Source organism: Pseudanabaena sp. Chao 1811 (genome assembly GCF_027942295.1).
GTDB lineage: Bacteria > Cyanobacteriota > Cyanobacteriia > Pseudanabaenales > Pseudanabaenaceae > Pseudanabaena.
In genome coordinates, this window is the sequence record NZ_CP101416.1 from 805,995 (window position 1) to 921,337 (window position 115,343).

Genomic DNA, 115,343 nt, shown 5'->3' on the forward strand with positions numbered 1-115,343 from the left:
TTGATTTTAAAATTTCATCTTCGTAATGAATACGCTGACTAATGGGGATCAGAATGCAATTATTGACTAGAGTTTCTGAGTAATATTGACGCGCTGCATTAATCAGCATAGGAATATCTCTTCCCTCTTTAGTTCTTAGAGAAAAATAAATTTCTTCAGCTTTATTATGCAGTTTTAAAAGAGGCAAGAAATGAGTTTGATAAAAAATTTTGCTGCCAATTGGCAAGATTAATTCTATTTTTTGTCCTATGATTTCATCTATTGAGTATCCCAGTATTTCTAATAGCGTGGTATTGACGATTAAAATCTTGCTATTGTCATTGAATGAGAGGAATCCACAGGGTGCTGTATCTAATATAGAGTCTATCTGATAATCCACAGAAATAAGATTATTTAGCAAATAAAGTAAAAAATATTGATGAAATAACCACCTTTATTTGATCTATTTTATCGTAGATAAAATGATAATCAACTTAGTTTTCCGATCATCCCTCAGAAAATTCGACATTAATAATCTTGCGACTTTTTGAGCATTGTCTTTAGCGAGATTGTTTATGATAGTTAAGTTAGAAAGGCGATCGCTTTCAATGAACTTTGAGGATTAGTACAAGTAGCGAGCGCAAAGCCCTATCTGTACGAAGGATCGCTGTCAAAAATTGCTTTCAGTCTGGAGTAAAAATCATGAAGCAAAAGCTACAAACAATTAGTGGAGAGCTAAAAACTCAATTTAAGATTTTAGGAAGTTGCGTTATAGTCTTTTGGTCTGTAGTTATTGTTAATGAATTATTGTTTAGTGGCAGGCTTAATGCCTTAGGGATTCTGCCTCATCACTTGATCGGTTTGCGAGGTATTCTGTTTGCTCCATTTTTACATGGAGGCTTTTATCATGTTGCCGCTAATACACTGCCCTTTATTGTTTTAGGGTGGTTTGTGATGTTACGAAACATCAGTGACTTTTATTTTGTATCTTTTATATCAGCGTTAATCGGGGGGCTAGGAACATGGCTAGTAGGTAGACCTGATTCTGTACACATTGGTGCGAGTGGCGTAATTTTTGGATATTTTGGATATTTGCTATTTCGTGGTTACTTTGAGCGAAGTTTTGTGGCGATCGCAATTTCCGTGATAGTCGCCATGATCTATGGCGGATTAGTTTGGGGGGTATTACCAACACGAGCCTACATTTCTTGGGAAGGACATTTGTTTGGGCTTATTGGTGGAATTATTGCCGCTAAGATGCTATCTGAGAGTAAGAATAATAGACTTTAGTTATAGATGGTTGAAAGCTCTGCTCATATTGTCTCCTAAAGCCTGAGATATTTATCTTGATAAATATCAAAATAATTCCTCACTGAAGCTGACGATACGATTAATTAAAAAATCTTTGTGTACAGCCTATTTAGGGTTTGTGTAATACAGATAAATTTTGAAAAAGCTTGCTTCGCAAGCTTTTTCAAAATTTATCTGGGTTTCGAGAAAGCGCAAAGTACTGTAACTCTTTGAGATATGGAGATAAAAATATGAGTCAGAAAATAAACCCATTGAATAAAGAACAACAGAAAAAGATTTTTATTCTATTTTTTTTAGTATCAGTTTTTTGGATTGTAGTAGCTATAAATGAATTTTTATTTAATAGGAGCTTGATCTCATTTGGGATTATGCCTCAAAGTATTGTTGGTTTGCGCGGTATATTCATAGCTCCTTTTATCCATGCAAGTTTTTATTCGGTTGCCGAAAATACAGTCCCATTTATTATTTTGGGTTGGCTGGTAATTAACAGAAGCATCAAAGATTTTTATTTTGTGTTTTGTTCGTCAGTTATTTTGAGTGGTCTAGGAACTTGGCTAATTGGCAAACCTAATACACTACATATTGGTGCAGGTGGTGTAGTTTTTGGATTCTATGGTTATTGTCTATTTCAAATTTACTTAGAACGTAAATTTGCGATATTTTATACTTCGATTGCTATTGCTATAATCCTTTGTGCGCTTCTATTTTTTGGTATATTACCGAAACAATCTAATATTTCTTGGGAAGGCTTTTTATTTGGATTTATTGGGGGAATTATTGCTGCCAAATTCTTAGCATCTAAACAATAAAAAAGAAGCGTTGCTTTGCAACGCTTCTTTTTTAGTTTAAGAAACACTTTTAATAGCTTCTAGCAAACTACGGGTACAGGCTCCCTTATCACAAAAAGCATCGATATTTGCCCCATTAGAGATTGCCTGTGCCTTGCCGCCATCGGCTGCGGAATAAGCCACAATCTTGACATGAGGATATTTATTTTTGATTTCACTGGAGGCTGTCCAGCCATCCATCACGGGCATATGTAAGTCCATGACCACAACATCAGGCTCAAGCTTTTGGACTTTAGCGATCGCTTCTTTACCGTTAATCGCTACTTCTACAGATCCTATGCAGGCTTGTAAAGAAAGTGCTAGTTGTAAAGTACATCGTGTGAGTTCGTGGTCATCCACCACCAAAACGCGCAAAGTTTTTGTAGAAGATGTCATGGTAGGTACGGTAAGAAGGTCTTGACAATAACTCTGTTATGTAACCTAAGATACCTCTTTTTTGTTGTTAAAGCTTCTATCGCAGGGACTAATAAATAAAGACAAGTCATGATTTGCATGACTTGTCTTTATTTATTAGCTACGCCATTTTACTTTCGGCAAAATTTGCTTTTCATCAACACGATCGCGATATCTGACTGCAAAATTGAGCAATGAATCGAGCAGAGCATCAGAGAGAAAATGTGGCTGTAAACCCAACTCAAGAAGGTTAGTATTTTTAGCATTAAAATAATGCTCTTCTAATTCAACACGAGGGTTTTCGATGTTTTGAACTTCAACTTTAATACCAAGGGTTTGACCTGCTTTTTGTACCATCAACGCCAGATCGCGGATTGAGAACAGCTCAGTAAATTGGTTAAACACACGCATCTTGCCCGCTTCCGCAGGATTAGCGATCGCTAGTTCAATACAACGCACGGTATCACGGATATCAAGAAAACCTCGCGTCTGTCCACCCTTACCATAGACCGTCAGAGGATGCCCGATCGCTGCTTGGATACAAAAACGATTTAATGCTGTACCAAATACGCCATCATAATCAAGGCGATTGATCAGTAACTCATCCGTACCAGTCTCTTCAGTTAATACGCCGTAAACAACGCCTTGGTTTAGGTCAGTCGCCCGTAAGCCCCAAGCCCGACAGGCAAACTGAATATTGTGGCTATCGTGTACCTTGCTGAGATGATAAAAACTACCTGGTTGCTTGGGATAAGGAAGAGTATCTTTGCGCCCGTTATGTTCAATAGTGATATAGCCTTCTTCGATATCGATATTGGGCGTACCATATTCACCCATCGTACCTAATTTAACCAAATGGCATTCAGGATTATGCTCTTTGATTGCATATAGCAAATTTAAAGTTCCTACGACATTATTGACTTGCGTGAGTACGGCATGTTCGCGATCGATCATTGAGAAGGGAGCTGAGCGCTGTTCGCCAAAATGCACGACTGCCTCAGGCTCAAAACTACGGAATGCCTTCTGTAAAAATTCGTAGTTAGTAATGTCGCCGATAAATAGATCGATATCTTGACCTGAGACAGATTTCCACTTATGGATACGCTCTTGAATAGAGGTGATCGGTGTTAGCGTCGCTACACCTAACTCATTGTCCCAATGTCGGCGAATTAAATTATCTAAAACACCAACCTCATAGCCTTTATTGGCGAGATGCAACGCTGTCGCCCATCCGCAATAACCGTCACCACCAATTACCAGTACTTTCATGAATTCTGTGGGTTACAACTATTTTGAGTTACAGTTTCCAAATTAACCCTATCAGGATTTTACGGATTTGTGATGAGCAAGACCGAAATTTATTACCCCCTGTGTATCTAGAAACACATAGAGTATGTGGACTCGGAGGATTTTTAGATTGCGATCGCTACTTAGTAAAGAAGCAGATTTTTTGCAGCAAAGCAAAGCCGCATCGCCAAAAATCTGCTTCTTTACTAAATCGTTTCAGTGTATATTCGTAACTAGCTCAATGAGATTGAGAATACATTCACACACTCACGCAATTTAGCGGATCGCCGCCTTTCCCAAGCAAGTGTAATGTATTGAAATTAAGATAACCAAGAATAGTTAATAGCTATTCGTTAGTTAGACTAGGACGATTAGTCAAGTATGCTTTCGATTGCCGAACTTGCCCATCAACGAGATCCACAGGCGATCGCCGAAATTATTCGTCAAGAATTACAAACTCTTGACTCCAATCGCCTTGACGTGGAGGTGTCTATTGTTGATAGCAATTTAGAACTACAAATTCGGACAGATTCTGCCATTGACAAGGAAAAACTGCTGACATTAGTATCTAGCAACCTGAGAACTTTGCATATAGAATCAGTGGCAAAGTTTAAGATTCACTGCTGGCGCAATGATGATGAAATGAATGAACAGCGTCTTCTATGGACAGAGCAATTTATGATGGAGTCACTATCATCATCTTTATCCAAACCCCTAGAATTGGAGTCGGAACATCTCGAACTTCCAGAATCCTTAGCTCTAGAAAAACGTTCGCCCGAAACCCAGCTTTCTAAAGACTCGGTATTACAGAAAGCAATTAATAATCTTTCGTCCAACTCTACAAAAACAAGAAAGCAATTGCTGCCCGCGGAGCAATTGCAAGAACCGATACTTGTAGGCACAGCATTAAATAATTTAGCAACTCCACCTGTCGAAAAACATCACATCGATAATCAATCCACTAATTCCACTAATAATTATCATTTGCAGCTATTACTAGTCGGATTATCAATTATCTTATTAGGATTAGGTATAGGGGCATTAGTAAGGGCAATTACAAGTAAGAATGTCATATCTCCAAATGCGGAAATATCCTCTAGTAATTTATCTGTTAATAAGTCCTCAGATCAAAACCCTCAAAACATCAAGAGTCAGAGCCTTGATCCAGCGCTAACTACGAACCCTACCAAACCCTCATCTACGAAAGCTCTGCCCACATTACCTGCCGATACAACTGTAAATTCAACGCCTAATATTTCTGACCTAACCCCATCAAATCCTACTCAATCCCCCAGTACCTCACAAGAAGACGACAAGCCAATTACTCTCGAAAAGTTTAATCGTGTACAAAAGGGAATGACCGTTGAGCAAGTAGACAAAATCTTTGGTGTGTCGGGAAAAGTCATTGCCGAAAATACAACGAATAATAGTGTCGGGCAAGTTTACTCTTGGAAGAATCCTCAAGGCAGTAATGCGATCGTGGAGTTTAAGGATGGTCAAGTTGTAGCTAAGGCTCAAGCAGGTTTATAGATAAGTATCGCTAAGTAGCTAAGCGTAATTAAAAAACAGAACCAAAACCTGTGGCGCACGCTGCGCGTGCACCACAGGTTTTAAGGTTTTATATTTAATTGCATCCAGCTACTTAGAGCGATATTTATCTGGTTGGAAAATATGAGTCTTAGCCCCATATCTCCTTTTGGGGTTTTGAGTGACGATAGCTATATTGCTATAAAATTACATCTTGGGTGTCTCAACTCAGCTGTTAATCTAGCTAGTCAGTCAACCCCAGTCAAAGCCTAGTGGGAGAAAATTTTTTGGGTATCGATTTACGCAGCTATGTCTACTTGGACAACTTACAGCGACAACATGCTGCTTATTTAGGAACGATCGCACAAGGATTTTTACCCTTACCAGGTGACACCTCACTTTGGATTGAAATTTCTCCTGGCATTGAAATTAACCGTATTACCGATGTAGCCCTCAAGTCCACATCGGTTAGACCAGGGGTGCAGATTGTTGAGCGTTTGTACGGCTTGTTAGAAATTCATTCTGCGAGTCAAGGCGAAACCCAAGCCGCAGGCAGAGCAATTCTGCAAATGTTGGGCGTAACTGAGGAAGATCGGATTAAGCCAAGATTATTATCTAGCCAAATTATTCGTAATGTTGATGCCCATCAAACTCAACTGATTAACCGCTTTCGTCGTGGACAGATGCTTTTGTCGGGGCAAACTCTATACATCATGGAAGTTGAGCCTGCTGCCTATGCCGCCCTTGCTGCCAATGAGGCGGAGAAAGCGGCTTCAATTAATATTTTGGAAATTGTTGCAGTAGGTAGTTTTGGGCGTTTATATCTTGGTGGCGAAGAGCGAGACATCATGGCAGCTTCAGCAGCAGTACTTAATACCATCGAAAATATTAAAGGTCGCGATGTCTATGGCAACGATCGCAAAGAGTAATCAAAATTTGCCCAGCAAATTTTGATTACAGATCGTCTTCCCAACCACAACATTTACAACGCCATTGCTCTGGTGGCAATCTGAGGCGCGAGAATGCGGTACGGCATTCAGGACATTTTCCTGTAAAGATAGGATGCCAACCACATTCAGCTTCCATAGCGGGATCATAACTATTGGGATCATCGGGTTCCCACAAATCAGCGGATACAAAATCTGAGCAGACTCCCCATTTTGGTCCATAGGGATGTACAGCACAGACTAATAGGTTAGTGTGCGAGTAAAAATCACAGCGATCGCATAAAGATATTTTTGCCATAAATATATTTTCAATATATTTGAATTTGCAATATTTAGGGTTCGCAGCACAACATGTCGGCTTCTAATTGGGGTTAACTGAACCGAGCAATTTCAATACCATTTTGACGGATAACTAACTCTAGAGTGAGCGAACTAGCAGGAAAAATTGCTTCCTTTGCCACTGCCCTAATTTCGTAGGTCGATTTAAGCTCACTAGCAACTCTAAAAAGTTCGGTTAGGGCATCAGGGGGAAAGTTACCGACTTTGCCTGTGACAGGATTTGCTAGTACACCCTCACGCCTTGCCCGAAAACTTACTAATAGAAATAGTTGCTCGATACGTGATGCTAAAGCCTGTGGTGTAAGGTTTGGCATAAATTGGAGAGTAGCAATTTCATCGCCCCGTGCAAAGATCTGACGATTGAGGGTGACATCGGCAGCGATCGCTACTTGAGTTTCCCGCTTCAAAAAATTGCCTGCGGAGAGAATCCGAATCACATAGCTCTTTCCATCTTTGATCCGATTCAGCAATCCTTCAATTTGAGCATCGGTAATTCTGATGACTGGTTCCTTGGGTGCTTGATCGGGCAGAAAATCAAGAAGCTCACGGGCATTACGCTCAGCCTGTTGTAATAGTTGGATACTGGCTTGACGCAATTCCGCATTGCTTAAATTAGGACGCACCACCCCGATTGACAAAATCTGATCGGCAAAAATGGCTACGTTGCCTTTGCGTAGAGCCTCAAGACTGATGATCAATTGTTCGCGGGCGGATTCTAGAGAGGCGATCTCGGAGGTGAGATCAACTCGTTGTTTTTCGATCGCAACCAACCGCTGCTCTGATTCATCAACTTTTTGTTTAAGGGTTTCGCGATCGCGGGAAATACTTGCGAGTTCACCCGAAATCCGTTCTTTCTCTTGTCGCAGTTGATTGCTTTCAGTTTGAAGATTTTCTTGCTCTTTGGTCAAATTTTGAATGCGATCGCGCAAATCTGCTTCTTGTTGGGAAGCCTTTTTGAGTTCTTCATCTGCCTTTTGAAATTTGGTTTCGACATTTTGTAACAAAGCCTGAGTTTCTGCTTGCTTACGCACTGCTTGGACTAAAGACTTGTTAATTTCTCCTAAGCGTTGTTGGGCTTTTTCCTGTTCATTTTTAGCGGCATTTAGCTCAGTCTCAACTTTTTGCTTTTGTTGTTGACTGCTTGATAGCTCTGAGCGAATGCTTTCTAAACGAAATAGTCCATCCCTTAACTGTCCACTAAGGAGCAACAAAATTCCTAACGTTGACGCAGAAATCATGCCACCTGTGGCGATCGTCACTAAGGTAGCGGTGTCACGCGGTCTCAGGTTGAACATGCTAAGTCGCGCCCTACCAACCTTAGTGCCAATGCGATCGCCTAGCGTCGCAATAATGCCGCCTAAGATCAAAATCGCTAAAACCAGCGTATATCCAGCCATGTAACTCCTGAGTCCTCACGCTGTTGATTTTAGCAGACAAACAAGAGAGTCAGCGAATGCCCCAAGCATAGCGACCGATTACATTGTCCATTTTTAAAAATTGATGCATATACCAATCTAGTGAAGTAGAGGATTGTGTCTCCGCCTTCGGCGGGGACACAATCCTCTTATCAAGAAGAGAATGGCGGCGCATTGCGCCACCATTCTCTTCTTGGGTTTTGATTTTGTCTTAACACAAGCGACAATAACTATATTAAATCGCGGAACCCTCAGTCATAATCATGATGGTGTTACGCTAAAGCAAGCCATAATCAGTAAATTTAGTCCAGCTTGCGCGGTTTATAGATCGGCATAGGTTTTTACGAGCAAAATATGGAAAAGCAACTCAAAATACAACAGTTAGTTGACAATCTAGCAAAGGCGATCGTTGGCAAGGATGAAGCGATTCAACTAGTTTTAGTGGCGCTATTTTCGGGTGGTCATGCCTTGCTCGAAGATGTCCCGGGGGTAGGTAAAACTTTACTAGCAAAATCTCTCGCTGCTTCTATTTCTGGGAAATTTCAACGGGTGCAATGTACACCTGACCTATTACCCACAGATATTACAGGTACAAATATTTGGAATCCTCAAAAGGGAGAATTTCAGTTTTTGCCAGGACCAATCTTTGCGAATGTCTTGTTAGCTGATGAGATTAATCGTGCTACTCCACGTACTCAATCGGCATTGCTGGAGGTAATGGAAGAAACGCAAGTAACGGTTGACGGCATCTCGCGTAAGGTTCCTTCACCATTTTTTGCGATCGCTACTCAAAACCCAATTGAATATCAAGGTACTTTTCCATTACCAGAGGCACAACTTGATCGCTTTGCGTTATCTTTTAGCATTGGCTATCCCAGTGAAGTTGAAGAATTGGAAATGCTCAAAAGATTGCAATCGGGGCAAATTGGCTCAGCGAACTTAGAACCATGTATTACCCCTGAAGAAGTTCTAGAAATTCGTAATCTTGCGACTCAAGTACCTGTCAGTGATGCAACTAGCGAATACATTGTCAATGTGGTGCGGGCAACACGCAATGATGAAGAGATTACTCTCGGTGTGAGTCCTAGAGGGACTTCTGCATTATTGCGATCGGCTCAGAGCTATGCCTTAATCCAGCAAGCGCTCGATCCTAGTCGCCAATCTAATTATGTGCTACCCGATGATGTCAAGTTTCTCGCACCCTACGTGTTAGGACATCGCATTATTGTCGCAGGTAGGCGATCGCCTAAGAATATTATTCAGCGCTTACTAGATGTTGTTACTGTTCCTTAGGGTTCTGCGATTTATGGCAGCGCGGCAAAGCCACGCTGCCATAAATCGTTGCTTAGCTATTCTCCATACATTTCTGTAACTATCCTTCTTAATTGAGCAGCCTGATCTGCAGATAAAGAGTCAATCTTGTTTTTTAGACGAATTTTGCTAATAGTACGGATTTGATCAACGGCAATCTCCGCCTCGCTACCAGCGCAAATAATCTGAAGACGACTGCGCCATTTTGGATGAAGTTTAGAAGTTAATGGACAAATAACTACTGTGTCTAACAACGAGTTCATCGCATCCTGACTGATGATAACCACAGGACGAATTTTGCTGATTTCACTGCCTAATGTAGGATTGAGATCCGCAAAATATATTTCATATCTTTTAGGAACCGACTTCATTCATCTCCAATCCATCTAGCAGCGTATTGTCAAAATCTTCCCAATCCTCACACTCCTGAGCCATTTCTTGATAAGTTTCCTCCCAAGATAGTTTTGCATCATCCATTTGGCGCAATAAAATACCCCGCTCAGTCTCTTCTAAAAGTAACGTGTCTGAAAATCCATACTTTTGCAGAATAACTTTGGGTAATCTGACACCTTTAGAGTTACCAATTGAAATGAGCTTGATGCTATGAATTCGCGACGGTTTTGTCATGACTGAAATACAGGCAATAATTAATATGCCATACCATGTAATTACTGTAGTTACGTTTATGTTCTATGTCAATAAAACCCAGAAGAGAGTTACGGCGTAACTCTCTTCTGGGTTTTATTGCGTCACAATAATGCACCACCGCAGCTAGATCCACTGCCTGCGGTGCAGCCATAGCAGTAGTCAGCCGTTTGAATTTCTTGGATAATATCTAAAGTTCCCTGTTCTAGAATTTTGGCAATAGTGAGAACTTCTCCATGAGGAGATCGCGCTGGCAGGTCTTCCATCTGATTAAAATCGCAATCATAGATATTCCCTTGATAATCCACTGAAAGCTGATTGCGACACATGACATGACCGAGTGTAGTCGGATTAAAATTGGTTTCTAAGAAAGATGTATATTCCTCTTCTAATTTGCGATGCTGTAAATGGAACTTACTTCTACCAATGGGAAGATTGGTGATTGTAAATAGGTTATTAAAAACAATGCCGAAATGCTCTTGAAGATGGGCTTTGTAAGCGGCTTGTAAATTCTGTTGATTGGGAGCAAGGGAAAATTTATTAGCAGTGGGAAGTTGGGGATTGTATACCAAGTCTATGATTAGCTGAGGATCGCTACCATAGCCTAAGCGATTGAGCCATTGCAAAGCTTGAATTGACTTATCAAATACACCTTTCCCACGCATTTTGTCCACATTATCCTCAAGATAACAGGGCAATGAAGCCACCACGCGCACCTGATGCTGAGCAAAGAATTCTGGAATATCCTCATAGCCCTTCTCAAAATAAATTGTCAAATTAGAACGCGCGATCGCTTCTTTGCCCGATGCTCTTGCTGCTTTCACTAAGTCACGAAATCCGTACAGCATTTCTGGAGCGCCCCCCGTGAGATCCACTGTCTGGATTTGGGGAAAGCGTTGAATGATTTCAATTAGTTGTTGACAAATTTCTGGAGATAATTCCTCGGTGCGATAGGGGCTTGCCTCTACATGACAATGGCTACAAGCGAGATTGCAAATCTTGCCTAAGTTGATCTGTAACACCGAAATATCATGTTTTAAAAGTGGGGCTGTGAGCTTCTGGGAAAAAGGTGTAATCGCGATCGCAGGAACTTGCATATATAGACAATCCAAGTCAATTTCTCACTTATTCTGCCATAAACTCAATCACACGGACTTGGATAGCCCGAATCACTTGTTCATATTCATTAGTTAGTAAATGCAAAATATCTGATGAAATATTGATATTTCCAGTTTTACCAACATGTTCTAAATATTTACATATCTGTGACAGTCTGACCGCGCCAATACTAGCACTGGTTGATTTGAGAGAATGGGATGACAAGCTAAACTGGTTGGGATCTTGATTAGCAAAGGCTATTTGAATTTCTTCTAGCAAATTTTCCGCAGAATTTAGATAAATCGTAACTAGGTCAGAAAATGCTAGATCATCATCGATTGATTGGCGTAAACCCTGAAATGTATCAACGTTTAAAGTCGGCAAATCAGCAAATTCTGGATAGTTTTGCACTATTGTCGATATATCTATAATCGCCTTGGTTTCTATATTCTCAACCATAGTCTTGCTCCTAACCATAGCGATGTAAATTGCAAAAAAGACTAATAACCTTAGTCTTTTCTTATAGCGTTTTTAATTTTACTGAAAGCAAAATTAAAACTTGGTTTTTTACTAGGATTGATTGTGGATTTTCAAATGAGTGCATACTCATTTGAAAATTACGATAATTGCCTATAATTTTAGTTTACGCAAATTATCAACTGCTAATGCAATCGTGCTATCTTTCTTAGCAAAACAGAACCTTAATCCATTTACTTTATCCCGTTCAGGATGACTAAAGCAAGTTCCGGGGACAGCCGCTACTAGTGCTTCCTTGGCAAGACGAAAGGCAGCACTTTCGGCATCCTTGGCGATCGCTGAGCTATCAGTCCAAATATAGTATGCACCCTTAGGAAGTACTGGTGATAAACCGAGTTCGACTAAAGCTGGATAAAGCAGATCGCGCTTGCGTTTGTAATCGAGTGCCATGTTGGTAAAGTACTCGCGTCCAAACTGCATTGCCGTAAGAGCTGCATGTTGTAGAGGGGCGGGTGCACAGATCGTAATGAAGTCATGGATGCGACGCATAGCCGCAGTTAGGATAGGGTTGGCGACTGTATAGCCCAAGCGCCAACCTGTGATACAAAAGGTTTTCGAGAAGCCATTCACTACAATTGTGCGATCGCGCATTCCCTCAATGCTCATCAAGCTAATATGCTCTTGTTCATAGATGATGTATTCGTAAATCTCATCGGTAATGGCATAGACATCATACTGCTGGCAGAGCTTCGCAATTAATTCCAATTCTGTCCTTGTCCAAACCTTCCCTGTAGGATTAGCAGGGCTATTGATGATTACAGCCTTAATCCCTTTTTTAAACGCAGGTTCAAGGATTTCTTGGGTAATTTCCCATTGTGGTGGTTGCAAGGTAATGAATTCAGGGATGCCGCCTACCGTTGCTAAATTGGGAATGTAGTTTTCGTAAAACGGCTCAAAAATTAAAACGCGATCGCCTTGATCGATCAGTGACATCAGGGCAATATTTAAGCCTTCCGTTGCGCCACAACATACAGTAACTTCAGTATCAGGATCAACGGTAATCTGATTATCCCGTTGCATTTTTTCGGCGATCGCTACGCGCAATTTTTCCCAGCCCCAGCTATCAGCATATTGATTAAAGTCTGACGCGATCGCTGCTCTAGCTGATTCCTTAAGTGCTTCTGGTGCAGGAAAGTCAGGCAAACCTTGGGCTAGATTAATTGCACCAAATTTTTCGCAGTAACGGGAGGCTTCACGAATTTGGGATTCTTTGGTTTGCAGAGCGCGTTGTGATAGCGGAAATGTAGTCAAGGTCGTATCTCTAGATTGATTACAAAAAATAAAAGCGGCGCAACGCGCCGCCTTTACTCAATCCTAATTGCGATCGCAATAGCAGGTCAAGCATTAACTTTTTCTAAAATTTTAGCTTCATAAGTAACAATGCTCATAGTTAACACATCGTGCCCGATCGCCCTGTAGTACACTAATCATTTAAAAGCGTCTCTACAGTAAACTTTGCGTTTCAACGCGACCTATGGACTTTGCATATCAATACGCATGGCTGATTCCCCTGCTGCCACTTGCCGCAGCACTGATTATCGGCACAGGACTGATCACCTTTAACGAATCAACCAACAAACTGCGATCGCTTTGGTCTGTCCTCAGCGTATCCGCCACAGGCGGCGCAGCCGTCATCGCCTTTAACCTACTCTGGAGTCAGATCCAAGGACATGCTCCTTATACCTACACCTTTGAGTGGGCTCAAGCAGGCTTATTTCATCTGAACATGGGATTTGTGATCGATCACCTCACCTCACTCATGCTCGTCATCGTTACCACCGTTGCCTTCTTGGTGCAAATTTATACCGATGGTTACATGGCGCATGATCCCAGCTATGTCAGATTCTATGCTTACCTGAGTTTATTCACCTCCTCCATGTTGGGCTTAGTTGTGAGTCCCAACTTGGTACAGATTTATATTTTCTGGGAACTAGTGGGGATGTGTTCCTACTTGCTGATTGGCTTTTGGTTCGATCGCAAAGGAGCAGCCGATGCTTGCCAAAAAGCATTCGTCACCAACCGCGTCGGTGACTTCGGGCTATTACTAGGCTTACTTGGTTTGTATTGGGCAACAGGTACGTTTGAATTCACAGAAATGGGAGAAAAGCTGACTCAACTAGTTGAGTCGGGTGGATTGAGTGTGGGACTTGCTACCCTATTTGCGATCCTCGTATTTATGGGACCTGCTGCTAAATCGGCACAATTCCCACTCCATGTATGGCTACCAGATGCAATGGAAGGTCCTACACCAATTTCCGCATTAATCCATGCCGCGACAATGGTTGCTGCTGGTGTATTTTTAATCGCTCGTATGTTCCCCGTATTTGAGGAAATTCCTGCGGTGATGAATACGATCGCTTGGACGGGGGCATTTACAGCGTTCCTTGGTGCGAGTATCGCCATTACGCAAAATGACATCAAAAAAGGCTTAGCCTATTCCACCGTTTCCCAATTGGGTTACATGGTCATGGGTATGGGCGTGGGTGCGTACGGCGCAGGTCTATTTCACCTGATGACCCATGCTTACTTCAAAGCGATGATGTTCCTCGGTTCAGGTTCCGTCATTCATGGCATGGAAGAAGTCGTCGGACATGATCCCGATGTCGCGCAAGATATGCGTGTGATGGGTGGATTACGCAAGTACATGCCAATCACAGCCATCACCTTCTTTATCGGTACTCTCGCCATTAGTGGGATTCCCCCCTTCGCTGGTTTCTGGTCAAAGGATGAGATTCTCGCTTCTACCTTCAAGGCAAATCCTGTTCTATGGGGAATTGGCTTCCTGACCGCAGGGATCACCGCCTTCTATATGTTCCGTATGTATTTCACCACCTTTGAAGGTGATTTTCGCGGTACTGACAAGAAGCTTGTTGCCTTAGTCAAAGCGGAAAACTCCGTAGGCAAGGAAGTTCAAGCTGATGATGGTCACGGACATCACCATGCTAGCAAGCCCCATGAATCGCCTATTACGATGACCTTCCCTCTGATGGTCTTAGCAATTCCGTCGATGCTGATTGGTTTAGTCGGTACACCCTTGGGTAATTACTTCGAGTACTTTATCCATGCGCCATCAGAAAAAATCACAGAAGTACCAGTTGAAGGCTTCACTCCTGAGTTTCTATTAATGGGTGGAAGTTCCGTTGGTATTGGTTTGATTGGAATTTCTCTAGCGATCTTGATGTATTTGCAAAAGAAAATCGATCCCAGTGCGATCGCCAAATCCATCGCACCGCTATACAAGCTCTCCAAGAACAAATGGTACATTGACGAAATTTACGAAGCTGTATTCGTAATTGGTTCCCGCCGTCTAGCCCGCCAAGTGCTAGAAGTCGATGCCAAGATTGTCGATGGTGTGGTTAACCTTGCAGGTTTCGTGACTGTCGTTACTGGTGAAGGCTTAAAGTACTTTGAAAATGGCAAGGCGCAGTTCTATGCCCTCGTCATCTTCATCGGTGTTCTCGGTTTCGTCATCGTGACTTCGATTTAAGTAACCATCGATAATCTGGGGAATATCAAAATCACGATTATTGAGACTACGAGATTTATTAATAAATCTTATTAGTCTCTAATCCAACTTAACCAACTAAAAAAACATACGAAAAAAGAGAGTGCTAAGCACTCTCTTTTTTCGTATGTTTGGCTAATTTAGGGCTAAAGGGATAAGTTCATAGACCTAAAGATAGATAACAAGTAAAAAAATAAATTTATGTCAGAAAATTAAACTATTTGTATTATTTTTTTGCTCAAAATCATAAAGATGTCAATCACTAAAGAGATATATTTTTTAATGAATATATTTTTTCATAAATATCTTTCAGTACAAAAAAAATAAAAACCAACTATAGTAAATGAGTCAAGGAACTATGCTAATTAGCTTAAAACAAAAATCATTATAAAGTCATTATTAAATAACATTATATATTTATTTGTTGATTTTTTTTGATAATATTTATTCATATATTAAGCCCAAATAAAAACCCTGTAGCATTTGCTCAGCATATATTACAGGGTTTTTATTTAGTTTTTAATCATCTCCAAAACATCTCCCTGATTTCATATTTTAATTTGATGGTCTAAGACCATTTATCAAACAAACCTCATGTCACAAGAAAAAGCTCAAATTTTGCAAGAATATCTGTCATTGGATAAAGCTGTTAGCTTCAATAAGAATGCTATTCCAGAATGTCCAATTCCTGATCCTAGCTGTTGGCTTTTAGCTAATAGTTATTATTTCGGACATCCAGAATGGGCAAAAAACTATTTTGATTCCTGTCATCGCCATGAAAACTTTAAAGAACGATGGATTGCTGCTACAGGAGGCTGGAATAATAAAATAGTCATTGATATTGGCTGTGGTCCAGGAAATTTATATGCCACACTTGGGGGAATACCCAAGATTTTAATAGGTGTTGATGTTAGTCGCGGAGCCTTAGAAATGGCTAAAGAAATTGGCTATAGTCCTCTATTAGCAGATGCCCAAAATCTTCCATTTGTTTCTAAATTTGCCGATATTGTTGCAGTTAATGCAACTCTACATCATTGTGATGATATGTCCAAAGCTCTGTCAGAAGCAGCTCGACTTGTCCGTCTGGGTGGGCTTTTAGTAATTGATCATGATCCGCAACTGACTGCTTGGGACTTTAAGGGCATTGCGATGCTGTTTTATAAGGTAAGACTCGCAATTTATAAAATGTTTTTAAGCAATCTTCACATTCCCAAAGAAGAGAGGCTTTGTGCTTTATCAACTGAAACACATCACAAACCTGGAGATGGGGTGACACCCAATTTATTTCGCAGCATCCTTGAACCTATGGGTTTTGAAGTTAAGCTTTACCCTCATAACCATACTGTAGGTGCTGATGTACTCTCTGGAAATATTGGGAAACCACCGCATTGGAGATATCGCCTAGGTCAGTTCTTATCGGGAATAAATCCCTATTCCTCCGAAGCAGCTCTATCACTAATGTGTATTGCTCAACGGAATAAAGATATCTCCCCAAGTGAAGACTAAAACATCTCTGCTTACTGGTTATCTTCCACTTCAGTCTGCATCACAGTTAAGTAGGCATCTAGCTCTTCAGTGCTGGCAAATACCTCAGAAATAGGAACAGCCTTAACAATATCAAATACTTTTTTGACTTGAGGCGTGGGGTTTGTAAAAAACACCTTACCATTTTTCAGTTTTAGAGTTTTTCTTGCTTTGGCAAATACTCTCAGCCCCGCACTGGAAACAAACCTCAAATTCTGAAGATCAAAAATTAAAGTCTGAGTATCCTGTTGCAGATTAGTTTGAATAGATGTTTCTAAATCATTAGCGGTCAAGGTATCAAGTTGTCCGTCCAATGCTACGAATAGTGTGTTGGGGCTAGTATTGTCAATCAGGATTTGCAAAGCCATAGATTTTATCTTGAGAGCAAAATAATTTGTAGTTTAGCTTGAGAATGCCTTATAAGGCTTTTTGTTGCTCAAACTTAGCAAAATCTCAATTAAAAATTGCCTGACTAACCGTCAGTATATTTTTGCCACTGCTATAGGCGTAATCTAAATGATCGGATAGCTCTTGGACTAAGAAAAAGCCAAAGCCACCGAGCGATCGCTGATCATCGTCACGATCTAAATCGGGTGTGGATAGCTCTGTGAGAGGGTTAAAAGGCTTACCGCTGTCGGCAAAAGTCATGGTTAGCTTTAGATCTGCTATTTCAATCCGTAAATCAATCGAACCATCGCTACGATTGTCATAACCATACTGAATAATATTGACCACAATTTCTTCAGCAATTAACTGAGCATTTTCGATTAACTCAACTGGTAGATCTGCCTCATGCAAAATTTGTCCAAGCTTTTGTTTTAATTCCTCTAGTTCCGTAATTTCACTATTCAGTGTTAAGTTCCATTCCATAACATTAGCTACTTCCGCAAAAGGATTTGATGGGAGGTATTGCATCGCCAAGAGTGTAATATCATCGGATTGGGGAGCATTACCCACAAATTGCTGACAAAAATGCTGAATGGTGCGAACTGCTTTGGTTGGGTTAGTGGGTGGATAGGAAGTAATCATTTCCAATAACCTTGTATCTGAAAACAGCTCTCCTTCCGAGTTCAATGCTTCCGTAATGCCATCAGTATAAAACAGAATTAAATCATTAGGGAGCAGCATAAATTCATGCTGGGTAAATTCTGAATCTTCATAGAGTCCCAAGGGGGGCATGGTTTCTAAATCAAGATACTGCACATGGCGATCGCGTACTAATATCGGTGCATCATGTCCACCGCTCGCATAGGTAAACCGACCAGATTGCAGTTCTAATACACCACAAAACACCGTCACAAATAGGCAGTCTTCATTTTCTTGGCATAGTTCGATATTCACAGTCCGTAGGATTTCTGTGGGTGTACTAAAGGCTTTACTGAGGGTGCGGATTAAGGTGATGGTACGCGCCATTTGTAAAGCTGATGGAAAACCTTTATCGGCAACATCGCCAATAATTAAGCAGAGGCGATCACTACCGAGCAAAAAGAAATCATAGAGATCTCCACCTACGATCCTTGCGGGCTTGAGGACTGCGGAAATGTCATAGGGAGAATTTACGCTATTGACGGTACTCGTTCGGGGTAGCATGGTACGCTGGATTTCGGCAGCGATCGAGAGTTCACTCTCTAACTTCTGTTTGGCAGCAGTAGTCTCTTGCAAATCGTGGATATAAAGCTGTAGAGAATCCCGCATTCGGCGAAATGATTGGGTTAATCTCCCCACTTCATCATTGGAAGTAACAGGGGGCAAATTAGTATCCAGATTGCCTTTTGCCATTTCCTCCGTACTTGCATTTAAGGCGCGGAGGGGACGGGTGGTCAATTGGGAGATCAAAGCAATTACCACACACATCAGCACCATATCTTTAGACATGGAGAAAATGACGAGCCAAAGATGTTTCTGTCGTAATTTCTCTAGCTTTTCTTCAGAAATCACAATGCCAACGATCCAATCCGTAGAATCGATAGTTTTAGCAATAACCTTATTTTGGAAATTATTGATTGAAATTTGCGATCGTTGGCTAGGAGCGTCATTAATATGATTAACCAATGCCTGTTGCGAAGATTGCAAAGATTTGAATAACTCTGAGTTGTTAGGTTTGACTAGCCATTGTTGATCTGGTGCTGCTAATGGCGCGATCGCAAAAGGTTCGCTAACCTCCAAATCGGATGCTTTATCGGACTGTACGGAGGGTTGCTGGTTCAGCATTGCCTTGAGCCAATCCAAATCTATGGCGATCGCTAAGATTCTGGTCGTAGCAGGATTGGTCGCTTGGGTTAGCACGATGCAATAGGTAGTGCTGAATTGCGCTGAACTATTATTGAGAGAATGTGGTTTTGTCCAAAAAGCCTGATGCTTAACCTGAGAATTTATTTGATCATTTGCATGGCGATCGCTTTGACATCGAGCTAACCAATTGTTAGCTCGATTTTGATCGAGATTGCGAAATTGCTCTTGCCGACTATATTGCCAACCCTTGTTGGCAGTATCTGTAATACTTTGAGGAATATCAACTAAAGCGATCGCCTGTACCTGTGGTTGCGCGAATAGTTGATCTAGGGCAATTTGGAGTTGTGGCTCTAAATTATTTTGAGAATTAGGATTGAAATTTACAGTTGGAGCTTGAAGCGATCGTGTGAGATTAAGCGCTTGTTTTTCGATCGCTAATAATTTGCTATCAAGTTCATGGGCAATCTCATTAACCCGTGATTGAGCAAACCCCAGCACCCAATTGTCTAACGTACTTTTCAGCAATTGACGGGCGTGCCAATAGGAAATTCCATAAATAGCGATCGCTGACACCACACAGCTAAAGATCAAGCGATGGGTAATACTTTTAAACTGAAATTTCAACAGCTTAGACATGGCGCAAGTACGCAGATCAACAAATTTACCGTTAGAAACAAAGAAGGTTCGCTGAGCGAACCTTCTTTGTTGTTATTTAGTCAAGCTCGGTGCAGGTTGCGCTTGTATTGCTGCTAAACGTTTGTTGTCGCGTTTATTAGCTAATACTGGCACTGCATCACGGAGGACACCAGCTAACTGAGTTGTGGTCGAATCGTACATTTGAGTAACGATTTTGGGATAGAACCCAATACCGATGATGGGAATCAAGAGACAAGCGATGATAAACACTTCGCGAGGTTCTGCATCTACAAGTTCTTGATGAGATGTGAGCTGAGTATTTTCTTTGCCATAGAAAATTTCACGCAACATCGATAGCAGATAGACAGGCGTTAAGATCACACCCACTGCCATGAGCAAGATGGCAATTACTTTAAAAGTGCCACTATAGGCATCACTAGTAGCAAAGCCGACAAAGACCATCACTTCCGCCACAAATCCACTCATCCCCGGTAGAGCAAGGGAAGCAAGGGAACAGGTGGTAAACATAGCAAAGATTTTCGGCATCTGCTGACCGACTCCGCCCATCTCATCGAGGATCAGAGTATGCGTGCGATCGTAGGTTGCACCCACAAGGAAGAATAAGCTTGCGCCGATGAGTCCGTGGGAAATCATTTGCAACATTGCCCCACTTGTTCCGAGATCGGTAAATGAAGCTAAACCGATCAGCACAAAGCCCATGTGGGAAATTGATGAATAGGCAATTTTGCGTTTGAGGCTGCGCTGGGCAAAGGAGGTAAGAGCAGCGTAGATAATATTCACGATCCCCAAAATTACGAGGATGGGGGCAAAGTACGCATGAGCTTCAGGCAACATCCCTGCATTCATCCGCATTAGGGCATAACCACCCATTTTCAAGAGAATACCTGCGAGGAGCATGTGGACGGGTGCTGTCGCTTCACCATGCGCGTCAGGTAGCCATGTATGCAGAGGGAAAATCGGCAACTTGACCCCGTAGGAAATCAAGAATGCACCATAGGCGAGTAGCTGGAAGGTGAGGGGATAGTTTTTGTTAGCAAGGGTTTGCATATCAAAGGAGATCGTATCCCCATAGAATGCCATGGCAAGCCCTGCAACAAGGATAAACAGAGAACCGATCGCTGTGTAGAGAATAAACTTGGTAGCGGCGTAGAGACGCTTGTAGCCCCCCCAAATCGATAGCAAGAGGTAAACGGGGATGAGTTCTAATTCCCATGTCAGGAAAAACAGCAGCATATCCTGTACGGCAAAGACGGCAATCTGTGCGCCATACATCGATAGCAATAAGAAATAAAATAAGCGTGGCTTCAGTGTGACGGGCCAGGATGCCAAGATTGCTAATGTGGTGATAAATCCAGTCAGCATGACCAAGGGCATCGAGAGTCCATCAACGCCGACTGACCAATTTAGCCCCAGATCGGGAACCCATGCGTATTTCTCGACGAGTTGTAAATTGGGGTTGCTGTAGTCATACTTCGTGCAGAAAGCATAGGCGATCGCCGCGAAGTCAATCAGTCCCACAACTAGCGAAAACCAACGAATGGTTTTGCCGTCCCCTTTGTCTGGCACAAAGGCAACTAAGAGAGACATAAGTATGGGGAAGGCGATGATAAACGTGAGCCAAGGGAAGTTTTCGAGACTTAACATAATCAAAAGTAACCGTTGTAATTACCCACCCATTTTCTAGACAGTCATTGTACCTACGCTCTCTTGTTGAGTTTGCAGTTATTTATAGTTACTTAAACCTAGTCAATCAGCCTAAATTTCGAAATCAAGACTGGGATCATTACATCATCAGGGATTAGGCAGATTTGAGAAGCTTTAAATCAACTTGAAGTTTTGTAAAGAGAAGTTAACAAATAGAGACAATTGTTTACATATCCCTGATTTGGCGAACCTGTGGCTAGGGGTTTGCAATTTTCTGCTAATCTCGAAAGTGAATAAATTATTTTTTTAATAGAGAGATTTTAGGCATGAAAGCACTGATACGCTTTTCTGTTTTATTAGTGGCGATCGCGTCAATTTGGACAACTGGCTTTTTAGGTTCTTTTGGCAGTAACGCTGCATTTGCCGAAGACTTACCTCCTACTAACTTCTACACGCAAGATACTAGCAAAATTGATTTAAATAACGCTAATATCAACGCTTTTCGTGAAGTACGTGGCGCTTATCCTACATTAGGTCGCATTATCATTGAGAATGCTCCTTACAAATCCTTTGATGAGGTTTTAAACATTGCAGGGTTGAGTGATGCACAAAAAGAAATCCTCAAAGCAAATGCTGACAAGTTCTCCCTCAAAAAGCCCGATGAGTCTTTAGGTCGTGAACGTATCAACAACGCTAACTACAGACTATAAGCACATAGACTTCAAGAAGACCATGCAAGTGTGGTTTTTAAGAAATTTGATGCAATAGACTAGTAAGTAAAGGGGCGCAATGCGCCCCTTTACTCTATGGGTTTTAAGAAGGGCGATCGAGCGTGGACTTTAAAAAATTTGATGCAATTGTAATTGGTGGAGGGGCAGCAGGGTTATATACTGCTCTTTCTTTGTCTGACTCCTTGGGTGATCATCATGCGTCTCAAGAACGTGATTGGAAAATCGCGCTGATCACCAAGGATAACTTGACAATCTCGGCAAGTGATTGGGCGCAGGGTGGTATTGCGGCGGTAATTGATCGCAATGACTCAGTTAATTTACATATCGAAGATACCCTTCGTGCAGGTGCTGGACTTTGCGAACGGGAAGCTGTCGAAGTGCTGGTTAGCCAAGCTAAACCGCAAATCCATAAACTTTTAGAATTTGGTGTCGATTTCGATCGCCTACAGGATAAGTCCCTTGCCCTGACCCTAGAGGCAGCCCATTCAAGGCGGCGGGTTCTCCATGCTGCCGATGCCACAGGGAGAGAGCTAGTTAGCACTTTGGCAAGAAGGGTCGTTGATCGTCCCAATATTCAAGTTTTAGAAGGAGTTTTAGTTCTCGATTTATTGCTAGAAAAAACGCCATCAGGCGATCGCTGTGTGGGGGTTTCCTGTATCGAATTCCATCAAGATCCGAATAAGGTTATAGGATTACTTGCGCCTGTAACGGTACTTGCTACGGGTGGCGGCGCTCAAGTCTTTTCCCAAAATACAAACCCTCCTGCTAGTACTGGTGATGGCGTAGCGATCGCATGGCGTGCAGGCGCAAAGGTACGCGATCTCGAATTTGTGCAGTTTCATCCCACCGCCTTAGCCATTGAAGGCGCACCAAGATTTTTAATTAGCGAGGCAGTACGCGGCGAGGGAGCGCATTTAATTGACCATAATGGAGATCGCTTTGCCTTTGAATATCATCCAGAGGGAGAACTCGCGCCGCGAGATGTAGTTAGCCGTGCTATTTTTCAGCATTTACAAAAAACTGGCGAACCCACAGTATTTTTAGACTTGTCACCGATTGATCGCGATCGCATTGCCTATCGTTTTCCCAACATCATCAAAATTTGTCAAAAATGGCATATTGATCTTTTCTCACAACCGATCCCCGTCACTCCCGCCGCCCATTACTGCATGGGTGGGATCATTACTGATACATGGGGAGCTAGTTCTATTAATGGTTTGTATGCAGTTGGCGAAAGTTCTAGCACGGGGGTTCATGGAGCAAATCGCCTAGCCAGTAATTCACTCTTAGAATGCTTTGTCTTTGGGGTGCGTTTAGCCGAAAAGGTCGCTCAGGATTTGATTCACAACAATCAAATGAGCAATCTAGATATGGTCACAAACCTTGATGAACTGAAGTTTACCGATCTCCATTTCCATGGGGAATCTCAAGAGCGGATTGCGGCTATTCGCCAAGAACTAAGAGATCTAACATGGAGATCGGTAGGAATTTGTCGTAATGCCGAGGCGATGGAAACTGCGATCGCCCAAATCCAAACCCTCCAAAAAGAAATTTCGACACTGCGGAGCAAAACACGCCTTTGGGTAGAAACCCACAACCTGATTGATTTTGCCTATTTACTAGTCAAATCCGCCCTATTTCGTACTGAAAGTCGCGGCGCACATTTCCGACTGGATTATCCAGATACAGCATCCGCTTGGCAAGTACATACTGTCATTCAGGCTCAAAAAATCATTGCCCAATAGATTAGGGTTCTGCAATTTAGTAAAGAACCCAATTTTTGATGGTGCGGCTTTGTCGCACCATCAAAAATTGGGTTCTTATTTTACGGCTAACCCCCTATATTTTTTAACAACCATCTAAAGGTATGGGTTTGATTGATTTATTTGTCGATTTATTTATTTTTATAGACTTATATTGCTAAAATGTTACACATCGCAATAAAAAGACAAATTTCTATCAACTTTCAGCAAAAAGGATAAATCAATGGCACTTTTCGGATTATTTGGCAAAAAAGATCAAAGCGACGACTCGAACAAATCAGACTCTTCCTACTTCCTCGATCAGGATGCCGCTAAAACCTTCGGTGACATTGACTATATGCGTACACCCAAGGCTGTCAAAAAAACATTCCCAACCGTTAATGGTGTTAAGGGCGCAGAAGTCGTAGAAATCGTTTCTGCTACTGAAAAGGTTGAAGGTTCTGAACTAGGAGTTTCTAGCAGCAAAGCTTCTGAATCGACTCCCAAATCTACATTTGAACCAAAACCAATTAATACTCGCGTAGATTCCAGCATGGATATCTTCCTCAACATGGCAAAAGACATCAAAAAGCGTTAGAAATAGAACAAACTAAAAATAGAAAAGCCCTTGCTGAGCAAGGGCTTTTCTATTTTTAGTTTTAAACTTCCACTTTCAAACCCAGTTTCTCAGCCACACGTTTCTGAAATGCAGCTAAACCACCTTGATCTTTAAACTCTTCATTCAGATTTTGAATATGATCAAGCTCTATAGCTTTACCACCACGTAGATTAAGGTCAAAGCCAAAAACATCATCCTGACTAGGCGCATTATCCCAAATGTGAGCATCTGGCGTATGCAACGATTCTGGGGCAATCCATAACACTTGAACGCGGCGCGTAAGCGCGAAGTCAGGGTGGTTTGGATCATCATGAATTTGATCATCTAAAACTTTAACCAAGTGCGTTACTTTTGTACGCTGGCGCAACAGGAGCAGATCGCCTTCTTGGAGTTTGCGAAAGTTTGCATCATGTTTTGTATTCCAGTGCAGCTTAAACTCTGGTACTAGAGAAGGATAACCAATTTCATCATGTCGATATACCCACACATCGGGATTATTAACATTTTTAGTCCATTTAAGGCGTGACAAGTCAATTTTAGACATTATGACATTTACAAATATTGTGATTAGCAGAACGCTCAATCAGGTTTCAAGTTCCCACCTAATCGCCCCACAATATTTAAGATATCTGATTTTTTTAAAATTGTAAAGTGAAAAAATCGTTTATAAATTGTAATCAAAAAGCCCTCACTAAGTGAGGGCTTTTTTGATGATTAGTCAAAACCAAGGAGATCGAAAATATCGCGATCCTTGAGGGGTTGAGCATATAAAGGCTCAGCATTTTCTAGCATTCCCTTCGCCAGTTTGAGATATTCCTGCTGCACTTCTAAAACTTCAGGATCAGGCTCCATTTCAAACACAGTACATTTTTTCAAACGACTGCGGCGAATGGCATCAACAGTGCGGAAATGCGCCAAGGTTTTAAGACCAACACGCTCATTAAACTTATCAATCTGATCAGTTCCTTCGCTACGGTTGGCAATAATGCCACCAAGACGTACACGATAGTTCTTTGCCTTCGATTGAATCGCTGCCACGATCCGATTCATCGCAAAGATCGAGTCAAAGTCATTAGCAGTCACAATTAAACAGTAATGGGCATGTTGCAGGGGAGCCGCAAAGCCACCACAAACCACGTCACCTAATACATCAAAAATTACAACATCAGTATCTTCGAGTAAATGATGCTCTTTGAGAAGTTTTACAGTTTGACCTGTGACATAGCCACCACAACCAGTACCTGCTGGGGGGCCTCCTGCCTCGATACACATGACTCCGTTGTAACCTTCAAACATGAAGTCATCAGTCTTCAATTCTTCGGAATGGAAGTCAACGGTTTCGAGAATATCGATGACAGTGGGAACCATTCTCTTAGTGAGGGTAAAAGTACTGTCATGCTTCGGATCGCAACCAATTTGGAGAACGCGCTTACCAAGGTGTGAAAATGCGGCTGACAGATTAGAAGAAGTGGTGGACTTACCGATACCACCTTTACCATAGACAGCGATTACCAAAGCACCTTCAATGACCATTGCGGGGTCTTGATGCACCTGAAGGCTACCTTCTCCATCTTCACCCTTATTAATAACTGGTGGACGAACGTTTGCAACTACCAAAATAAACTCCTAATCTTAAATAATTTTTTTACTCCCCCTCTCCCAATGGGAGAAGGGGCTGGGGGATGAGGGCAATTACTTGCCGATCGCTGCTTTTGCTTCGTAGAGAGTTTCTACGGTGATCGAAGTGATCCCGCGATCGCTAGCAAATTTCTCCGTATTGCGTTTGATTTTGCCTCGGACAAAGAAGGGAATCTTCTTTAACTCAGCTTCACCATCCGCACTCCAAGTAATGCCTTCAACCTCTTGAGCTAAGGGTGTAAGAACAGCTTGATTAGAAACAGCATGAACTGTCGAAGCGATCGCTGATTCGGGCGATCGTAACTCTTGTGCTGGTGCAGTATGCAGATGACTCATATGGCCCTCCGCAAACTCGAAGTCTTCCTTGAACATGCCAATCAAATGTTCTTCTAGACCCATCATCAAAGGATGTACCCAGCTATCAAAAATCACATTCGCGCCTTCCCAACCCATTTGCGGTGAGTAACGAGCAGGCACATCTTGAACATGAATTGGCGCAGAAATTACCGCGCAAGGGATACCCAAGCGTTTGGCAATATGTCGCTCCATCTGAGTGCCAAGCACTAGTTCTGGAGCGGCTTCAGCAACTTTAGCTTCTACGGCTAAATAGTCATCACTAATCACGGCTTCAAGCCCGTGCTTCTTGGCAACTTCGCGCACTTCCCGCGCAAATTCACGGCTATAGGTTCCAATACCTACGAGGGTAAAGCCTAATTCTTCAGTAGCAATTCTGGCGGCAGCGAGGGCATGGGTAGCATCGCCGAAGATAAACACGCGCTTACCAGTTAAATAAGTAGAATCCACCGATCTCGAATACCAAGGCAGACGTGAAGCATTAGGATTTGCGGCGGTCGATAGGCGAGATACGTCCCAGTTACCGAGAGTATCAGACTGCGATCGCTTCAGCGCTTCACTCACATCAATCTCGGCAACCTTGCCAATTTCGGCGATAAAATCACGGGTTGCACCGACCCCAATCGGCACAGTCTTAATCGTCGGTTGCGCGAAACTACGATGTAACCAAGTGCAGGTAGTGAGGGCAATTTCAGGATAGAGGCAAATATTAAAATCTGCATCAGGAATCCTTAACAAGTCATCGGGAGTTGCACCCATTGGAGCAACTACATTTACATCGACACCTATTTCTGCCAATAACTTAATTACTTCCCGAATATCATCACGACACCTAAAGCCAAGAGCCGTGGGACCAATAATATTTGCTTTCGGACGAAGTTGGGGATCGCGCTTAGGACGAGGAGTATTAGGCGGCGGCACAACGGGCAGCAGTAACGTGCGAACTAAATGATAGAGAGTCTCACTCGCACCCCAGTTTTCCTTTTTAGAATAGGCAGGTAACTCTAAACTCACAATCGGAATTGGTAAGTTCATGCCCTTAGCCAGAGAACCTGGTTGATCTTGAATCAACTCGGCAGTGCAGCTTTCGCCAACTAGCATGACCTGAGGCTTAAATCTCTCATAAGCATCGCGTACCGAAGTCTTCACCATCTCCGCAGTGTCACCACCAAGATCGCGAGCTTGGAAAGTTGTATAGGTAACAGGAGGACGGCGATCGCGTCTTTCGATCATCGTAAATAATAAATCAGCGTAAGTATCGCCCTGCGGCGCATGAAGTACATAATGTACTCCTTCCATACCAGTTGCAATTCGCATCGCTCCCACATGGGGAGGACCTTCGTAAGTCCAGAGGGTTAGTTCCATAGATTGGTAATTGGTAATTGGTAATTGGTAATTGGCTTTTAGCAATTAGCTTTTAGCTTTTACTAGTCACAGATAGCTAATCGCTAACAGCTAAACCGTTAATCTTCTTCTTCTCTCAAGTGGACGAGCAAATAGCTCTGCTAAATCAGCGGCTTGGTCGTAACCGTGAATTGGCGAAAACACTAATTCAATTGACCATTTTGTAGCCATACCTTCTGCTTCGAGAGGGTTTGCGAGTCCTAGACCACAGACGGTAATATCAGGACGGGCTTCACGGCAACGATCCAGTTGCTTTTCTACATCCTGACCCTCTGAAAGGGCAGTACCGACTGGTAATAGATTAATTTCACTATCCATTAACAGGCGATCAATATAGGGTGTACCTACTTCGACTAGCTCCATGCCGCATTCTCTAGAGAGAAAACGTGCCAATGGAATTTCCAATTGCGAGTCGGGGAATAGAAAGGCTTTGCGACCTGTCAAGACTTGGCGATATCGCTCTAGGGCAATGGTGGCGCGATTCACTTGAGGAGCGATCGCCTCTTCAAATTTCTCCTTATCCACATTCCAAGCATCTGCGGCTGTTTTTAACCATGCGGTTGTACCTTCGATACCAAAGGGATAGGGCGATGGTAATAATGTCGCACCCCGTGAAATCAGCGATCGCACTGTGTCACTCAGAAAAGGTTGAGCTAACAGGAGTTTTGTGCCTTTGCCGATCGGTGGTAATTTGGCGGCACGACGCGGTGGAAAGAAACTAACAGGAATACCTAATTTATCGAATAGTCTTTGGAACTGATCTTCTACCACATCGGCAAGACTACCTACCACCATTAGACTAGGTTCATCTTGGCTATGGGGTAGGACAGGAACCATTGATCCTAAACAAGCATCTTCGCCTTGAGTAAAGGTAGTTTCAATGCCACTGCCTGAATAATTAAGAATTCTAACTTTGGGAAAGAATCGCTGATTGAGACGTTCAGAAGCCTTAGCAAGATCGAGCTTAATCACTTCAGAGGGACATGATCCCACTAAAAAGAGAGTGCCAATATCAGGACGACGCTCTAGTAACTGATCAACAACACGATCAAGTTCTTCATTGGCATCTGCAAGACCAGCTAGATCACGTTCGCCGAGAATCGCAGTGCCGAATCTTGGCTCAGCAAAAATCATCACTCCAGCCGCAGACTGGATCAAGTGAGCGCAGGTTCGTGAACCTACGACTAAGAAAAAAGCATCCTGCATTTTGCGGTGTAACCAGACGATTCCCGTCAAGCCACAAAACACCTCCCTTTGTCCCCGCTCTTTGAGCACGGCAAGATCGGTGTTTATCTTCTGAGTATTGATAGCAGGAACTTCTGTGCAAGGCTCTAGAGCCATGTTTTGCTCTCCTATTGGGCTAAATCCCTAGTTTGTTAAAAAGGCAATGCCCTGATTGGTTTAGAGGGCAAAGCCCTGTCTGATATCAAAAATTTGGGCGATCGCAACGCGATCAAATAAATTAATTCTCTTTACTATATTTAGTAAAACCAAGAGACTGGTTAAAAAGTTGCAAAGGTTTACAGGAGTATAAGGATCTAAAAGCGTTTTATGGGGATCGCAAGTACATTTACTTAAGCATAGTTAGCTCTTTGCTGGCTTCTTACAACGTTTCTGATTAGTTTCGTTTTTAGTTTGGGTTTATTATTTTTAATAAACCTGCGAAGCAATCGTAACTAAATGCTAGATTTTTGGACAAAAACCAGTGGTACTTGGATTAATATCTTTGCGATCGCCATTGGTACATTTTTAGGATTAATCCTGCGAGGACGATTTCTTTCGCAAGTTTTGCCAATTCTCAAACAGGCGATCGGGCTAATCACCATGTTTGTCAGCATTAACATGGCAAATAGCTTACTCAAGGTTAAAGCTGGAGCTTTAGATGGAGTGATCCTATCTTTGATTGCCTTAATTATTGGTGGCGTGATTGGCGAACTCAGTCAGCTTGAGAAACATCTAGAATCCGTTGGCGACTGGCTAAAAGCTAAATTTAAGGGAAAAGGTAAGTTTACAGAAGGTTTTGTGGCAGCAAGCCTGTTGTTTTGTATTGGACCAATGGCAATTATTGGTAGCCTCAACAATGGATTGACTGGCGATAATAACCTACTAGCGTTGAAATCAGCCCTTGACGGTTTTATTTCGATCGTATTTGCCAGCACTTATGGCATTGGTGTGGGTTTCTCAGCCTTGCCTGTTGGGCTTTACCAAGGCATTATGTCAGTGCTTGCAGGCAACTTAGCCCAAAGCTTACCAGACCCAGCTAATGCTCAACCAGTACTCATTATTACTGGCGTTGGTGGATTAATGCTGTTGGGACTCGGTTTAAATTTATTAGAACTAGCAAAAGTCCGCGTTGCTTCTTTTTTACCAGCACTGGCGATCGCACCTTTAGTCTATTGGCTTGCCGACAGCTTCAAATAAACTAAGAGAGAGTTGCGGCGCAACTCTCTCTTAGTTTTTGTTACACCTATTGTATATATGCTATAAATTGTTAAGCTCCTCTGTGGCGTGCGTGACTACCGATAATGTGTCTTGATCGATAATCGTTTTTAAGGAGTCTTCGTAATCTTCGCCGCAGTAAACCAGACCTGCATCTGGGAACTTTAAGTTAGGCGCAGTGCTTCGGCTCCACCTGGTTTTACCGGGTCAAACAACTGAGGTAAGACGGCGTTGCGGAGGGGTCAACCAACAAATTTTCAAGATTTTTTGAAAAGTGGTTGCAATTAAAGCAAAGCATGTTATATTAGATAAGCGAAACGACGCGGGGTAGAGCAGCCTGGTAGCTCGTCGGGCTCATAACCCGAAGGTCGATGGTTCAAATCCGTCCCCCGCCATTAAAAACCAAAAACAAAGAAGCCATCCTTCAGGATGGCTTCTTTGTTTTTATGAGTTAGTGATACTTCTAAACAAGTAACCAACTACTACACCAATCAAAAGCGCCCAAATCTGACCAGACTTTACAAAACTATCCCAACCCTTACCAATGTCACCCATGACATCTTGCTTAAACTGTTGGGCAATCAAATCCGTGTTTATGTAAGAGTGTAGATCCGCGATATTTGTAGAAGGCGTAATTACTGACAGATCAGTGGTAGTTACTAAGTGATGAGCTAGGTCAAGCATAATGTTATAGGTTTGGCGTAGAGGTAGAGGATTGAATTAATTTGCTGGAGCCTTTTCTTTGATTTGCAAGACTACGAGGGTCATATCATCAGTATGAGTATGCCCCTCTCCGATAAAGTTTTGCACTTCTTGGAAGATGTAGTCAAGAATCATCTGAGGACGTGTGACATCTTCAGAAAGGGGGAAGCAATTTTGACAAGCCCAGTCTAGCGCTTTGCGGAGGTTCTCTTCATCAAAGCGATCGCCTTCAGGACTTGCTGCTTCTGTAAAGCCATCGGTGTAATAAATAACGACATCCCCCGCATCTAGATGGGTACTGCGTTCTTCATATTTAGAACCAGCTTCTAAGCCGATTAAAGCGCCCATCGTATCAAGGGCATGGACACTCCGACTCTTAGAGCGCCAATGTAATGCAGGGGTATGGGCGGCATTACTAAAGGACAGAATTTGCGTTGCAGGATCATACTCTGAGTAAAACATAGTGACAAAGCGATGGGATTTTTCGAGATCCTCATACATCACTTCGTTGAGATGTTCCAAAATTTTGCTAGGGGAATGATTGTTTAATACTTCGGCGCGTAACATGCCCCGTGTCATTGTCATGATTAGTCCTGCGGGGACACCTTTACCCATGACATCGCCGACTACGAAACTCCAGCGATCGCCCTTTTGCATCGGGATAAAGTCATAATAGTCACCACCAACGCGGCTAGCAGTAGAACATCGTGCCGCGATCTCAATGCCTTGAATCTTTGGGCAACTGCGCGGTAAGAGTTGTCTTTGGATTTCTGCGCCGATCTCCATCTCCCGATCTTGGCGCTCTTTTTTAATTAATTCGGTAGTGAGTTCATGATTTTCTAGTCCCACTGAAGTTTGATCGGCGACCAGACGCATCAAGGTGCGCTTATTATCTGTCCAGACATAATCAGGCTTACGGCTAAAGATATAGAGCCGCCCACGTACAGAATTTTTGACTAGTACAGATGTCCCAAACAAATGTACATCTGCCCCCAAATAGCGACTGACCATTTCATCAAGGGCAGTGGGACTACCTGTTAAAACCTGCTGAATTGCCCGCTCGATCGCAGTGCGTACCTGTTTGGCTTTCATGCCCCCCTGATTGCGTTCAGGACAATGTAGAGACTCAAGGCGCATTTGCCCACTTGCCTTAAATAAAATTAGCGCACCACCATCGGAGTCAGTCACACGACTGGCTATGAGAGGAATTAATTCAAGAAATTGATTGAGATTACTAAAGCTGCGAAGAGCGTAACCCAAGAAGCTAAGCAGCTCATGGATTTTGTTTTGATCTTGACTCATGCGCCTGAGCAGATCTTTGAGATCTTTCATCACCATCACAGACGCATTGTCTATATCGGGCTGTGGTGGGAGCGATCTATTTCTAGGTGGCAATGATAGAGACATACCAATGCTGCAACGCTAGGTGGTTTATAGGGAAGCTAGTTATGAAAGCTAATTTAGTCAAACAGTTTAGCCTTAGTTGAGCAAAAAATACGATTAAATTTTTAACTTAAGTTCAGAATAATTTGAAATAGGCTTTGAGAGAGGATTTGCCATGCAAATCCTCTCTCAAAGATTAGAGATACAAACCTTGCATAGCAAGGAAAGGATTTATTGTGGTAAGGATGGGCGGCGCAAAGCGCCGCCCATCCTTACCTAAAGGTATAAAGCAGCAAAATTTTCAGAGAGGCGATGCCCTTAATTACTCAATAGGGCTTCCACAAATTCGTAACTTGAAAATGGGCGCAAATCTTCGATACCTTCCCCTGCACCGATAAATCTAATGGGTAAGCCGAGCTGTTGGACTACAGCGATCGCCACCCCACCCTTTGCCGTGCCATCAAGTTTCGTGAGAATTACCCCTGTAATCCCTGCGGATTGGGCAAATACTTCAGCTTGCTTGAGACCATTTTGTCCGAGGGTGGAGTCTAGGACTAGCAAAGATTCGATTTTTGCCTCGGCGGATTTTTTATCAACAATGCGGCGAATTTTGCTGAGTTCTTCCATCAAGTTTTTCTTGTTTTGCAAACGTCCTGCGGTATCGACGAGTAATAATTCCGTGCCTCTGGCTTGGGCAGCACTAATTGCATCGAAGACAACGGCGGCAGGATCGGCATTTTGGGCAGGGTTAGAAATCACATCGACGTTAGATCTTTGTCCCCAACTCTTGACTTGCTCCACGGCAGCAGCACGGAATGTATCGGCGGCGGCGATCAGGGTTTTATAGCCAGATTTGACACTGAGGTGGGAGAGTTTGCCGATAGTTGTAGTTTTACCTGCACCATTTACGCCTGTAATCAACCAAATATTGAGTTGATTTTTTTCAGGGATCAGCATCGGGATGGGTTCACCTTTGTTGGATGCACCAGTCTGAGCCGTGACATCGAGCATCTCGCGCAAAATTTGCTTGAGATAGGCGATCGCTTCTTCAGGGGGCAAAACTTCCTTACGCAGTTTGTCTTGCAATTTAGAAATAATCTGATCGGTTGCCTTTACACCCACATCCGCCTGCAAGAGCAAAGCTTCGATATCATCAACGGAATCGGCACTGAGGGGACCTTGTCCCACGATCGCCTTTAGTTGATTGACTAGTGATAGACGGGTTTTATCTAAGCCTTGGCGTAGACGGTTTAGCCATGTGATTTCTTCAACGGAGATTTCTTCGGGGCGGCGACCTTGAGAGGCGAGGACTTCGGCTGACCAGATGAAATTATCGTCAAATTCGATGGTGGGCTTGCGTCTGACCTTGACTTCGGGTTTGACTTCTGGCTCTGGCTCAATGATCGCCGTGGCTTCGAGGGCAGCAATACGGGCTTGGCGATCGCTTTCGGACTGCATCCAAAAAGGCACAGATGCAGTTTCTGGTTCTGGTGTAATTTCTGCGGGGGCGGCTTCAGCGATCGCAGGTTGAACCAATGCGGGAGATTCAGGGATTGGCTCTGATGATATTTCTAGGGGTGACGCGGCGATCGGTGCAGGTTGAGGAATTTCGGCAATGACTTCTGGCGCGTCAATCTCTACTGCGGGTTCAGTAACCTCAGTCTGAGGACTTTCTGGAGCGATTTCTGGCTCAGCGATCTCAGGTTGAACTAGGACAGGCTCAATACTTTCTGGTGCAGATTCGACAACTTCTGGCTCAGCAACCTCTGCTTCAGACGCGGTAATTGCTGGCTCAGTAACCTCTGATGCCGTTTCCTCGACAACTTCTGCCTGCTGCTGGACATTGGCATAGGCAGCCTTAGCCCAATTTAATAAATCTTGAGAGGCAGGTGATGCGATCGGGCTAGATTCTGGCGTAGATTCTGGCGATGGCTCTTCAGCTTGGGCTGGCTCTACAGGTTGATTATTAGGATCTTTGTCATCATCAAACTTTCGTCGAAACCAGTTAAACACCATACTAATACCCTCGCGCAATGCCTCAATCTACATCAGCTTCAATATGTCCAACCAAGACAAACTTGATCTGCGATATTAAAATTACTGTCAGTTTACTAGGATAGTTTAAGGTGTATGCGTTGTGGGGGAATGAGTCAGATCTAGGCGGTTTCCCGAAATATCAAATGAATCTTGGCTCATTATGTTTCCATTTATCTGGGCTTAAAAATATCATCGATTTTGAGGTTTACTTGTCTTGCACTGTTTAAAGCCGCAACTTCTGCGTCCATTTGTTGTGCGATCGCGGCGGCACTTTTTGTAGATGGGGAAGAGGATTGCATGACATTGAGCTTTAAAGTTAATTGCTTGACCATCATTTGCTGGGAATCAAGGTCAATATCAAACTGAAGGGCATCATTTGCAAGGATTTTGGATAGCTCTTTATTGACTAGAGATTCCGTAATAGTTTCGAGGGGCTGATCGATTAGTGATTGATTGTTTAAGAGCGTATTCTTGATTTGTTCTTCTAAGCTGCCAAATTGCATTAGTTTCGCCAATTGCTGGGCGATCGAGATCGCGTCATTGCCAATCACCTGTGACAAAGCATTTTGCACATTAAACTTTGAGGTTACTCGCTGAATTAGAGATTCAGCCTCGACCTTACGGAGTTGGGCATTCTCAACTAAAGGGATAATTGATAAAATAGTGTCTGGCAAAGTGTCTGAGAGGTTGAGAGCCTGATCGGGTAGAAAGTTCTGGACATAGGCATTGAGGGTATTGAGAACTTGACTTTCTAATGTCTGCACCCATTGATGAACTCCTGTAACCAATGTTTCGGTATTGGCATCAATAATGTCAGGAATATCAGGTAATAATTCTCCATTGAACTGATCAACGGTGTTATGAATTAGAGTCTCAATTTCTTGGGGAGCGATCGCAAGATTTCCCTGTTTTTGTTGAAATGTCAAAATCGAACTCGCGATCGCCAATAAATTTTCGCGGGATTGGGGGATTTCAAAACGCTTTGTGTAGGCATTCAGACTATTAAGCAGCGATTCTACGGTCGCAATTTCATTCATAGGTTTCTCACATGTTGTCTGCACTAGAGCAAATTAGCCACAAAAAATGCACGCTATAGCGTGCATTTTAAAAGTTACCAAGCAGGATGAGAAAAAATTGCCTGCATCGTTTTGTTACCACGCAATTGATTAGAAAGTGGTAAATGTCCCCTTGGGGCATCAAGACTCCAAATAAATTCGTTGGGATAGCGGGTAAAGGAACCATCCTTTTTCCAGCCAATCTTTAACCAAAACTTTTCCCAACCCTTGCCCAGACTGAGCCAGATTTTGCGTTGGACAGAAAAGCCAAACTTACCTTCGGAATAAACTAACCAAAGTTGATTAATCGTCTGTAGATCACTAATGGGAATTGACTTTGCTTCTGTGAAATATAGCCAACCTCTCGCCAAAGCATCAGCACCCGCCGCTTCACATAGTTTTTTGCTGGTCACACGGTCAGCTTCTTCAAAATCCTGTTTTGCTAGCAAAATTTGAATTGGTTGGTAGTCGATCGCCTTTTCGGACTTCAATGTGACTACACCATTTGCATAATAAATTTGTGCTAACTCGCTTGCCCTCGGTAAATCGCTTTGTAACAATACTTGGTGAATTTTGCCATCGATCCATGTCACCTCAGTATTGGCAGCTTTACGGGCTTGAATAAATTCATCTAATATTTGTAAGCCTTCTTCTCCGAGGCTAGCTAATTCGGTGATCGCAGGTAATTGGTTTGCCTCTTTGCCTGAAAACAACTTATCTTTTAACGCAGTCAGCTTTGTATCCATCAGATCTTAAAAATCGCAAAAATAAAATTGCCAATAAAATTGCAAAATCGCACAACCTAGAATTTACACCTTTATCTAGCCCAAAAACCTAAAAAGCAGCACCCAATGGGTGCTGCTTTTTAAGTTGCCCGACAATTAGTCGATATAACCCATCAATCCTGCATTGTCGATCGCATTAGAGGCAACGGGTCTTGTACCACCCATTTGCGAGTATGTGTCACTGATTACCAATCCTGCTGAACCAACAGGACGCTCACCTGCGATGTAAAACTTTTCAACAATTACAAAGCCATCTTCGACGATAGGACGTTCGCCAGAGGACATAAATGTGCTGGTCACATGTACACCACTGTTTGTAATAGGACGGACAGCGCCCATAGAGTTATAAGTGCTGCTTACTACTAACTTGCTAGCCTCAATGGGACGTTCGCCAGAGCTATTAAAATATTCAAAGGCACGAAAGCCGCCATCAACAATGGGGCGATCGCCATAATGTTTAAGAGTTTCAGTCACGATTAATGATCCTTTTTGTTCGATCGATGCAGCTACTACGGGCTTAGACTCTTCTTTGACGGCTAGAGCCGCAATATCGACAGTACCAGTTTTGGTGGTTGCTTCAGTCTCAGACTTAGCTTTAGTGGGGCGAGAGGATTTATCTTCTGGTTTGGTGCTGTCAGCTTTGGCTTCGTTACTTGTACTCATGCTTTGCTTTCCTCAAAAATTTTGTTCTCAAAATATGCTCAAAAACTTTTAATTGCTTTTAACTAGTTAGGGTTCTGCGATTTAATAAAAAACTAGATTTTTTGTGATGCGGCGGAGCCACGCTACAAAAAGCGGTTCTTTATTTCACTGCACGTCCCTTAGGACGATCATTATGGTGTAATCATCGCGATCATTAAAAAAACTTCTAAAGCTGTAGCCTTTCTAGTTAATTCTACAGAAAAAGATAATACTCTCAATATTTTTGATGCGTTGTCATACTTGCCTATTAGCATAGGCTTAATACTAGTCATTAAGTAATATATCCATCAAAGCCGCTTACTTCTAAGTAGCTAGGTGCAATTAAATATAAAACCCCAAAAGCTGAGGCGCACGCGCAGCGTGCGCCTCAGCTTCTGGCTCTGGTTTTTAATTATGTGCAGCTACTTATATAGATCTCATGCAGATCCTATATAAATATCTATAGATGATTACATCTCACAATAGAGTTCATAAAATATTCTAATCTAATATCATTAATTATTCAGGAAATGATTAATGAAAATTTTCTGTTGTATTTATGACATCTTTTAAGACTCCTGATAGTGTATTCTCATATTTAGATGAAAAGTAAAAGCTTGAATTTTTTATCAGCGCAAGCAATATACTGATAAGTTTCTGAGCTTACATCTATCCAAAAATCTAGTTATTCAAAGGTTTTGGGTCAGCAATTATGAAACTTTTAGACAAAATACTTCCACGTTCCTTGAGTGTTGCAGGACTAGCACTTGCTCTAGCCGCAAGTCCTGTTAACGCACAGTCTTTTCAAATAGGAAACAAAGAGGGAATTGGTGAAGGAACCCCAATTCTTGGACAACAATTTGATATAGGAATTCCTGGTAACTTCTCTAGCTACAGTGGAAACGCTCAGCTCAATTATATTAAGTTTTTGTACGACACTACTAATGAGTCAGATCCGCTTGTAACCCAGTCAGTGAGATTATTACTCTACTCATCAATACCTGATATAGGAGATATTCAGAGTGGTTCGGGTGCGACTTTGATCGCAGCAAGCGATAGTGATGTGAAAATTGCTGCTGACCAAGATTTTAGTACTGCTGGTACTTTTACCAATACTTTTGTCAGTCGTCAATTTAATTTTAGTTCGGCTCCTGAGTTAAGTTCTGGTATTACCTATTTTGCCTTCTTCTCCTTTGACCCAGTTGATCCGAATAATCCAGCTCCACAAACCGTGAAAACTACTGCTCAAAGTTATTACGGTAGCCCCTTTGACTCTACACTAGTTCCTATAACACAAACGGCTGGAGGACAGACCGTCGCTGATTCTAATTTTATTGCTGGACTAACCCCTGTCCCATTTGAGTTTGAGGCATCGGGTGGAATTGCGATTTTAGGAGGTTTGTTTGCGGTTCACAAACTCAGACAACGCAAGCAAAACAACAATCCTGACGAACAACCTGACAACCAAGTTTAAAAGTTTATCGTGCGACCCAAAACAAAAAAGAAGCGACGCAATGCGTCGCTTCTTTTTGATTTAGCCTAGTGCTGGTGATGGCATGACTCTAGGTAGTTCTAGACGTTGCTGAGAGGTAGAGCGACGAGTAGTACGACCAGAAAGACGGAAACTGAGACTTTGCAACTCGATATGTAGTTGCCGATTTTCCTTTTGCAGAGCCTCGATCTTTTGTTTGATTGGCACGATGCGTTCCGCAAACTTAGCGCGATAAATATTGGGCAACTCCTGCACCACTTGTTCAAGCATCCGATTGCGATCGGTCATTTCTTGGATAGTTTGACGCAACTCGACCGCTTCGCGATCGCGTTCTTGGATTTGCGCTTGAGTCAACATGAGTTGATTCTCAACCATCGCCAGTTTTTGTTCTAAAAAGCGCATTTCCTCTGAATGTTGCTCATGTATCTCAACATTAGGTAAAAAGGCAGTATTTCCCTTCACCAAGCGAAAAAGCTCTTCTGAAAGCTGCTGAACTAACAGATCCTTTTGTTCTAACTCGACCTTAAGTAAATTTATTTCCTGCTGAAGATTTGCCGCTACATTGGCAGTTGTATTAGTCATTGCATTTTCAGAGGGAGTTGCTACGTTATTTACTGTGGCGTTCATAGGTGCGATTCGTTGGGGGATTTAGGCTAAGATTTATAGCACACAAGGATTAAATTGGCAATTTATTCAGCCATACTCGCTAAACTTTTCAGAACCTGCCCAAAATGGGATTTGCACATGAACCTCAAGACGATCAGTTCACAGGAGTCGTTATTGCTCAATAACCTAGAAGCAGTTTCTTTTCAGAGCAATTTGGAAGAGCATACTTTGCTAACTGTGGCTCAAATTGCATTACAGATTCAGACAACTTTGCTCAAAAACTCTATCTCCTATGCTCAGTCGGTAAGCGGTAGCCTCATTCTGAAAACTACACTCAAAACTACCTTAGAAACCCTCACTAAATATACTGGGGCAGATGAAGGGAGTATCTTTTTGATTGATGAAGATGGAGTAATCATCGAAAGTATTTTGGCAAGAGGCCCTGTCACTCGCGATCTGAAGGATTCGGTAATTTCTAAAGTTTTAGACAGTGGTTTAGCAGGATGGTCTTTGCGCTATCGCCAGATAGGGCTTATCTACGATGCAATGACCGATGATCGCTGGGTGCAATTACCTAATCAACCATACAAGGCTCGATCTGCTTTAGCAGTTCCTTTAATTTATGGCGTGAATGTAATCGGGATTATTACCTTAACCCATTCTCAGGCTAACCATTTTGATGATGCGATCGCTGCCATGATGCAATACAGCATGGAAAGCATTGCTGCAATAATCCTCAACGCTCAACTCCATGCGGAGTATCGCCCCTTAGGCGTATGATTTTTTTCATCAATGCACAAGGGTTAGCGCTGTGTAGATTGTCCAGCTATCGATCGCTAGCATTAGCAACGTAAATACCAACAAAATTAAATACATCCAAGGCTGAGCTAAAGGGCGTACATCACTGGTATCAATACCTGTACGCTCCTGAACCCGTTGCACTAATCGAGCAAACCCCACTACTCGCATCGGTAACAAATAAGCCTGATCGGAATTTTTACTCACAAAATAATAAACAATCCCGCCCTGTCCTGTAATTCTGGGTTTTAATGCTTGGATATCTTGCCAAGGCAATGACCAACCTTTACGGACAAAAGTGGGAAACCATCTGGGATAAACCAAACTAATGCCTTGATCATCAATAATTACGCGATCGCTTAATGCCCCATACAAAAATACAAATCCGAGCGCTAAGCCTAAACTGAGCCATGAAGCAGGAATTGCGGAATGTGTAAAGTTGCTCAAGAATGGCAAAGGTACAGTGAGTACTAGATACAGCAGCAACAAAGTAACCCGAATTAATGGCGATACATGAAAAATATCACTGGATTTTGAATTGGCTGGATTTGAGGTTACTTGCGATTCAGTCATAAATAAAATCAGGGGTTTGCGATTTAATAAAGAATCAGAATTTTGGCATTCATATGCTTGAACCCCCTCTAGCTCCCCCTTGGAAGGGTGAGGATTTAAATTTTCCCGCGTTTCAAGGGTGAGGATTTAAATTTTCCCGCGTTTCAAGGGGGGACTAAGAGGGGTAAAAATTTGCACGATGTATCAAGTATATGAATGCCAGAATTTCTGTAGTGCAGCTTCGCCACGTTACAGAAATTCTGGTTATTTATTTTACTGTGCGTCCCCAAGCAGAGAAACTAAACGAAGGACTCACAAAGCACTCGGTTTATTTGGCAATTGATCGCAATTAAATTAACATTGTTTTTTAGGGGTAATCTAATAAATGACAGATATGATTAACGATCTAGAAATGTCTGTTACGACACTTTGTCTCTTAACAAACATTTTGTGACTCAATCAAGAATAATTACATACAGTACGGATGGTGTAAAACGTGGGTTGGCGTGTACGTGGCGTTCGTGGTGCAACCACAGTTGAAGCAAATACATACGCAGCCTTAGAAAGGGCTGTGCTAGAGCTTATGGAGGAGATCGAGGCACAAAATGACATCGATCCGCGTGAAATAGTAAGTGCCACTTTTTCGGCAACAACAGATATTGATGTGGTTTTTCCTGCCAAAATTGCCCGATCGCGATCGCATTGGGAGCATGTGCCACTTTTAGATGTGCAGCAAATGCATGTCGAGGGCAGCTTAGAGCGCTGTATTCGTGTCCTCATTCATGTGAATACACCCCTTGAGCAACATCAAATTAAACATGTTTACTTAAATGGAGCCAGAGATCTACGTCCCGATCTTGTTTACGCCCAAATTTGAGAAAATATTTGAGAAAATAGAGGGAGTGCTAAGCGCTCCCTCTATTTTCTAGATACAATCAGTGCAAACGTAAGATATATAGCCCCTATGGTCACAAGAATTTTCCTGTGTAACGAACAAACAGAGCCAGAGATTCGCGATTTCATTCGTGAAGCGATCGCTGAGATCTCAGAGGGGGAGCAGTATATCGTTACTTGGAACTGCGGCAACATTCAAACTCTCAAGGTTGGCGATCGCGCTTATTTCAAGCGGATCGGTAGTGCCAATCAGGGCTATTTTGCCGCAGGTACGGTTGTGCCTGCGGACCGGGAATATCAACTCAAACTGAGATCGGCTCGTTATCGTGAACTCAGTGAAGCCTATGACATCGACTCGCAGGCAAATAATTTGCGAGTATGGGTGGCTTGGGACTCTTGTGTCACGTTTGATGAACCTCTACGAACGGATTACCTGCGTCAGTTGCCCCACTTTCAGGGAATGCCCCTCGAGCCACAAACCGATGCGGGGGTATTTCGTGAAGAATATGTACGGATGCTCGATCGCGAGTGGGAACGCCAAACCCAAAAGGCAATCAGGGCTGGTAAGGGGGTGAGTTTAGTTGATGTCTATTATCGATGGGGCTTAGAGGATATTCAGCAAGGATTTCCACAGGATGCGTTGGAATCTTTTCGCCAAGCCCTGAAGCTAAATCCCAATTTTATTAAGGCATATTTAGGTTTAGGCGATGCCCATGTGAGTTTGCGCGAATATGCTAAGGCAGTCGGCGACTATGGCAAAGCAATCTCCATGCGTCCTGATAAAGCAAGGATTGCCTATTACAAACGGGGCGAAATTAATTTTTTATTGAATCAGTTCCAGCAAGCATTGGCAGATTTTCAGGCAGCGATCGACATTGATCCCAACTATGTCGATGCCCATTTTTCCTTAGGTAATACCTATTTCAAGCTCAAGAGTTACGAACAGGCGATCGCTTGCTATAGCAGCACCCTCGATTTAGATCCCAATCGTGATTTGGCAGTATTTCGGCGCGGACGCTCCCATTACATCCTCAAGGAATTTCCCGAAGCATTACGGGACTTTAGCCATGCGATCGAGCTACAGCCTAGCAATGTCGATGCCTATTACTATCGAGGCTTGACCTATTCGCAACCTACCATCGCCGATGAAACCCTTGCAGGTGATGATTTGCGGAAAGCTATTGTTTTGTATCAAACTCAAGGCAAACCTGAAAAAGCAAGAAAGGCAAAGGAATTTCTAGAAACTCTAGCGATCGACTCACTACCCAAGGCTAAGCCCAGAAGTAGCTATGCGATCGCGCCATCGGAGGAGACAGCATCGGAAGCTATTGCCGAGCCTGATGTCCCCATTGCAACCTCCAAGGCAATTCCCGTTGACGATGCCGAAGAAACTAGCGACTTGATTGTGGTAGTCCAACCTGATGAGCAGGCAATTGCAATTCCTGTTTCGGAATCAATTACTAGCGAAGAAGCGATCGCAGCTTTCTCCAGTGACGAAATTGCCTATCCATCGGAACCTGCTCAAATCGTTGAAGTCGAGAAGGTAGTCGAAAAGATTGTCGAGGTCGAAAAACTAGTCGAAGTTGAGAAGATCGTTGAAGTCGAAAAAATTGTGGAAGTCGAGAAGCTAGTCGAGGTCGAGAAACTAGTTGAAGTCGAAAAAATTGTTGAAGTGGAGAAGCTAGTCGATCGCGTCGTCGAAAAAGTCGTGGATCGCGTTGTTGAGAAACCAGTTCCTTTCTCGATTGAAGATCCTAGCACTGCCGAAAAGCTGGCGATGATCTCGGTGATGGCGCAATATATGCGTGATGGTTGGATGGTGCGATCAGTCGATAAATCGCAAGTGGGCTACGATCTCGAATGTACTAAAGATGATCGAAGCGAAGCTGTAGTGATTAAGAGCTTTACTAGCGATCGCGAGTCCTTTGCCATTTCTGCGATCGAGATTGAAAATGCCCGCAGCAATAAAGATTTTGTCCTCTGGGTAGTTAGTGGCGCAGCCGAAAATCCTGAATTACGCTGTCTACGCGGACGAGAACTATTCGAGCAATTTGATCTTGATCCTCTCGCCTTTGCTGCAAAAGTTCGGCAGTCAACAGTACAATTAGAATTTGCGCCAGTAGCCCTAGGAATTCCACAATTTGAGCCGCAGGGATAGTTTAATGACAACGCAATCAATTTGGTTTGAATAATTCAAATCGAGATTTTTCTAAGGTAGATGCTTTGGGGAAAATCAGTTTAACTAATTATTGAATTTCCTAAGATTTTTATCAAATTGCACGCTATCTTTTCAATCCCCTCAAACATCTATTAAAACAACAAACTATTTCCTAATAATTTAGGTGCTATAGTAGCTCTCTAGTCTACAATTATTTCGTATAAGTAGTGATTTTAATTTTCCAATGTTCTTAGATTAATGAAAAAGAAAACTTATGGATGATAAAGAATTATTGGACTCTACAAAAAACAATGATAGTATGAAAAGTGCTTTAATAGGAGCTTTTGTGCTTCTTTTAGCTGGAGGTACCTCTCCATGGTGGGCAAAACCTGTAGGAGACTTTCTTAGCCAGAAAGAACTGAAAGAAGAAAAAAAAGTGCTTGAGAATAAGAACAAAGAGTTGACTGACAAGAACAAAGAGTTATCCGACAAGAACAAGGAGCTTATAAAAGAATTAGATATCTTCAAAGACAATATTGCTAAGCAGGAAAATCTAGCACTTTTTAGTGGTTATGAAGTAAATTATAACCTAGATACTTCTACAAGAGACATTGGAGTTGGTTTAATATTATCCGAACAAACTAGAAGTAAGATAGAAAAGACCTCTCTCGAAAAGATAGAGGCAGTCGTGATTTTTGCAACTGGGCAAAGATTCGTAAATCTATGGATCACTGACACACGAGGTAATAGCTACCCAAAACTGCTTCAAAGAGAAGAAGGAAAGCCATTCAATCCTGAAAGATCAAACGAATTGTCTTTTGAGCTTCTAGTTAGTAATTTCCCACAAGTTGATCCACGATCAATCTCTAAAATTGTATTTGAAGCAAAAGCTGTTCCCTTTGGCTATAGAAGTTTTATTGTAAAGCGTGTAAACCTCAAATAAATTCTCTACAATAAAACTCACGAATATGACGCTAGATAGTTAAAACGTGATCGACGTACTTGCGTCTTTTTTGTCGGTATGAAATAGGCATTTAAGCACCTATCCCCAATTAGCTAGCTTATCAGTCCCTAATTGTGTACCTGTAAATTTTGCTTATTTTGTGGCTTCTACTATTTTGGAATATATGAAAAAAGAAATTGGTTTATATGACTTAAGCCATCACATAAATACTACTTTAGAAAATTTTGGCAATATAGCCATCTCTCATTAATCTACTATTCTCCCAACTTTTTTGAGATTGCTATACTATGGTGAAATCAAGGCAAGTATTAGAGATCGAGTTTTATGACCCGCAAATCTTGGGATAGCTATTTAGAATTAGCCTCAGAATTAGGATTTTGGGATGGAGAAAGTGACAAATCGAAGAAACATAAATCTTTTCAACTTCCAGGCGCGAAGCCTCATTATAACCCCGATCGCCCCGGACAGGTGGAGCATATTGCCCTCGACTTAGTTCTGGATATTCCCCAGCAAACAATTACAGGAACTACCAAAATCCGCCTGCGTCCTGTGCGTGATGGCATCATGGATTTGACTTTAGATGCGGTGAATTTGCGGATTGATTCGGTGGCAGTCACCGATCAAATCGAAGCTAAGCCCGATCCCGACAAAACCAAGAGCAAGTTTGACTATGATGGCGAATTCCTAAAAATCTATCTCAATGAACCCACTAAGGCAAATGTGCCCATTGAGATTGCGATCACCTATGCTGCTGTACAACCTCAGCGCGGTATTTACTTTGTCCAGCCCACGGAGCATCAACCTGATAAACCCACACAAGTCTGGACTCAGGGCGAAGATGAAGACTCCCGCTATTGGTTCCCTTGCTTTGATTATCCCGGACAATTAGCAACTTCCGAAATTCGCATTCGTGTACCCAAGGAATTTAACGTAATTTCCAATGGGGAATTAATTGAAGTTAAGGAACAGAAAAAAGAGAAAATTTATCACTGGTATCAAAAGGAAGTCCATCCTAGTTATTTGATGACCTTAGCGATCGGTGATTTTGTCGAAGTGCAAGATGAATGGAAAGGTAAACCCGTTACCTACTATGTAGATAAGTCTCGCACGACTGAAGAAGCAATCTTAACGATGGGAAAAACCCCACGCATGATTGAATTTTTTAGTGAGAAGTATGGCTATGATTACGCCTTTCCGAAATATGCTCAAGTTTGTGTAGCGGACTTTATTTTTGGTGGGATGGAAAATACTTCCGCAACTTTATTAACCGATCGCTGTGTTTTAGACCAGAGAGCCGCACTGGATAATCGCTCTAGCGAAAGCCTTGTCGCCCATGAATTGGCGCACCAATGGTTTGGCGATCTGGTGGTGATTAAGCATTGGTCACACGCATGGGTTAAGGAAGGGGCGGCAACCTACGCGGAGGTGCTTTGGACAGATCATGAGTACGGAGCCGAAGAAGCTGCCTATTATCGTCTGGGGGAAGCTAGAAGCTATTTGGCGGAAGATCGCGATCGCTATCGTCGTCCGATGGTAACTCATGTCTATCGTGAGGCGATCGAGCTATACGATCGCCATATCTACGAGAAGGGTGGTTGTGTCTACCATATGCTGCGAACTGAACTCGGCGATGATTTGTTCTGGAAAGCGATTCATCATTTTGTGCGGACAAATGCCCACAAAACCGTCGAGACCATTGATTTATTAAGGGCGATCGAGGAAGCCACAGGACGCAATATTCTCTTCCTCTTCGATCAATATGTCTTCCGTGGTGGACATCCTGAATATAAGGTGGGCTATAGCTGGGATGGCGATAATAACTTGGCGAAAGTCACAGTTTCCCAAACTCAGGATGAACTCTTTGACTTAAAGATTCCCATTGGTTTTGGATTTGAAGATGCTGCGGAATCGCAGGTTTTCAAAGTGCGCGTATTTGAGAAAGAACAGGCTTTCTATTTCCCCTTAAAGACTAAGCCCAAGTATATTAGCTTCGATCAAGGCAATCACTATCTCAAACAAGTCACCCTTGAATATGGTGTTGCGGAACTGAAGGCAGGCTTGCAGTCTGACCCCGATCCCCTTGCCCGTATCCAAGCGGCGGAAGCTTTGGCAAAGAAAGGCGGATTAGAGGCGGTGAAAGCCCTCGGTCAAGCCTTGCTCGATGAACCCTTCTGGGGTGTTCGTGTGGAAATTGCCGATAATCTTGCCTCTATTAAGCTCGATCAAGCCTTTGAAGCCTTGGCTAAGGGATTGGAAGACCCCAATGCGAAGGTGAGAAATGCGGTTCTCAGTGGCTTAGCACAGAACAAAGTGCAGAAGAGTTTGGATTTGATTAAGCCCTTAATTAAAAAGGGAGATCCTAGCTATACCGTCGAAGCTACTGCTGCTAGATTGACAGGTGAATTAGCCGCCGCCTTGAGTCACGAACGGGAACCTTCTAAGGTGGTCAAACTCTTGCAGACAGTTCTCAAAGAACGCGCAGGTTGGAATGAAGTAGTTCGTTCAGGCGCGATCGCAGGTTTAGCCAAAATCAAGGAATCCGATGAGGCACTAGAAACCATCCTCAAATATACGGAACCCGATGTACCGCAGCCCTTACGCCTAGCCTCCATTCGCGCCCTTGGTGCAATTGGTAAGTCGCAGACTAAACCCAAAACCGAGAAAATCCTCAATCGATTACAGGTCATTTCCCAAGAGACGTTCTTTTTAACCCAAATGGCAGTGGTTGGAGCTTTGGGACAAATCGATAGTGCTGGGGCAATAGGTGTGCTGCGATCGCTATCCGACTCTACGCCCGATGGTCGGGTACGGCGGGTTGCCGATGAAGCAATTCAGCGTGTCCAAAAGGCGATCGGCAAGGATGCGGGCTTAAAGCAACTACGCGAAGAACTCGATCAATTGCGGAAGGATAATCAATCCCTCAAGAGTCGATTGGAAGCGATCGAAGCCAAATCTAAACCATAGTAAAGAAGCACCCTATGGGTGCTTCTTTCTTGCAGAAGCCAAACAAGATTGTGGAAGTGTCATTGTCCGAGTATGAGATTAGCTCTGGTTTTAATTGGACATATCGAGAACAAGAGGCGATCGCGAAGTTAGAAAAAATCACGGGTAATCGCCTCTTTAGTTTTGCATTTCGGCATGGTAAGCAAGAAATCAGAGCAAGACAATTCCTTTAGGGTTATTCAGGCAATAAAACCCAAGATACAAGTAGCGGCTACTTGTATCTTGGGTTTTTTATCTCTTTCATTACTATAGCCTTAAAGATTTTGGGCATAACTTTGATTGCGCCCTAGCTTTTTAGATTGATATAGGGCTGCATCAGCTTTGGCAATGAGATCTTCAGGTTTATTTTCTGAATTTGGTATCATCACTGCTACTCCTAAACTCAAGGTGACATATTTACTTACCTCCGACCTAGCATGGGGAATCTCCAGTGATAGAACGGATTCTCGGATTAGTTCTGCAAACTTAAAAGCCCCTTCTATAGAAGTATTGGGCAAAATCACCACAAACTCTTCGCCCCCGTATCGAGCAACCAAATCAGAAGTGCGTCTAGGTTTCTGATTAATTGTTTGAGCCACTCTTGATAGAACAGCATCACCACCTTGATGTCCATAGTAGTCGTTATAGGATTTAAAATAATCAATATCTAACATTACTAATCCCAGAAATTGCTGTTCCCGCAAGTGCCGCTGCCACTCTTTTGTCAGACAATTATCAAAATAGCGACGATTGGGAATTTGAGTAAGTCCATCTGAATTTGCTAACTCCAATAGCCTCAGATTAGCCTGTTGTAGAGACTCAGTGCGTTCAGCAACCCGATTTTCAAGTTCACTAAAAGATGATTTGAGTTGAACGGTCATTTGGTTGAATGATCGCGCTAATCTTTCGATCTCATAGATACCTTTAACTTCCACACTGTGATCGAGTTCGCCATTGGTGATTACTTCACTGGCTTGCTGTAATTTGAGAATTGGATAGGCAATCCAACGGGAAGTGTAGATGCCCAGAATAGTTGCGATCGCGAGAGCTACTAAACACAGTAAAAGACTAGTACGAGTATTGGTATTGATTTGCTCCATAAAATCAGATTCAGGAATAATAACAATGACTAACCAATCAAGTCCATATTGATCTTGCCAAGGTCTGACCAAAGCGTAGTAGCGCTCTCTTCCCAATTGCACATCAAAGTACTGGTCAGATTTAATGGATTGCAGCTTTCCGATCTTTCTTTGTAAGTCTGTAATAGCTCCTCGAATTAGTGGATCACTACTTTTAGAAGCACTCAAGCGCTTTGCGGTCTGACCAACTAAGACGAAGGGTAGTTCTTCACTAGAACTTGCAACAATATTGCCATCTCTTTCTAAGATGAAAATTTTCCCCTTCTGACTAGATTTTAAGTTTTTTAAAAACTTGCTGATATTAGAAAGTAGAAAATCTGAACCGAAAACACCAATTAGTTTCTGGTGATCGTCATACAAAGGCAGTGATGCACTAATGGAAATAAATTCGGGTGAATTATCCCAGTTGTAGATTCTGCTCCACACTGGTTTACCTGTGCGGACTGCACTGAGATACCAGTCCTCTGACAAGGGTTTATACATCCCTTTAAAGATTAATTTCTGGCGATTGCCCCGCGCATCTGTTTCATAACTATAATCCTGATAATTAGTGCGTGGTGACACCTCATCAATGGTAGTCATCCCACCATCTACCCAGCGTCCTGCACCACTATATTCCCCACTTGGCAAGGCATAAAAAATGTAGCTGAGACTTTTATAAACCTGCATTTGTTGCCATAGGTAACGTCCTGTAGCTTCTAGATCTTTGAGGTTTAAAATTCGACTTCTTGCAGCATCCGCGTTAATTTGATTAATTTGGTGAGGGGTAGCTAAGTAAGAATCCAAATGTTGATGAACCCGATCATTAACTTCACCGACCAGTTGGTTTGCTAATTGATTAATAGCCTCTTGACCATTGCGAAAGGACAGATAGCCCACCATACTAACAGCAACAAAGATTTGCAGGACAAAAGGAACAATCAGAACTGTTTGGAGTGATATGCGATGAATAGGTGGGCGATCGCTAAGTTTTTTTAGTGGAGACATTAACGTTTAGCAATAATTTGCATCAGTTGTATTTAGCATTCCCTGATTAGCTCCTCACTACCATTATTTAAATTGTTAATAACTACCTTACTACTGAAGATTGGCGATAGATAAAATCTCCTCAAAGCTAGGAATAATTGTTTCCGAAGATTGCTCACTTAGCCAGAGCCAATATTCGTAATTACCAGTGCGACCTTGGATCGGTGAAGGGGTTAAGCCTTGAAATTGCCATCCTAAACCTTGGGCAGTGGCTAATACATTAGCGATCGCCTCAGCCCTAATTTTGGGTTCGCGCACAATGCCATTTTTGCCTACTTGTCCTTTACCTGCTTCAAACTGGGGTTTAACGAGCAGTAAAGTTTCGCGGGGCGATCGCAATAAATTCCACAATGCAGGCAAAATTTTGGTCAGGGAAATAAACGACAAGTCTAAAACGGCAAAGTCAGGAACGATATCTTCAGGAGCATATAAGTCCTCAGCCGTGAGATGCCGCAAGTTAGTACGCTCGCGCAATACTACCCTCTCATCACTACGGATTTCCCAAGCTACCTGACCATAACCCACATCAATGCCATAGACCTTAGCGGCTCCCTGCTTCAGCATACAGTCCGTAAATCCACCCGTTGAGATCCCGCCATCAAAGCAGGTGCGATCGCGTAAGTCCATACCAAACTTAGCCAAGGCTCCCGCTAGCTTTTCACCACCACGGGACACAAAAGGCGATTGTTGCTTCACCAAAATTGCCGCATCATCTTTAACCTCAGTCCCCGGTTTATCAATCACCTGTTGATTAACCTGCACCCAACCAGCACGGATAAACTTTTGAGCCTGCTCCCGTGATGGGGCAAGCTCTAGGTCAACCAATAAAACATCTAAACGCTTTTTCAAATTTTATCGAACTCACTTATATATCTAACTACTTTAAGCATAAGCCTTACAGTGATTGCAACTGACAAGACCAAAGTAGAGAGGAACATAAAAGTCCCCCATCTCACGGTCTCAAGACTATACTCCTTGAAAATAGGCAGTTACGCCAAAAATGATAAACAGGACTCCCCCGATCGCTGTAATCACTCGTTCGGAAATTCTGCCTGCAATCAGCCGACCTCCGATTACGGCGATCGCTGTGCAAATGCCATGACCTAAAATCGCGCCGAGGGTCACAAAAACAGGATTATAGGCTGCCGCTAAAGCGATCGTGCTAATTTGAGTGCGATCGCCCCATTCTGCTACAAAGGTCATCACAAAGGCTTGAGTCCATACTCCTAGCCAAGGATAGCGCGATAAAATACTGCCCAAAAATTTACCGACAATGGGTAATTTAGAGATGGAATTGGGGGAATCTTGAGTATCTATAGCCTCTTTTGCTTCATTGACTACTGCTTCCTCTGATTTTGCTGGCATCTTGGAAGCATCGTAAACTAACTTGATGCCAAAGATCAGGAATAAAGCGATCGCCCCATAGTGGGTATAGATTTTGGGTAACAAAGCAACGGCTTGTCCCAATAAAACTGACAGCACTGTCATTAAAGCAAGAGCCGCCAACACCGATGAAAATACTGTGCGGTGAGAATGACGCATTGCCAAAATCACAGCGATAAAAAAGGTCTTATCGCCCAATTCCGAGATCGTAATTAATAATAAACTTGCTGTAAAAGCGGTCAGCACTCTGGCAAACTCCTTCAGGTTTTGAAAAGTCCTGAGCGAGCTTGAAGAGATATGCAAAGACCTCACCAAGCTCACATCAGGTGTGAACTCAGTGAAAGTCTCGCTGCCAAGCTTTTAGATATCTCTAAATAAAACTTGTCACTTGAACCAGTCGGTTAAGACAGTATGTTGACTCAAGTGGACTGACTGTTAACTAATTAAGCTCTAGTTTATCGAGCATCAACAATTAGTCGTCAGTAGCTACTCCCTTTCATATAGTCTCTAGCTTACTACAAAAAAGCCACTTTATAATTTGGGCATAATCACAGAAATCTGTTCGTTACGATGCTTGCGATAGTTTTTTAATTCGTCTCTTAAGCATTAGTTCCTTTTATTTGGTCAAGGCATCCAATTTATCAAGTAGTTTTAGACCTAATTCCCGATCGCCTTTGGCAGCTAACAGTTTAATTCTGGTATGGGTGTCAAATTCGACAAGAGCGATCGCTAAAAGTTCTGCGATGAGTTTATTGATGCTCAAGCCTTGACTCTCAGCGAGTTTTTTTAGTCTGAGGTGTTTGTCATCTGGTAGGTGAATGGTTAAGGTTGCCATGAGTCACTCCTGATAATTTGCTCTGGTTTGAGAAGAGTTTACAATTTTTACTCAAACATGGCTTCTAGATTGCGATCGCCTCTAATCACTCGCATAATTTCTATGTTTTCATCAATGATGCGATAGAAGCTGATTAATAGCTGTTTCGCCATCAATACCTTCACCGAGATCTAGTTCTGCGGCGGCTATGTCGATTTTGTTGCCGAGTTCTTCGACCCAGCGATCGTAATGGTTGCGTTTTTCTAGAAGTTGCAATGCTTCGGCAATTACTTCTGTGGCGTTGGTGTAGCGTCCTGTGGCAAGCTGGGTCTGAATGAATTGCTCTTGTTCGGGTTGGAGGGTGATAGGCATAGGTTAGTGGATATGATTTTTATATCGATTATATCTTTATCTATAGTATTGGGATTAGTAAACATTCGTAGGGGCATAGCATTTCCGCGACAATTTCTAAATTCTCAGGTTCCCTTGATTTGGGAATGCTATGCCCAACACCTGACAACGCAGGGACAAGCGATCGATGAAGGCGAAGAGGGTTCTGCATTTGCGAATGGAGGTTTATGTGGGGTGTTGGGGAATGGTGGCGCAAATGCAAAACCCCTACAAATTTTTCCTTTTACCTTTTTACTTTTGCCTTGGAGGGATGCCACAAGCCTGTCTGTCTTCATCACTGGCGTTGGGGTTATTAACGAGATAGTCATGGAGCCACGCGCAACCCTTCGCCATCAAGTCATCAAAATCTAAATTCCATAATTTGACGGTGTTGTCTAAACTGGTGGATATAATCGCCTTGCCATCGGGACTAAAGACTACGCTCAAGACACTATCGCTATGCCCTTTGAAGGTTTGGATTTCTTTTCCTTCCAGATTCCACAATTTGACGGTGCTGTCATAACTACCAGAGGCGATCGTCTTGCCATCGGGACTAAAGGCGACGCTCCAGACACTATCGCTATGCCCTTTGAAGGTTTGGATTTCTTTTCCTTCCAGATTCCACAATTTGACGGAGTTGTCAGAATTGCCAGTGGCGATCGTCTTGCCATCGGGACTAAAGGCGACGCTCCAGACAATATTGCTATGTCCTTTGAAGATTTGGATTTCTTTTCCTTCCAGATTCCACAATTTGACGATTTTGTCCAAACTGCCAATGGTGATCGTCTTGCCATCAGGACTAAAGGCGACGCTAGTGATCCAGCCACTATGCCCTTTCAAGGTTTGGATTTCTTTTCCTTCCAGATTCCACAATTTGACGGTGTTGTCATAACTGCCAGAGGCGATTGTCTTGCCATCGGGACTAAAGGCTACGCTACTGACCCTAGCGCTATGCCCTTTGAAGGTTTGGATTTCTTTTCCTTCCAGATTCCACAATTTGACGGTGTTGTCCCCACTGCCAGTCGCGATCGTCTTGCCATCGGGACTAAAGGCTACGCTACTGATAGTATCGCTATGCCCTTTGAAGGTTTGGATTTCTTTTCCTTCCAGATTCCACAATTTCACGGTGTTGTCCCAACTTCCAGAGGCGATCGTCTTGCCATCGGGACTAAAGGCTACGCTATTGACAACATTGCTATGCCCTTTGAAGGTTTGGATTTCTCTTCCTTCCAGAGACCACAATTTCACGGTGTTGTCCCAACTTCCAGAGGCGATCATCTTTCCATCGGGACTAAAGGTCACGCTATAGACAGAATCACCATGCCCTTTCAGAGCTTGAAGTTCTTTCCCATCCAGAGACCACAATTTTACGGTTCTGTCCCAACTGGCGGAGGCGATCATCTTTCCATCGGGACTAAAGGCTACGCTCAAGACACTATCGCTATGCCCTCTCAAGGTTTGGATTTCTTTTCCTTCCAGATTCCACAATTTAACGGTGCTGTCATAACTGCCAGAAGCGATCGTCTTACCATCGGGACTAAAGACTACGCTATTGACACTAGCGCTATGCCCTTTGAAGGTTTGGATTTCTTTTCCTTCCAGATTCCACAATTTGACGGTGTTGTCCCCACTGCCAGTCGCGATCGTCTTGCCATCGGGACTAAAGACTACGCTATTGACACTAGCGCTATGCCCTTTGAAGGTTTGGATTTCTTTTCCTTCCAGATTCCATAATTTCACGGTTTTGTCAGAACTTCCAGTGGTGATCGTCTTGCCATCGGGACTAAAGGCTACGCTACTGACCCTAGCGCTATGCCCTTTGAAGGTTTGGATTTCTTTTCCTTCCAGATTCCATAATTTCACGGTTTTGTCATTACTGACCGTCGCAATCATCTTTCCATCGGGACTAAAGGCTACGCTACTGATAGTATCGCTATGCCCTTTGAAGGTTTGGATTTCTTTTCCTTCCAGATTCCACAATTTGACGGTTTTGTCCCAACTTCCAGTCGCGATCGTCTTGCCATCGGGACTAAAGGCTACGCTACTGACAGTAGAGCTATGGGCAATCATTCGATTTTTTTCTTGAACTCCATAGACAAATCGCAACAAATTTGCCGTCACCAGCATTTGCGTATTTGCCTTATCGCGTTTAGCGACTTCAAGACCTAAGCCCTTGAGTTTATGCCCTGCAACAACCGCCTTCAACAAAGCCTCAAATCCCTGCTCCCCCTGAAAATCTGCCTTCGCATCTAGGCTCTTGATTCTAACATCAGCAAGTTTAATATCATCATTGGCATTCTTCACCGCCGCCGCCGCCTTTGCCTGTTCCGCTAAGGCAACCTTCACCTTCCCTTCCGCATCCGCAATCTTCGCTTGGGCATCCGCCACCTTTTCCGCCGAGTCCTGCGCCACCTGCGCCGCCTCAGCCTTAGCTGACTCTAGATTCTTCTTCGCCTCCTCAACCTTCAGATCCGCCTCTTTCTTATTCTCATTTGCATCCCTCACCTTTTGAGCAGCATCCCTCTTTTCTTTTTCTGCATTCTTCCCAATCTGCTCAGCCTCTTGCTTTGCCGAAACTACTTGACGATCAGCATCCTTCACTTTAGTCTCAGCCTCTTTCTGAGTATCAGCAACCTTCACATTTGACTCATTCACCGATCGCGTAGCCCACACCCCCGCCGCCGCCGCCAACAACAACATCAGCCCCAACACCACCGAACCCACCTTAACGCGATCTCTCGCCTTCCGTTCCGCCTCAACCAAAATCGCATTTGCCTCTTCCGTCGCCGCCAACCGTTGACTTGTCTCTAACCTCTCAAGCTCCCGACTCTCCCGCAAGAACTGCTCATCTATATCACTAAGCTTCTTCCCTCGCGCCCAAACCTCCGCTTCCTCCAACGCCTGCCCCCGCAACAGAAACCCCTGATTCTGCTCCTCCTCCGCATCCCGCCAAGCCCGAAACGCCGAAGCATAAAACTCTGGACGCAAATCCGCTAACTGACCCTCCACCCATTTGTTATCAAATACAGCCGCATAGATCGGATTATAGGAAATCAACTTCCCATCCCGTCGCACCACTAACCCCGTCAACCGTAACCGCGATCGCTCCTCACTGCGATCATCTTCCAACTCCCCATCCGCCAATACCTGCTGATAGCAACCCAACATTCGCCCCCGCAACTTCTCTTCCACACTAATCACGCGATCCCTAATAGTCGTCAAATGTGGCGGCGCATCCTGCGATTCCCAATTCGTGACAATCCGCTCCTGTACTAGAGTCTCAACCCAGCCCGCAATATTCTCAGGTGGGGCAATTCCTGCTAACTCCTTCTCCATCATTCCCAACAATCGCTGAATTAGAAAAGGCTGTCCCCCCGTCCACTTCACCGCCTCAGCTAGATAATCCTGAGGATTCGCCACCTTACTCGCCAACCCCTGCATCAAAGGCAAAGCCTCCGTTAGCGTAAACCCCGCCATCTCCACCGCATAGCCAATATTAAACGCTGAAGTATTATGACTCTGGATCAAGTCCGTCGGTGTCGCCACCCCCAAAAAGGAAAAAGTGAGGCGATTATATTCAGTCTTAGTCGGACGATCTTCAAAAAATGACCTCACCAAACCAAAGAAATCATCCATCCCAAACTTGAGACTCAATAGGCGATCTATTTCCTCCACAAAAATCACAATCGGCGCATCAATCTCCTGCAACACGACTGTTTCAATAAATTCTGCAAAGCGCTGCACAGGCGACAGCAATTCCCGTTCCCTAATCCAACTCCGCAAATCAAACTTATTCTTTAAATCCAGATCCCCCACCAAACTCCGAATCGCGCTGGCATACCACTGCTCGCAAGTCACCTCCACCCCAATCTTCTGTGGATCGATCGTCGCGCAGACAATCCCCTCTGCTTGCAACTTATGCGTCACCCGCACCCGCAAACTCGACTTCCCCATCTGCCGACAGTTAAACACATAACAATATTTACGCTCTTTGAGTAAGTCGTAATAGTCGCGATCGCATTGTCGCTCCACATAACTAGGCGCATCCGCAGGGAGACTACCACCAACTTGATAATTGAAAGAGCTTGCATTAGTCATAATGGCGGGTGATTTCCTGTTGAAATTCCTCGATTACAGAATTTAAAGACATTTGCCGAAGTTTCGCAAGTTCGGTCAAATTTTCTAATCTTGTAACATCGATCGCTTCAATATGTTCTCCTAATTTAATTAACTCTTGATATTCCTCATCCGTCAAAGTGTTCTCTTGACGTTTACCAATAAGCAAGTCATAGCGTTCTTGGAGATGAGTAGGAACACATTGAGTAATTTGTTGCAATAGTAGAGATTGATCGTTTGGCAAGCTCAGAATTTTGCGCTTAGTTTGAACCCTAATAGCTTGGGCAATTAATTGTTCTAGCTCAGCCGAATCTAGCTGCTCTACAGTTTGAATAAGCTGCTCAAAGGGAAGTTGAGTTTGAACGGTAATTTGAGTCATAGTTTTACTTTTGAGGACTATGCTAATTTCAGTTTAGTGCTATTTCTAATCTATAACCGATCGCAAAAATAACGACGATATAATTCATTACGAATAATCACACCTGTTTCTGTGCGTAATATTAAACCCATTCCATCTAATTTTGACGTAGTCGCCAGATCAAAACGGATTGGTTGCGGTGAATTAACCAGCGATCGCAAAACTTCCGTAAGATGAGCATCTCTTTCCACCTTCGCTAAACGAGTGGTGAGATGTTTCCCAAATAGCCCTACTTCTGTCGAGGCACTTTGAATGATTTGCTCAAGGGAATTTGCGCCACTAGCTAAATTATAGAAAGCGAGTCGTATTAGATAGGGATGTCCACCAATCAATTCAGTGATAGGTTCTATTTGAGATGTTGATAAACCATGCAGTTCTGCAAGCTCATCAACTTGTGCAGTTGTGAATTCATCCAAATCAATGGGTGTACCGACATTAAATGGAGATTGATTAATATCCTTAGTTGTAAAAGATTCCATTGAATAGGCAAGCACTAGCCGCAACTTGCCCCATGTGCGATCGTGTTTGCCCTGCTCATGCCAACCGCGTAGCAAACCACAAAAATCCACCTCGATCGCCTCATGCAGAAAGATACGATCCAAATTTTCGATCGCAATCACCAACGGGCGATCGTCATCATCATTCAATAAATATCTTTCAAAAAATTCCTCACAGTTACCATTTGCGCCAAACATCTCATCCCAATCATCGGTCGGTTTCGCCTTCACCCCAAAATCGCGTCCAATCACCGCACAAAACCACTGCAAGAATCGATCCATATTTTCAAAAAAGCGGCGATCGCACTTTTGCAAATCTAGCCATGTGGTGCGATTACCCAGCCGCCTAGCCTCTTCTAAGACTCGTACCAATAGCGAAGACTTACCCATGCGGTCAGGGGATTTTAAGCGCAGTAGGGCATGGGGCATGGCGATCGCTTTAAAGCATTGCTCCTGTTGAGGCGATCGCGGAATATAAAATTGTGAGCCAATCCTTACTGCCCCCTCAGGTTCCTCGATCACCAGATTCACCTTCGGTAATACCTGACTTTCATAACTGCGTTCTAACAGCACAGGCGTTTGGGCTTCAGGAATATTTTTTAAGGCAATGAGATTTTTACCTAAATCAAAGGCATCCTTAACTGATTTCCCTTCAAACAAAGCCCCATAAAAGCCCTTAGCAAATTCGATCGCCGCCACATCCCCGATCGCCTGATTCATCCCCAACACATAAGGCACATAGCGAGCGATCGCCTCCGCCTGCACCTGCGAGAAACAAGCATTCAACACCACGCAATCGATGCCATTTTGCAAAATCCGAAATAATTCTGCTAAAGCCTCCGTCGGCGCAAGTTGCCAATCCCCCACATCATTTTCTAAAACCAGACCATTTTCGGCTGCCCCATGTCCTGAGAAATGCACAACGCGAGGAACTTCCTGAAGCAAAATTGGCTGTAGGTCATCAATACGTACTGCGCCCTTAGCAACAATGGCAAAGCGATCGCGCAAACTCGACTTCTGACAACATTCCTCAATTTCTCGAAATTCTGCCTCTACCCTCAGGCGATCAGTATTTGATGGATTTGCAGACAGCAGCAGTACTTTTTTCTTATCCACTTGTTTAGCTATGGTTGCGAGCGAGGTTTTGGGGAGGCAATAAGGTAATTTTAATATCCCAGCTAGCGATTCAATAAATAATATCTAAAAAAAAAGAGACGGTGCTATGCACCGTCTCTTCAGGAAACATAAATTCAAAGAATTTAAAGTTTGCTAATCAAAAGAGCTACTCCAACAAGAAATCCGCCTGTCAGATAAAAAGCTCTGACTACGTGTAACTCATGCCATCCACTTAGTTCTAAGTGATGGTGAAAAGGAGCCATTCTAAAAAGCCTCTTACCCATCCCCGTTTCATCCTTGGTTGCCTTGTAGTAGGAAACCTGTGCAATAACCGAGATTGATTCCCAAATGAAAATTGCACCCACAATCAAGAAAGCCCAGAGCAAGTTACCGAGAATTGCGGTAGATGCTAATGCGCCTCCTAGTGCTAGTGAACCTGTATCCCCCATGAATACCTTAGCAGGATAGCGATTGTGCCAGAGAAAGCCCAAATAGCTACCACTGAGACACATACAGAAAATCGCAAGTTCCTTGTTATTAGGGAATAGTAATAGTCCCATCCCAAACAAAGCGATCGCGCCCGTACCACCTGCGAGACCATCTAAACCATCGGTGAGGTTAGTGGCATTACTGCTGCCGAGGAAGACAAACAGCGCAAGGGGAAAGAACAGTAATCCTAGCGGTATGACAAAATGCAATGGCAAATTAATCGTGGCGATCGCCTGCCAATTTTGGGTTAATCCTAACCAAGCACAGAAACAAGCGGAAAATCCAGCTTGTAATAATAACTTGGCACGAGGTGACAATCCCTTATTGGAGTGACGACGCAAGATTTTCCAGTCATCAAGCCAACCGATAAATGCAAAGGAAAGGGTGAGTAAACTGCAAGCAATTACTTTGTCGTTAAAGCCAGACCAAATTAAACCTAACAAGATCCCGACAGGTATAATGAATATCCCCCCCATCGTCGGTGTACCTTGTTTTTTGAGGTGAGCTTGAGGTCCATCTTCACGGATGATTTGCCCAGCTTTAAGGCGACGTAAAGCTGGTACAGCAAAAGTTCCTAAGAATGCGACTCCACCACCACCAAAGGTAAAAGGCAATAACAGGCTAGAACTTATATTTGGATGCAGGAAAAGATCGACACCAACAATTAAACTTATTAAACCGATTGCTAACCCAAGTGCTAGGCTACTCCCTGACGGGAATTTTGCTCTCCTAACTCTTACACCAGTATCAACCATTGCCGCTCCTCACACCCACAATAATCACCAAATCCTTCTCGAAATAAAAGCCTTTTTACAGCTTTGTAACAGATGATTAAAAATCACCTCAATCTACGCTCTTAGATACCAAATAATGGCTGCATTTGTCTACTGGGCAATCATTGAATTTTACTAATTCTTTAATTCTGCCATCAATTATTTTGGATATCTCCATTAAACAGCTTTAAAAATGCCCTTTAACTTGACTTTAATAAAATAAATCTCTGATGACGAGTAAGAATTCTCGACAGATTGCTTTAGAAGCTCTCCGCCTTATTCAAAGACGAAATGCATATGCTGATGTTGCGCTCGACTGTACGCTCTCTCGTGCGCGCCAGAATAACATAATTCTCCCAGAAAGCGATCGCCGTCTGATCACTGAGTTAGTTTATGGATGTACGCGCCGCCAAAAAACCCTGCAAGCGGTTTTGCAAAACTTCTCACAAAAACCAACCACAAAATTACCACCAGATCTATTAATAATTCTACAGATAGGTGTGTACCAGCTATGTTTTCTCGATCGCATTAAGCCCTCAGCCATTGTGCATACGACGGTGGAGCTAGCTAAAGAAAATAATTTAACGGGATTATCTGGATTTACGAATGGGATCATGCGATCCATACTCCGAGCCAAGGAGAAGGAAGATATCCTCGCTAATATTAGCGATCCCGCCAGCTTTTATAGTTACCCCGAATGGCTAATCGAGCTATGGCAAAAAGAATTTGGTCAAGAAGCGATCGCAAATATTTGTAATTGGTTTAATCAAACACCCCATCTTGATTTGCGGGTAAATCTGCTCCATGCCACAAGGGATCAAGTCCTCGCCGCCTTTGCCGAAGCAAAAATTTCTGCGGAGGCAATTCCCCATCTTCCCGATGGTATCCGTGTGGGGCAAGGTGCGGGTGATGTCAGTCAATTGCCTAAATTTAAAGAGGGTTGGTGGTCGGTTCAGGATGCTAGCGCTCAGTTAGTTACTTATCTATTAGATCCGCAACCGAATGAGATCATTATTGATGCCTGTGCTGCCCCAGGTGGCAAGACTACGCATATTAGCGATCGCCTCAAAAATACGGGCAAAGTTTACGCCCTAGATCGCCTTGCTAATCGACTCAAAAAAGTTGATCAAAATACTGCACGTCTGGGGATCACCAATGTGGAAACCCTTGAGATTGATGCCCGTGAGTTTGATGCAGAAAAAGTAATCGGGTCAAAATGCGATCGCGTTTTATTAGATGTGCCTTGCTCTGGCTTAGGTACATTACACCGACATGCCGATGCCCGTTGGCGACAAACCCCTGACGAACCCTACAAGTTAGCCAAAACTCAATCAGAAATTCTCGAACGGGCTACCCATTGGGTGAAGCCCGAAGGCGTGATCGTCTACAGCACCTGCACGATCCATCCTGCTGAAAACGAAGAAGTAATTACTAAGTTCTTAGCAAATCATCCCGATTGGCAAATCGTGCCACCAACTGCCGATAATCCTGCGGCGCATTTTGCCAGCGATCGCGGCTGGGTAAAAGTCCTGCCCCATGAACATGATATGGATGGCTTTTTCATGGTGAAGTTGCAAAAGCATTAAAGAAATTTTGGTAACGCAGCTTCGCTGCGTTACCAAAATTTCTTTAATGCTGATCGCGATTAATAAAAAATATTTGCTAGTACTTTTGCGATAAAGCTGAACTACGCTATAATTAAAAACCTATGACTATAGGTTGAACTAGAACTCTCTTGCTAGGAACACCAAATATAGACATAGGATGTAAACCGCAACAGGCTGTAAAGCTTGCTGCTCTTACATTTCCGGGAGGAAACAAAAAAATCTCAAGGAGAACAGGAACAAGGATAAATTTAGTTATGGTCAATCGGACAAAAACTGCTACCACCAATGTCGGCTTTACACATGAAGATTTTGCCAAACTCTTAGATAAGTACGATTATCATTTTAGCCCCGGCGACATTGTTGCAGGTACGGTATTTAGCATTGAGCCTAGGGGCGCACTTATTGACATTGGCGCAAAAACAGCAGCGTACATCCCCATTCAGGAGATGTCGATCAACCGAGTTGACCAGCCTGAAGAAGTTTTGCAGAACAATGAAACCCGTGAGTTTTTCATTCTCGCTGACGAAAACGAAGAAGGTCAATTAACCCTCTCGATTCGCCGCATCGAGTACATGAGAGCATGGGAACGTGTACGTCAGTTGCAAGCAGAAGACGCAACTGTGCGATCACTCATTTTCGCAACCAACCGTGGTGGCGCTCTGGTCAGAATCGAAGGTCTACGTGGATTTATCCCTGGATCTCACATCAGCACTCGCAAACCTAAGGAAGAGTTGGTTGGCGAAGAATTGCCACTCAAGTTCTTAGAAGTGGATGAAGACCGTAACCGTCTCGTCCTCAGCCATCGCCGTGCCCTCGTCGAGCGCAAGATGAACAAGCTCGAAGTTGGTGAAGTCGTCATCGGCGTAGTCCGTGGTATCAAGCCCTACGGTGCATTCATCGATATCGGTGGTGTCAGTGGCTTATTGCACATTTCCGAAATCTCCCACGAGCATATCGAAACTCCTCACAACGTCTTCAACGTCAATGACGAAGTGAAGGTAATGATTATTGATCTCGATGCAGAGCGTGGACGGATTTCTCTCTCTACCAAGCAACTTGAGGCAGAACCCGGTGACATGGTGCGTGATCCCCAACTTGTTTACGCTAAGGCAGAAGAAATGGCTGCGAAGTATCGTGAACAACTAAATGCACCTCCTGCGGTAATGGAAATTCCCTTGCCTCCAGTAGATGATGATTATGAAGTTCCCGATGCTATGGAAGAGCCTGAAATTCCTGAAGAAGTAGTGGCTGAAGCAGTAGAAGAAGCTACGGCTGAAGTTTAATCAAATAAATAACAAAGCCAATGCTCATAGCATTGGCTTTGTTATTTATCACTTGAGAAGCAGTCCTAAACACTGCTTCTTTTTTATTCCCGATCTCCCCTCTAGCTTAAGGTTGCATTGAAATCATCAATGGTTGGATAAATTTTAAAAATCTTAGTCATACTAGTAAGTTCAAATAGCATTTGCACTTGATCATTAGCACCACAAATTACCATTTCACCATTACTGTTACGGATTGATTTGAGAGCTGAAACTAGAGCACCTAGCCCCGAACTATCCATAAAAGTGATCTCTTGGAGATCAACTAGTAAGTACTTAGGAGAATTTGTAGCTGACGCAATATCATTGACTTGACGGCGGAAATCAGCCGCAGTTGTGACATCAAGCCTGCCTGAAGGCTGGATAACTTTTACTTCATTACTCATGGATTTATTTCCTGACTTAGAGATTTATTTATTTTGATAATTGAGGGATACGAAATACTTAACCAATGCTGTAAGAGGATGTTTCACCATAAGCATAAATCTTTATCGATAACTTTGGTTCTTATTTGAGCTTTAATGAAATCTTGGCAGTATTAAGTAATTTCTTTAATTTTTTAACTTTCTAAATCTATGGCTGATTTACATGATTTGCAAGCGATAAAGGACGTATTAACACCAATTATCGATCCCGATCGCCAAAAAAGCATTATCGAACTAGACATGGTGCGCGATATTGCGATCAAGTCCAATGGGGTAGTCAGCTTTACGCTTTTATTAAATGATCCCAATAGTCCTAAACGCGACCCGTTAATTCAAGAATGTAAAACTGCGATTAAGGCGATCGCAACAGTTACCGATGTTTGGGTAAAGGTGATTGCTAATAGCCCTGCGATCGCCACTCCAGCAGCTCCAACTAATGCCTTACAAGGTATCGAAGGCGTAAAACATATTATTGCTATCTCCAGTGGGAAAGGCGGCGTAGGTAAAACCTCAATATCAGTCAATATTGCCGTAGCCCTCGCCGATATGGGGGCAAAGGTGGGGCTACTTGATGCGGATATTTATGGGCCAAACGTGCCACTAATGCTTGGAGTAGAAGCTGCACAGGTGAAGGTCGTTAAAGCAGAAAATGGTGCAGATGTAGTTGAGCCAGCCTTTAACTATGGTGTGAAAATCATTTCGATGGCATTTTTGATTGCGAAGGATCAGCCTGTGGTTTGGCGGGGACCAATGCTCAATGGTGTGATTCGGCAGTTTCTCTATCAAGCAAACTGGGGCGAACTCGATTATTTAATTGTGGATATGCCCCCCGGTACTGGTGATGCACAACTAACCCTCACGCAATCTGTACCATTGGCAGGAGCCGTGATCGTAACTACACCACAAACTGTATCGCTCTTAGATTCTCGCAAGGGCTTGAGGATGTTCCAAAATATGGGTATTCCTGTTTTAGGCATTGTCGAAAATATGAGCTATTTCATTCCCCCCGATATGCCTGATAAGCAATACGATATTTTTGGTTCTGGTGGTGGTAAGAAGGCTTCCGATGAGCTTGGTGTTGATCTGCTCGGTTGCGTGCCGCTAGAAATTAGTCTGCGCGAAGGTGGCGATCGCGGCGTGCCGATTGTCTTAGGTCATCCTGAGTCTGCTTCGGCTAAGGCTTTAAGGGAAATTGCTAAAGCGATCGCAACCAAAGTCCAAGCGTAAACTGATAATTCTTGGTTATGTACCCAATCTAAAAGTTTGCGAAATCTCGTCTCAACTTGCCTATTTTTGGATTTAGTTGAGTGAGTTTATGTAGCTCAGGAACAAGCGCAAAAATAAAGTATCCCTAAGTTGACAAAAACTCAGATTTCCATATTTACTTTTTTGGTACTTTATTAATTAGCGAGTCCCTAGTTAATGCCTGAAAGTTTCTGCCTAGTGCACTGATTTAGGTGATTAGGCGGAAACTGCTTTGAGGTTCACAAATTTATATGTGATTGTTTAGGATATTTAGATGAGCTACATTATGGTTGATGTAGAAGCTGATGGTCCAATTCCAGGAGATTACTCGATGATCTCCTTTGGCGCTATCGTTGTAGAGCCTTCGCTAAGCAAAACATTTTACGCACAACTCAAACCAATTTCAGAGAAGTGGATTCCAGAAGCTCTTCAAATCAGTGGTTTTACCCGTGAAGAGACATTCACCTTTGAGGAGCCTCAAACAGTAATGGAAAATTTTTCGTTGTGGATTGAAGCTGAAATTTCAGGTAGAGCGTTTTTTATCTCAGATAATAACGGGTTTGATTGGCAGTTTATTAATTGGTACTTTCATCATTTTTGTGGTAATAATCCATTTGGATATGCATCAAGCAATTTAGGCTCACTCTATAAAGGTTTAGTTAAAGATACCTTTGTGAACTTCAAGCATTTGAGAAAAACAGCGCATACACACAATGCCCTAGACGATGCTCGCGGGAATGCAGAGGCACTTTTACAACTTAAGGAAGAGTTTGATCTGAAAATCAGCCTAAAATGATAGTCTGTCAGACTGTATCAGCGATCGCCTATTTTGATTTTAGATAGAGAAATAGGCGATCGCGGCTAAAGTCTATGCGTAAAAGGCTTATTCTCGTTTAGTTATGTACCCAGAGCTAAAATTTGACTAGACTACGGCTCAATTGCTGAAAGTCTCTATATAATGCCACTTATAGTCTGATTAGGCTAAAACTCTTCTCTTCTAATACATAGGGGCTTACTAGGTGATTAGTGGAGATATTCCTGAAAGGTTATTTGTAGAAACAACGAAGTAAAATTCGCCCAAATTCTAAGACTGCTTTATGTTTGATTTTTATGATCAACTCGCCCCCTTCTATCACCTCATTTACAGTGATTGGGAATCAGCAATTGAGAGACAGGCAACCCAGCTATCTACCATTATCGCAAAGTATTGGGATACACCAATTCAGACAATTCTAGATGTATCTTGCGGTATTGGCACACAGGCGATCGGTTTGGCGAGCAAAGGCTACCGAGTGACTGCATCAGATATCTCATCCAAAGAGATTGAACGAGCTAAAGAAGAAGCCCAACGAAGGCATCTTGATATCAATTTGTCAGTCTGCGACATGCGAACGGCGTACGATTGTCATCAAGCTCAATTCGATATTGTTATTTCGTGTGACAACTCAATCCCTCACTTACTGAATGACGAGGAGATTTTAAAAGCCTTAGAACAAATGTATCTCTGTACTCGTTCTGGTGGAGGATGCTTAATAACAATCCGTGATTATGAAAAAGAGCAAAGAGGAAGTGGTATTGTCAAGCCTTATGGAATTCGCGAAGAAGCTGGCAAACGTTACTTAGTATTTCAAGTTTGGGATTTTGAAGGTGATATCTATAACTTATCAATGTATTTTATTGAGGAGGATAAGCAGCTTAGGACTGCAAAGACCCATATAATGCATTCTCGCTACTACGCAATTAGCCTTCATCATCTAACACATCTAATGCAAGAGGTCGGCTATGTTTCAGTGGTTCAGCTTAATGACCATTTTTTCCAGCCAGTTCTAGTTGGTATAAAAGCTAGCTAACCATTCCGTTGCAATCTGAATGGATTAAAATAGTTGATTGCGCTTGAACGATTTAAACCTATGGCATTTGAACTCGACCATATTTTTATCTGTACTGATATAAATGCTTGGGAAGCAGATCGTTTAGTAGCCTTTGGATTCATAGAAGGATCGGCTAACGTACATCTAGGACAAGGCACAGCCAACCGTCGTTTTTTCTTTCACAATGCGATGATCGAAATGCTGTGGGTACATAATTCCGAAGAGACTAAATCTGAGTCAATTCGCCGCACTCATCTTGGGGAAAGATGGGAAAATCGCAAGGGTACTGCATGTCCTTTTGGAATCTGCTTGCGGTCAGTAACAGCGAGCAATGGAACCGTTCCATTTTCTCATTGGGCATACCATCCACCCTATTTACCTGAAACGATGAGTATTGCTGTAGGCACAAATAGTCACTTATTAAATGAGCCAATGCTTTTCCAGATTCCTTTTGGAAAACGTCCAGATCAATATCCTCCCGAAAAAGCTCAGCCCATAGAGCACAGCCATGGCTTGCGGGAAATAACTCGGTTAGCAATGGTTAGTCCTACAGCAAATAATATTTCACCAGAATTTCAAGCGGTGATTGATAGCAATATTCTCAACATAAGAGAAGGCAAAAATTATTGTATTGAGATTGGTTTTGATGGAGAGATACAAGGTAATCAATTGGATTGTCGCCCTGAATTACCTATGATCTTATTTTGGTAGTCCATCTATGGATTGATTAGTTCATTTCCACATAGTAAAAAACAAACTCAGACATGCGCCACTCGCAGAAATTGGAATGCAAGTCTGTATGTCTTGCAACTCTTACGCTGAGTTAAATTTACTCGTGCTAAACCTGTAAACTAGCGATCGCTTATTTTGCTATTAGGCAACTTATGAGTTATCCTAGACAAGCTGTTAAAAAACACACGCTTGAGGTTTCGGGTGTTTTTTGTTTTTAAAATTTCGCAAAGTCAAAATTTTAAAAATATCAAATTCCATCTCAGGCGCAAGGACAAACCCGAACACAGGAGAAAACTTAAATGGGAGTCGTAACCCTAGCCCAATTGCTAGAGTCGGGAGTTCACTTCGGGCATCAAACCCGTCGTTGGAACCCCAAGATGGAGCCTTACATCTTCACCGAGCGTAATGGCGTTCACATCATTGACCTTGTGCAAACCGCACAGTACCTCGAAGAAGCCTATGCATACTTGCGTCAAGCTTCCGAGCAAGGCAAGAAAGTATTATTTGTCGGAACCAAGCGTCAAGCTGCTGGTCTGATTGCTCAAGAAGCCGCCCGTTGTGGTAGCTACTACATCAACCAACGCTGGTTGGGTGGAATGCTCACCAACTGGACAACCATCAAAACCCGTGTCGATCGCCTTAAGGATCTCGAACGTCGCGATGAAAGTGGTGCATTAGATCGCCTACCTAAAAAGGAAGCATCCACCCTGCGCCGCGAAATGGAAAAGCTCCGCAAATATCTCGGTGGTATCAAGTTGATGCGTAAGCCACCCGATATCGTGATCATCGTTGACCACAAGCGTGAGTATAACGCTGTTCAAGAATGCCAAAAGTTGCGTATTCCCATCGTATCTTTGCTTGACACCAACTGCGATCCCGATAGCGTTGACATCGGTATTCCTGCCAATGATGATGCAATTCGCTCGATCAAGTTGATTGTCGGTAAGCTTGCCGATGCGATCTACGAAGGTCGTCATGGCGATATCGAAGATATCGAATATGAAATCTCTGCTGAAGAAGTAGAAGCCTACGCTGATGATGAAATCATCACTGGCGACGAAGAAGAAGCAGAAGCATAAATCTTTGCATAAAAAAGGGGGGTGCTTAGCGCCCCCCTTTTTTATTGGCATTAATAAACTTCATCGTGACTACCAATATCAACGAAAACAATCATTCATCTTGGATTAGAAAGATACAAATAATTCGGTATTCATAGGTCAAGCTACAGGCATAAAATTCGCTAAGATCCCCTTTTAGTTTATGTGTTTTTAGCGATGGATCGAATGGATCAGTTTTTAGCTTTTCTAGAACTTCTCCATACTTATCAGTTAAATGAGGACGTTTTTTAAAGAATTTACGTTCTTTACGTGTATAGTCACCATCCTTAACTAATTTCATTCTTTAAATCTTGAATATAAGCTTTTACATTATTAATCTCGGTAAAGCCCGATAAACCTTCCTGTTTAATTTTTTGGATGGTGCTTAAGCATTGATGCTTATCTATTTTGAGATCTTCATCAGCTTCTTGTTCTATTTCGCTATTAATGCCAAGCCGAAAATAGTGAATCAGATCATATAAAGCGGATAGCTTGGATTCGGGAATATATTGCAACTCGTTAATGATGGCATCTTTATTTGACATTGTTCGATACCTGTAAAAGTTAATGTTTAAAAGATCGCTATTGATAAATTTTACCTAATAAAACCGATCGCTTGGCTCCTGTGACACTGGGTAAATTGCCATAGCGCTCTTTAATTCGTAAATATCCTAATACCGCAAAGGCGATCGCCTCTTTACTATCGCCACTCAAACCAAAGTCATCAGTACGTTGCACGATCGCAGGCTTGAGCAAATCCTGTAAGCGCTCCATCAAGTAACCATTGCGTCCACCACCACCACCGACTAAAACCTCTTCAGGAAATACAGGCAGAAAATCGCGATAACTTTTGGCGATCGCCCTAGCCGTAAATTCCGTCAACGTGGCGAGAATATCGTAATTACCTAAATCTTGGCATTCCCCTAAAAGTTCTTCTAAATAGACAGGACTAAATAACTCGCGCCCCGTTGATTTTGGCGGAGGAATGAGAAAAAATTCTTGCTCTAGCCATTGATTAATTAAATCTAAATTAGCTTTACCTTGTCTTGCGATCGCCCCATCCCGATCAAAAGGCTGACCAAATAATTTCTGAGTTGCCATATCCATCAGGACATTTCCAGCCCCATTATCAAACCCAAATATTTGCTCTGGAATTGCTCCTGCATTGGGTGGTAAATAGGTGACATTACTAATCCCGCCAATATTTTGGCAAGCCCGATATTTAGTAGGGTGCGATAACAACAAAGCATCCACCATTGGCACTAGCGGCGCACCTTGCCCCCCAACTTCAATATCCGCAACCCGAAAATCGCTGACCGTCTTAATTCCCGTTAATTCTGCAATGACTGCACCTCGCCCCAGTTGCACCGTATAGCCCATCTTTTGATCTGCGGGTGGACGATGAAATACGGTTTGACCATGAGAACCAATTAAATCTGGCGGTTGATCGCCTTTCTGCCTAATCGCTAAAGCTGCTTTAGCAAAACTCTCGGCAATGCGATCATCAAGTTCACATATTTGCTGTAGCGATCGCGGTTCACCTGCACAAACGGCAAGGATTTCTCTTCTTAAATCTGCCTCATATTCATAGGTATGCCCTGCGATTAGGTTAGTGCTAAGGATACCTTGGCGATCGCAAATTTCTACAAGCGCCGCATCAATCCCATCTACTGATGTGCCACTCATCAAGCCGATCGCTAATATTTTGTCCGTTGTTAGGTGTGTCAATTCTGCTAATACAAATATGATGAATATTGATACATCTATTATCAAATACCAATGTGGATTTTCTTAGATATTGATGGAGTGCTTGTCCCAGAGAAAAAATTTGACAAGCCAGTTCCACAAGAGGATTACATGAAATTTGATCCTGAATGTCTTGAGAAATTTGAAAATGTTCTACGGAAATTTACTGAAGCAAGAGTGGTCATAAGCTCTTCGTGGCGAGAAATTTTTCCCTTTGAAGTAATCCCACCACTTTTTTCGTCAGATATTACAGCGCGGATAGTTGGTGTAACTCCTCTCTTAGAGACTACGATTATCCACAATTTCCAGTTTCTCCGTCATCAGGAGGTTTTGGAATATCTGAGACAAAATCAAGCAGAAGGCTCCAGTTGGGTAGCAATTGATGATATTCCTGAACATTACGCACCAAACACACCAGTTGTTGTAACTGATCCTTATATTGGGTTTGACGATAATTCAGCTAAAATTCTTACCCAGTACCTAAGTGCATTTAGAGCATAAAAAAGGGCGCAAAGCGCCCTTTTTTATATTCAAGTAAATTTTACTTCATCCATTCGGTGTGGAAAAACTCACCTCTGGGCTTGTCGGTGCGCTCGTAGGTATGTGCACCGAAGTAATCACGCTGAGCCTGTGTCAAGTTTTGAGGTAGGCGATCGCGTCTGTAACTATCGAAATAGTCAAGAGACGCACTGAATGCGGGAATCGGAATACCCAACTGCGCCGCCGCCACAACCACTTTGCGCCATGCTACCTCTTTGGTGAGGATGGTTTGTTTGAAATCGGGATCGACTAACAGGTTAGGCAATTGAGGATTGCGCTGAAAAGCTAGCTTAATCTTGTCAAGGAAAGCCGCACGAATGATGCAACCGCCTTTCCAGATACGGGCAATTTCACCCAGATTTAAGTCATAACCAAAGTCACGAGATGCGGCACTCAAAAGCGCCATGCCTTGAGCATAGGAACAAATCTTAGAACAGTACAGCGCATCCCGCACAGCATCAATAAACTCTTGGCGATCGCCTTGATATTTACCAGAGGTCGAGCTGATCAGTACTTTCGAGGCAGCCACCCGTTCTTCCTTATAAGAAGAAATTACCCGCGCTGTCACCGCCGCGATCATTGTGGGGATCGGTACTCCTAAATCAAAAGCACTTTGCACTGTCCATTTGCCTGTTCCCTTTTGACCTGCTGCATCGAGAATTTTATTGACGAGTGCATCCCCAGTTAAATCATCAGCCTTAGTGAAAATATCCGCCGTAATATCAATCAAATAAGAATCGAGTTCGGAACTACGCCATGCGGTAAAGGTTTCATGTAACTCACTAGCGGACAGCCCCAAACCATTACTGAGCAAATCATAGGCTTCAGCAATTAACTGCATATCGCCATACTCAATGCCGTTATGCACCATCTTCACATAATGCCCTGCGCTACCCTTACCGATGTAAGTCACACAAGCACCATCATCAACTTGAGCCGCGATCTTCGTCACGATTGGCTCGATCTCTGCGTAGGCAGATTTTTGACCACCTGGCATCATGCTCGGTCCATTGAGTGCGCCTTCTTCTCCACCACTCACACCCATACCGATGAATTTCAAATTAATCTTCTCTAGCTCCACCGTGCGGCGATCGGTGTCGTTATAGAGCGAGTTACCACCATCAATGATGATGTCGCCTTCATCTAGAAATGGAATTAGTTCTTGGATTACGGCATCCACAGGCGCACCTGCCTTTACCATGATCAACATTTTGCGGGGGCGCTCTAACGATGCAACAAAATCAGCGATCGTAAATGTGCCTTTGAAATTTTTCCCAGCCGCACGAGTGGCAAGAAACTTGTCGGTTTTGTCGCGACTGCGGTTATAAACACTCATCGAAAAACCATTGCGCTCAATGTTTAGAGCAAGGTTTTCACCCATCACCGCCAAACCAATCAGTCCAAAATTTTGCTTGTCAGATGTCATAAAATCCTCTCCATCCATTGAAATATCGGTAGATACGATCTACCTCTAGTCGATAAGTTTCAGGTAAATTTTCCTGAACTTGAGGACAAAAGTATCGTAAGGGCTGATTTAGCGGGGATCGCAAATCCTTTGTAAATCCTTAATACCATTGACAGAAAAAAGACTGAAAAAGAAGGTGTTATAGCTGTAGTCACTTGCATTAAGACAAATCAAAACCTAAGCATCAAGTTATGACGAGAAGTGCCGCAGCAGTTCTTTTAGGGTTTTATATTTATTGCGCCCAGCTACTTATAACTTTTGTTTTTTAGATCAAGCCAAGGATGGAAGGAGTTGCGTGCCTCCTCTTCCACCTTTGAGGGCATAGGCTATATTTTAAAAGCCACAACAGTAAAAGCCTTGCTTCGCAAGGCTTTTACTGTTGTGGCTCCTAGAAAGGGCGAACCCTTTCTAGGAGCTAGGTTGAAATTAAGCCGATCTGAGGTTCAGTACAAATTATTAAGTAGCTGAGCGCAGTTGAATATAAAGCTCCAAAACCTATGACTCAATCGCAGCCTGTACCATAGGTTTTATCTTTGATTTTTAATTATGTCCATCTATTGATAATGTAATAATGTCTTAGAAACAACTTGCAAAGGACGGTTTGTGAACTAAGATATTAAATGTTTATATGGATATCGCTGGGAAATTATATACAGCCTTTAACTGGTCTGACATAGAACAGTGTATGCTTAGAGTTGAAAAGATATGTAAGTCTTTATCTTAGCTAAAGCTGTTTCAGGTAATAGTTATAATTGTGCTAAATTACGCTAAAGCCATGAAGCACGCTTGCAAGGGGATAAGTTAGACTACCTAATACTTCATTTTTTTTGCGGAATTTATTTTAGGTAGAGTTAAAAAATATAAGCTAATCTCAGGTTAAACTGAGATATCCATCAATTGGAGGTTATTTCATACAATTTGTATAAGATAAACTTGAATTTGATTGCCATATTTTTCTAGCGGTTTCCCAGTAAGGTCTAGTCCGCATTAGACTCCTTAGTTTTCTGGAGGTTCACATGAGTAAAATCAATAAGCCCAGTCAATCCGATGACTCAAATAGTAAGCTTTTACCGAGATCTGTTACACCTAAACCTCCGATTAAAGATTTGCCTAAGTTAGAAGTTGTCAAAGTTATTGCTCCTAAATCTCCAGAGTCTATTGAGCCTGAAGATCAGAAGTTAGTACAGCCAAGTGAAGAACCAGCTAAAGCTGTTGCTAAGGTTATCCCTGCTTCTGCAAGAGTTAAAACACCAAGTATCAATCGTTTAACGGATTATCCATCGGCTACATATAACCGTGACGAAGATATTCAAGAAAACAAAGTTTGTTTACAACCGATTCCTGATGCAACGGAGCCGTTTCAATATAGAGCGATCGGGGTGATTTATGGTCGCTATGTTGCCAATGCTGATAATTGCGCTAAAGGGCATATTCTAACGCCTGATGGCTCTCAGGTTGACGCAGTATTACTAGGCAAAATTATTTCGATTGTTAAGAAGCGCTTGCAAGGCGATCGCGATTATTTATGGGTTGTGTATCCACGTACCAATGACAAGGCAGGTAAACTGCATGTACAGATATCTGGGGTGTGGGCTCCTGTAGAGCTTGGTAGATCGGATGTGCCAATTGAGCCTAATGTCCAAGATGGTTACTTCTCTGTGCGTGGTGAGATATCGAGCCAGTCCATTGAAGATAATTCGGTAATAGTTAAGGTTCGGCGCACTGAGCAGAAATTTGATAAGCAAAAAGATAAAACTGTCAAAGAGTACAGCAAGTTTAAAGTTCGCCTAACGGGGTTGTTGCCAACTGATGCTGTTGGACAGTTCTGGAGTGTCAATGTTCAGCGTCAAGGTGATGTATTAACGATCATTGATGGTGAATTTATTGGGATTGTGCCTTATAAGGGTAAACGTCGTCCACAGTCAAAGGGTCGCCCTAGCGGTGGCGGTAAGTTTGCCCCAAGGAGATATGATCGCCCCTATAGCGATCGCCCATACAAGCCATCAGCTACTGGTGATGGTGATAACTTCGGTGGTTATTCATCACGTCCTCGATTTTCTGAAGATCGTCCACCAGTACCTAAGCCCTTAATTAAGCGCAAAGATCCAACTGAGTAAGTAAAAAGCCTCTCACAATGTGAGAGGCTTTTTTGTGATTGTTTTATGGTTGCAAGACCATGCTCCATTCTTTGTTTTGACTGTCCCAAAATGGGGCATCGGTTTCGCCAACAATATTTGGTCCCCAATAGGTGCGAGAACCATCAGTAGCAAAGGCAAAAATCACATCACCTTTGCCGATCACCACTTTGTAATTTGGTAGAGATAACAACAAACCTTCTTTGCCACCTTCATTTGGTGCAAAGTCCCAATTGAGAGGTTCGATTGCTTGCCAATCATTTTGAGAAGTAATTCTTGACAGTAGAACTATTCGCACAGAGCGATCAGTGCGATTACCAACACGAAGACTCCCAATATTTTCACTATCCTTAGTGTTGGGACGGGTAAAGGTGGTTGGGAGGGGTGGAACGACTACTTTAGAGATTTCAGGACTTTCGGGAATCTCATGAGTGGGGGGTGGAGTCAACCGTTGCCATAGGGAAACCCCTGTCAGGGTAATTACGGCTCCCAGACACATCGAATAAGCATGTTTGACATCAAGAGTCGGTAGCACAGCTTCAATTTTGATGTTGATAACTTTATTGTATGCTTCCCGATTTGCAAATTAAAATTACACCTAAATCTTTTAGGATTCGTATAAAAAGATGGGGTAAATTACTTAACTCTCTAGAATTAACGTCAGTTTGGGGTAAGCTAGCAAATTTTCAAAGACCAAAAGAAAAGCCTTGCTACGCAAGGCTTTTCTTTTGGTCTTTTAGAGAGGGTCTGCTACGCAAACCCTCTCTAAAAGTCTGTTTCAAATTATCCCGAACTCGCGTTAGCATTAGCTTTTTTCGCGGGCGATCGCTACTCCATAGGATGTGCCTAAACGGGTAGCACCAGCATTGAGTAAGGCGATCGCTTGTTCTCTAGTACGAATGCCCCCAGAAGCCTTAACCCCAACCTTGCCCCGTGAGATCTCCTTAAGAAATTTCACCATTTCCACGGTTGCGCCTCCTGCCCAGCCTGTACCCGTTTTGAGAAAGGCAACCCCTGCATCCATACAGACTTCAGCAGCGAGTTCTTGCTCATCGGGGGTGAGCAAGCTTAATTCCAAGATGGCTTTAACGGGTTTACCTGATTCCTCGCAAATTTGAGCAATATCTTGGTGCAACAAATTAGTCTGTCCAGTTTTGAGCCAACCAAAATTGATCACCACGTCCAGTTCTGTCGCTCCATTCTCTACAGCCTCCATAGCTTCATAAAGCTTTACATTTGATGTGGTGGCTCCACTAGGAAAACCGATAACCGTACAAATCTCTACTTTGGTTTTAAGTAGCCGCTCCGTCGCACGCTTGACATTGCAGGGATATACACAGAGGCTAGCAAAACTAAAGCGATCGGCTTCTTCGCAAGCATGATCTACCTGCTCATTGCTAGCGGCGGGATCTAATAGGGCGTGATCAATATATGAAGAGAGATCGATGTCATTTGGCAGCATAAAACTATACACACTTAGGCAAGCAAGAGGTTACATTGGAGATTAGTGGCGATAACTTCTTATAATTACTTATTCAGAGTCATTTCTCTCGACTTATTCTCGACTTATTAAATCTAAGCAAATATTAACAAATATTAAGTAAATATGCATATTTCGGAATTAGATGAATTAGAAGCCTCGGTTAGCGATTTGCTGACAATGGCAAAGGTGGAGTTAGAACAAAATCGGCTGCAACAACAACGCGATCGCCAAATTCAAGAAGCAGTAGCACAAATTGAAGGACGGTTGAAACCATTATTGGCAAAAGTTGAGCAGATGCTAGAGGAATACAACCGTGAAGGTGGAAACCCAGACAGTGAGACAAAACTAAGACTAGAAAAAAAAGCGGCGGATATTCGACAAGAAATTGCAGAAGCGCCTACCCTAGCAGCTCAACTCGCCGATCGCCAGTTGATCTTGAGTGAAGAAAGACTACTAGACGAGCGAATAACGGAACAAACGGCTCAATGGCGAAGGGAATTAAAAGCCGATCTCTTAGAGATGATCGAAGAACAACATGATTTCTTTAGCGCTACGGATGCTTCGATCGCCGTAAGGGGATATGCCAATGACTTAAAAGCAATCGGTGCACTTGAAGAAGTAGTAGAAGCCCTGATCAACCAAATAAATTCCCACAGTGAAGAAGGTCCCGTAGCCCGCTTGCGAGGTAGCCATGAACAGACACTTACCTTTATTTACAATAAGGCTCTTGAAAATCGTTCCCGTGTCGATCGCGCTCCCGATGTGCAACCTAGCGCGAGACACCGTAAGACCGAAAAACGCCCTGCTTTATATACCGACCTCAGTGGCAAGGTTTTAGTCTTTGGAGGACACGATCGCTTACAAACGGCTGTAAAAAATCGATTGCGCGATTCGGCAATTAATTTAATGTGGTACACCGAGCAGGATGGGTTACAGCTTGCCGCGCAGGGTGAGAGTCAAATTGCAGGTGGGGATTTAATTATTATCGTGACGGGTTATGCGAGCCACTCACTCACGGAAAGAGCGATCGAGGCTTGTCGTCGAGCAAATAAGACCTATGAAATTGTGAATACAACGGGTATGACCAGACTATTAGAAGTAATCGAATCGGGACTAAAGGCAAAACAATTAGCACGCCATTGGAAACAAGGATAAAAAATTAGGTTCTTTATAAACTAGAGAGAGTTGCGGTGCAAAGCACCGCAACTCTCTCTAGTTTTTTAATGTCTTAACTAGCGATAAGCTCAAGAATCAATAAATTTCTATGACCAAACCATCTCCTCAACCATCACAACCACATAAATCCAAGAAGCCCAATCAAGGTAAAAAATCAAAGGCATCTAACTTTTGGAAAGAAACTGCTCAAACCTTAGGCTTAACGGTTGCTTTAGCGTTTGGATTTCGGGTCACGATCGCACAGGCTTACTATCTACCGCCATCGGGTTCGATGGAGCCAACTTTGCAAAATTACGATCGCGTGATGGTAGACAAACTCAGTTATCGCTTTCAAACGCCAAAACGCTATGACATCATCGTATTTGAGCCAAATGAGGCTGTAGTAAAAGGGTGTAGTCTATCTGCTGAGAAGCAAAAAAGCTCATTGATTAAGCGCGTGATTGGTTTACCAGGCGATCGCGTCGAGATCAAGGATGGAACTACCTATATCAATGGTCAGCCTTTATCGGAGCCATATTTAACAAAAGCTCCTGAATATGAGTTGCCACCAATAACCGTCCCTGCCCATGCCTACTTTGCCCTAGGCGATAATCGCAATAATAGTTGTGATGGGCATATTTGGGGCTTTGTACCGCAGCAAAACATCATTGGTAAGGCAGCTTTTCGATTCTGGCCAATTGATCATTTTGGTAATATCGATAAATGAGAATAATCTGTAAGTATCTAAGCGCAATTAAATATAAAATCCCAAAACCTGTGGCGCACGCTGCGCGTGCGTCACAGGTTTTGGCTTTGGGTTTTAATTACTACTTACTGCATCGAGTGCGATGGAGATTGCAGATTATTTTTGGCAAAAACGTTAGATAGATGTATGGATAAACAGCAGATAAAAGAAGCAATCACTGCGGCTGATCTCGATCGCATTGTGGAAATGGCATGGGAAGACCGCACCAGCTTTGATACGATTTACGACCAATTTGGCATTTCTGAGGCGGAAGTGATTAAAATCATGCGTAAGTCAATGAAACGCTCATCATTTCTAATGTGGCGAGAAAGGGTAAGTGGTCGCAAAACTAAACACGCAAAGACCTCTGAGGCGCAAAGATTTCGCTGTAGTCAACAAGATAAATTCAAGTCTCGCTAACTAATCTTTTGCCCTTGGGCAGAATTATTTTTAAGTAGCTCAGCATACTTAAAACCCGAAACCAGAGCGTGGTTCGCCCGCTACGCGGGCGAACCACGCTTCTAGGTTTTAAGTTCGTGGTATGTAGAGCTAGCTACTTAGCATCTCTAGGGAGGTAACTATGCGCTTAGTTCGTAATTTTGCGGTTTTAGGAATATTGCTAACGGCTGTGGGTATGCCTATTGCCGTAACACCAAAATTAGAATTACTTGGGTTAAAGGCGATCGCCCAAAGCTCTAATAGTTCTGACGAATTGCGAAAACAGCAAATTACAGAGGCAGTTTACCTCAAACAATCGGGATACGATCGCTTACAAAAAGCAGACCCACAAGGAGCGATCGCGGATCTGCAAAAAGCCATCGAACTATTCCGCAAATGGAATGCCACGGGGGGAGAGCGAGATACCTTAAACGTTTTAGGAGAGGTCTATTTAACGACGGGGAAGTATGACAAGGCGATGCCCTATTTCCAGCAAGCCTTGAAAATTGCCAAGGAAATTGCAAAGTCTCCCGATGGCGATCCTGTGGATATTGGCTACACCTTGCAATATATTGCCGATGTCCATGACAAACAACGTCAATATGACCAAGCTTTACCCATCTATCAACAGGCGCTTGATATTTTTCGCGATCGCTTAAAAGCGAAAAAAGGCGATCGGGAATCTTTGCTGACCAGTGAGAGCGTGACGCTAGCACGCATGGCTTCGATTTATTTTAAATCCGCCCAATATGATCGTGCATTGGCAAGTTATCAGCAAATGTTACCGATTGCCATTGAGCGCAACGATATCATCGGCAGGGTACAAACCTTAAATAATATTGGTGTAATCTATGCTAACCAAACCCAATACCAGCAGGCTTTAGAGTCCTATGAGCAGTCTCTCACCCTAGTTCGCACACTCTGTTGTTATCGTGGCGATGAGGCAGCCATTCTCAATAATTTGAGCGCTCTATATTTTAGTTTGGGACAAAACCGTCGTGCCTTAGATTTTGCCGATCAAGCAACCAAGATCTACTTTAAACTCACAACAAATGATGTAGCGGGATTAAAAAAAATAGAAATTGAACTACTCCATGATGTTCTTGGTGAGGACAATAGCAATCCAACTCTCACTAGTCGCGGGCTGTCGGTGCGAGCTACTGTGGGCGATACTGCTAACAATGATGTAACCGTCAAAGCAGGACAGGCAAACAATCTCAATAATCTGGCACAACTCTATAGCAACAGTGGCAAATATAAAGAGGCGATCGCATTCTTTCAAAAGGCAAGAAACATCTATCAAGATATTGGTAATGATTTAGGAATTGGCATCACCCTAGACAATATTGGTAGTACCTATACTCGGTTAGGACAGACAGAACAGGCGATTTCATTTCATCAGCAGGCTCTCAGTCAATACGAGAAGGTTGGCGATCGTGCAGGTATTGGTGTTGCCTTGAGTAATCTTGGTCGTGCCTATGCTAACAATAGTAAGCAAATAGAAGCCATCAATGCTTATCAAAAAGCTTTAAATATTGCCAGAGAAGTACGCGATCCTAGTACAGAATCAGTGATACTCGCGAATATTGGCGATTTATTAGCACAACAGAAACAAATCGATAGCGCGATCGCTTTTCTCAAACAATCAGTAAATGTACGCGAATCGATTCGTCAATCGATCAGAATGCTGCCGCGTGAAGACCGTTCTGCTTACAAACAAAGTGTTTCCTATACTTATCGTAATCTTGCCAAACTCCTCCTACAGCAGGGTCGTATTAATGAGGCAATTCAAATCCTCGATCTCTTAAAAGTGCAAGAACTGCAAGACTATCTACGTGATGTCAAAGGCAATGAGCGCACTTCGTCGGGAATTACGCTTTTTGCACCTGAGCAAGCAGTAATCAATAGTGATCTCAAATCATTAATCAATGGCTCACCCTTAACTACTCAAATCCAACAGATTTCATCCCAACAGGAAGCGAATCTAGCTAGTTCAAAATCTCTATTAGCAAATGTGCAGAAATTTGGTGATCGGGCAGCAATGTTCTATCCACTACTATTTGAAGACCGACTGTTCTTAGTGCTTCTCCCTGCCAAATCTGCGCCAATTCTCCGTTCCATTAGCATTCAACAACAAGACTTTACTAAGTTGTTGCAAAGCTTTCGGTCTGACTTGCAAGACTCTAGTTCTAGTGATGTTAAGGAATCCTCAGCCCAACTTTATAAATATCTAATTAAACCAATTGAGGCGGATCTCAAAGCGGCTAATATTGAGCTACTTCTCTATGCTCCAGATGGACAAATGCGTTATATTCCCCTTGCAGCACTCTATGATGGGAAGCAATGGCTCATTGAGAAATATCGCTTTAATTACTTGACTGCCTCTGGATTTTTAGACTTGCAAACTACTGTTAAACTCCCACTAAAAGCGATCGCGGCTGCCTTTACTCAGGGTGATTTCAAATTCTCGATTGGTAGTGAGCAGTTCTCGTTTACAGGATTACCCTTCGCAGGCAAAGAAATCAACAAAATTGCGGAGACTTTTCCTAATACGACGAAATTATTCGATACCTTTTTCAATCGTAATACCACCGTTGCTCAGTTTGGAGAATACAACATTATCCATTTAGCGACCCATGCCGCTTTCGTGAATGGGACACCTGAGGACTCCTTTGTGCTGATGGGCAATGGCGATCGCCTTAATTTACGGGAGTTACGCGAATGGAAATTACCGAATACCCAATTAGTAGTTCTTAGTGCTTGTCAGACTGCTCTCGGTGGTGTGGTTGGCAGTGGCGAAGAGATTCTTGGGTTTGGCTACCAAATTCAACGTACTGGTGCAAGGGCAGCGATCGCCTCGCTCTGGACAGTGAGCGATCAGGGAACACAATCACTGATGGGTAGTTTTTATACGCAGTTACAGAAGGGTAATAACGTTATTAACTCTTTGCGTGAAGCCCAGCTTAGTCTCCTACAGTCAAAACAAGATAAATTCCAACATCCCTACTTTTGGTCTGCCTTTATTCTCATTGGCAATGGCAACTAACCTTAGCCTACATCTTTAATATTGCCTCGCAACGCCTTAATTTCCCCACGTTTACTCTTATCGTCGATTCTCCGATTTTGAGCGCTGCGTGAGGGTTTAGTTGGTTTGCGTTTGGGCTGTGTGATCGTGATGCTTTGAATTAACTGTTGTAGTCTTGTCAGTGCATCTTCCTTATTCTGTTCTTGAGTCCGATGCTGCTGTGCCTTAATGATGATTACGCCATCTTTGGTAATGCGGCGATCGCTTAAATTGAGTAGACGTTCCTTGTAAATAGGCGATAGAGAGGAAGCATTAATATCAAAACGTAGATGGATCGCCGTCGAGACTTTATTCACATTTTGGCCACCAGCACCTTGCGATCGCACTGCACTAATATTAATTTCGTCAAGCGAGAGGGATGTATATTTGGTAATTTGGAGCATTTAGGTTACATGAGAAAATCTCGATTGTCTTTATCATATAAGTAGCTGGGTGCAATTAAATATAAAACCCAAAAACCTGTAGCACAGGCACAGCGTGCGCTACAGGTTTTTACTCTGATTTTGAATTATGCTCAGCTCAAATTTTATATAGTTTCCAGAGATGACTTGCTTCAAGGATTAATGTTGTAGCCCACACAAAGATACTGATGCCAGCCGCCGCCGCCGCAATATCCTTAATCATCCCAATCCGCCGATCCTCTCGTGGTTGAACAAAATCGCACAGAATCTCGATCGCGCTATTAAATAACTCCGAAACTAACATCATTCCTGTTGCCAACAAAATCAACGTAACATCAACCCATTGCTGAAGAATAAACGACCCAATAAAGACTGGAACTGATAAAACAAGTTTGTAAGCAACACTAAAATCAGATACTGCAAAATGAAGCCCTGAAAATATAACTTTTAGCTTTCTGATTGGATCGTAGTTTGATTTAGTGGGCTTAGACATAAATACATAGATAAGTGAATTAGAAAGCTACACCAGTCTTTAATGGGATTTATATTTGTGTTGGTATTGGGAATGTTGCGCCCTGTGAATAGGCTTCAAAATGCTGTTTAAAGTATTCCCATGAAGTCATTTCTGCACCTTCAACTTTTTTAGGTGGAGCATCTTTAAACATGGGAATGCGAGTTTCGATTTCCTTTTTGAGAATGGCAGGTAGTTCATCAAAATCTTTCACCTTTTTGCCATGAGCGCTATAGATCAAATTGCCGCTTCTTTGTGCCATTTTCATCCAAGGTAGCCAAGGTCCTACGCGATTCCAAGAGAGCGTTAACTTAGAAACAGTGGTAGTACTAGGATCTTCAAGATCGACAGTAGGGACAGTAAGCTTGAACAATTCCACAGCACTGTACATAGGACGATCGCAATATTCGACAAACTGAGGATCGTCAGCGAGAGGATTGGGATAGTGAGCAAAGAGATCGAAAATAAAAGTCGTGGTATCGCCATCAACTTCGGCAGGAATATTGTCGCTCAAAGTACCTTGAATTGGACTATTCGCTACATGCATTACAGGCAACATCTCACCAGTCCAAGGATTTTGCCAATGGCGCATCATTTCGCCAGTTTTAGGATCAAGATAGAGCAACACTTCACGGGAGGTAAAGTCCCAAACACCATCGCCTTGATCAATGCAACGTCCGACACTCATCCCGACAATTTTGAAGAGCTTGCGCTTTGGCTCATCGGGCATAAAGGAATAGAGATAACCACTCCAAGCCAAAAATGACGGTGTGCCATCAGTCGTACATCTGGTTTTAGCAAACTGCGTGGGCGAAAATTCTCTCGTTTCTGCAAACATTGATTTTCTCGCTATTTTAGGTCTTGATTGCTTGTATCTAGTCCTAGTGTACAAAACTTATGGCAAATAGCCTATCTATCTTTTACTTTTGGCGATCGCCTTACTTTGACTCTTACCTGCGAGTTTGATCGCAAAGCTTTCAATGCTGTTATATAGACCACGTGGCAGCATCCAAATGAAATAGGCAGCAACAATCGTCAGTAGCGATCGCTGTGGCTCGTAAATCAAAATTTTCCAATTGCTCTTTAAAGCCCGATTAATCAACTGTACGGCAGATTTACCATCCTTATTGCGAATTGCGCGACGACAAAGATAACGTAATTGGTAAGCACGGGCTAAGGATTCCCACTGTGCCATGAACTCAGGAGCATAGGCGCGAGTTTTAGCGATCACCTTTTCCCAAGAGTCCAATTGCTTGATCATGTTTGCCGACAGTCCACCTGAATTAACCCGATAGAGGGTGAGGGCATCGGCAATACCTTCGAGTTGCCATTTGGTAGTTAGGACAATACGCAGCCAGCATTCAATATCTTCAGACTGGCGGAAGTGATCGTCAAAATAGAATTTCTCTTCTGTACCATAATAATCTGCCATAAACTCGATGTCCTGAAATACGGCTTTGCGAATCACGGGAACGGAACCATTGCTAATCGGATTGCGGCAGAGAACTAGTTCGGGCGTAATATCTTTGAGTTTGGGTACTTGGTAATTGCCAAGCGGTTGACTGTCATCATCAATAAATTCCGAACAGCAGAAACTCACCCCTACTGAGGGATTAGCATCTAGGTGTTGGACATGTTTTTCCAGCTTTTGCGATCGCCAAACATCATCGGAATCCAAAAATGCTAAATATTCACCTTGGGCATGGCGAATACCTGTATTTCTTGCCCCTGCTAAACCTCGATTTTTTTGATGAATGATGTGAATGCGCGGATCGGCAATACCTTGACAGATGGCAATACTTCCATCCTTTGATTCGTCATCAATGATGATTAGTTCAAAGTCAGTAAAGGTTTGTGCTAAAACTGAGTCAATTGTTTCAGCAATATACTTCTCAACGTTATAGACAGGAATAATCACAGAAACTTTAGGCATATTCAACTCCTGAGAAATAAATAGAGTAAGAGCGTGTTTGAGAAGTTTTTACCCCCTCTAACTCCCCCTTTGTAAGGGGGAGGATCTGAGTTTCCACCCTTTGCAAGGGGGGATTAAGGGGGTAAAAGCAGAAATTTATGCTAAGTAGGATACTTCTCAAACACGCTCTAAAGATAAATTTTTAATTCAGCGCAATGCGATGTATCGGCTATAGGTTGCTAATAGAGTTAGCAAAGTACGGCGGGGTTCACGCAAAAAAATACGCCAATCGGAACAGATAGCACGGTTGATAAAATCTCTACCAACATGGGGTGGTAGATTTAAACGAAAGGCGCGTCTTGCTAAGTAACGCAGATGGATTGCTCTGGCAAGGCTGTAGTGTTGTTTGACTAAATCAGGAGCATATTCTCGCGCTCTCTCGATCAGTAAATCCCAGCCAGCTTCCATCCGATATAGTGATGCGGATAGCCCCGATGGACTGGCACGGTAAGCAATCAATACGCGATCGATTCCTTCAATTTGCCAAGGAGACTTCTCTGGTCGCTGATAACAACTCACTCGAAATAGCCATTCGAGATCCTCAGAATAGCTCATGTCCTCAGCAAATCCGCCTACCTGTGCGAAGACATCCGCACGCACCACAAGATTGGACATTGTCGTAGTAGGATTTTCGTAGAGAAAATCTTCGGGTTTGAGGTTAATGAGGCGGGAAGTAGAAACTTGCCCAGTGGATTCTCCTGCAAAGCTGATAAATTCTACCCGACTGAAGCTAACTGCGAGGTTGGGATTGTTGGCAAAATGTTGAACATGGGCGGCTAATTTGTCATTGCGCCAGATATCATCTGCATCGAGAAAAGCGATCAACTTTCCTTTAGCCATATTCACACCTCGGTTGCGGGTAGCCGACACCCCTTGATTGACCTGTGAGAGAACTTGGATACGGCGATCGCGCAGGGCATATTGCTTGGCAATCTCTAGGGTGTTATCGGTGGAACCATCGTCAATAATTAAAAGTTCAAAATCCGCAAAAGTCTGATTGAGAACTGATTCTATCGTTTGGGCGATGAAACTTGTCGCATTGTAGGCGGGCATGACGACGGATAGCATCAAGCGATCGCTCATGGCTGCACCTCCGATGGCGTGAGCATAACTTTTGAGATGTTGCGCGTTACCCACAGGGAATACAAAGGTAAGGTGATCGCATGGGCAATCAGAACAGCAGCAGCTACGCCGATAATATTCCAATTAACACCGATCAATAGGGCGATCGCAAAGAATGTCGTAAAGAACATATTCCAGCGTAGATCCCAATCAGGTTTGTCCAAAGCCCATAAAACTCTAGATGCAGCATTGGCAAAGGGTCGGGGAATTGCCGACAGACAAATCAAGATTAAAATAGGAATCGCAGGCAGCCATTTCTGTCCAAATATAATCGGTACATAAATTGGGGCAAACATAGATTGCAAAAGGACAAGGGGGAAAACAATCCAAGCGATCGTTTTGAGACTACTGAAATAGCGTTCTTTAAACTGGGCTGGATCGGAGCGCGCGGCACATAGGTGCGGAAACAAAGCCGAATCGACAGCATTGATCGCACTCATGCTAATTCCCAATCCTGCATTAAAAGCAAAGTAATAAATCCCTAAAGCTTCTACACCGAGAAATCTGCCTGCAATTAAGTAATCAAGATTATTTCTGAGGGTATTCATCAGCTTCACTCCTAAAACACTCCGCCCAAAGCGGACAATTTCCTGCCAGTTGACGAGGGTAAACTGGCGCGATGGTCGCCAAGGATTATTGAAATAATGCACAATTACCCAGACTGGCCCCACAATTACCTTGGGTAAAACAATCGCCCACATTCCCAACCCCAAAAAAGCGAGAATGATTGTCAAAATATTATCAATAGAAACCTGCAATCCGTTAGCTAGAGCCATCACATGCAGACGATTTTCCCGTTGGGTTAAGGAAGCCTGTACTAGGGATATGGGAATCATCAGATACACCAATGCCATGATACAAATTGGCAGAATAATCTGATTATCTTTGTAGAACCAAGCAACGGGGACGGAAATCAAACATTGGGTGATGAATAGAGAGCCACAGACGATCCAGTTGAGACAATAGGCGGTTTGACAAAGTTGTTCTAAATCGCTTTCATCGGATTGAATCAGCTTGTCCCAAATTCCATTCTGGGTAAATACATTCACAAACTCGTTGGTGGTCAAGACTAGCGCTGCCAAACCATAGTCATATTTAGAGAGTAGTCGCGCTAAGACAATCGTAGCGGCTAATCGAGAAATCCGAATGAAGAGTTCGGACAAGCCTAGCCAGCCCAGATTGCGGAGAAATCGACTGGCGAGTTTTTGTTTGATCGTATCGATTAATTTGCCAATAGCTGACACAATAAAGCCTCCCATGCGGTTAAGTGTTGATCCCAAGCATTTCTCACTGATTCCCTCCCGTTGATTCCCCAAGCGCTCAGGTCTGCTGGTGACATCTCACAGATCTGGGCGATCGCTTGGGCAAGAGCCTGCGGATTGTCAGGGGGAACAAGCAGCCCTATTCCCTGAGCCTGCTCGACTAAACCATCAACGGCACTGACAATGATTGGTTTACCCGCTGCCTTAGCTTCTAAACAGACATTGCCCCAAGGCTCCCACCGTGACGGAATAATCACCACATCGCAATCCGCCAGAAAGGATGGCACGTCATCGACCTTACCAATAAACTGAACTTTGGGATTTCCTTCGGCTAATCGCTGCAATAAGTCTTCATCGGAACCATAGCCTGCGATTTTTAAATGGAAGTCAATTTGAGGGATTAATCTACATGATTGCAATAGAACATCGAATCCCTTTTGAGCATCAAATCTTCCATAGGCAGCGAAAATTAAGGGCTTAGTGATTGATTTGAGGGGAAGTCCTAAAAAGCGATCGCAGTTGAGACCTTGCTGAATCACACTTAGTTTAGCGGGTCTGACTAATTGGTGTTTGAGCATCCATGCTGCCTGAGCCTGAGAAACTACTAATGTGCGATCGGCACACCAATGACAGAGCTTTAACATCAAGCGAAATCTCGATGGAGAGGGTACTTGCAACCGTTCAAAAGCAGCCGAATAATGATGATCTTGGATGACCAATTTTGACTTTTGCTTCAGGAATTTAAGTACTAACAGGCGAGGTAAGATTTTCCAAGAGCAAGCATCATGGACAAGAATAATATCTGGTTGAAAGTTACGGATACTTGCCTTAGCACGGTGCAATGGCGCGATCGCAAATTCAAACTGTTCCTTTAGTCGTGAAGCCATCAAACTACTGAGACTAGTCTTAACCCCCCCCATCCGCTCATCGCTGATTAAATTGATGATTTTCGCTTTCATGGTTACGATCCTCAAGCTCCTATGATGTTGCTAAAACTTCCCAAAGTATGGACTCCCATGCTTCTAGATATTTACTTCCTGCCGAACTCACAGCACGACGACCGCTTTGTCCCCAATTAGCGAGAGTTGCATCGGAGAGGGAAGCAACTTGGATAATTGCCTTGGCTAAAGCGTCAGGATCTTCCACGGGTACGACTAGTCCACATGCCTCGACCTGCTCGACTAGCCCATCAGTAGCAGTGACAATCACGGGTTTACCCGCAGCTTTTGCTTCTAAACAAACATTGCCCCAAGGCTCCCAACGCGAGGGAATGACCACCACATCACATTGGGATAGAAATGTTGGAACATCACGAATGGTTCCTAAAAACTGGACATTTTCTAAACCCTGCGCGATCTGTTTGAGCATCGTCTCATCGGAGCCATAACCACCTAATAACAGTTGGACTTGCTCTGATGGAACTTGCTGCATGGCTCGCAATAGTAGATCAAATCCTTTTTGTTGACTAAATCTGCCGTAAGCACCCAAAACTAAAGGGCGATCGCGAGGTTTCGGAGCAATCTCCAAAAATTTAGCGATCGGTGGGGATTGCTGAATTACGGCAAGATTTTCTGACTTAACGAGGTTGTGTTCGCGCATCCATTGCCCCTGAGCATGGGAAACAGCAACGACACGGTGAGCAGTGCCATAGGTAAGTTGCAGCATCAGCCGAAAGCGAAATTTAGAAGGCACATTGTAATCTTCAAAGCCCTTGGAGTAATGGTGATCGTGAATGATTAACCGAGTCTGTCTCGCAATCTTCCATAGAGAGGTGAGATTTTGCCAATTGCAGGGATCGTGAAAAATGGCGATGTCAGGTTTGAGCGATCGCAAAGCTGTTTGCGCTTCACTGACATTCGCAGTCAAAAATTCAAACTTCTCGCCTAGGGGTGAATTAATCAGACCTTCCATAGTCTTATTGACTCCACCGAGATTGCGATCGCTTAATAGTTTTAATACTTTAGGTCTCACGGCTTATCTCTCTTTTATTTACAAGAATTATTTACAAGAATTTTTATAGGAGGTTTTGCAGAAATTTTGAATTTGGCATTGGACGCTGTTTGACATCTATGCAAGATCATTAATTAATGTTCGGAAACCTCCTTTAGCATCACGACCTTTGGCTTATCTTCTTGGAGACGATCTTTGGCTTTAAAACCAATTCCCATCATGACTAGTCCTGGCCAAAAGAGATAGGCGAGAATTTCCAGATTCTCGCCAAAGGTGTAGAACATCAGGACTAAAACCATACTTAATCCCACCTGTGCGGATTCACTTTTTTGGGCTTTGACCGTCAGATCGCCAAAACTCCAAGCCATCGGTACTGCCAGCGCCAAAAAGCCAACAATCCCTTTAACATAGAGCAGTCCAAACCAACTGTGATGAGAACCGATGGGCATATGCTCGACAAGGTGAGGTCCCTTTTCAACAACACCATGTCCCCAGATTGGCGCTTCCTTTTCCCAACGATAGCGAGCAATTCGCCCCAGAGCCGCCCGCACTCTCGAAGAATCCTTCCTTGCTGCGGTAAATTTCTCATTGAAGGTTTCGATCGCTTCTAAAATTTCATTCAAGGTAATACTACCGATAAAGCTCACAATCCCTAAGCCAATCAACGTCATCGGACGACTGAGTTTAGAGAGCAGTAATGTGATTAGCCAAACCGCAGGCATAGCAATGAGAGCTAGCCTTGATGCTGAAATCTGACACATCACAAGGCAACCTGCCATGCCTAACCAACGTAACTTGCGATCGCTATCCCGCAAAATCATAAAGAAATAGATATTAGCCACAAATCCGAGGGCTGGAGCCCAAGGCGTAAATAAGCGCCATCTCGGTTTATGTTCCCCTGGATCGATTTCGTATAACATCACCTCAAAAAAATCGGGACCAGGACCGCCCACAGCGCGAAGTGGTGAAACATAGAGCTTTTGAGGTAAATGGATATAAAAGGCGAGAACAAAGGGTATGGAAATCGCAAGGGTAAAGGCACAGATTTTAGATGCAGCACGGTACATTAGCTGCGGTCTAATGTTTAAACAACCAATCAATGGATATAGAGCTAATAAAGCCCATCCCTTTGCCCACCCGATTGTCGATTTAATGATTTCTCCTAAGCCCAGATTGAAATCTAGATGCCCCATAATCAAAGCAAGCTGCATTATTAACATGCTCACAACCCAAATTCTCACCCCCCAAGGAATTGTAATCCTTTCTTCTATAGGAGTTTCGTCATTTTGTTTCCATAATTGAACGCAAAGATGCCCAAATAAAAGCCAAGCTAATACTGCACCAAGAATATAGAGACCACCGATAGCATAAAAGCCATAAGTCCAAATGATGGAAATCCAGATTGCTTTTTCCGCAAAGTTTTGTGGCTTCATGATTCTAGGATATTGGGTTGATTTGGCTTGATTTTGCCTTTGATGTAGGTGGTGGTTTCTTTGCGCCACCACAGCAAAACTAAGCCAGTGGTAATGAAAATCGAGGCAACTCCAGCACCTACAAATACAATCGATGGTTTGGGAGAGGTTTTCTCATCGGGTAAAGTTGGTTCCGCCAGTAATTGCGTGATGGGATAGGAGATAAAAATGTCGGACTTGCCAAGGTCTAACTTAGCTAAGGTGGAAGCGAAGACTGCCTCAGCAATTTGAACTTCTCGTTGCAGATTATCCAATTTGGATTGTTTTTGAACAAGAATTTTTAACCTTGCTTCTAATTCTGCAATCTGATTGCTCAGAGCTTCATTTTGAGCAACTATGCCCTGCTGGTCTGTCTGAATTGCCACTAAATCACGGAAGAGACTCTCGCGACTAGAGCCAGATTCACTTTTAATACTGAGATGCTGAAGAACAGCAAGATTAACCCTGCGTCCTAATAGAGAACTAGCGCGATCAAGCATCGCCACACGGGCTGCTTCTCTTCTCGCAGCTTCCTTGATCACTAGAGGATGATTATCTCCCCACTTTGTCTTTAAAACCACCAATGTGGAACTAGATTCATTGTAATCCTTTAAATTCTGCTGAAATAACTGATCGGCTTGGAGTAGAAAGGCATTGGCGGCTTCAGGGACAGTGATATCGAGGTCAGAGGATAGCTGCGCTAAACGGGTAGTGGCTTGTTGGACTTGAGCATAGCTTTCTGCCCTTTGCTTGCGAAGTTGTTCGATATTATTTGATAAATCCTTCACTTGATCGCCAGAACTGAGACCTGACGAAGCTTTATATTCGGAGAGCGTCTTTTGAGCTTGCTGGAGCTTGTCCCTTGCGGAGGTTAAGGTTGCTTGACTTCCCTGTTCGCGTTTGGCAACCTCCTCTAACCTCAATTCACTCAATTTCGTCTGGAGAGCATCATAAATAGCGTGCGATCGCAATTGGGCATCCTTGGCTGTAGGACCTGTAACTTCAAATTCCATAATCGAAGTGTTATCCACTAATTTGACCTTTGGTTTGCCCAGTTGCTTGAGGGGAATCTTCAACTGATTCGCAGCTTCTTCTAAAACCGACTCATTGGTAATGAGAAATTGATAGTTTGCCCGAGGGTCCATCGAGGCACTGCCAAAGGGAGAGCTACTAGAGGAACTAGCTTGTCCAATTTCAGGCAAATTGACGCTCACCCCCGAACCAGCCCCCGGAACAATCACTGCCCAACTGCTGGTATAGACTGGCTTTGCTGTTTTGAGATAGGCTAACGTGATTCCCCATAAAGCCGCATTAGCAGCTAAGCCGATCGCCGCATATCTCGCATATCGCCAGAACTTATTTTTCTTCTCTAAAGGATGCGCATCAGAGCTACTGGCTATAGATAGGGATTTGATAGGGTCATTGATGGTCATACCTCATTTCCCCCCCCTAAATATCAAATTAAAAGGAGTCAAGAGAATATCGGTAATTGTCCGCACAACATCCCTTACGTCGGTCACAGTAGAGTCATAGCAACCAACTCCATCTTCGGGCATGAGGAATGGATTATTAGTGTCATCGGTAGAATTACGGATGATTTCCTCCACATCGCGATCAAAAACCTTGGTTGCTCCCGTCTGGCGATCGGTGCGAACTAATACGGCTCTACGTGGTGCATTGGTAGGTGATGTACCACCAACGCAGTTAGCAGCAATCACTGCTTGGGATAATCTTGCCCCATAGGGAAAGGAAGAGCCGTCGGATTTAATCGAAGAACTGGCATTATTAGTCGCAGGAGTTGTGAGATTCGATAGAAACACTCGAATTCCGGGGGGTGTAATTTGAGAGGGTCGGACTAAATTGTTCTGCTGCTGGGGTAACTCAGGCACAATCACGCGATCGCCAGCAATCAGAGCCACATCTTCGACTTCCTCACCTGTAAATATGCCCGACAGATCGACAACTTGCTCTAGCCCATCTCTGATCACCCGAATTTCTTTGACATTTGCCATTGGGGTAATGCCACCTGCTCCACGCAAAGCCGCAGTCAGATAACGCTCTGGAGGATTATCGCCCGATGATTGATTTTGCTGTAAGCTGCGGTCTTCCGCAGAGCGATTGTTGATCGATACTCGACCTGCCTGAAAAGTTGCCCCAGAAACGCTTACTTGAACGGCTGCCCATTGCAAAATACTGACATTTACTTGCAAAAATTGGGGCTGAAAGAACTTGCGATCGATTAATGTATGGTAAATTTTTTGCTTGACTTCGGATATTTCCAAACCTTTGACAGCCAAAGGCTCGAGATAGGGAATTTGAATGTTGCCATCGATGTTGACTTCATAAACACCACTAAACAATTCGCCTTCAGGGATAAGTAGCCTGATGCGATCGCCGGGGGATAGGGGCAAGGCTAAGACTGGTTTTACCCCAAGTAAGTCGATAAAATTTATGGAGAGCGTGGCAATCATGAAAACCGCCCAAAACCTAAGGTGACTCCAATCGTCTTTGACCATCGAAGTGCGTTTAGATTTTGTGTCAAACTGATTGCCCATCTTATCCATCTTTAGACAGCACTATTTTTACGATTAAATAAAACAGCGATCGTTTTGAAGATTAAGAGGATGTCATATTGCAAGCTCCACTTCTGTTTATATGCTAAGTCAAACTCCATTACTTCTTCAAAGATTTTGACGCTAGATCGACCATTCACTTGCCATACACCAGTCATCCCCGGTTTGACATCGAGACGACTCCATTCTGTCATTTTGGCATCGGTATATTCATTCTCTAGCTCATAGAGTCCAACTTCATTAAAAGTAGGTGGTCTTGTCCCCACAAGGCTCATATCACCTACCAAGACATTAAAAAACTGGGGAAGCTCATCTAAGCTAGTTTTACGCAGAATTTTGCCTACTTTTGTGACTCGCGGATCGTTACTATTCTTAAAGAACTTACCGCTATTTGCATCTGAACCATCGGCAGAATCAGCGATCTGATTGGTCACTTTTTGTTTGAGCATTTCGGCATTTTTGACCATGGAGCGAAATTTCCAGATACCAAAAGGCTTACTCATCAGTCCTGCGCGTTTTTGCTTAAATAGTACTGAGCCATGACTTTCTAATTTAATGGCGATCGCAAGGGGGATGAATAAAATTGCGGTGATGCTGAGACCAACTAAGGAACCAAAAATATCGATGATGCGTTTGGGGAAACTGCGTACAGAGGGATGTACGGGGACTCTCGGATCCAACTCGATCGCAGGATAAATAAAATACATCACATACGCAATCACACATACAATCGGAATGCCAAGCAGAAAATGATAGAGACGATGCAAATTTGTGGCAAGGCGAAGAAATCGAATTTTTGCAACATTCTGCACTTTTCTGCTTGGTAAACGATTAGTGCGTGTAGATGGCTCAATGAAAAAAACATGATCGAGATTGGTCATTTTTAAGATGGAAACCACCTGTGGATTAACGCTCCACAGGACTAATTCTGTGGTTTCAGTTTTACCAGATTGAATATCCGCTTGGCGCAAGATTTTCAAACAGGAAATCAATGCACCAAGCCCTGAGCTATCAATAAACTCGGTATTGGACATATCGATAATAATTTTATGAAAACTATCATCTTCTTGGCATAGTTCTCGAAAATCCTCCTTAAGTCTTCGCGCTTCGGGATTAAAGATGTTTTTGGGTGTACTGATTAAAGCGGTATCTTGAAAACTCGTAATTTGGACGTTGGATAAACCCGATTTTAATGACGGCTGATCATTACCTGTAGGAATATAGACTGACTCAGGATAACGGTTGGCAATTTCTTCTGAACGGACGATCAGGAGGTCTAAGGCTCTCAATGAGCGTAGTAATCTTGCCGAAAGACTCAAATCACGAATGCGGGTTTTGGATTCGATGAAAATAACTTGACTTCTGCATAGATATTTTGCCGCTACTAAAAAGGGGACAGCCACCCCAGCACCAGTCGAAATTGTCAATGCGGGACGTTTTTTAGAAAATACACGAATGGCTAATAGTAGGTTACGGACTAAGTTCGGCAAATTTCGATTAGTGGGACTATGCGCCCAATAAGCTTTTTCATCCTTAAGTTCTGATTGGGTCGTGCCAGTTTTAAAGGTAATCCAATCGCGTTGCTCGAATTGCTGCCAATATTGACTTAGACCCTGCATGGCTTTGAAATGTCCACCCGATGAGCAAACCAGCATGATTTTGCGATAGTCTTGGCTAGGATAGCGATCGCTGAGATATTCGCATAGTGGACTATCTTCTCCAAAACTAGGAGAACTACGGGATATCGTAATCAGCTTCAAAAATTTAACTAAGTCGGCAGGCGATCGGGCGATGAGTGTACCTTGGTTTTCAAGATCATCTGCCATCTCTAGTTGATGATCGTCAACATGCTCATGGAATTGGGCTGTACGGGGTACTAAGATATAAGGCTTATCAAATTCTTCCAGTAATAGTGCTGTTCCTTCCCCGCAGTGAGCAATCACGGCACTTGCTTGCTCAACATTTTTCTTAAATTGGTTTTCAGGCATTACTTTGCTGACATTGACATTGTCAGGTAAGCGAGTTGCTGCCCCATATTGGATAGTGACTTCTTCAGTAATGATTCCCTCTTTCATTAACAAATTAATCCAATCCATTAAGGCATTGAATGGATACTGCTCAGTGCCGACTGTAACTAGTATCATAGTTAATAAATCCCCAATAGATGTTTATAAGTTATTTGGCACAGAATTTATCTAGATAATATTAAATGATTTACTAAAAAACATTATATAACTAGCGCCTTACATAGCGCCTTACAAAGCTAGAAAAACTAAAAATAGGGTGGTAGAAGTCTTGCAAATCAACATTTCTATCATTCTAATCTTGTTTTTTAACCTGTAGTAATAATAATGATTTCCAAGTTTTAAGTTTACCCCCATTTATAGATTTCTAAAATCATAAATTAAAGAAATTTGTCTATATTTTAATCTATCTTACATCTGATGAGCATTGCATCAGCATAAAGTACTATCGCTGAAGTAGTTATATTGAGAGAAACTCCCCAAACACTTAAGCTTAGGGAGATCGCCTACCGCAAAAATTGAAAATGTTGCTTAATTACATCAAATTTGCTGCATTCCCAATAGTCGATGTGGGAAATAATTAATTCGCGATCGCCTTCACCATTCTCCAAAGCACCCGCAAATTTATCTACAGTCAAATCACTCCAGCCTGTGACGCTAATTCGGGGCTTCCAAGGTAATGGGGCATCCCAACTCATCGTCCAGCTAGCTTTAATTAAATTATCGGTACGCGAGATGTCATGGAGATCGAGCTTGAGATTTTTAAACCAAAAGGTAATAAACCCAATCATCTTTTGATATTGCTTAATCCCGCGAAAGTTATAGACAGGATCTTTAAAATAGACATCTTCGCTATAGATGCTATAGGTTTGCGCCTCAGGGAATTTAGCATAATCTGCCTTAATGATGTCGAGAATATTGGTCATTGATGTGGTCATTGGGATTAATTGCCTAGTAAGAGTTGTGAGTTGTGATTTTGCCATACACAAAATTACAACCGCTATATGCTTTGATGATAACCTTGAGATCCCGTAAAGCTAGCACTGTCTTTGCTTTAAGAACCTAAAATTTTAAACTAGAGGAATCCTATGTGGGCTAATGCGATCGCTGCCTATCTACATTATTTGAGCCTAGGGCTTATTTTTGCATCTCTATCTACGGAATTATTTACGCTCAAACAAGACCTAACCAATCGTGATGGATGGCGAATTCTGATTGCCGATACTATTTATGGAATCGCAGGAATTACGGTCTTAGTAACGGGGATTTTAAGATATTTATATTTTGAAAAAGGTGCAGATTACTATTCCCATCAGCCCGTTTTCTGGATGAAAATATCTGTATTTATTGCGGTTGGTTTATTGTCGCTATATCCCACAATTTCATTCTTGATGTGGATTAAAAATCTTCGTGCAGAAAAGCCTCCCGAAGTAAGTCCAGAGAAAGTCAAAACTTTAAGAACAATCATTCACATCGAGCTTGTCGGATTTAGTCTAATTCCTCTCCTCGCTTCTATGATGGCAAGAGGAATTACGTTAGGTTTATAAAACAGAGGGGACGCTAAGCGTCCCCTCTGTTTATGAAAGAGCATCTCTTAACATCGCTAACTTCTCAGGCAAAATGCGATAGTAAATCCAAGTTCCACGACGTTCCTTAGTCAGTAAACCTGCTTCATATAGAACTTTGAGATGATGGCTGACCGTTGGTTGCGCTAAACCTAAAGTTTCTACCAATTCACAGGCGCATACTTCTTGACTGGGTTGAGCCGCAATTAAGCTCAAGATTTGTAAACGCGCAGGTTCCCCCAATACGCGAAATGTTGTGGCTAAATAACTAGCCTCATCAGAGGTGAGGCGACCTTCTAGTAAGGGAGGACAACAGGTAATCGATTGATTTGGCTTCATAAACTTATAGTGCCATGAATTAATGCGAGGTGACAAAATATCGATTATTATAAATATTGATATTAATCAATATCAGGTAAATTAATCATGGCACATATACAGCCGATTAAAAAACTCTCTATACTCGATCGCTTTTTGACTGTCTGGATTTTTCTGGCGATGGCGATCGGTGTGACCATCGGTGCACTTTTTCCTGCGGTTGATCGCGTGATCAATCAGTTTCAAGTTGGCACGACCAATATTGCGATCGCGATCGGCTTAATTTTGATGATGTATCCCCCCTTCGCAAAAGTACGTTACGAAGAATTAGGTGATGTCTTCCGTAATGGCAAAATCTTAGCCCTATCCCTATTTCAGAGTTGGATCGTTGCACCGAGTTTCATGTTTCTCTTGGCGATCGCCTTTTTTCGAGACTCGCCTGAATATATGGTGGGCTTGATGTTAATTGGGATTGCGCCCTGTATCGCGATGGTGATTGTATGGAGCGATCTTGCTAAGGGTAATTCCGAATATACGGCGGGATTGGTTGCGTTTAATAGCATTTTCCAAGTTCTATTTTATAGCTTCTATGCTTGGTTTTTCATTACGGTATTACCGCCGCTATTTGGTTTGCAAAGTACGGTGGTGAATGTAAGTATTATCGAGATTGGACAGACTGTTTCTATCTATTTGGGCATTCCTTTTATCGCAGGTTTTTTGACGCGCTTTTTCTTGAGTAAAATTAAAGGGAAAAACTGGTATCACAAGGTATTTATTCCCAAAATCAGTCCGATCACCCTCATTTCATTGCTGTTTACGATTGTGGTGATGTTCAGTCTCAAGGGTAACTTGATGTTAAAAATCCCTTTAGATGTTGTCAGAATTTCGATTCCATTGTTGATTTATTTTGTTGTGATGTTTGTATTCAGCTTTTATCTTGCTTGGCTCATCAAGGCAGATTACGACAAAGCCGCAAGCGTTGCTTTTACGGCGGCAAGTAACAATTTTGAACTAGCGATCGCTGTTGCAGTCGGGGTATTTGGCATTAATTCGGGAGCAGCTTTTGTGGCGGTTGTTGGTCCCTTAATTGAGGTTCCCGTTTTAATTAGCCTTGTAAATTTATCTTTTTGGTTTAAGCGAAACTTCTTTGATAGTGCAGATCGGACTAAGTAAATTGAGGCGATCGCTCTAATCCCACCCAGTTGTTGGTTACGCAATAGCTCTCGTCCGCGCTGACGAAGTAATTCAGCAATTAGGATCATCATGATTCTTACTTGACAAATGCTTCTACTAATTCATCTTCGGTCATGCCAGTTTCTAATAGAACTTTCTCAAATACGCGATCGAGTGAATCTATGGCACTAGTATCAATATTATTTCTAGTAGCTTTTGGGGCTTCAGCAATCTCTTTACCTAGCAATTTCCACAGTTTGATTTTATGTTCAATATTGAGGGTGGTGACGGCTTCGGCTAGTAGATCAAAGGGGATGTTAATTTGGGCGGTGGCAGTTGTCATAATGTTTCTACTTGCATGGCAAGTTTTCCTTAGACCGATTGATGATGATTTTACTCGACATTTTGGGGTTTGAGTAGGATCTGGACAGATAAATTATGACCAATCATCAATTGATTGCTAGTTGCTGTAATCCTTGATAGGCAAAGATTTGTTCATCTAATGTTTTTGCTTTAGCTAAAAAAGCGAGTCTTCCTCTAATCTGTTCTTCGTAGGTAATGATGGTAACGGCAACTTCAGGATCTTCTATCTCTGCAAGTTTGGCTAAGATTCGCTTACCTTCTTGTCCGTTGCGCTGAATGAGGCTGAGATGATCGGTGTTAAAAATATACATGATGCTCTATTCAGCAGATTTGCGCCATTCTTGACCGAGGCGATTTGCTTCGTCAAAGGTGGGATCGTTTTCAAAGCTACCTGCGACTTTTAACCACCAAGGTGTTTTTTTCTGCACAAATACAAATACAGATAGCATCTGTCGCATTTGCGCGAGTTCTGTTTCTAATGCGGCAACTCTAGTTTCTAGATGTTGAGATTTGTCTTCAAGCTGTGGAGAGAGCATAGAAGTTTTTGGTGAGTTTAGGTTATGCGGCTATTATAGCAAGATGGTTGGAAGTGTAAATTTACGCGATCGCCTAACTAATCGCCCCTAATCCCACAACGTCACAAATTACTACAAATATTAGCTAAAAAACTCTGTCCACATTGATCTAGATCATCATCTAAAGCAAAAGTTAAACTACGGGTGCGAATTGTATCAGGTTTATGATCAAGCGCTTTTGTTAAATCCTGTGGATAGATTAGAATTGCTTCAGGACATTGCATGGCGATCGCATAGCTGCGTACTTGATGTAAGTCTTGAGCGCTAACGGTTTCTTTAACTTTATATTTGGTATCGAGGATAAATTTACATTCTTCTGACTGGATATCTTTGATTACAAGGTCAATGGCACAGGTTAAACCTATTTGAATGGAATATTGTTTGTATAGTCGTAAATGCAGTGGTAAATGCCTTTTGAGCCATGCTGCGACAAAGGTTTCATAGAGAGATGCCATATCAATCAAAAAGCTAAAGGATGATCGCTGTCCTTGTTTGTGCGTTGGGGCTGTGCGATCTAGAAAAAATTGACAGAGCAAATGTAAATAGCGATAGTCTTGATTGAGTCGAGAATAATGGCGATCGCGGCAGTCAGCAGCAGTAAATGGATATAGATTCACATAGCCTTGTAATGCGTGAAATGCTTTATGTACTTTGATTTGAGTGTTTTCGGAGCAAAGCTGCGATCGCAAAATACGATGCAACGTATAGAAAATTATTTGATTGTCTTCGTTGTCGTAGGTATTTTCTTGATATTGACAGGGAATCTTGATTTGCCAAGGTTTTTGGATGGCTTTAGGAATATCAATCCTGCCGCGCACATATTCCAAAGTCTCATTTTGAGAAATATAGCTACGATAGAGTCCGCGCCGACATTTTTCGAGAACTCGATTAGCCAGTAATGCGGCTAGACTATTGAGAAACTCTTGAAGCGTATCAAAATTAGCAAGTTCAGGAAATTTAAAGCCCTTAAATTCGGGTGTGTATTCCAACATTGCCAAGACATTTTTAATCGGTGTTTTCGGCTCAATAAAGATTGCGAAATCTTGGGAGACTTGGATATAGCCAACATACCCCTGTGCCGTAATGCGCCAGCGATCGCCTTTTCTATCAGCTATTAAATCAATCTCAATTTGATTGCTATATTCACGACATAGCTTCTCCTTCAAATCATAACTAATTGATTCTCTAGGAATTTCCTGCGATTGATACTCTTTGAGCTTGATGGGTGGCATTAATTAAGCTTACTGAATTTGATTAATAAATCTGTTTCTGCACATTGAACCAGCGAAAGGATTCAATAATTTCTCTGCTTTGATTGTCAAAGAAATATTCCTCTAAATATGGCTCTACTTCCATTTGCCAAATATCTTCTATTTTCTCTGATAAGTTATCACTCATAAAGAAAGAAGTTCCTAGTTCATAGTCATTGCTGCCCATTGCTTCACAGATTTTTTGGTTTAAACCTTCTAAAACTGTGATCAATTTCTCGATAGGAAAATCTGAATCTTGAAATTTATTTCTTAAACTTTGATAGTTAGGTGTAATTTTGATAAAAGCAAAACGGCGGCGCAGTGCATGATCAATTAAGGCGATCGAGCGATCGGCGGTGTTCATTGTGCCAATAATCAGCACGTTGTCAGGTATGGTGAAAGTCTTGCCTGAAGATAGGGTAATTTCTGCGTTGCGATATTCCAATAAATACATCAATTCGCCAAATACCTGTGAAATATTGGCGCGATTGATTTCATCAATGATAAAAACACAGGGAAGATCTTGATACTCCGTTTGGGCTTTTTCGCAAAATTGAATAAATCGACCTTCTGCATAGTTATAGGTCAAACTACCATCTTTGATTTCTGGCTTCAATCCCCGCATGAAGTCTTCATAAGTATAGGATGGATGAAACTGTACTAAGTCCATATAACCATCTTGAGTGGAGGTTAAGTATTTAGCAAATTTCTGAGCAATGAATGTTTTCCCCGTGCCAGGAGAACCAGCAAGAATAATTTGCTTTTTCCGTTTAATTGTCTTTTCGTATCTATCTAGCTCTTCTGGGGTAATTGAGGTGTCTTGTAAAAATTGATTCATTGCAGTGGCTTTTGCAGTCAAAGACCATTTTTCAAATTGCCCTTCAATTTTTGCTTGATCTAAGTCCTCATTAGAATTTTGATAATTTGAGGTTAATGACCATTTACCCCAACCAATATTTTTAATAAGTCCAGACTTTTTTAGATGAGTTTTAACCCAACCAAATCTACTTTCAATATGCTTTTTTTGGTTGTTGTCTTGGACATCAAGTATGAGTTTGATCTGCTCAAGAATCTGCTCGTTTGTTCCAGATCCTCCTAAATTTATTAAAGCTCTAAGAGTTATACTATATAACTCACCATCTTTAAGCATATTTGGCAACTGAGCCATAAGGGTCAAATATCTTGAGTATTAAAGTGATTATCATTGGTAATAAAGTCAAAATACTGCATAGATGCCCAATATGCAATAAAATGCTAAGTTAGCTTTACTAAGCCTAGATTTAGTATTGATTGGGAAGTAGGCGATCGCCCTTATTTTCTGGAAAATAGCGACTACACTAAACTCGTCTCAAGACGCGATCGCTGAAAACTTAATCTCAACTTTTTGATTGAGAGCGCCAGCAATTTTCTGTAACATAGACAGCGAATGCCCATCATAATCAGCATCCTCAAGCAATGCGCGATCGCCGATTGTTTAGTTCCAATGCGATTATTGGATTTTGTTTGGGTTTGATGAGAGGCGACATTCAGTAAATACAAGCATCTAAAATGCTCAAAACTTCAGCCAAAAGCTCATCCGCAGCAACCTCTATCAATTTCACCTTTCTCGACTTGTAGTCGATAGATTTCACTTGCTCCACCATCACATAGCCAGTTAGAGTTTTACTACTAGCGATCGCCACATGAAAAGGAAAATCACGCTTAGTATTTGTAATCGGACAGACAATCGCCAAACCCGTATGCTGATTGAACAGCGTATTACTCACCACTAAAGCAGGTCGCCGCCCTTTCTGCTCATGTCCAGACTGCGGATCGAAAGTGAGGATAATCAAATCGCCCTTTTTGGGAATATAACTAGCCATTTACCAAACTTCCAAACCTACAGGCGCTCCCCAATTCTCTTCTTGAACCTTATAGTTAGAAGGAATTTTGGAAACTAGATCTTTAAGATCGTACTTACCACGGATTTTACGAACAGGTTTGATTACAATCTGCTCCTTAGTTGTGATAATCTCTAGTGCGTCACCAACCAGAATATTAGCCTCAGCTAAAACCTCTTTACTGAGTCTAATTCCTTGACTATTACCCCATTTCTGGACTTTGACCAGCATAACTTTTGACGATTATTTTTGCATAATATGTATAGCCCAAGTATAGCCTAAAGTTTTAAAATTTTGACAAGCGATCGCCCTTAATTCCCTGAAAACTAAAACAGCAACTACACAAAACTCCTCTCAAGATGCGATCGCTGAAAACTTAATTTCAATTTTTTGATTGAGAGCGCCAGCAATTTTCTATAACATTGACAGATTTCCACAAATACAGCCAAAATAAATATATTGATTATTATAAATATTTATCTTAATCAATATTTAAAGCATACTTAACCTTTAGATAATCTATGGCTGTGCGCGTTGGTATTAATGGCTTTGGCAGAATTGGCAGATTGGCTCTGCGTGCTGCTTGGGAGTTTCCTGAATTAGAGTTTGTACATATCAATGAAATCAATGGCGGCGTAGAAGCTGCCGCACATTTACTCAAATTTGACTCGGTACATGGACGCTGGCAACAAGATGTACAAGTAATAGGCGATCGCATCCAAATTGATCATAAATCTCTTAGTTTTGGCGAATATGCCAAACCCGAATTAGTCAACTGGCAAGAGTTAGGCGTAGATATAGTTCTGGAATGTTCTGGCAAATTCCGTACCCCAGAAACCCTAAATCCCTATTTCACCAAAGGCGTAAAGAAGGTAATCGTTGCAGCTCCTGTCAAAGAAGAAGCGCTAAATATCGTCATGGGAATTAACGATCATCTCTACGATCCCGTGCAGCATCATATTCTCACCGCCGCTTCCTGTACGACCAATTGCCTCGCGCCTGTAGTGAAAGTCATCCATGAAAGTTTAGGCATTAAACATGGCGTAATTACCACGATTCACGACAATACAAATACTCAAACCCTTGTTGATGCTCCCCATAAAGATCTGCGTCGCGCTAGGGCTTCGGCTTTGTCCCTAATTCCCACAACTACGGGATCGGCAACGGCAATAACTCTAATCTATCCCGAACTCAAGGGGAAATTAAATGGCTTAGCTGTGCGAGTGCCTTTGCTAAATGCTTCGCTTACGGATTGTGTGTTTGAAGTAGCAAGAGAAACCACAATTGAGGAAGTCAATAGTTTATTAAAGGTAGCTGCCGAAGGTGAACTAAAGGGGATTTTAGGCTACGAAGAACGTCCCTTAGTTTCTATTGATTACAAAGACGATCCGCGATCGTCCATTATTGATGCCCTCTCGACAATGGTTGTAGATGGAACTCAGGTAAAGATTCTCGCTTGGTATGACAACGAATGGGGCTATTCCTGTCGCATGGCGGAATTAGCAAGAAAAGTGGCTTTGTCTATTTAAGACCCTCACCCCCCATCCCCCTCTCCCGCAGGAGAGGGGGAGCGAAGAAGATATTTTTACTTGTTCTCCTCTCCTGCGGGAGAGGGGCTAGGGGTGAGGGCAAATCATCTAACCTTTGAGGAATTGATTATGACCTCTTCTACTACATCTCAAGCAAACTTCAAAAACTATGTGCTAGTTACCCTCACCTATTGGGGATTCACGATTACCGATGGCGCGTTGCGCCTGTTAGTATTGCTTTATTTCAATAATATTGGCTACACACCGATTCAAATCGCTTCTCTATTCCTATTCTATGAAGTCTTTGGAGTCGTTACTAATTTTTTAGGTGGATGGATTGGTTCACAGTTAGGGCTGAAAGTTACGCTCTATACAGGGATTAGCTTACAGATTTTCTCCCTTGCGATGTTGTCTTTTCTTAATCCAGAATGGGCGCAATGGTTAGCGGTTCTCTATGTGATGATCGCTCAAGCTTTTTCAGGAATTGCCAAAGACTTAACGAAAATGAGTACCAAGAGTGCGATTCGCTTAGTCGTAACACAGGATGCTCAATCGGCTTTGTTTAAATGGGTTGCGATTCTCACAGGTTCTAAGAATGCCCTTAAAGGTGTCGGCTTTTTTGTCGGAAGTGCTTTATTAGGACTATGCGGGTTTGTGAATTCCCTATGGATTATGGCGGGAGGTTTATTCCTACTCTTATTCACAGGCTTATTCCTACCTAAGGGCATGGGCAAAATCAAAACAAAAGTCAAATTTAAACAACTCTTTTCCAAAAGCCCTGAAATTAATCTGTTATCCGCAGCAAGATTCTTTCTCTTTGGTTCTAGAGACGTATGGTTTGTGGTGGGATTGCCTGTATTTTTGCGAAGTGTTTTAGGTTGGTCGTTTTATCAAGTTGGTGGATTTCTAGCATGTTGGGTAATTGGCTATGGCATCATTCAATCCCTCGCACCAACATTAATTAAGCGCTTTGGTTCAGGTCAGCCGCCGCGATCGCAAACAGTGCGATTTTGGACAACATCCCTCATTGCCGTTCCTGCGATCATGGCGATCACACTGCAATTAAATCTCCCTGCAAACTTAGTAATCATTGGCGGGCTACTAATTTTTGGTATCGTCTTTGCCTTTAACTCATCGGTGCATTCTTACTTAGTTCTCGCTTTCACCGATGATGACAAAGTAGCCCTAAATGTGGGCTTCTATTACATGGCAAATTCGGGTGGACGCTTAGCAGGAACGGTTCTATCGGGGTTGATTTATGAATTTTATGGATTGATTGGCTGCCTATGGGTATCCGCAATCATGGTTTTAGCTGCGGCTGTGATTACGCGCAAGTTACCCGATCCTGAAACCCCAAAAGTGATCGCATGGAAATCTGATGGAGAATAAATAGTATCGGATGAATTTTTGTAGACTCCTGTACTAAGCAAAATTGAAAAAACAATATGCCAATCTCTATTGCCCTCATCGCCCATGACACCCAAAAAGCAGATATGGTCGCACTGGCGCAAAAGTACCATGTAACTTTGTCTCGCTATAATTCCCTTGCGACTGCAAATACTGGTAAGCAAATTCAATCCGCCACAGGGCTACCTATCGAGCTAGTGCGATCGCAACGGGATGGTGGTGATATTGAAATTGCTGCCCGTGTCATTGCAGGAGAAGTTGCCTGTGTCATCTGGCTATTCGAGCCCGATCATGCTCCACTCCTCGGCTCCAATCTTCTAAATTTATTGCGAATATGCAAAATCTATAATGTCCCTCTGGCGACGAACCTTGCTACCGCAAATATCGTGTTGCAATCACTAGGCAAAAGTCGTATTGCCCATCTGATTTTTAACCCCATTGCAGGACAGGGCAATCCTGACGCGGATCTCGCCATGATTCGCCAAATTTTGGAACCCCATGTGCAACTAAAAATTATTTTCACAAAGCCTGATCTGAACCCTACCGATCAAGCCAAAACCGCGATCGCGACAATTCAAGAGAGAAACTCCACTGCTTCTGACACCGATTTTATTATTGCTTCTGGTGGCGATGGGACGGTTTCCGCAGTAGCCAATGCTTTAATTGGCACAGGTATTCCCCTTGGGATTATTCCTAGAGGCACTGCTAATGCTTTCTCCGTAGCATTAGGGATTCCAACGGGGTTAAAGGCAGCTTGCGAAAACATCCTCACAGGCAATACCTGTATTGTCGATGCTGCCCGTTGCAATGACTTGCCGATGATTTTGCTAGCTGGTATCGGCTTTGAAGCGGAAACCGTGGAACGCGCTGATCGGGATATGAAAAATCTCTTAGGAGCCTTTGCCTATTTCCTCGCAGGGGCGCAACAACTTTTGGAACAGAAGCTCTTTACCGTTGAAGTGGAAATTGATGGATCAGTCACGCAGTTTCAATGTGGAGCGATGACTATTGCCAATGCTGCGCCTCCAACTTCAGTACTGGCGCAAGGTTGGGGAGAGGTGATTCCTAACGATGGGTTACTTGATGTGACGATCGCCATTTCCAAAAATGAGAGCCTCAATCTTTCCGATCGCCTATTAGCGATCGATGTCATCGGTAAGCTATTTGCGTCTGCATTAGTCAAAACTCCCATCGAAAATGAAGTCTTAGTCTGTTTCCGAACTAACAAAATCAAGGTTACGGCAATTCCACCGCAAAAAGTGGTAGTAGATGGCGAGATCATTGGTACAACTCCCGTTGAAGTCGTCTGTATACCTAACGGATTAACGGTTTTTGCGCCATTAGTTAATAGTTTGCTGTCAGTCAAAAAATCAGCCGAATCCCATTAACTTGAGCGTGCGGAATGATGCCAAGGATTTTCTAGTCTGCTTGACTTAAGCTTTGAGTCAATAAGTTCTTGATTTGCTTTCGCAATTCCTAAAGACTTTTAAGTGATTTTTTCCGCAAGCCTGAGAGCAAAGTAAAATAAGGAATATATTCCCAGACGAAATGATCGACTTCTAAACCCTACCAAATCTTTGTATTGTTGTAGGAGAGGCAAAATGAAGACAGATTATTTGATTGTCGGTAGCGGTATATCCGCTTTGGTATTTGCAGCTTTGATGGCAAAATCTGGTAAAAAAGTCCAGCTCCTAGAAGCCCATGAACATGCAGGAGGTTTTGGACATACTTTTACAATGGCAAATAAATATAAATTTAATGCTCAGCTTCATTATGTGTGGAACTGTGGTGAAGGACAACCTGTTCATCAAGTTCTCCAAAAACTAGATCTAGACAAGTCAGTTACCTTTGAGCATTACGATCGCGATGGTTTTGACCATATGCACATGCCCAATTACGCGCTGCAAATTCCATCCTCATTGGAGGAGTTAAGCCGCAGATTGTCCGACCTATTTCCTAAAGATGCGACTCAAATTAGGAAGTTTATTAATGAAGTACAAACAACGAGTGAAGGCTTAGAAAAGTTAGCACCACCCATCATTCCTAGTCAGCTATTTCAAAATTTTGGCGCAGTATTCTGTGCTTTGAAATATTTGAATAGTACGCTCCAAGATGTTTTTGACAAATTTCGATTACCACTGGAGGCGCAAACCCTGTTAGCCCTGCAATGGCCAGATTTTTTATTACCGCCGAATCAACTCTCTTTTTATGCTTGGGTGATTTTATTCACGGGCTATCAAAAGGGAGCATTTTATCCGACTAAACACTTTGAGCATGTGATTAATTCCTTAGTGAATGTCATTCAGGAAAATGGCGGCAAGGTTTTGCTCAATCATGAAGTGACCAATTTCCGAGTTCAAGATGGTGCGGTAATTGGTGTCGAGGCAAAGGATTTGCGATCGCATCAAACCCATGATTTTACAGGCGAAACCGTGATTTGTAATATCGATCCACAAAAAGCCGCACATATGATTGGTCTAGAAAAATTCTCTAAACCAATTCGCCAAAAGCTGAGCTATGACTACTCACCCTCTAACTTTATGGCGTACTGCGTTGTCAAGGATCTTGATTTGCATCAGTACGGCTTTGGTAAATGGAACACTTTTCATTCAGGACATCGTGATCTCAATGAATCCTTTGATCAGATGTATACCAAGCATGACTTCTCTAATCCTAGCTTTGCGATTACGACACCCACACTTTTGACTGAAGAAGATCGTGATTGCCCTGAAGGATGTCAAGTCATGGAATTCCTGACAGTAGCTAATTACAATTATTTCAAGCAATTGCGGGATACTGACCCCAAAGCCTATCGTCAGAAAAAAGAAGAGATTTTGGAATCAATTCTTGATGTTGTCGAAAAGAACTATATTCCTAATTTGCGCCAACATATCGTTTTCAAAATCACTGGTAGTCCCACCACCAACGAAAGATTTTGTGGCTGTCCCGATGGTAATTCCTATGGTTCGAGCTTAACACCTCGGAATATGGGGCTTAGTCGGCTGAATTACGAGTCATCGCTTAAGAATTTCTATTTTTGCAATGCTTCCTCTGGTTATCCCGGTTTTGCACCGACCTTTTGGACAGGAGCAAGGCTATATCAACATTTATCAGGAGATACGATTCCGTAACTAAAAATGGCTATGGCATTTTTAGTTTTAAAACATCTTACTGGGTTTGGTTTTAATTCACGAAAGGGTGGTCACACTTTCGTGAATTGGTATTACAGCACTTTGCACTGTAATCAGAACCAAGAAATTTTGTAAAAGTGTTGCTTTGCAACACTTTTACAAAATTTCTTGTAATTCGCTCTAATACTTCATTCAGGTGATGAACATGAAAATAGCAGTTATTGGTGGCGGCGCAAGTGGCATGGTGACAGCTTATCTGCTGGATAAACAGGGGCATTTTGTAACTGTGATGGAAGAACAGCCGATGTTGGGTGGTCATATTCGGACATTGAATAAAAATGTCCAAGCGAGTCATGCTGATTGCGAATTTCTGTTAGAAAGCGGTGTACTAGAGTTTCCCGTTGCATTTCATAGTTTTTTGGATTTAATGCAGGAATTAGAAGTTGAATTAGAGCCTGTACAGGTTGGTTCAGGTCTATTTTTAGCAGATGGTCGCCATTTCCTGTCGTCAGTAATGATTCAAAAAAACTTCACAGGCTTACAGCGACTGATCGAATATCTGCGAATAGATACACTCTATGCGCGATCGGCAGGACTATGGATTACCTTACATTCTGCTCAAGCTAAAGAACTTCACGATCATCCAATGTCCGATTACTTGAAGCCTAAATGTATTCGCTGTGATTGGTTAAAACTGCTGACGATGTATAGTTACTCGATGCCATTGGAATTGATTGATGATTTTCCTGCCGAATTAGTCATCCCTGCATTACGTGATTATGTGTTTGCTAAATGGGTGAAAATTAAGGGAGGTGTATATTCCTATATTGAAAAAATTCTAGAAAGATTTCGGGGCAAGATTCTGCTCAATACCAAGATTACCGAAATTAGACGCATCGATACATCAGTGCAGATTCAATTTGCTGATGGCAGACTGGAAATATTTGACAAAGTAGTTTTTGCCACACCACCTGATCGCATTCTCAAGTTACTTGTTGATCCGACTTTTGAGGAATCAAAACGCTTCTCCGCTTGGCAAAGCAATCATGCTCAAACCATCATCCATACTGATACTTCCATGTATAACCAATATGGTATTAAGCAAGCTTCGGAGTTTGATTTCTTTCAAATGTCCGATGGATGGGGATATAACGCTTCTTTAAATCAACTATGCGGTTTGCGATCGCCTCAGCAATATAGCCTCGCTTTTCATTTAGATCAGGCGATCGCCACAGATAAAATTATTCATGTTCAGAAACATAATACGCCGCTATATACAGTGGAAGCTTTGCATTATCGCAATGAAGTTATGGAGACCAATGGTGAAAACCATACCTATTATGTAGGAGCCTATCTTGGTGATGGTCTGCATGAAGGAGCGATCGCCTCGGCAATGCGAGTTGCCCAATTAATTGGTGTGTAATCAATAAAAGTAAGGATGGGCGGCGCTTCGCGCCGCCCATCCTTACCATCTTGTATATGGCAGTCCTAAATCATTTGTAGATTTTTGGGTTTGTGGAAGCGCAACCCTTCGGGTTGCGCTTCCACAAACCATTTAGGATTGCTATAGCTATATTTCTAGTTCTAACGTAAAGTGCTGTAAAAATCAGCAAACCTGATTTTTATTGTAGTTACCCAAGATGTGTGTAGATTTTTGGTTAGCTGTGCTAGCATCTTTTGTGAGTTCGCTGGATAGTAATGGCAAAAGTCCTTGTACTAAACGCATCCTATGAGCCGCTGAACATTACCAATTGGCAGCGTGCAATTGTGTTGGTTATAAAAGGTAAAGCCGAACAAGTCGAACATAATGGCAAAATGGTCTACCCTGGGATGCCATTGCCTAGCGTGATCCGAATGTTGCAATATGTCAGCATTCCCTACAAAGAAATTCCCCTCACTCGCCGCAATATTCTCCATCGCGATGCCCATTCCTGTCAGTACTGTGGATATACTGGCGATGGTTTGACCCTTGATCATGTATTACCGCGATCGCGTGGTGGTGCTGATAGTTGGGACAATATTATTACTGCCTGTGTGCGTTGCAATGTTAAAAAAGGCAATCGCACTCCTAAGGAGGCATCAATGCCTCTAAAAAAACAACCCCGTCGTCCTCATAGTGGTTTGCATTTTGAAGTAACCAAATATTTGCGATCGGGCAATCACGATGAATGGCAAAAATACATTATTCACTAAAAAGTAGTGCCGCTACGCAACACTACTTTTCTGAACTTTGAGAGATGGTTTGCTACGCAAACCATCTCTCAAAGCAAGTTTTGCGTTATTTAGGAACTACAGAAACAATTAAAAGGTTGTCAGGCTGTAATAACTCTTTCGCCGCACGGTTAACCTGTTCGAGAGTTACCGATTGAATCCGCTGGGGATACTTGTAAAAATCGCCAACGGGTAAGCCATAGATTTCATCACTGAGTAGAGAATTAGCAATGCTATCAGGATCAGCAAATTCCGTCGCGAAATTATTAATCAAGCTCTTTTTCGCCACATCAAATTCTGCTTGGGTGATGCCTTTATCACGCACATCCTTGAGCAATCCTATGGTTGCTGCGATCGCCTTTTGTGTATCCTTACCGCTGGTTTGCATTTGGACAATGAATGCACCCTGAGGCGGTCTGCCAGCTTGGAAGAAACTGTAAATACCATAGGTCAAACCAAGGCGATCGCGAATTTCGGTTCCAAGACGACTCGCTAAGGTATCACCACCGAGGACTTGATTAAGTACTAATGCAGGATAATATTGGGGATCAGAACGAGAAATGCTGGGATGTCCAATAATTGTGACCGCTTGGGTTTTACCAGCAAGAGCTTCTTGTTTCTCCGTGGTTTTGGCAAGCTTCTGAATTTTTGGGAATTGGAATTTTGGCGCATTGCCCTTGGATTGCCATTTGCCCAGCTTCTCCTCTAAGAGACTTCTTACAGTTGCAGGATCAAAGTCTCCTGTCAGTGTGAGAATCGTATTATCAGGACGATAAAAGGTTTTATAGAAGGTCATTAAATCTTCCCGCTTCAAAGATTTGAGCGTCTCTTCCGTTTTCATCGCATTAAAGGGATGACCTTTGGGATAGAGCGTTGATTGGAAGATGCGCCGCGCTAACGAATTGGGGTTATCTAATTCTGATTTAAATGCTAATAAATTACGCTGAAGATTCAGTTCAAATTCCTTATTTGGGAAAGTGGCATTTTGCAGCAGATCCGCTAATTGGTCAATCACAATTGGCAAGTCCTTTGCCATCGAAATTGCCGAAATACCAACACTTTCGCGTCCTGCGGAAAATCCTAATCTCGCGCCTAGATTTTCCAATCGGGAGGCAAGGGTGAGGGCATCTTTGGTAGTTGTACCATTGGTGAGATTTTGGGCTGTAATTCCTGCTAAGCCTGCCTTCTCAATCGTGTCAAAACCTGCACCTGCATTGATTTCACCAACGAGAGTAACCGTAGGCGTGCTGCGATCGCGCAATAGCAAAACCTTTAAGCCATTGGATAGCGTGAATTTGTCAGGCTGTACCGCCGTTGGTGTTCCTGCCTTAGCAATCAAAGCACTCTCTGGTAAATACTTCGCAACTTCCGCAGGATCAACAGGAGAATTAGGCTTAAAGGATTCCGCTGAATGGGGGTTGCTAGGAGTTGTGCCTGCCCCAGCCGTGATCACCGAAGGCTCAAAATATCCCACTACACGGCGATCGCTTTGTAGATATTGCTGAGCGACTCTTTGCACATCCGCGATTGTGACTTTTTCAACCGCATCTAGATAGCGATCGCTATAGCGATAATCCTTAGCAACGGTTTGGTTGTAACCAATTTGAACTGCTTGGGAGCTAATATCGCGATTGCCGAGAATATAGCTTGCCCGCATATTAGTTTTGGCACGTTCTAGCTCGGCAGATGTAACAGGCTGCGTTTTTATTTTCTCAATTTCATCAAGGATCAGGCGATCAAGATCTTCAAGGGACTTTCCTTCCGTTGGGGTCGCACTTACCAAATACCAACCTGTGCCAATCTGCGTGGATGAATTGCCACTGACACTACTCGCTAAACCTGTTTCCACTAAGGCTTGATAAAAGCGCGAACTCCGACCTGATGTCAAAATGCTATCCAACACATCAACTGCGGCGACATCAGGATCATTAGTTTTCGGTAGATTAGGATAAACTGCTTGTAAAAATGGCACACTACCAGGTTCTTTAAGGCGAATCGGTTCCTTGCTAGATTGTGGTTCTGGCGGCTTAGGCTTTTTCTGCTGAGCTTCCGCCGTGATGATCTCTTTAGGCTTGGGTGGAGCCTGAATTGCGCCGAAGATTTCCTTTACTTTTTTAAGCGTAGCCTGCGTCTCAAAATTGCCCACAATTACCAATGTGGCATTATCAGGACGATAAAAAGTACGGTAATAATTTTGAATATCTTCAACCGTATAGTTCTCAACTTCAGGACGATAGCCAATTACTGGCCATCCATAGGAGCTGTCGGGATATGCCGCTAGCATCACTTGACGATACAGTCTAGTTCCGGGATTGTTATTCCCCCCATCTAGCTCTGACAAAACTACAGTGCGTTCGCTTTTAAGTTCCTTTTCACCTGCGACCGTGTTCACCATGCGATCGGCTTCTAGCTTTAGCATCGCTTCCAGTTTATCGCTGCCCGTTGTTCCAAAATAGGCGGTCATGTCATAGCTAGTAAAGGCATTAAAGTTACTGCCCAAGGCACTAAATAAACGTCCAAACTGAATTGGACGTTCCTTTGTACCTTTAAACATCAAGTGTTCAAGTTGGTGGGAAATACCTGTAATGCCGAGTTTTTCATTTTGTGAACCCACACGATACCAAACTTGGACACTAACGACAGGAGCAGTATTGACCTCTTTAGTTAAAACTGTTAACCCATTATCTAGAACTGTTTTGACAACATCGCCCGTTAACGAATCCTTTGGCGATACAAGCGATCGCGTCGGAGTTTTGGCAACTAGATCGGGCTGAGCAGCCTGTGCTTGACCTCCCCCTAGTTGTAGAAATGATTGCGACCATAGTGGCAAGTTACCAAGCATCACTACAGCGATCACTGTAGCTAAACTACGACTCAAAAAAGAGAGCATAAAATTACGCTTCACCGAAATCTCCACGAAATACAGCTTTTATTATAGTTGTGCAAACATGTTAACGTGAGTTCAATATCGCCTGTGCTGTGCAAAGAAAAGCAAAAATGGCGAAAAATGCTAATAATCGCCGATTAATCCTCTAATTTTTCGCTTTCGTCGAACTGACATCAGGTTAGGGACTCGCAGTAAAATAAGGAACAGATTTTTGATAGCTCAGCTTCGCCACGCTGCAAAAAATCTGTTCCCTTATCAAATCGCAGAACCCTAAGCAATTTAGGCTATCCCAATTAGTTTTTAGGCTGTTCAATAATGCGAATATTCACATATTGATCATTTTTCAGCTTTTCCTTAATTTTTTTCTCCATCTCTTGTTCTTTCTTCTTATCAGAATCATTCATCTGTTGGGAAAGCCATAGACATCCAGTAACTAACAAAGCCCCAATAATTTCCATATAAATTTTTATGCAAATTCGTGATGGCGAATATTAAGCCTTTTAAATTTTATGAGTCAAGTAAATTGCATATAAAATCTATAAAATTGTCAGAACTTAACATATATAAAACAACTTGAGTCCGATATCGCCATTTGAGACATGCGAGGCATGTCTCAAATGGCGAAAATAGCAAAAATTGCTTAGCAATTTTTGCTATTTGTCTTGCTAGTCAAACTGATGTCAAAACAGCCGCAAGTAACACCTTCGATCGGGGTATGGAGCGCTTTCCTTTGGATAGATATTTGCGATCGCACGATTACATTACTTGAGGATCGTGGTAAGTTAAGTTTAGTTAAGAAATTATTTTGAACATCAGGCTCTTTGCTATATGAAATCCTCTTGGAGAACTGCACTGCTGTGGTTGCTGCCCATAGCGATAATTGGCTTTTTTGGCTGGCAGACATTAGTTGCTCGTCCTGCCCCTAGTCGTCCAACGGTGAATGCAGCAAATACCCGCATCGCCTACGGAAGATTTCTTGAGTATCTCGATGAACATCGGGTACGCAAGGTCGATATTTTTGATGGTGGTCGCACGGCGGTAATCGTAGCAAGCGATCCCCAAATTGAGGGCAAAGAGCAACGCGCTAGAGTTGACTTGCCACTATATGCCCCAGAATTGATGGACAAACTCAATGAAGGTGGTGTGGATTTAGCAATTTATCCACCTAGCAACAATGGCGCGATCTGGAGTGTTCTTAGCAATTTAGTTTTCCCCGTTGCTTTAATCGCAGGTTTATTTTTCCTATTCCGTCGTTCCAATCAAATGGGCGGTCCCGGACAAGCTATGGACTTTGGTAAATCCAAGGCGCGTTTTGCGATGGATGCCAAGACAGGCGTAATGTTTGATGATGTCGCTGGTATCGAAGAAGCTAAGGAAGAATTACAAGAAGTTGTAACTTTCTTGAAAAAGCCCGAACGCTTTACCGCCGTTGGCGCAAAGATTCCTAAGGGTGTTTTGTTAATTGGTCCTCCCGGAACTGGTAAGACCTTGCTTGCCAAGGCGATCGCTGGTGAAGCTGGCGTACCTTTCTTCTCCGTATCTGGTTCTGAGTTCGTGGAAATGTTCGTTGGTGTTGGCGCATCCCGTGTACGCGACTTGTTCAAGAAGGCTAAGGAAAACGCACCTTGCATCATCTTTATCGATGAAATTGATGCAGTTGGTCGTCAACGTGGCGCTGGTATTGGTGGTGGTAATGACGAGCGCGAACAAACCCTCAACCAAATCCTCACCGAAATGGATGGCTTTGAAGGTAACTCTGGTGTGATCGTGATTGCGGCAACTAACCGTGCTGATGTCCTTGACTCCGCACTGTTACGTCCCGGTCGTTTCGATCGCCAAATTGGTGTTGATCCACCTGATATCAAGGGTCGTTTGCAAGTTCTTAACGTTCATGCCCGTGACAAAAAGATTAGCCCTGAAGTTTCCCTAGAAGCGATCGCTCGTCGTACCCCAGGTTTTGCAGGTGCTGACCTTGCGAACTTACTTAATGAAGCCGCAATTCTCACCGCTCGTCGTCGTAAGGATGCAATGACTATGGCAGAAATTGATGATGCCGTAGACAGAATCATTGCTGGCTTAGAAGGTAAGGCTCTCGTCGATAGCCGTAACAAGCGCTTGATTGCCTATCACGAAGTTGGTCATGCGATCGTTGGTACATTACTCAAGGATCATGATCCAGTTCAAAAAGTTACCCTCATTCCTAGAGGTCAAGCGGCTGGTTTGACATGGTTCACTCCCGATGAAGAACAAACTCTGATCTCTCGTGGTCAAATCCTCGCTCGCATCACCGCTGCCCTCGGTGGACGCGCTGCGGAAGAAGCAGTATTCGGTTCTGCGGAAGTAACTACTGGTGCTGGTGGCGACTTGCAACAGGTAAGCGGCATGGCACGTCAGATGGTGACAAGATTTGGTATGTCCAATATTGGTCAACTTGCCCTCGAAGGTCAAAGCTCTGAAGTATTCCTCGGACGTAGCATGGGTGGCGGATCGCAATATTCTGAAGATATTTCGGCAAAGATCGATCAACAAGTTCGTGAAATTGTGCAGAAATGCTATCAAACAGCCTTGCAAATCGTGTATGAAAATCGCACAGCGATCGATCGCGTTGTCGATCTGCTAGTTGAGAATGAAACTCTCGATGGTGATGAATTCCGTCGCATCATCTCTGAGTACACATCCGTTCCTGTAAAAGAACGTTTTGTACCTCAAATTTAAAAATCGCCCAAAAAGAGAGCGGACACGTTGTGTCCGCTCTCTTTTAGTTTCACGTTAACTAAACGTGAGTTCGATAACGCTATTTTCCGCCTTCGTCGAAACGAAACCCATATTTCTGTGCCGTCCGCGTAGCGGGCGGCACAGAAATATGGGTTTTAAGTTTACTTATGCCTGACTACTTACTAAATTCTATTTTTATATAGCGATCGCAAGATATTCCTGAATCAGATCAATGGTCTCCTGTGGATGACTCATATGAGGACAATGCCATGTAGCGTCCATGATTTTTAGGATACTTTTAGGTAAATTTTGATGTAAATAATGCCCTACCTCGATAGGTACAAAGGCATCATCTAGAGATTGAAGGATTAATGAAGGTGATGTCACTTTAGATAAGTTATGGCGGTTATCAGAATGTAAAGTCACCTCCGCAAAATGCGTGGTGATCGTCGGATCATTTGCTCGATAGCTTTGCTCTAACTCTTGAGTTAACTCTGGCTTATCCTCATTTCTCATCACAATGGGAGCTAAGAAGTTTGCCCAACCAATATAGTTCTTTTCCATAATGTCCAGTAGTTCTGCAATATCTTGCTCCTCAAAACCACC

At 42.8% G+C, this 115,343-nt stretch carries 108 protein-coding genes, 1 tRNA gene and 1 other RNA gene (2 of these 110 cut by a window edge); 44 read left to right on the forward strand and 66 right to left on the reverse strand.

All coding sequences use genetic code 11. The features are described 5' to 3' along the window. Window positions 1–379, reverse strand: partial view of a sensor domain-containing diguanylate cyclase gene (locus tag NMG48_RS03850; protein ID WP_271254062.1) — the start only. 608 nt of this gene lie to the left of the window's left edge; only the first 379 of its 987 coding nucleotides appear in the window; its start codon is at window positions 377–379; its stop codon lies beyond the left edge, outside the window. 302 nt (window positions 380–681) lie between these two features. Here NMG48_RS03850 and NMG48_RS03855 point away from each other — a divergent pair, with 302 nt between their 5' ends. Together NMG48_RS03855 and NMG48_RS03860 are read left to right on the forward strand one after the other, a co-directional pair. Then, window positions 682–1,269: a rhomboid family intramembrane serine protease gene (locus tag NMG48_RS03855; protein WP_271254063.1), complete on the forward strand. Its 588-nt coding sequence runs from the start codon at window positions 682–684 to the stop codon at window positions 1,267–1,269. A 251-nt stretch (window positions 1,270–1,520) separates the two neighbouring features. Then, the gene (locus NMG48_RS03860) at window positions 1,521–2,099 is read left to right on the forward strand and encodes a rhomboid family intramembrane serine protease (protein WP_271254064.1); all 579 of its coding nucleotides are present in this window, start codon (window positions 1,521–1,523) and stop codon (window positions 2,097–2,099) included. A gap of 36 nt (window positions 2,100–2,135) precedes the next feature. On the opposite strand, the gene NMG48_RS03865 is transcribed toward NMG48_RS03860, so the two are convergent. Further along, the gene (locus NMG48_RS03865) at window positions 2,136–2,513 is read right to left on the reverse strand and encodes a response regulator (RefSeq protein WP_126388235.1); all 378 of its coding nucleotides are present in this window, start codon (window positions 2,511–2,513) and stop codon (window positions 2,136–2,138) included. Window positions 2,514–2,648: 135 nt separating this feature from the next. Next, window positions 2,649–3,800 carry a UDP-sulfoquinovose synthase gene (locus NMG48_RS03870; protein ID WP_271254065.1) on the reverse strand — a complete coding sequence of 384 codons (1,152 nt, stop codon included), beginning with the start codon at window positions 3,798–3,800 and terminating at the stop codon, window positions 2,649–2,651. Window positions 3,801–4,199: 399 nt separating this feature from the next. Here NMG48_RS03870 and NMG48_RS03875 point away from each other — a divergent pair, with 399 nt between their 5' ends. After that, window positions 4,200–5,348: a hypothetical protein gene (locus NMG48_RS03875; RefSeq protein WP_271254066.1), complete on the forward strand. Its 1,149-nt coding sequence runs from the start codon at window positions 4,200–4,202 to the stop codon at window positions 5,346–5,348. A gap of 284 nt (window positions 5,349–5,632) precedes the next feature. Further along, window positions 5,633–6,274 (forward strand): hypothetical protein, encoded by a 642-nt coding sequence (locus NMG48_RS03880; RefSeq protein ID WP_126388241.1) that lies wholly within the window; start codon window positions 5,633–5,635, stop codon window positions 6,272–6,274. Between the two features lie 25 nt (window positions 6,275–6,299). On the opposite strand, the gene NMG48_RS03885 is transcribed toward NMG48_RS03880, so the two are convergent. Both NMG48_RS03885 and NMG48_RS03890 read right to left on the reverse strand, forming a co-directional pair. Then, on the reverse strand, window positions 6,300–6,590 hold the full coding sequence (locus tag NMG48_RS03885; protein ID WP_126388243.1) for a hypothetical protein: 291 nt from the start codon (window positions 6,588–6,590) through the stop codon (window positions 6,300–6,302). Window positions 6,591–6,663: 73 nt separating this feature from the next. Next, window positions 6,664–8,028, reverse strand: coding sequence for a DUF3084 domain-containing protein (locus tag NMG48_RS03890; protein ID WP_271254067.1), 1,365 nt, complete (start codon window positions 8,026–8,028; stop codon window positions 6,664–6,666). A 372-nt stretch (window positions 8,029–8,400) separates the two neighbouring features. On the opposite strand from NMG48_RS03890, the gene NMG48_RS03895 reads away from it, so the two are divergent. Then, window positions 8,401–9,339 carry an AAA family ATPase gene (locus NMG48_RS03895; protein WP_271254068.1) on the forward strand — a complete coding sequence of 313 codons (939 nt, stop codon included), beginning with the start codon at window positions 8,401–8,403 and terminating at the stop codon, window positions 9,337–9,339. Window positions 9,340–9,395: 56 nt separating this feature from the next. Here the strand turns inward: NMG48_RS03895 and NMG48_RS03900 are convergent, their stop codons facing one another. From NMG48_RS03900 to NMG48_RS03920, 5 genes are all read right to left on the reverse strand, one after another. Beyond that, a complete protein-coding gene (locus NMG48_RS03900) occupies window positions 9,396–9,728 on the reverse strand; it encodes a type II toxin-antitoxin system PemK/MazF family toxin (RefSeq protein ID WP_271254069.1) in 333 nt (110 codons plus the stop codon). Further along, window positions 9,712–9,984 (reverse strand): AbrB/MazE/SpoVT family DNA-binding domain-containing protein, encoded by a 273-nt coding sequence (locus tag NMG48_RS03905; RefSeq protein ID WP_271254070.1) that lies wholly within the window; start codon window positions 9,982–9,984, stop codon window positions 9,712–9,714. The genes NMG48_RS03900 and NMG48_RS03905 overlap by 17 nt, the downstream gene beginning before the upstream one ends. A gap of 122 nt (window positions 9,985–10,106) precedes the next feature. Continuing rightward, window positions 10,107–11,099: an arsenosugar biosynthesis radical SAM (seleno)protein ArsS gene (gene arsS, locus NMG48_RS03910; protein WP_271255233.1), complete on the reverse strand. Its 993-nt coding sequence runs from the start codon at window positions 11,097–11,099 to the stop codon at window positions 10,107–10,109. 28 nt (window positions 11,100–11,127) lie between these two features. After that, window positions 11,128–11,559 (reverse strand): Hpt domain-containing protein, encoded by a 432-nt coding sequence (locus tag NMG48_RS03915; RefSeq protein ID WP_271254071.1) that lies wholly within the window; start codon window positions 11,557–11,559, stop codon window positions 11,128–11,130. Window positions 11,560–11,730: 171 nt separating this feature from the next. Beyond that, on the reverse strand, window positions 11,731–12,888 hold the full coding sequence (locus NMG48_RS03920) for a pyridoxal phosphate-dependent aminotransferase (RefSeq protein ID WP_271254072.1): 1,158 nt from the start codon (window positions 12,886–12,888) through the stop codon (window positions 11,731–11,733). A 223-nt stretch (window positions 12,889–13,111) separates the two neighbouring features. Between NMG48_RS03920 and NMG48_RS03925 the strand changes: the two genes are divergently transcribed. After that, window positions 13,112–15,124: an NAD(P)H-quinone oxidoreductase subunit 5 gene (locus tag NMG48_RS03925; RefSeq protein WP_271254073.1), complete on the forward strand. Its 2,013-nt coding sequence runs from the start codon at window positions 13,112–13,114 to the stop codon at window positions 15,122–15,124. 612 nt (window positions 15,125–15,736) lie between these two features. After that, a complete protein-coding gene (locus NMG48_RS03930) occupies window positions 15,737–16,648 on the forward strand; it encodes a class I SAM-dependent methyltransferase (RefSeq protein WP_271254074.1) in 912 nt (303 codons plus the stop codon). 11 nt (window positions 16,649–16,659) lie between these two features. Here the strand turns inward: NMG48_RS03930 and NMG48_RS03935 are convergent, their stop codons facing one another. From NMG48_RS03935 to NMG48_RS03945, 3 genes are all read right to left on the reverse strand, one after another. After that, window positions 16,660–17,034, reverse strand: a complete 375-nt coding sequence (locus NMG48_RS03935) for an STAS domain-containing protein (RefSeq protein WP_271254075.1) — start codon at window positions 17,032–17,034, stop codon at window positions 16,660–16,662. A gap of 85 nt (window positions 17,035–17,119) precedes the next feature. Beyond that, window positions 17,120–19,534 (reverse strand): SpoIIE family protein phosphatase, encoded by a 2,415-nt coding sequence (locus NMG48_RS03940; protein WP_271254076.1) that lies wholly within the window; start codon window positions 19,532–19,534, stop codon window positions 17,120–17,122. A 72-nt stretch (window positions 19,535–19,606) separates the two neighbouring features. Continuing rightward, on the reverse strand, window positions 19,607–21,199 hold the full coding sequence (locus NMG48_RS03945) for an NAD(P)H-quinone oxidoreductase subunit 4 (protein WP_169362619.1): 1,593 nt from the start codon (window positions 21,197–21,199) through the stop codon (window positions 19,607–19,609). Window positions 21,200–21,525: 326 nt separating this feature from the next. Between NMG48_RS03945 and psbU the strand changes: the two genes are divergently transcribed. The 3 genes from psbU (at window position 21,526) to NMG48_RS03960 (ending at window position 24,270) form a co-directional block, all read left to right on the forward strand. Next, window positions 21,526–21,909 carry a photosystem II complex extrinsic protein PsbU gene (gene psbU, locus NMG48_RS03950; protein ID WP_271254077.1) on the forward strand — a complete coding sequence of 128 codons (384 nt, stop codon included), beginning with the start codon at window positions 21,526–21,528 and terminating at the stop codon, window positions 21,907–21,909. A 122-nt stretch (window positions 21,910–22,031) separates the two neighbouring features. Next, window positions 22,032–23,675, forward strand: coding sequence for an L-aspartate oxidase (nadB, locus tag NMG48_RS03955; protein WP_271254078.1), 1,644 nt, complete (start codon window positions 22,032–22,034; stop codon window positions 23,673–23,675). 241 nt (window positions 23,676–23,916) lie between these two features. Next, window positions 23,917–24,270, forward strand: a complete 354-nt coding sequence (locus NMG48_RS03960; RefSeq protein ID WP_126388269.1) for a hypothetical protein — start codon at window positions 23,917–23,919, stop codon at window positions 24,268–24,270. A 61-nt stretch (window positions 24,271–24,331) separates the two neighbouring features. Here the strand turns inward: NMG48_RS03960 and NMG48_RS03965 are convergent, their stop codons facing one another. The 4 genes from NMG48_RS03965 to NMG48_RS03980 form a co-directional block, all read right to left on the reverse strand. After that, window positions 24,332–24,835: a hypothetical protein gene (locus tag NMG48_RS03965; protein WP_271254079.1), complete on the reverse strand. Its 504-nt coding sequence runs from the start codon at window positions 24,833–24,835 to the stop codon at window positions 24,332–24,334. 170 nt (window positions 24,836–25,005) lie between these two features. Next, entirely contained in the window at window positions 25,006–25,878 is an 873-nt protein-coding gene (gene bchL / locus NMG48_RS03970) for a ferredoxin:protochlorophyllide reductase (ATP-dependent) iron-sulfur ATP-binding protein (protein ID WP_345961240.1), read from the reverse strand. 105 nt (window positions 25,879–25,983) lie between these two features. After that, the gene (gene bchB / locus NMG48_RS03975) at window positions 25,984–27,648 is read right to left on the reverse strand and encodes a ferredoxin:protochlorophyllide reductase (ATP-dependent) subunit B (protein WP_345961223.1); all 1,665 of its coding nucleotides are present in this window, start codon (window positions 27,646–27,648) and stop codon (window positions 25,984–25,986) included. Window positions 27,649–27,738: 90 nt separating this feature from the next. After that, window positions 27,739–29,028, reverse strand: a complete 1,290-nt coding sequence (locus NMG48_RS03980) for a ferredoxin:protochlorophyllide reductase (ATP-dependent) subunit N (protein WP_271254080.1) — start codon at window positions 29,026–29,028, stop codon at window positions 27,739–27,741. 339 nt (window positions 29,029–29,367) lie between these two features. Between NMG48_RS03980 and NMG48_RS03985 the strand changes: the two genes are divergently transcribed. The 3 genes from NMG48_RS03985 to NMG48_RS03995 all read left to right on the forward strand — a co-directional run bounded on the left by NMG48_RS03985 (window position 29,368) and on the right by NMG48_RS03995 (window position 30,521). Further along, window positions 29,368–30,108, forward strand: a complete 741-nt coding sequence (locus NMG48_RS03985; protein WP_271254081.1) for a DUF554 domain-containing protein — start codon at window positions 29,368–29,370, stop codon at window positions 30,106–30,108. Window positions 30,109–30,182: 74 nt separating this feature from the next. Further along, window positions 30,183–30,370: non-coding RNA, 6S RNA (gene ssrS, locus NMG48_RS03990), on the forward strand. A gap of 77 nt (window positions 30,371–30,447) precedes the next feature. Next, window positions 30,448–30,521, forward strand: a tRNA-Met gene (locus NMG48_RS03995). 49 nt (window positions 30,522–30,570) lie between these two features. Here NMG48_RS03995 and NMG48_RS04000 read toward each other — a convergent pair. From NMG48_RS04000 to NMG48_RS04025, 6 genes are all read right to left on the reverse strand, one after another. Beyond that, the gene (locus tag NMG48_RS04000; RefSeq protein ID WP_271254082.1) at window positions 30,571–30,810 is read right to left on the reverse strand and encodes a hypothetical protein; all 240 of its coding nucleotides are present in this window, start codon (window positions 30,808–30,810) and stop codon (window positions 30,571–30,573) included. A gap of 36 nt (window positions 30,811–30,846) precedes the next feature. Beyond that, the gene (locus NMG48_RS04005) at window positions 30,847–32,235 is read right to left on the reverse strand and encodes a PP2C family protein-serine/threonine phosphatase (protein ID WP_126388279.1); all 1,389 of its coding nucleotides are present in this window, start codon (window positions 32,233–32,235) and stop codon (window positions 30,847–30,849) included. A 294-nt stretch (window positions 32,236–32,529) separates the two neighbouring features. After that, complete coding sequence (gene ftsY, locus NMG48_RS04010; protein ID WP_271254083.1) at window positions 32,530–34,227, reverse strand: signal recognition particle-docking protein FtsY; 1,698 nt, start codon at window positions 34,225–34,227, stop codon at window positions 32,530–32,532. Window positions 34,228–34,418: 191 nt separating this feature from the next. After that, window positions 34,419–35,285, reverse strand: coding sequence for a hypothetical protein (locus tag NMG48_RS04015; RefSeq protein ID WP_271254084.1), 867 nt, complete (start codon window positions 35,283–35,285; stop codon window positions 34,419–34,421). Window positions 35,286–35,359: 74 nt separating this feature from the next. After that, window positions 35,360–36,049: a GUN4 domain-containing protein gene (locus NMG48_RS04020; RefSeq protein ID WP_271254085.1), complete on the reverse strand. Its 690-nt coding sequence runs from the start codon at window positions 36,047–36,049 to the stop codon at window positions 35,360–35,362. A 135-nt stretch (window positions 36,050–36,184) separates the two neighbouring features. After that, window positions 36,185–36,751 carry a hypothetical protein gene (locus NMG48_RS04025; RefSeq protein ID WP_271254086.1) on the reverse strand — a complete coding sequence of 189 codons (567 nt, stop codon included), beginning with the start codon at window positions 36,749–36,751 and terminating at the stop codon, window positions 36,185–36,187. A gap of 730 nt (window positions 36,752–37,481) precedes the next feature. On the opposite strand from NMG48_RS04025, the gene NMG48_RS04030 reads away from it, so the two are divergent. Beyond that, window positions 37,482–38,243 (forward strand): PFE-CTERM domain-containing protein, encoded by a 762-nt coding sequence (locus NMG48_RS04030; protein ID WP_271254087.1) that lies wholly within the window; start codon window positions 37,482–37,484, stop codon window positions 38,241–38,243. Between the two features lie 60 nt (window positions 38,244–38,303). On the opposite strand, the gene NMG48_RS04035 is transcribed toward NMG48_RS04030, so the two are convergent. After that, a complete protein-coding gene (locus tag NMG48_RS04035) occupies window positions 38,304–38,888 on the reverse strand; it encodes an Npun_F5560 family protein (RefSeq protein WP_271254088.1) in 585 nt (194 codons plus the stop codon). A 117-nt stretch (window positions 38,889–39,005) separates the two neighbouring features. Here NMG48_RS04035 and NMG48_RS04040 point away from each other — a divergent pair, with 117 nt between their 5' ends. After that, window positions 39,006–39,647, forward strand: coding sequence for a GAF domain-containing protein (locus NMG48_RS04040; protein ID WP_271254089.1), 642 nt, complete (start codon window positions 39,006–39,008; stop codon window positions 39,645–39,647). Between the two features lie 9 nt (window positions 39,648–39,656). Here the strand turns inward: NMG48_RS04040 and NMG48_RS04045 are convergent, their stop codons facing one another. Next, window positions 39,657–40,238, reverse strand: a complete 582-nt coding sequence (locus NMG48_RS04045) for a hypothetical protein (RefSeq protein WP_271254090.1) — start codon at window positions 40,236–40,238, stop codon at window positions 39,657–39,659. A 191-nt stretch (window positions 40,239–40,429) separates the two neighbouring features. Between NMG48_RS04045 and NMG48_RS04050 the strand changes: the two genes are divergently transcribed. The 6 genes from NMG48_RS04050 to NMG48_RS04075 all read left to right on the forward strand — a co-directional run bounded on the left by NMG48_RS04050 (window position 40,430) and on the right by NMG48_RS04075 (window position 47,409). Next, on the forward strand, window positions 40,430–40,570 hold the full coding sequence (locus NMG48_RS04050; protein WP_271254091.1) for a hypothetical protein: 141 nt from the start codon (window positions 40,430–40,432) through the stop codon (window positions 40,568–40,570). Window positions 40,571–40,713: 143 nt separating this feature from the next. Further along, the gene (aroH, locus tag NMG48_RS04055; protein WP_126388297.1) at window positions 40,714–41,094 is read left to right on the forward strand and encodes a chorismate mutase; all 381 of its coding nucleotides are present in this window, start codon (window positions 40,714–40,716) and stop codon (window positions 41,092–41,094) included. An 87-nt stretch (window positions 41,095–41,181) separates the two neighbouring features. Beyond that, window positions 41,182–43,269, forward strand: coding sequence for a tetratricopeptide repeat protein (locus NMG48_RS04060; RefSeq protein ID WP_271254092.1), 2,088 nt, complete (start codon window positions 41,182–41,184; stop codon window positions 43,267–43,269). A gap of 274 nt (window positions 43,270–43,543) precedes the next feature. Next, entirely contained in the window at window positions 43,544–44,212 is a 669-nt protein-coding gene (locus NMG48_RS04065) for a hypothetical protein (protein WP_271254093.1), read from the forward strand. A 345-nt stretch (window positions 44,213–44,557) separates the two neighbouring features. After that, window positions 44,558–47,197, forward strand: coding sequence for a M1 family metallopeptidase (locus NMG48_RS04070; RefSeq protein ID WP_271254094.1), 2,640 nt, complete (start codon window positions 44,558–44,560; stop codon window positions 47,195–47,197). A 14-nt stretch (window positions 47,198–47,211) separates the two neighbouring features. After that, entirely contained in the window at window positions 47,212–47,409 is a 198-nt protein-coding gene (locus NMG48_RS04075) for a hypothetical protein (protein WP_271254095.1), read from the forward strand. Window positions 47,410–47,490: 81 nt separating this feature from the next. Here the strand turns inward: NMG48_RS04075 and NMG48_RS04080 are convergent, their stop codons facing one another. From NMG48_RS04080 to mraY, 10 genes are all read right to left on the reverse strand, one after another. Next, complete coding sequence (locus tag NMG48_RS04080) at window positions 47,491–49,341, reverse strand: diguanylate cyclase domain-containing protein (protein ID WP_271254096.1); 1,851 nt, start codon at window positions 49,339–49,341, stop codon at window positions 47,491–47,493. A gap of 90 nt (window positions 49,342–49,431) precedes the next feature. Beyond that, window positions 49,432–50,229 carry a TlyA family RNA methyltransferase gene (locus NMG48_RS04085; RefSeq protein ID WP_271254097.1) on the reverse strand — a complete coding sequence of 266 codons (798 nt, stop codon included), beginning with the start codon at window positions 50,227–50,229 and terminating at the stop codon, window positions 49,432–49,434. A 117-nt stretch (window positions 50,230–50,346) separates the two neighbouring features. Next, the gene (locus NMG48_RS04090; protein WP_271254098.1) at window positions 50,347–51,009 is read right to left on the reverse strand and encodes a TMEM165/GDT1 family protein; all 663 of its coding nucleotides are present in this window, start codon (window positions 51,007–51,009) and stop codon (window positions 50,347–50,349) included. 370 nt (window positions 51,010–51,379) lie between these two features. After that, entirely contained in the window at window positions 51,380–51,598 is a 219-nt protein-coding gene (locus NMG48_RS04095; protein WP_271254099.1) for a toxin-antitoxin system HicB family antitoxin, read from the reverse strand. Between the two features lie 111 nt (window positions 51,599–51,709). Continuing rightward, window positions 51,710–51,949: a ribbon-helix-helix domain-containing protein gene (locus tag NMG48_RS04100; protein WP_271254100.1), complete on the reverse strand. Its 240-nt coding sequence runs from the start codon at window positions 51,947–51,949 to the stop codon at window positions 51,710–51,712. A 40-nt stretch (window positions 51,950–51,989) separates the two neighbouring features. After that, a complete protein-coding gene (locus tag NMG48_RS04105; protein ID WP_271254101.1) occupies window positions 51,990–52,139 on the reverse strand; it encodes a hypothetical protein in 150 nt (49 codons plus the stop codon). An 80-nt stretch (window positions 52,140–52,219) separates the two neighbouring features. Then, window positions 52,220–56,065, reverse strand: coding sequence for an eIF2A-related protein (locus NMG48_RS04110; RefSeq protein WP_271254102.1), 3,846 nt, complete (start codon window positions 56,063–56,065; stop codon window positions 52,220–52,222). Then, complete coding sequence (locus tag NMG48_RS04115; protein ID WP_271254103.1) at window positions 56,058–56,462, reverse strand: STAS/SEC14 domain-containing protein; 405 nt, start codon at window positions 56,460–56,462, stop codon at window positions 56,058–56,060. The genes NMG48_RS04110 and NMG48_RS04115 overlap by 8 nt, the downstream gene beginning before the upstream one ends. 50 nt (window positions 56,463–56,512) lie before the next feature. Next, a complete protein-coding gene (locus tag NMG48_RS04120) occupies window positions 56,513–58,114 on the reverse strand; it encodes an AAA-like domain-containing protein (protein ID WP_345961224.1) in 1,602 nt (533 codons plus the stop codon). 143 nt (window positions 58,115–58,257) lie between these two features. Beyond that, window positions 58,258–59,358 carry a phospho-N-acetylmuramoyl-pentapeptide-transferase gene (mraY, locus tag NMG48_RS04125; protein ID WP_271254104.1) on the reverse strand — a complete coding sequence of 367 codons (1,101 nt, stop codon included), beginning with the start codon at window positions 59,356–59,358 and terminating at the stop codon, window positions 58,258–58,260. Window positions 59,359–59,606: 248 nt separating this feature from the next. Here mraY and NMG48_RS04130 point away from each other — a divergent pair, with 248 nt between their 5' ends. Then, window positions 59,607–60,962, forward strand: coding sequence for a 16S rRNA (cytosine(967)-C(5))-methyltransferase (locus tag NMG48_RS04130; RefSeq protein ID WP_271254105.1), 1,356 nt, complete (start codon window positions 59,607–59,609; stop codon window positions 60,960–60,962). Between the two features lie 275 nt (window positions 60,963–61,237). Continuing rightward, a complete protein-coding gene (locus NMG48_RS04135) occupies window positions 61,238–62,266 on the forward strand; it encodes a 30S ribosomal protein S1 (RefSeq protein WP_271254106.1) in 1,029 nt (342 codons plus the stop codon). Window positions 62,267–62,367: 101 nt separating this feature from the next. On the opposite strand, the gene NMG48_RS04140 is transcribed toward NMG48_RS04135, so the two are convergent. Beyond that, window positions 62,368–62,691, reverse strand: coding sequence for an STAS domain-containing protein (locus NMG48_RS04140; protein WP_271254107.1), 324 nt, complete (start codon window positions 62,689–62,691; stop codon window positions 62,368–62,370). Between the two features lie 189 nt (window positions 62,692–62,880). Between NMG48_RS04140 and NMG48_RS04145 the strand changes: the two genes are divergently transcribed. The 5 genes from NMG48_RS04145 to rpsB all read left to right on the forward strand — a co-directional run bounded on the left by NMG48_RS04145 (window position 62,881) and on the right by rpsB (window position 67,657). Further along, a complete protein-coding gene (locus tag NMG48_RS04145; protein ID WP_271254108.1) occupies window positions 62,881–63,957 on the forward strand; it encodes an Mrp/NBP35 family ATP-binding protein in 1,077 nt (358 codons plus the stop codon). A gap of 292 nt (window positions 63,958–64,249) precedes the next feature. Further along, window positions 64,250–64,771: a 3'-5' exonuclease gene (locus NMG48_RS04150; RefSeq protein ID WP_345961225.1), complete on the forward strand. Its 522-nt coding sequence runs from the start codon at window positions 64,250–64,252 to the stop codon at window positions 64,769–64,771. 301 nt (window positions 64,772–65,072) lie between these two features. Then, a complete protein-coding gene (locus NMG48_RS04155; protein WP_271254110.1) occupies window positions 65,073–65,825 on the forward strand; it encodes a class I SAM-dependent methyltransferase in 753 nt (250 codons plus the stop codon). Between the two features lie 60 nt (window positions 65,826–65,885). Further along, complete coding sequence (locus tag NMG48_RS04160; protein ID WP_271254111.1) at window positions 65,886–66,557, forward strand: hypothetical protein; 672 nt, start codon at window positions 65,886–65,888, stop codon at window positions 66,555–66,557. 320 nt (window positions 66,558–66,877) lie between these two features. Then, entirely contained in the window at window positions 66,878–67,657 is a 780-nt protein-coding gene (rpsB, locus tag NMG48_RS04165) for a 30S ribosomal protein S2 (RefSeq protein ID WP_126388342.1), read from the forward strand. Between the two features lie 91 nt (window positions 67,658–67,748). Here rpsB and NMG48_RS04170 read toward each other — a convergent pair whose 3' ends face one another. From NMG48_RS04170 to NMG48_RS04180, 3 genes are read right to left on the reverse strand one after another with little or no spacing between them, the layout of a single operon-like run. Next, on the reverse strand, window positions 67,749–67,976 hold the full coding sequence (locus NMG48_RS04170) for a type II toxin-antitoxin system RelE/ParE family toxin (RefSeq protein ID WP_271254112.1): 228 nt from the start codon (window positions 67,974–67,976) through the stop codon (window positions 67,749–67,751). After that, complete coding sequence (locus tag NMG48_RS04175; protein WP_271254113.1) at window positions 67,963–68,220, reverse strand: hypothetical protein; 258 nt, start codon at window positions 68,218–68,220, stop codon at window positions 67,963–67,965. Before NMG48_RS04175 ends, NMG48_RS04170 begins: the two co-directional genes overlap by 14 nt. Before the next feature lie 37 nt (window positions 68,221–68,257). Further along, window positions 68,258–69,403, reverse strand: coding sequence for an anhydro-N-acetylmuramic acid kinase (locus tag NMG48_RS04180; protein WP_271254114.1), 1,146 nt, complete (start codon window positions 69,401–69,403; stop codon window positions 68,258–68,260). 51 nt (window positions 69,404–69,454) lie between these two features. On the opposite strand from NMG48_RS04180, the gene NMG48_RS04185 reads away from it, so the two are divergent. Next, window positions 69,455–69,922 (forward strand): HAD domain-containing protein, encoded by a 468-nt coding sequence (locus NMG48_RS04185; RefSeq protein ID WP_271254115.1) that lies wholly within the window; start codon window positions 69,455–69,457, stop codon window positions 69,920–69,922. A 40-nt stretch (window positions 69,923–69,962) separates the two neighbouring features. On the opposite strand, the gene gnd is transcribed toward NMG48_RS04185, so the two are convergent. Next, window positions 69,963–71,387, reverse strand: a complete 1,425-nt coding sequence (gnd, locus tag NMG48_RS04190) for a decarboxylating NADP(+)-dependent phosphogluconate dehydrogenase (protein ID WP_169363670.1) — start codon at window positions 71,385–71,387, stop codon at window positions 69,963–69,965. Between the two features lie 1,055 nt (window positions 71,388–72,442). On the opposite strand from gnd, the gene NMG48_RS04195 reads away from it, so the two are divergent. Beyond that, window positions 72,443–73,543 (forward strand): hypothetical protein, encoded by a 1,101-nt coding sequence (locus NMG48_RS04195; protein ID WP_271254116.1) that lies wholly within the window; start codon window positions 72,443–72,445, stop codon window positions 73,541–73,543. 43 nt (window positions 73,544–73,586) lie between these two features. Here the strand turns inward: NMG48_RS04195 and NMG48_RS04200 are convergent, their stop codons facing one another. Together NMG48_RS04200 and deoC are read right to left on the reverse strand one after the other, a co-directional pair. Continuing rightward, the gene (locus tag NMG48_RS04200; protein WP_271254117.1) at window positions 73,587–74,096 is read right to left on the reverse strand and encodes a hypothetical protein; all 510 of its coding nucleotides are present in this window, start codon (window positions 74,094–74,096) and stop codon (window positions 73,587–73,589) included. A 270-nt stretch (window positions 74,097–74,366) separates the two neighbouring features. Then, on the reverse strand, window positions 74,367–75,023 hold the full coding sequence (deoC, locus tag NMG48_RS04205; protein ID WP_271254118.1) for a deoxyribose-phosphate aldolase: 657 nt from the start codon (window positions 75,021–75,023) through the stop codon (window positions 74,367–74,369). Between the two features lie 144 nt (window positions 75,024–75,167). Between deoC and NMG48_RS04210 the strand changes: the two genes are divergently transcribed. The 4 genes from NMG48_RS04210 (at window position 75,168) to NMG48_RS04225 (ending at window position 80,428) form a co-directional block, all read left to right on the forward strand. Next, window positions 75,168–76,199: a DUF2325 domain-containing protein gene (locus NMG48_RS04210; protein ID WP_126388329.1), complete on the forward strand. Its 1,032-nt coding sequence runs from the start codon at window positions 75,168–75,170 to the stop codon at window positions 76,197–76,199. A 109-nt stretch (window positions 76,200–76,308) separates the two neighbouring features. Beyond that, window positions 76,309–76,926 (forward strand): signal peptidase I, encoded by a 618-nt coding sequence (gene lepB / locus NMG48_RS04215; RefSeq protein WP_271254119.1) that lies wholly within the window; start codon window positions 76,309–76,311, stop codon window positions 76,924–76,926. A gap of 165 nt (window positions 76,927–77,091) precedes the next feature. After that, window positions 77,092–77,364 carry a TIGR03643 family protein gene (locus NMG48_RS04220; RefSeq protein ID WP_271254120.1) on the forward strand — a complete coding sequence of 91 codons (273 nt, stop codon included), beginning with the start codon at window positions 77,092–77,094 and terminating at the stop codon, window positions 77,362–77,364. A gap of 160 nt (window positions 77,365–77,524) precedes the next feature. Beyond that, the gene (locus NMG48_RS04225; RefSeq protein ID WP_271254121.1) at window positions 77,525–80,428 is read left to right on the forward strand and encodes a CHAT domain-containing protein; all 2,904 of its coding nucleotides are present in this window, start codon (window positions 77,525–77,527) and stop codon (window positions 80,426–80,428) included. A 2-nt stretch (window positions 80,429–80,430) separates the two neighbouring features. Here NMG48_RS04225 and arfB read toward each other — a convergent pair whose 3' ends face one another. The 13 genes from arfB to NMG48_RS04290 form a co-directional block, all read right to left on the reverse strand. Continuing rightward, window positions 80,431–80,850: an alternative ribosome rescue aminoacyl-tRNA hydrolase ArfB gene (gene arfB / locus NMG48_RS04230; protein ID WP_126388319.1), complete on the reverse strand. Its 420-nt coding sequence runs from the start codon at window positions 80,848–80,850 to the stop codon at window positions 80,431–80,433. A gap of 136 nt (window positions 80,851–80,986) precedes the next feature. Next, window positions 80,987–81,361 (reverse strand): diacylglycerol kinase, encoded by a 375-nt coding sequence (locus NMG48_RS04235; protein WP_271254122.1) that lies wholly within the window; start codon window positions 81,359–81,361, stop codon window positions 80,987–80,989. A 49-nt stretch (window positions 81,362–81,410) separates the two neighbouring features. Then, window positions 81,411–82,217, reverse strand: a complete 807-nt coding sequence (locus tag NMG48_RS04240) for a DUF1838 domain-containing protein (protein ID WP_271254123.1) — start codon at window positions 82,215–82,217, stop codon at window positions 81,411–81,413. A 75-nt stretch (window positions 82,218–82,292) separates the two neighbouring features. Beyond that, entirely contained in the window at window positions 82,293–83,312 is a 1,020-nt protein-coding gene (locus tag NMG48_RS04245; protein WP_271254124.1) for a glycosyltransferase family 2 protein, read from the reverse strand. Window positions 83,313–83,498: 186 nt separating this feature from the next. Next, window positions 83,499–84,434 (reverse strand): glycosyltransferase family 2 protein, encoded by a 936-nt coding sequence (locus NMG48_RS04250; RefSeq protein ID WP_271254125.1) that lies wholly within the window; start codon window positions 84,432–84,434, stop codon window positions 83,499–83,501. Next, a complete protein-coding gene (locus NMG48_RS04255) occupies window positions 84,431–85,732 on the reverse strand; it encodes a lipopolysaccharide biosynthesis protein (protein ID WP_271254126.1) in 1,302 nt (433 codons plus the stop codon). Before NMG48_RS04255 ends, NMG48_RS04250 begins: the two co-directional genes overlap by 4 nt. After that, window positions 85,696–86,694, reverse strand: coding sequence for a glycosyltransferase family 4 protein (locus tag NMG48_RS04260; protein WP_271254127.1), 999 nt, complete (start codon window positions 86,692–86,694; stop codon window positions 85,696–85,698). Before NMG48_RS04260 ends, NMG48_RS04255 begins: the two co-directional genes overlap by 37 nt. A gap of 19 nt (window positions 86,695–86,713) precedes the next feature. Then, window positions 86,714–87,706 (reverse strand): glycosyltransferase family 4 protein, encoded by a 993-nt coding sequence (locus NMG48_RS04265; protein WP_271254128.1) that lies wholly within the window; start codon window positions 87,704–87,706, stop codon window positions 86,714–86,716. A 113-nt stretch (window positions 87,707–87,819) separates the two neighbouring features. Continuing rightward, entirely contained in the window at window positions 87,820–89,118 is a 1,299-nt protein-coding gene (locus tag NMG48_RS04270; RefSeq protein WP_271254129.1) for an O-antigen ligase family protein, read from the reverse strand. Further along, the gene (locus NMG48_RS04275; protein ID WP_271254130.1) at window positions 89,115–90,569 is read right to left on the reverse strand and encodes a GumC family protein; all 1,455 of its coding nucleotides are present in this window, start codon (window positions 90,567–90,569) and stop codon (window positions 89,115–89,117) included. Before NMG48_RS04275 ends, NMG48_RS04270 begins: the two co-directional genes overlap by 4 nt. Window positions 90,570–90,572: 3 nt before the next feature. Then, window positions 90,573–91,607: a polysaccharide biosynthesis/export family protein gene (locus NMG48_RS04280; RefSeq protein WP_271254131.1), complete on the reverse strand. Its 1,035-nt coding sequence runs from the start codon at window positions 91,605–91,607 to the stop codon at window positions 90,573–90,575. Between the two features lie 95 nt (window positions 91,608–91,702). Then, window positions 91,703–93,853: a sugar transferase gene (locus NMG48_RS21780; RefSeq protein WP_271254132.1), complete on the reverse strand. Its 2,151-nt coding sequence runs from the start codon at window positions 93,851–93,853 to the stop codon at window positions 91,703–91,705. Window positions 93,854–94,239: 386 nt separating this feature from the next. Next, window positions 94,240–94,659 carry a DUF2358 domain-containing protein gene (locus tag NMG48_RS04290; protein ID WP_271255237.1) on the reverse strand — a complete coding sequence of 140 codons (420 nt, stop codon included), beginning with the start codon at window positions 94,657–94,659 and terminating at the stop codon, window positions 94,240–94,242. 162 nt (window positions 94,660–94,821) lie between these two features. On the opposite strand from NMG48_RS04290, the gene NMG48_RS04295 reads away from it, so the two are divergent. After that, a complete protein-coding gene (locus NMG48_RS04295) occupies window positions 94,822–95,280 on the forward strand; it encodes a DUF2214 family protein (RefSeq protein ID WP_271254133.1) in 459 nt (152 codons plus the stop codon). Between the two features lie 30 nt (window positions 95,281–95,310). On the opposite strand, the gene NMG48_RS04300 is transcribed toward NMG48_RS04295, so the two are convergent. Next, a complete protein-coding gene (locus NMG48_RS04300; RefSeq protein WP_271254134.1) occupies window positions 95,311–95,637 on the reverse strand; it encodes an ArsR/SmtB family transcription factor in 327 nt (108 codons plus the stop codon). A gap of 87 nt (window positions 95,638–95,724) precedes the next feature. On the opposite strand from NMG48_RS04300, the gene arsB reads away from it, so the two are divergent. After that, complete coding sequence (gene arsB / locus NMG48_RS04305; RefSeq protein WP_271254135.1) at window positions 95,725–96,789, forward strand: ACR3 family arsenite efflux transporter; 1,065 nt, start codon at window positions 95,725–95,727, stop codon at window positions 96,787–96,789. 97 nt (window positions 96,790–96,886) lie between these two features. On the opposite strand, the gene NMG48_RS04310 is transcribed toward arsB, so the two are convergent. The 7 genes from NMG48_RS04310 to NMG48_RS04340 all read right to left on the reverse strand — a co-directional run bounded on the left by NMG48_RS04310 (window position 96,887) and on the right by NMG48_RS04340 (window position 101,088). Beyond that, complete coding sequence (locus NMG48_RS04310) at window positions 96,887–97,132, reverse strand: hypothetical protein (protein WP_271254136.1); 246 nt, start codon at window positions 97,130–97,132, stop codon at window positions 96,887–96,889. A 106-nt stretch (window positions 97,133–97,238) separates the two neighbouring features. After that, on the reverse strand, window positions 97,239–97,463 hold the full coding sequence (locus NMG48_RS04315; RefSeq protein ID WP_271254137.1) for a hypothetical protein: 225 nt from the start codon (window positions 97,461–97,463) through the stop codon (window positions 97,239–97,241). A 6-nt stretch (window positions 97,464–97,469) separates the two neighbouring features. Beyond that, window positions 97,470–97,688 carry a hypothetical protein gene (locus NMG48_RS04320; protein WP_271254138.1) on the reverse strand — a complete coding sequence of 73 codons (219 nt, stop codon included), beginning with the start codon at window positions 97,686–97,688 and terminating at the stop codon, window positions 97,470–97,472. 101 nt (window positions 97,689–97,789) lie between these two features. Beyond that, window positions 97,790–98,959: an McrC family protein gene (locus tag NMG48_RS04325; protein ID WP_271254139.1), complete on the reverse strand. Its 1,170-nt coding sequence runs from the start codon at window positions 98,957–98,959 to the stop codon at window positions 97,790–97,792. Window positions 98,960–98,981: 22 nt separating this feature from the next. Beyond that, entirely contained in the window at window positions 98,982–100,145 is a 1,164-nt protein-coding gene (locus NMG48_RS04330) for an AAA family ATPase (protein WP_271254140.1), read from the reverse strand. A gap of 358 nt (window positions 100,146–100,503) precedes the next feature. Next, window positions 100,504–100,839, reverse strand: a complete 336-nt coding sequence (locus NMG48_RS04335) for a type II toxin-antitoxin system PemK/MazF family toxin (protein WP_271254141.1) — start codon at window positions 100,837–100,839, stop codon at window positions 100,504–100,506. Beyond that, entirely contained in the window at window positions 100,840–101,088 is a 249-nt protein-coding gene (locus NMG48_RS04340) for an AbrB/MazE/SpoVT family DNA-binding domain-containing protein (protein ID WP_271254142.1), read from the reverse strand. Between the two features lie 290 nt (window positions 101,089–101,378). On the opposite strand from NMG48_RS04340, the gene NMG48_RS04345 reads away from it, so the two are divergent. The 6 genes from NMG48_RS04345 (at window position 101,379) to NMG48_RS04370 (ending at window position 109,117) form a co-directional block, all read left to right on the forward strand. Continuing rightward, window positions 101,379–102,386 carry an ArsJ-associated glyceraldehyde-3-phosphate dehydrogenase gene (locus NMG48_RS04345; RefSeq protein WP_271254143.1) on the forward strand — a complete coding sequence of 336 codons (1,008 nt, stop codon included), beginning with the start codon at window positions 101,379–101,381 and terminating at the stop codon, window positions 102,384–102,386. A gap of 129 nt (window positions 102,387–102,515) precedes the next feature. Continuing rightward, window positions 102,516–103,775 (forward strand): organoarsenical effux MFS transporter ArsJ, encoded by a 1,260-nt coding sequence (gene arsJ / locus NMG48_RS04350; protein WP_271254144.1) that lies wholly within the window; start codon window positions 102,516–102,518, stop codon window positions 103,773–103,775. A 56-nt stretch (window positions 103,776–103,831) separates the two neighbouring features. After that, entirely contained in the window at window positions 103,832–105,181 is a 1,350-nt protein-coding gene (locus NMG48_RS04355) for a methylglyoxal synthase (RefSeq protein WP_271254145.1), read from the forward strand. A gap of 213 nt (window positions 105,182–105,394) precedes the next feature. After that, window positions 105,395–106,924, forward strand: a complete 1,530-nt coding sequence (locus NMG48_RS04360) for a phytoene desaturase family protein (protein ID WP_271254146.1) — start codon at window positions 105,395–105,397, stop codon at window positions 106,922–106,924. Between the two features lie 205 nt (window positions 106,925–107,129). After that, a complete protein-coding gene (locus NMG48_RS04365; RefSeq protein ID WP_271254147.1) occupies window positions 107,130–108,347 on the forward strand; it encodes an FAD-dependent oxidoreductase in 1,218 nt (405 codons plus the stop codon). A 275-nt stretch (window positions 108,348–108,622) separates the two neighbouring features. Further along, a complete protein-coding gene (locus NMG48_RS04370) occupies window positions 108,623–109,117 on the forward strand; it encodes an HNH endonuclease (RefSeq protein ID WP_126388427.1) in 495 nt (164 codons plus the stop codon). Between the two features lie 85 nt (window positions 109,118–109,202). On the opposite strand, the gene NMG48_RS04375 is transcribed toward NMG48_RS04370, so the two are convergent. Further along, complete coding sequence (locus NMG48_RS04375) at window positions 109,203–112,025, reverse strand: M16 family metallopeptidase (RefSeq protein ID WP_271254148.1); 2,823 nt, start codon at window positions 112,023–112,025, stop codon at window positions 109,203–109,205. A gap of 290 nt (window positions 112,026–112,315) precedes the next feature. Next, entirely contained in the window at window positions 112,316–112,480 is a 165-nt protein-coding gene (locus NMG48_RS04380) for a hypothetical protein (protein WP_169362655.1), read from the reverse strand. 219 nt (window positions 112,481–112,699) lie between these two features. Here NMG48_RS04380 and NMG48_RS04385 point away from each other — a divergent pair, with 219 nt between their 5' ends. Beyond that, the gene (locus tag NMG48_RS04385) at window positions 112,700–112,831 is read left to right on the forward strand and encodes a hypothetical protein (RefSeq protein ID WP_271254149.1); all 132 of its coding nucleotides are present in this window, start codon (window positions 112,700–112,702) and stop codon (window positions 112,829–112,831) included. Window positions 112,832–112,850: 19 nt separating this feature from the next. Then, the gene (ftsH, locus tag NMG48_RS04390; protein WP_126388429.1) at window positions 112,851–114,737 is read left to right on the forward strand and encodes an ATP-dependent zinc metalloprotease FtsH; all 1,887 of its coding nucleotides are present in this window, start codon (window positions 112,851–112,853) and stop codon (window positions 114,735–114,737) included. 195 nt (window positions 114,738–114,932) lie between these two features. Here ftsH and NMG48_RS04395 read toward each other — a convergent pair whose 3' ends face one another. Then, window positions 114,933–115,343: the 3' portion of an alpha/beta fold hydrolase gene (locus tag NMG48_RS04395; protein ID WP_271254150.1), read on the reverse strand. The gene runs 396 nt beyond the window's last position; 411 of the gene's 807 nt are visible here — the last part of the coding sequence; its start codon lies off the right edge, out of view; its stop codon occupies window positions 114,933–114,935.

What these genes read in the sequence shown, in the direction of transcription:
- NMG48_RS04065 (WP_271254093.1), top strand. Translation starts at nt 43,544, where the DNA reads ATGGATGATAAAGAATTATTGGACTCTACAAAAAACAATGATAGTATG.
- NMG48_RS04340 (WP_271254142.1), bottom strand. Translation starts at nt 101,088, where the DNA reads ATGCTGGTCAAAGTCCAGAAATGGGGTAATAGTCAAGGAATTAGACTC.
- rpsB (WP_126388342.1), top strand. Translation starts at nt 66,878, where the DNA reads ATGGGAGTCGTAACCCTAGCCCAATTGCTAGAGTCGGGAGTTCACTTC.
- NMG48_RS03960 (WP_126388269.1), top strand. Translation starts at nt 23,917, where the DNA reads ATGGCACTTTTCGGATTATTTGGCAAAAAAGATCAAAGCGACGACTCG.
- NMG48_RS04345 (WP_271254143.1), top strand. Translation starts at nt 101,379, where the DNA reads ATGGCTGTGCGCGTTGGTATTAATGGCTTTGGCAGAATTGGCAGATTG.
- NMG48_RS04045 (WP_271254090.1), bottom strand. Translation starts at nt 40,238, where the DNA reads ATGACTGAATCGCAAGTAACCTCAAATCCAGCCAATTCAAAATCCAGT.
- NMG48_RS04375 (WP_271254148.1), bottom strand. Translation starts at nt 112,025, where the DNA reads ATGCTCTCTTTTTTGAGTCGTAGTTTAGCTACAGTGATCGCTGTAGTG.
- NMG48_RS04030 (WP_271254087.1), top strand. Translation starts at nt 37,482, where the DNA reads ATGAAACTTTTAGACAAAATACTTCCACGTTCCTTGAGTGTTGCAGGA.
- NMG48_RS03945 (WP_169362619.1), bottom strand. Translation starts at nt 21,199, where the DNA reads ATGTTAAGTCTCGAAAACTTCCCTTGGCTCACGTTTATCATCGCCTTC.
- NMG48_RS03875 (WP_271254066.1), top strand. Translation starts at nt 4,200, where the DNA reads ATGCTTTCGATTGCCGAACTTGCCCATCAACGAGATCCACAGGCGATC.
- NMG48_RS03870 (WP_271254065.1), bottom strand. Translation starts at nt 3,800, where the DNA reads ATGAAAGTACTGGTAATTGGTGGTGACGGTTATTGCGGATGGGCGACA.
- NMG48_RS04295 (WP_271254133.1), top strand. Translation starts at nt 94,822, where the DNA reads ATGTGGGCTAATGCGATCGCTGCCTATCTACATTATTTGAGCCTAGGG.
- NMG48_RS04300 (WP_271254134.1), bottom strand. Translation starts at nt 95,637, where the DNA reads ATGAAGCCAAATCAATCGATTACCTGTTGTCCTCCCTTACTAGAAGGT.
- NMG48_RS04035 (WP_271254088.1), bottom strand. Translation starts at nt 38,888, where the DNA reads ATGAACGCCACAGTAAATAACGTAGCAACTCCCTCTGAAAATGCAATG.
- NMG48_RS04015 (WP_271254084.1), bottom strand. Translation starts at nt 35,285, where the DNA reads ATGAATGAAATTGCGACCGTAGAATCGCTGCTTAATAGTCTGAATGCC.
- lepB (WP_271254119.1), top strand. Translation starts at nt 76,309, where the DNA reads ATGACCAAACCATCTCCTCAACCATCACAACCACATAAATCCAAGAAG.
- NMG48_RS04080 (WP_271254096.1), bottom strand. Translation starts at nt 49,341, where the DNA reads ATGTCTCCACTAAAAAAACTTAGCGATCGCCCACCTATTCATCGCATA.
- NMG48_RS04220 (WP_271254120.1), top strand. Translation starts at nt 77,092, where the DNA reads ATGGATAAACAGCAGATAAAAGAAGCAATCACTGCGGCTGATCTCGAT.
- NMG48_RS03900 (WP_271254069.1), bottom strand. Translation starts at nt 9,728, where the DNA reads ATGAAGTCGGTTCCTAAAAGATATGAAATATATTTTGCGGATCTCAAT.
- NMG48_RS04260 (WP_271254127.1), bottom strand. Translation starts at nt 86,694, where the DNA reads ATGAAAGCGAAAATCATCAATTTAATCAGCGATGAGCGGATGGGGGGG.
- NMG48_RS04160 (WP_271254111.1), top strand. Translation starts at nt 65,886, where the DNA reads ATGGCATTTGAACTCGACCATATTTTTATCTGTACTGATATAAATGCT.
- NMG48_RS04185 (WP_271254115.1), top strand. Translation starts at nt 69,455, where the DNA reads ATGTGGATTTTCTTAGATATTGATGGAGTGCTTGTCCCAGAGAAAAAA.
- bchB (WP_345961223.1), bottom strand. Translation starts at nt 27,648, where the DNA reads ATGGAACTAACCCTCTGGACTTACGAAGGTCCTCCCCATGTGGGAGCG.
- psbU (WP_271254077.1), top strand. Translation starts at nt 21,526, where the DNA reads ATGAAAGCACTGATACGCTTTTCTGTTTTATTAGTGGCGATCGCGTCA.
- NMG48_RS04250 (WP_271254125.1), bottom strand. Translation starts at nt 84,434, where the DNA reads ATGAGCGATCGCTTGATGCTATCCGTCGTCATGCCCGCCTACAATGCG.
- mraY (WP_271254104.1), bottom strand. Translation starts at nt 59,358, where the DNA reads ATGGTTGATACTGGTGTAAGAGTTAGGAGAGCAAAATTCCCGTCAGGG.
- NMG48_RS03895 (WP_271254068.1), top strand. Translation starts at nt 8,401, where the DNA reads ATGGAAAAGCAACTCAAAATACAACAGTTAGTTGACAATCTAGCAAAG.
- NMG48_RS04355 (WP_271254145.1), top strand. Translation starts at nt 103,832, where the DNA reads ATGCCAATCTCTATTGCCCTCATCGCCCATGACACCCAAAAAGCAGAT.
- NMG48_RS04095 (WP_271254099.1), bottom strand. Translation starts at nt 51,598, where the DNA reads ATGGCAACCTTAACCATTCACCTACCAGATGACAAACACCTCAGACTA.
- deoC (WP_271254118.1), bottom strand. Translation starts at nt 75,023, where the DNA reads ATGCTGCCAAATGACATCGATCTCTCTTCATATATTGATCACGCCCTA.
- NMG48_RS03965 (WP_271254079.1), bottom strand. Translation starts at nt 24,835, where the DNA reads ATGTCTAAAATTGACTTGTCACGCCTTAAATGGACTAAAAATGTTAAT.
- NMG48_RS03915 (WP_271254071.1), bottom strand. Translation starts at nt 11,559, where the DNA reads ATGGTTGAGAATATAGAAACCAAGGCGATTATAGATATATCGACAATA.
- NMG48_RS03860 (WP_271254064.1), top strand. Translation starts at nt 1,521, where the DNA reads ATGAGTCAGAAAATAAACCCATTGAATAAAGAACAACAGAAAAAGATT.
- NMG48_RS21780 (WP_271254132.1), bottom strand. Translation starts at nt 93,853, where the DNA reads ATGATACTAGTTACAGTCGGCACTGAGCAGTATCCATTCAATGCCTTA.
- NMG48_RS04060 (WP_271254092.1), top strand. Translation starts at nt 41,182, where the DNA reads ATGGTCACAAGAATTTTCCTGTGTAACGAACAAACAGAGCCAGAGATT.
- gnd (WP_169363670.1), bottom strand. Translation starts at nt 71,387, where the DNA reads ATGACATCTGACAAGCAAAATTTTGGACTGATTGGTTTGGCGGTGATG.
- NMG48_RS04110 (WP_271254102.1), bottom strand. Translation starts at nt 56,065, where the DNA reads ATGACTAATGCAAGCTCTTTCAATTATCAAGTTGGTGGTAGTCTCCCT.
- NMG48_RS04005 (WP_126388279.1), bottom strand. Translation starts at nt 32,235, where the DNA reads ATGTCTCTATCATTGCCACCTAGAAATAGATCGCTCCCACCACAGCCC.
- NMG48_RS04280 (WP_271254131.1), bottom strand. Translation starts at nt 91,607, where the DNA reads ATGATTGCCACGCTCTCCATAAATTTTATCGACTTACTTGGGGTAAAA.
- NMG48_RS04245 (WP_271254124.1), bottom strand. Translation starts at nt 83,312, where the DNA reads ATGCCTAAAGTTTCTGTGATTATTCCTGTCTATAACGTTGAGAAGTAT.
- NMG48_RS03930 (WP_271254074.1), top strand. Translation starts at nt 15,737, where the DNA reads ATGTCACAAGAAAAAGCTCAAATTTTGCAAGAATATCTGTCATTGGAT.
- NMG48_RS04310 (WP_271254136.1), bottom strand. Translation starts at nt 97,132, where the DNA reads ATGACAACTGCCACCGCCCAAATTAACATCCCCTTTGATCTACTAGCC.
- NMG48_RS03925 (WP_271254073.1), top strand. Translation starts at nt 13,112, where the DNA reads ATGGACTTTGCATATCAATACGCATGGCTGATTCCCCTGCTGCCACTT.
- NMG48_RS04140 (WP_271254107.1), bottom strand. Translation starts at nt 62,691, where the DNA reads ATGAGTAATGAAGTAAAAGTTATCCAGCCTTCAGGCAGGCTTGATGTC.
- NMG48_RS03935 (WP_271254075.1), bottom strand. Translation starts at nt 17,034, where the DNA reads ATGGCTTTGCAAATCCTGATTGACAATACTAGCCCCAACACACTATTC.
- NMG48_RS03940 (WP_271254076.1), bottom strand. Translation starts at nt 19,534, where the DNA reads ATGTCTAAGCTGTTGAAATTTCAGTTTAAAAGTATTACCCATCGCTTG.
- NMG48_RS04225 (WP_271254121.1), top strand. Translation starts at nt 77,525, where the DNA reads ATGCGCTTAGTTCGTAATTTTGCGGTTTTAGGAATATTGCTAACGGCT.
- NMG48_RS04075 (WP_271254095.1), top strand. Translation starts at nt 47,212, where the DNA reads ATGGGTGCTTCTTTCTTGCAGAAGCCAAACAAGATTGTGGAAGTGTCA.
- NMG48_RS03865 (WP_126388235.1), bottom strand. Translation starts at nt 2,513, where the DNA reads ATGACATCTTCTACAAAAACTTTGCGCGTTTTGGTGGTGGATGACCAC.
- NMG48_RS04150 (WP_345961225.1), top strand. Translation starts at nt 64,250, where the DNA reads ATGAGCTACATTATGGTTGATGTAGAAGCTGATGGTCCAATTCCAGGA.
- NMG48_RS04235 (WP_271254122.1), bottom strand. Translation starts at nt 81,361, where the DNA reads ATGTCTAAGCCCACTAAATCAAACTACGATCCAATCAGAAAGCTAAAA.
- NMG48_RS04335 (WP_271254141.1), bottom strand. Translation starts at nt 100,839, where the DNA reads ATGGCTAGTTATATTCCCAAAAAGGGCGATTTGATTATCCTCACTTTC.
- NMG48_RS04360 (WP_271254146.1), top strand. Translation starts at nt 105,395, where the DNA reads ATGAAGACAGATTATTTGATTGTCGGTAGCGGTATATCCGCTTTGGTA.
- NMG48_RS03905 (WP_271254070.1), bottom strand. Translation starts at nt 9,984, where the DNA reads ATGACAAAACCGTCGCGAATTCATAGCATCAAGCTCATTTCAATTGGT.
- NMG48_RS04175 (WP_271254113.1), bottom strand. Translation starts at nt 68,220, where the DNA reads ATGTCAAATAAAGATGCCATCATTAACGAGTTGCAATATATTCCCGAA.
- NMG48_RS04385 (WP_271254149.1), top strand. Translation starts at nt 112,700, where the DNA reads ATGTCAAAACAGCCGCAAGTAACACCTTCGATCGGGGTATGGAGCGCT.
- NMG48_RS04195 (WP_271254116.1), top strand. Translation starts at nt 72,443, where the DNA reads ATGAGTAAAATCAATAAGCCCAGTCAATCCGATGACTCAAATAGTAAG.
- NMG48_RS03890 (WP_271254067.1), bottom strand. Translation starts at nt 8,028, where the DNA reads ATGGCTGGATATACGCTGGTTTTAGCGATTTTGATCTTAGGCGGCATT.
- NMG48_RS04155 (WP_271254110.1), top strand. Translation starts at nt 65,073, where the DNA reads ATGTTTGATTTTTATGATCAACTCGCCCCCTTCTATCACCTCATTTAC.
- NMG48_RS04170 (WP_271254112.1), bottom strand. Translation starts at nt 67,976, where the DNA reads ATGAAATTAGTTAAGGATGGTGACTATACACGTAAAGAACGTAAATTC.
- NMG48_RS04325 (WP_271254139.1), bottom strand. Translation starts at nt 98,959, where the DNA reads ATGCCACCCATCAAGCTCAAAGAGTATCAATCGCAGGAAATTCCTAGA.
- NMG48_RS04370 (WP_126388427.1), top strand. Translation starts at nt 108,623, where the DNA reads ATGGCAAAAGTCCTTGTACTAAACGCATCCTATGAGCCGCTGAACATT.
- NMG48_RS03980 (WP_271254080.1), bottom strand. Translation starts at nt 29,028, where the DNA reads ATGGCTCTAGAGCCTTGCACAGAAGTTCCTGCTATCAATACTCAGAAG.
- NMG48_RS04050 (WP_271254091.1), top strand. Translation starts at nt 40,430, where the DNA reads ATGAATGCCAGAATTTCTGTAGTGCAGCTTCGCCACGTTACAGAAATT.
- NMG48_RS04145 (WP_271254108.1), top strand. Translation starts at nt 62,881, where the DNA reads ATGGCTGATTTACATGATTTGCAAGCGATAAAGGACGTATTAACACCA.
- arsS (WP_271255233.1), bottom strand. Translation starts at nt 11,099, where the DNA reads ATGCAAGTTCCTGCGATCGCGATTACACCTTTTTCCCAGAAGCTCACA.
- NMG48_RS04275 (WP_271254130.1), bottom strand. Translation starts at nt 90,569, where the DNA reads ATGACCATCAATGACCCTATCAAATCCCTATCTATAGCCAGTAGCTCT.
- NMG48_RS04020 (WP_271254085.1), bottom strand. Translation starts at nt 36,049, where the DNA reads ATGGATACAAAGCTGACTGCGTTAAAAGATAAGTTGTTTTCAGGCAAA.
- NMG48_RS04000 (WP_271254082.1), bottom strand. Translation starts at nt 30,810, where the DNA reads ATGCTTGACCTAGCTCATCACTTAGTAACTACCACTGATCTGTCAGTA.
- NMG48_RS04070 (WP_271254094.1), top strand. Translation starts at nt 44,558, where the DNA reads ATGACCCGCAAATCTTGGGATAGCTATTTAGAATTAGCCTCAGAATTA.
- NMG48_RS04115 (WP_271254103.1), bottom strand. Translation starts at nt 56,462, where the DNA reads ATGACTCAAATTACCGTTCAAACTCAACTTCCCTTTGAGCAGCTTATT.
- arsB (WP_271254135.1), top strand. Translation starts at nt 95,725, where the DNA reads ATGGCACATATACAGCCGATTAAAAAACTCTCTATACTCGATCGCTTT.
- arfB (WP_126388319.1), bottom strand. Translation starts at nt 80,850, where the DNA reads ATGCTCCAAATTACCAAATATACATCCCTCTCGCTTGACGAAATTAAT.
- ftsY (WP_271254083.1), bottom strand. Translation starts at nt 34,227, where the DNA reads ATGGTGTTTAACTGGTTTCGACGAAAGTTTGATGATGACAAAGATCCT.
- NMG48_RS04320 (WP_271254138.1), bottom strand. Translation starts at nt 97,688, where the DNA reads ATGCTCTCTCCACAGCTTGAAGACAAATCTCAACATCTAGAAACTAGA.
- NMG48_RS03985 (WP_271254081.1), top strand. Translation starts at nt 29,368, where the DNA reads ATGCTAGATTTTTGGACAAAAACCAGTGGTACTTGGATTAATATCTTT.
- NMG48_RS04210 (WP_126388329.1), top strand. Translation starts at nt 75,168, where the DNA reads ATGCATATTTCGGAATTAGATGAATTAGAAGCCTCGGTTAGCGATTTG.
- NMG48_RS04025 (WP_271254086.1), bottom strand. Translation starts at nt 36,751, where the DNA reads ATGAGTACAAGTAACGAAGCCAAAGCTGACAGCACCAAACCAGAAGAT.
- NMG48_RS04255 (WP_271254126.1), bottom strand. Translation starts at nt 85,732, where the DNA reads ATGGGAGGCTTTATTGTGTCAGCTATTGGCAAATTAATCGATACGATC.
- NMG48_RS04240 (WP_271254123.1), bottom strand. Translation starts at nt 82,217, where the DNA reads ATGTTTGCAGAAACGAGAGAATTTTCGCCCACGCAGTTTGCTAAAACC.
- NMG48_RS04130 (WP_271254105.1), top strand. Translation starts at nt 59,607, where the DNA reads ATGACGAGTAAGAATTCTCGACAGATTGCTTTAGAAGCTCTCCGCCTT.
- ftsH (WP_126388429.1), top strand. Translation starts at nt 112,851, where the DNA reads ATGAAATCCTCTTGGAGAACTGCACTGCTGTGGTTGCTGCCCATAGCG.
- NMG48_RS04270 (WP_271254129.1), bottom strand. Translation starts at nt 89,118, where the DNA reads ATGAAGCCACAAAACTTTGCGGAAAAAGCAATCTGGATTTCCATCATT.
- NMG48_RS04135 (WP_271254106.1), top strand. Translation starts at nt 61,238, where the DNA reads ATGGTCAATCGGACAAAAACTGCTACCACCAATGTCGGCTTTACACAT.
- NMG48_RS03855 (WP_271254063.1), top strand. Translation starts at nt 682, where the DNA reads ATGAAGCAAAAGCTACAAACAATTAGTGGAGAGCTAAAAACTCAATTT.
- NMG48_RS04380 (WP_169362655.1), bottom strand. Translation starts at nt 112,480, where the DNA reads ATGGAAATTATTGGGGCTTTGTTAGTTACTGGATGTCTATGGCTTTCC.
- NMG48_RS04365 (WP_271254147.1), top strand. Translation starts at nt 107,130, where the DNA reads ATGAAAATAGCAGTTATTGGTGGCGGCGCAAGTGGCATGGTGACAGCT.
- arsJ (WP_271254144.1), top strand. Translation starts at nt 102,516, where the DNA reads ATGACCTCTTCTACTACATCTCAAGCAAACTTCAAAAACTATGTGCTA.
- NMG48_RS04315 (WP_271254137.1), bottom strand. Translation starts at nt 97,463, where the DNA reads ATGTATATTTTTAACACCGATCATCTCAGCCTCATTCAGCGCAACGGA.
- NMG48_RS03885 (WP_126388243.1), bottom strand. Translation starts at nt 6,590, where the DNA reads ATGGCAAAAATATCTTTATGCGATCGCTGTGATTTTTACTCGCACACT.
- NMG48_RS04040 (WP_271254089.1), top strand. Translation starts at nt 39,006, where the DNA reads ATGAACCTCAAGACGATCAGTTCACAGGAGTCGTTATTGCTCAATAAC.
- NMG48_RS04330 (WP_271254140.1), bottom strand. Translation starts at nt 100,145, where the DNA reads ATGGCTCAGTTGCCAAATATGCTTAAAGATGGTGAGTTATATAGTATA.
- NMG48_RS04290 (WP_271255237.1), bottom strand. Translation starts at nt 94,659, where the DNA reads ATGACCAATATTCTCGACATCATTAAGGCAGATTATGCTAAATTCCCT.
- NMG48_RS04105 (WP_271254101.1), bottom strand. Translation starts at nt 52,139, where the DNA reads ATGCAGAACCCTCTTCGCCTTCATCGATCGCTTGTCCCTGCGTTGTCA.
- NMG48_RS04100 (WP_271254100.1), bottom strand. Translation starts at nt 51,949, where the DNA reads ATGCCTATCACCCTCCAACCCGAACAAGAGCAATTCATTCAGACCCAG.